The organism is Occallatibacter sp. (assembly GCF_049582745.1).
GTDB lineage: Bacteria > Acidobacteriota > Terriglobia > Terriglobales > Acidobacteriaceae > Telmatobacter.
In genome coordinates this window covers 1-101,106 of the sequence record NZ_JBAUUO010000010.1, presented here as the reverse complement: position 1 = coordinate 101,106, position 101,106 = coordinate 1, and the positions used below count along the sequence as shown (strand labels likewise).

General features: G+C 58.7%; 64 protein-coding genes and 1 tRNA gene. 36 read left to right on the top strand and 29 right to left on the bottom strand.

Annotated features, from left to right (window positions below; translation table 11 throughout):
- Positions 1-110: 110 nt before the first annotated feature.
- The gene (locus WCA10_RS01350) at positions 111-362 is read right to left on the bottom strand and encodes an isocitrate lyase/phosphoenolpyruvate mutase family protein (protein ID WP_472820680.1); all 252 of its coding nucleotides are present in this window, start codon (positions 360-362) and stop codon (positions 111-113) included.
- 193 nt (positions 363-555) lie between these two features.
- Between WCA10_RS01350 and WCA10_RS01345 the strand changes: the two genes are divergently transcribed.
- Complete coding sequence (locus WCA10_RS01345) at positions 556-918, top strand: hypothetical protein (RefSeq protein WP_472820679.1); 363 nt, start codon at positions 556-558, stop codon at positions 916-918.
- Positions 919-941: 23 nt separating this feature from the next.
- Here WCA10_RS01345 and WCA10_RS01340 read toward each other — a convergent pair whose 3' ends face one another.
- From WCA10_RS01340 to WCA10_RS01330, 3 genes are all read right to left on the bottom strand, one after another.
- Positions 942-1,100 (bottom strand): hypothetical protein, encoded by a 159-nt coding sequence (locus WCA10_RS01340; RefSeq protein WP_472820678.1) that lies wholly within the window; start codon positions 1,098-1,100, stop codon positions 942-944.
- Positions 1,093-2,370, bottom strand: coding sequence for an ABC transporter permease (locus WCA10_RS01335; protein ID WP_472820677.1), 1,278 nt, complete (start codon positions 2,368-2,370; stop codon positions 1,093-1,095). Before WCA10_RS01335 ends, WCA10_RS01340 begins: the two co-directional genes overlap by 8 nt.
- Before the next feature lie 109 nt (positions 2,371-2,479).
- Entirely contained in the window at positions 2,480-4,588 is a 2,109-nt protein-coding gene (locus tag WCA10_RS01330; protein WP_472820676.1) for a S9 family peptidase, read from the bottom strand.
- Positions 4,589-4,659: 71 nt separating this feature from the next.
- On the opposite strand from WCA10_RS01330, the gene WCA10_RS01325 reads away from it, so the two are divergent.
- From WCA10_RS01325 to WCA10_RS01285, 9 genes are all read left to right on the top strand, one after another.
- Positions 4,660-5,490, top strand: coding sequence for an amidohydrolase family protein (locus WCA10_RS01325; RefSeq protein WP_472820675.1), 831 nt, complete (start codon positions 4,660-4,662; stop codon positions 5,488-5,490).
- Positions 5,491-5,564: 74 nt separating this feature from the next.
- Positions 5,565-5,649 (top strand) — tRNA-Leu (locus WCA10_RS01320).
- A gap of 111 nt (positions 5,650-5,760) precedes the next feature.
- Positions 5,761-6,066 (top strand): DUF3467 domain-containing protein, encoded by a 306-nt coding sequence (locus tag WCA10_RS01315; RefSeq protein WP_472820674.1) that lies wholly within the window; start codon positions 5,761-5,763, stop codon positions 6,064-6,066.
- 88 nt (positions 6,067-6,154) lie between these two features.
- Entirely contained in the window at positions 6,155-7,774 is a 1,620-nt protein-coding gene (locus WCA10_RS01310) for an ArnT family glycosyltransferase (RefSeq protein ID WP_472820673.1), read from the top strand.
- Between the two features lie 101 nt (positions 7,775-7,875).
- Entirely contained in the window at positions 7,876-9,465 is a 1,590-nt protein-coding gene (locus WCA10_RS01305) for a tetratricopeptide repeat protein (RefSeq protein WP_472820672.1), read from the top strand.
- A gap of 15 nt (positions 9,466-9,480) precedes the next feature.
- The gene (locus WCA10_RS01300; RefSeq protein ID WP_472820671.1) at positions 9,481-10,815 is read left to right on the top strand and encodes an NfeD family protein; all 1,335 of its coding nucleotides are present in this window, start codon (positions 9,481-9,483) and stop codon (positions 10,813-10,815) included.
- A 43-nt stretch (positions 10,816-10,858) separates the two neighbouring features.
- Positions 10,859-11,653, top strand: coding sequence for a slipin family protein (locus WCA10_RS01295; protein ID WP_472820670.1), 795 nt, complete (start codon positions 10,859-10,861; stop codon positions 11,651-11,653).
- Positions 11,654-11,705: 52 nt separating this feature from the next.
- A complete protein-coding gene (locus WCA10_RS01290) occupies positions 11,706-12,404 on the top strand; it encodes an SPOR domain-containing protein (protein WP_472820669.1) in 699 nt (232 codons plus the stop codon).
- A gap of 358 nt (positions 12,405-12,762) precedes the next feature.
- Positions 12,763-13,791, top strand: coding sequence for a hypothetical protein (locus tag WCA10_RS01285; RefSeq protein ID WP_472820668.1), 1,029 nt, complete (start codon positions 12,763-12,765; stop codon positions 13,789-13,791).
- Positions 13,792-13,966: 175 nt separating this feature from the next.
- Here the strand turns inward: WCA10_RS01285 and WCA10_RS01280 are convergent, their stop codons facing one another.
- On the bottom strand, positions 13,967-14,956 hold the full coding sequence (locus WCA10_RS01280; RefSeq protein ID WP_472820667.1) for an IS1595 family transposase: 990 nt from the start codon (positions 14,954-14,956) through the stop codon (positions 13,967-13,969).
- A gap of 417 nt (positions 14,957-15,373) precedes the next feature.
- On the opposite strand from WCA10_RS01280, the gene WCA10_RS01275 reads away from it, so the two are divergent.
- The 4 genes from WCA10_RS01275 to WCA10_RS01260 all read left to right on the top strand — a co-directional run bounded on the left by WCA10_RS01275 (position 15,374) and on the right by WCA10_RS01260 (position 21,988).
- Positions 15,374-16,465: a PilZ domain-containing protein gene (locus tag WCA10_RS01275; protein WP_472820666.1), complete on the top strand. Its 1,092-nt coding sequence runs from the start codon at positions 15,374-15,376 to the stop codon at positions 16,463-16,465.
- A gap of 180 nt (positions 16,466-16,645) precedes the next feature.
- Complete coding sequence (locus WCA10_RS01270) at positions 16,646-17,443, top strand: Crp/Fnr family transcriptional regulator (protein ID WP_472820665.1); 798 nt, start codon at positions 16,646-16,648, stop codon at positions 17,441-17,443.
- A 704-nt stretch (positions 17,444-18,147) separates the two neighbouring features.
- Positions 18,148-18,588 (top strand): hypothetical protein, encoded by a 441-nt coding sequence (locus tag WCA10_RS01265; protein WP_472820664.1) that lies wholly within the window; start codon positions 18,148-18,150, stop codon positions 18,586-18,588.
- A gap of 208 nt (positions 18,589-18,796) precedes the next feature.
- Positions 18,797-21,988, top strand: coding sequence for a WD40/YVTN/BNR-like repeat-containing protein (locus tag WCA10_RS01260; RefSeq protein WP_472820663.1), 3,192 nt, complete (start codon positions 18,797-18,799; stop codon positions 21,986-21,988).
- Between the two features lie 88 nt (positions 21,989-22,076).
- On the opposite strand, the gene WCA10_RS01255 is transcribed toward WCA10_RS01260, so the two are convergent.
- Positions 22,077-24,290 (bottom strand): DUF3300 domain-containing protein, encoded by a 2,214-nt coding sequence (locus WCA10_RS01255; RefSeq protein WP_472820662.1) that lies wholly within the window; start codon positions 24,288-24,290, stop codon positions 22,077-22,079.
- Between the two features lie 410 nt (positions 24,291-24,700).
- Here WCA10_RS01255 and pruA point away from each other — a divergent pair, with 410 nt between their 5' ends.
- From pruA to WCA10_RS01240, 3 genes are all read left to right on the top strand, one after another.
- The gene (gene pruA, locus WCA10_RS01250) at positions 24,701-26,293 is read left to right on the top strand and encodes an L-glutamate gamma-semialdehyde dehydrogenase (protein WP_472820661.1); all 1,593 of its coding nucleotides are present in this window, start codon (positions 24,701-24,703) and stop codon (positions 26,291-26,293) included.
- Positions 26,294-26,507: 214 nt separating this feature from the next.
- Positions 26,508-27,524, top strand: a complete 1,017-nt coding sequence (locus WCA10_RS01245; protein WP_472820660.1) for a YncE family protein — start codon at positions 26,508-26,510, stop codon at positions 27,522-27,524.
- Positions 27,525-27,608: 84 nt separating this feature from the next.
- Positions 27,609-28,601, top strand: a complete 993-nt coding sequence (locus WCA10_RS01240; RefSeq protein WP_472820659.1) for a zinc-dependent alcohol dehydrogenase family protein — start codon at positions 27,609-27,611, stop codon at positions 28,599-28,601.
- A gap of 90 nt (positions 28,602-28,691) precedes the next feature.
- Here the strand turns inward: WCA10_RS01240 and WCA10_RS01235 are convergent, their stop codons facing one another.
- Positions 28,692-29,396 carry a response regulator transcription factor gene (locus WCA10_RS01235; protein ID WP_472820658.1) on the bottom strand — a complete coding sequence of 235 codons (705 nt, stop codon included), beginning with the start codon at positions 29,394-29,396 and terminating at the stop codon, positions 28,692-28,694.
- Between the two features lie 450 nt (positions 29,397-29,846).
- On the opposite strand from WCA10_RS01235, the gene WCA10_RS01230 reads away from it, so the two are divergent.
- The 4 genes from WCA10_RS01230 (at position 29,847) to WCA10_RS01215 (ending at position 39,091) form a co-directional block, all read left to right on the top strand.
- Complete coding sequence (locus tag WCA10_RS01230) at positions 29,847-31,499, top strand: NAD(P)/FAD-dependent oxidoreductase (protein ID WP_472820657.1); 1,653 nt, start codon at positions 29,847-29,849, stop codon at positions 31,497-31,499.
- 20 nt (positions 31,500-31,519) lie between these two features.
- A complete protein-coding gene (locus WCA10_RS01225) occupies positions 31,520-33,016 on the top strand; it encodes a sensor histidine kinase (RefSeq protein WP_472820656.1) in 1,497 nt (498 codons plus the stop codon).
- Positions 33,017-33,202: 186 nt separating this feature from the next.
- Positions 33,203-34,786 (top strand): ribulokinase, encoded by a 1,584-nt coding sequence (locus WCA10_RS01220; RefSeq protein WP_472820655.1) that lies wholly within the window; start codon positions 33,203-33,205, stop codon positions 34,784-34,786.
- Positions 34,787-34,894: 108 nt separating this feature from the next.
- Positions 34,895-39,091: a DUF3857 domain-containing protein gene (locus tag WCA10_RS01215; RefSeq protein WP_472820654.1), complete on the top strand. Its 4,197-nt coding sequence runs from the start codon at positions 34,895-34,897 to the stop codon at positions 39,089-39,091.
- Between the two features lie 84 nt (positions 39,092-39,175).
- On the opposite strand, the gene WCA10_RS01210 is transcribed toward WCA10_RS01215, so the two are convergent.
- The 4 genes from WCA10_RS01210 to WCA10_RS01195 form a co-directional block, all read right to left on the bottom strand.
- Positions 39,176-42,928: a TonB-dependent receptor gene (locus tag WCA10_RS01210; protein ID WP_472820653.1), complete on the bottom strand. Its 3,753-nt coding sequence runs from the start codon at positions 42,926-42,928 to the stop codon at positions 39,176-39,178.
- Between the two features lie 341 nt (positions 42,929-43,269).
- Positions 43,270-44,253 carry a transglutaminase family protein gene (locus WCA10_RS01205; protein WP_472820652.1) on the bottom strand — a complete coding sequence of 328 codons (984 nt, stop codon included), beginning with the start codon at positions 44,251-44,253 and terminating at the stop codon, positions 43,270-43,272.
- 188 nt (positions 44,254-44,441) lie between these two features.
- Entirely contained in the window at positions 44,442-45,404 is a 963-nt protein-coding gene (locus WCA10_RS01200; RefSeq protein WP_472820651.1) for an alpha-E domain-containing protein, read from the bottom strand.
- Positions 45,405-45,554: 150 nt separating this feature from the next.
- The gene (locus tag WCA10_RS01195) at positions 45,555-47,000 is read right to left on the bottom strand and encodes a circularly permuted type 2 ATP-grasp protein (protein WP_472820650.1); all 1,446 of its coding nucleotides are present in this window, start codon (positions 46,998-47,000) and stop codon (positions 45,555-45,557) included.
- A gap of 258 nt (positions 47,001-47,258) precedes the next feature.
- On the opposite strand from WCA10_RS01195, the gene WCA10_RS01190 reads away from it, so the two are divergent.
- Positions 47,259-47,723: a hypothetical protein gene (locus WCA10_RS01190; RefSeq protein WP_472820649.1), complete on the top strand. Its 465-nt coding sequence runs from the start codon at positions 47,259-47,261 to the stop codon at positions 47,721-47,723.
- Between the two features lie 92 nt (positions 47,724-47,815).
- Positions 47,816-49,747, top strand: coding sequence for a M61 family metallopeptidase (locus WCA10_RS01185; RefSeq protein ID WP_472820648.1), 1,932 nt, complete (start codon positions 47,816-47,818; stop codon positions 49,745-49,747).
- 138 nt (positions 49,748-49,885) lie between these two features.
- Here the strand turns inward: WCA10_RS01185 and WCA10_RS01180 are convergent, their stop codons facing one another.
- From WCA10_RS01180 to WCA10_RS01170, 3 genes are all read right to left on the bottom strand, one after another.
- Positions 49,886-50,398, bottom strand: a complete 513-nt coding sequence (locus WCA10_RS01180; protein ID WP_472820647.1) for a DUF2846 domain-containing protein — start codon at positions 50,396-50,398, stop codon at positions 49,886-49,888.
- A gap of 194 nt (positions 50,399-50,592) precedes the next feature.
- Positions 50,593-51,201 carry a thymidine kinase gene (locus WCA10_RS01175; protein ID WP_472820646.1) on the bottom strand — a complete coding sequence of 203 codons (609 nt, stop codon included), beginning with the start codon at positions 51,199-51,201 and terminating at the stop codon, positions 50,593-50,595.
- A gap of 83 nt (positions 51,202-51,284) precedes the next feature.
- Positions 51,285-52,043, bottom strand: a complete 759-nt coding sequence (locus tag WCA10_RS01170; RefSeq protein ID WP_472820645.1) for an ATP-binding protein — start codon at positions 52,041-52,043, stop codon at positions 51,285-51,287.
- A 163-nt stretch (positions 52,044-52,206) separates the two neighbouring features.
- Here WCA10_RS01170 and WCA10_RS01165 point away from each other — a divergent pair, with 163 nt between their 5' ends.
- The 4 genes from WCA10_RS01165 (at position 52,207) to WCA10_RS01150 (ending at position 58,094) form a co-directional block, all read left to right on the top strand.
- A complete protein-coding gene (locus WCA10_RS01165; protein WP_472820644.1) occupies positions 52,207-53,013 on the top strand; it encodes an SGNH/GDSL hydrolase family protein in 807 nt (268 codons plus the stop codon).
- Positions 53,014-53,231: 218 nt separating this feature from the next.
- Positions 53,232-53,459: a 50S ribosomal protein L31 gene (gene rpmE / locus WCA10_RS01160; protein WP_472798755.1), complete on the top strand. Its 228-nt coding sequence runs from the start codon at positions 53,232-53,234 to the stop codon at positions 53,457-53,459.
- A 159-nt stretch (positions 53,460-53,618) separates the two neighbouring features.
- Entirely contained in the window at positions 53,619-54,899 is a 1,281-nt protein-coding gene (dusB, locus tag WCA10_RS01155; protein ID WP_472820643.1) for a tRNA dihydrouridine synthase DusB, read from the top strand.
- Between the two features lie 282 nt (positions 54,900-55,181).
- Complete coding sequence (locus WCA10_RS01150; protein WP_472820642.1) at positions 55,182-58,094, top strand: ligand-binding sensor domain-containing diguanylate cyclase; 2,913 nt, start codon at positions 55,182-55,184, stop codon at positions 58,092-58,094.
- Between the two features lie 6 nt (positions 58,095-58,100).
- On the opposite strand, the gene WCA10_RS01145 is transcribed toward WCA10_RS01150, so the two are convergent.
- From WCA10_RS01145 to WCA10_RS01090, 12 genes are all read right to left on the bottom strand, one after another.
- The gene (locus WCA10_RS01145; RefSeq protein WP_472820641.1) at positions 58,101-59,420 is read right to left on the bottom strand and encodes a sensor histidine kinase; all 1,320 of its coding nucleotides are present in this window, start codon (positions 59,418-59,420) and stop codon (positions 58,101-58,103) included.
- A 7-nt stretch (positions 59,421-59,427) separates the two neighbouring features.
- Positions 59,428-60,801, bottom strand: coding sequence for a sigma-54-dependent transcriptional regulator (locus WCA10_RS01140; protein ID WP_472820640.1), 1,374 nt, complete (start codon positions 60,799-60,801; stop codon positions 59,428-59,430).
- Position 60,802: 1 nt separating this feature from the next.
- On the bottom strand, positions 60,803-62,779 hold the full coding sequence (locus tag WCA10_RS01135) for a TolC family protein (protein ID WP_472820639.1): 1,977 nt from the start codon (positions 62,777-62,779) through the stop codon (positions 60,803-60,805).
- A complete protein-coding gene (locus WCA10_RS01130) occupies positions 62,776-63,480 on the bottom strand; it encodes an ABC transporter ATP-binding protein (protein WP_472820638.1) in 705 nt (234 codons plus the stop codon). The genes WCA10_RS01135 and WCA10_RS01130 overlap by 4 nt, the downstream gene beginning before the upstream one ends.
- A gap of 10 nt (positions 63,481-63,490) precedes the next feature.
- The gene (locus WCA10_RS01125; protein ID WP_472820637.1) at positions 63,491-65,962 is read right to left on the bottom strand and encodes an ABC transporter permease; all 2,472 of its coding nucleotides are present in this window, start codon (positions 65,960-65,962) and stop codon (positions 63,491-63,493) included.
- Between the two features lie 22 nt (positions 65,963-65,984).
- Positions 65,985-68,516, bottom strand: a complete 2,532-nt coding sequence (locus WCA10_RS01120; RefSeq protein ID WP_472820636.1) for an ABC transporter permease — start codon at positions 68,514-68,516, stop codon at positions 65,985-65,987.
- A gap of 12 nt (positions 68,517-68,528) precedes the next feature.
- Complete coding sequence (locus tag WCA10_RS01115) at positions 68,529-71,003, bottom strand: ADOP family duplicated permease (RefSeq protein WP_472820635.1); 2,475 nt, start codon at positions 71,001-71,003, stop codon at positions 68,529-68,531.
- A gap of 45 nt (positions 71,004-71,048) precedes the next feature.
- Positions 71,049-73,643 (bottom strand): ABC transporter permease, encoded by a 2,595-nt coding sequence (locus tag WCA10_RS01110; RefSeq protein ID WP_472820634.1) that lies wholly within the window; start codon positions 73,641-73,643, stop codon positions 71,049-71,051.
- Positions 73,644-73,683: 40 nt separating this feature from the next.
- A complete protein-coding gene (locus WCA10_RS01105; RefSeq protein ID WP_472820633.1) occupies positions 73,684-76,134 on the bottom strand; it encodes an ABC transporter permease in 2,451 nt (816 codons plus the stop codon).
- A 1-nt stretch (position 76,135) separates the two neighbouring features.
- Positions 76,136-76,855: an ABC transporter ATP-binding protein gene (locus WCA10_RS01100; RefSeq protein ID WP_348264820.1), complete on the bottom strand. Its 720-nt coding sequence runs from the start codon at positions 76,853-76,855 to the stop codon at positions 76,136-76,138.
- Between the two features lie 112 nt (positions 76,856-76,967).
- The gene (locus tag WCA10_RS01095; RefSeq protein ID WP_472820632.1) at positions 76,968-78,215 is read right to left on the bottom strand and encodes an efflux RND transporter periplasmic adaptor subunit; all 1,248 of its coding nucleotides are present in this window, start codon (positions 78,213-78,215) and stop codon (positions 76,968-76,970) included.
- 186 nt (positions 78,216-78,401) lie between these two features.
- The gene (locus WCA10_RS01090; protein ID WP_472820631.1) at positions 78,402-79,589 is read right to left on the bottom strand and encodes an acetyl-CoA C-acetyltransferase; all 1,188 of its coding nucleotides are present in this window, start codon (positions 79,587-79,589) and stop codon (positions 78,402-78,404) included.
- 192 nt (positions 79,590-79,781) lie between these two features.
- Here WCA10_RS01090 and WCA10_RS01085 point away from each other — a divergent pair, with 192 nt between their 5' ends.
- A complete protein-coding gene (locus tag WCA10_RS01085; RefSeq protein ID WP_472820630.1) occupies positions 79,782-81,314 on the top strand; it encodes a hypothetical protein in 1,533 nt (510 codons plus the stop codon).
- A gap of 12 nt (positions 81,315-81,326) precedes the next feature.
- Here WCA10_RS01085 and WCA10_RS01080 read toward each other — a convergent pair whose 3' ends face one another.
- Both WCA10_RS01080 and adh read right to left on the bottom strand, forming a co-directional pair.
- Entirely contained in the window at positions 81,327-81,704 is a 378-nt protein-coding gene (locus WCA10_RS01080; protein ID WP_472820629.1) for a DUF779 domain-containing protein, read from the bottom strand.
- 13 nt (positions 81,705-81,717) lie between these two features.
- Positions 81,718-83,247, bottom strand: coding sequence for an aldehyde dehydrogenase (gene adh, locus WCA10_RS01075; protein ID WP_472820628.1), 1,530 nt, complete (start codon positions 83,245-83,247; stop codon positions 81,718-81,720).
- 685 nt (positions 83,248-83,932) lie between these two features.
- On the opposite strand from adh, the gene WCA10_RS01070 reads away from it, so the two are divergent.
- Both WCA10_RS01070 and WCA10_RS01065 read left to right on the top strand, forming a co-directional pair.
- Positions 83,933-84,430, top strand: a complete 498-nt coding sequence (locus WCA10_RS01070) for a TadE/TadG family type IV pilus assembly protein (RefSeq protein ID WP_472820681.1) — start codon at positions 83,933-83,935, stop codon at positions 84,428-84,430.
- Positions 84,427-85,878, top strand: coding sequence for a vWA domain-containing protein (locus WCA10_RS01065; protein WP_472820627.1), 1,452 nt, complete (start codon positions 84,427-84,429; stop codon positions 85,876-85,878). The genes WCA10_RS01070 and WCA10_RS01065 overlap by 4 nt, the downstream gene beginning before the upstream one ends.
- A gap of 113 nt (positions 85,879-85,991) precedes the next feature.
- Here WCA10_RS01065 and WCA10_RS01060 read toward each other — a convergent pair whose 3' ends face one another.
- Positions 85,992-89,168 (bottom strand): putative bifunctional diguanylate cyclase/phosphodiesterase, encoded by a 3,177-nt coding sequence (locus tag WCA10_RS01060; protein ID WP_472820626.1) that lies wholly within the window; start codon positions 89,166-89,168, stop codon positions 85,992-85,994.
- A 560-nt stretch (positions 89,169-89,728) separates the two neighbouring features.
- Here WCA10_RS01060 and WCA10_RS01055 point away from each other — a divergent pair.
- The 6 genes from WCA10_RS01055 to WCA10_RS01030 all read left to right on the top strand — a co-directional run bounded on the left by WCA10_RS01055 (position 89,729) and on the right by WCA10_RS01030 (position 100,870).
- Positions 89,729-90,637, top strand: a complete 909-nt coding sequence (locus tag WCA10_RS01055; protein ID WP_472820625.1) for a hypothetical protein — start codon at positions 89,729-89,731, stop codon at positions 90,635-90,637.
- Positions 90,638-91,309: 672 nt separating this feature from the next.
- A complete protein-coding gene (locus WCA10_RS01050; RefSeq protein ID WP_472820624.1) occupies positions 91,310-91,906 on the top strand; it encodes an RNA polymerase sigma factor in 597 nt (198 codons plus the stop codon).
- A gap of 69 nt (positions 91,907-91,975) precedes the next feature.
- On the top strand, positions 91,976-92,677 hold the full coding sequence (locus tag WCA10_RS01045) for a zf-HC2 domain-containing protein (RefSeq protein WP_472820623.1): 702 nt from the start codon (positions 91,976-91,978) through the stop codon (positions 92,675-92,677).
- A gap of 36 nt (positions 92,678-92,713) precedes the next feature.
- Entirely contained in the window at positions 92,714-93,559 is an 846-nt protein-coding gene (locus WCA10_RS01040) for a hypothetical protein (protein WP_472820622.1), read from the top strand.
- A 103-nt stretch (positions 93,560-93,662) separates the two neighbouring features.
- Positions 93,663-96,137, top strand: coding sequence for a CHAT domain-containing protein (locus WCA10_RS01035; protein WP_472820621.1), 2,475 nt, complete (start codon positions 93,663-93,665; stop codon positions 96,135-96,137).
- A 767-nt stretch (positions 96,138-96,904) separates the two neighbouring features.
- Positions 96,905-100,870, top strand: a complete 3,966-nt coding sequence (locus WCA10_RS01030; protein WP_472820620.1) for an outer membrane beta-barrel protein — start codon at positions 96,905-96,907, stop codon at positions 100,868-100,870.
- The last annotated feature ends 236 nt before the right edge of the window (positions 100,871-101,106 follow it).

Sequence of the window (101,106 nt, the reverse complement as noted above, 5' to 3'; positions counted from 1 at the left end):
TACGCCGCAAAGAACTTCCCTCGCAGATCGTTCGAGTATGGTTCCGGCATCTGGGTGTGCGGACAATCGCCACCTTTAGCTTGCAACACAAATGACCCCGTGCACAGTAACTAGTGAAATGCTCTAGTCGCCTCAACAATGCTCTTCGCATTCTCTAGCGTCTCTGCCCGGCTCACCGCTGCCGTCCCGTCCTTGCGTCCCAGTGAAAACGCCAGCCCCGCACTCGTCGTCGAGAGTGCCGCATATTTTAAACTCGTCAGAATGCGCGCCGATCCCGGATCCCACGGGTTGCCGATCACGAAGGGCTGCTTCCGCTCGTGCAGCGTCTGAAAAATGACCGCCTTTTCCGATTGCGTCATCATGAATCCCCTCTATCCGAGAATGGCAGAAACTGCGCCGGCTTGCGATGCCAACGAAGATAATGGTACGGCTCATCCCGAGCGCGTACACGTCGCATCCTACTTCCTGGATATCAATTGTTTTCTCGCGATGGGGAACCGGGCCACATGAATGAGCGTCTATCTTGATTAGGAGAACGTTGCCCTGCAGATTGGAATGGATTTGAGCACAAGCACGATCACGATCTCTCCACGAATGCGGATGCGCGCCGCGTTCGCTCTGGCGATCGTTGCGGACCTTCTTCAGATTGCCGTCTTTCCCATGTTCATCGAGGGCGCCGCATCGCCCGTGGATGATCTCCTCGACCTGGGGATGGCGGGAGCGATGAGCTTCCTTCTCGGCTGGCATTGGGAATTTCTGCCATCATTTTTTGGCAAGCTCGTTCCCGGCGTCGATTTCGTTCCACTCTGGACGATGGCAGTTGCCAACGTCTACCGCAAGTCGAAGCGATTCGAGGTCAAGCCCGAGGGGCCGGTCATTGAGGGAGAGCCCGCAGGCAAGGATGCACGGCGAAAGTGAGCCTTGTTCGGAGCCGAGTAATCTCAGCGCCGATGATAAAACGGCAGCACAATAAACAGCGCGATGCAGATGGCCGCAACCAGGGCAACCGCCAGCAGGCCGTAAGCCACTTTGAGGTTTGGTCCCGACGGCTCGTCGTCTGTCGGATCGGGCGGCTGCTCGGGCCCGTGCGCGTCACTCATACTTCAGAGCCTCTACCGGATCCATCTGCGCCGCACGCGTAGCCGGAACCGTACCGAACACCACACCCACTACTGTCGCCGCCGCCAGCGCAATCACCACCGACCACATCGAAATCGGCAGCGAATAATCGGAGAACAGGCGAATCGATAACGGAATGGCAAGCCCCACGATGCAACCCGCGAGCCCGCCGGTCAGCGAGATGATCACCGCTTCGGCCAGAAACTGAAGCTTGATCTCGCGATACGTTGCGCCCAGCGCCTTGCGAATGCCGATCTCGCGAATGCGCGCCCGCACGTTGGCCAGCATGATGTTCATAATGCCAACGCCGCCTACCGCAAGCGTCACCGCCGCCACCAGCACCAGCACCGCCGTCAGCGCGAGCGCGATGCGGTTGGCCATCGTGAGCAGTTCGCGCAAATCGAATGTTTTATAAACCGAACTCGGCTTGTGCCGCCCCTGAATCACACGCTGAATCTCCCGTGTGGCATCAGGAACTTCGTCCATGCTGCGGATCGTGAAGTAGAGCTGCTTCACGTCGTCGGTTCCAGTAAAGTATCGCGCAACCGAGAAAGGAATCAGAATCGTTTCGTCCGCGATCTCCGTCTCGCCAAAAGTGTCCACGCTCTCCTTGAAGATGCCGACTATCGTGAACGGAATTCCCTGGATCGAGAACTCCTTGCCCATGGCCGCATCCTCGCTGCCGAACATATCGCGCGCAAAGGGCACGGTGACCACCGCGCACATCATGTGTGCGCTCTCATCCTCCTCGTCAAAGAAGCGCCCCGAGAGCACGATCAGGTTACGGACCTGCCTGTACTGCGGACTCACTCCCAACACGAGAGTGTCCTTCACCACTCCGCTGCCAAAGCTGATGTGGTCATGCGATTCGAGCACCGGCGATGACGCCACTACGCTTGGCACCTGCGCCAGCACTGCCTTCTCATCTTCGCGGGTGAGAAAGTCGTTGTAATTGACCTTCTCGGCTCCGACTGCGCCGCCGCCCGAGTACTCGACCTCGACTTCGTTGGTGCCGATCTTCTGGATCTCGTTCAGGATAAACAGCCGCCCCGTCAGACCGATCGTCACCACCAGGATCACCGATGCCGTCCCGATCACCATGCCCAGCGCCGTCAGCGCAAAACGCAGCTTGCTGGCGCGAAAGCTATCGATGGCCAGCTTCAGGATCTCGCTCATCAGCATGGTGCGGCGCGCACTCAGCAGAGTCTGCTGAAACGCGGCGTGCCGGGCTTGTTCAACAACAGGATTCATTCTTGGCCTGCAGGATAGGATGCGCCATGAAAGCGGTCGGCTTCAGCACATTCGTTGGACGTGCGGGGTGGCAAAGCTGATGCTCCATATTTCAATCAGGCGAGATTCTTTACGGCCGATCGTACTTCTCCAGCCACTTCAACTCCTCGCGCAACTTGATGTAGCCATGCCACGGGTTCTTGCCGAGGCCGTGCCCCTCGCCCGGAAACACCAGGAACGAGTGTGGAATCCCCAGTGACTGAAGCGCGCGCTCCATCGTCTCGCCTTCCAGAAAGCTGACTCGAATGTCCGCACCGCCCTGCACCAGGTGCACAGGAGTTTTTACCTTGTCGAAACGGAACAATGCCGCTTCATCCTGGTAGAGCGCTGGGTTCTCCCACGGCCGTCCGCCCAGGTACCACGCGTCGTCCCACGTCTCGTCGTCGTTGCCCCAGTTCGCTGCGTGCTCCACTGCGCCCGCACCTGTTACGGCCGACTTGAACCGCGCGGTCTGCGTAATCAGCCAGTTGGTCATGTAGCCGCCGTAGCTGTACCCGCCGATCGCGAGATGGTCCGGATCCGCATATCCGTCCTTCACGAGCGCGTCCACGCCGGTCAGAATATCCCGCCCCGGTTTCGACACGAGGTGCGGCTCGATCTGCAGCATGAACTCGTCGCCATAGCCGGACGACCCGCGATAATTCGGCCGAAATACGAGCCAGCCGTTGTCCGCCGCAAATGTCGCCCAGTCATACCAATCCGCGCCAAACCGGTTGCCATCCGCATCCGCCGGGCCGCCATGGATCAGGGTAAACATGCGCAGGTGCTTCGCACCCTTCTTGCCCGGTGGGAAAATAAGCATTCCCTCCACCGTCTGACCGTCATCGGACTTCCAGGTGTAGGGCTCCCACTCCGGCTGCGCCCTTTCTGCAAATACCGAATTGAAGTCCGTAAGCCTCTTCAGCTTGTCAGGGTGCTGCGGATCGGCGGCGAGATAAACCTGCGTTGGATCATTTACCGTCGAGTGCCTCACCAGAAGCGCATCGGCCGTATGCGCCGGATCGAGCCCGGCATAGCTTCCCGCGATACCCGGCAGCTTCGTCGCCTTCTCCCCTTCGATCCGGTAAACCTGCGTCTCGATGCCCTTGAGCCCGAGAGCGAGTTCGCGTCCGTCCGCCAGCAAAATGTATTGGTCGAGCGACCCGTCGAACGACGCACCAAGTCGTTCGGCGTTGCCTGAAGCCGGATCGATCCGGTAGAGCCGTCCCTGCACATCGCGATATTTCCCCTCCAGCGAGCCTGCCGCAGCATTCACGGCAAAATGAATCCAGTGCCCGTCCGGCGACCAGCGAAGATTTGATTCAACGGCCTGGTTGTGCGTCAGTTGCTGCGCGCTGCCACCTGCTGCTCCGACCAGAAAAATTTCGTAGTCCGCCGGGTTCTCAATCCGCTTGTGGATTGGCTCGGTAAGGAAGGCAACCTGCTTGCCATTCGGCGAGGGCGCAATCTCGCTGATTGCCAGATCGACCTTCGCTATCGTCTCCGCGCCTGCCGCGAGCTTCGAGGAGGGTTCTGCGTTGGCTTTAGCTGCCTTGGGAACCTCTTTAGCTAGAGGCACCGCAACCGCCCGCGCCAGCGCCGGGGCTACCTCGACCTTCAGTAGAACGTCGCCGCGATACTGCTCGCGCCAACGCACCACGTCCTTCCACTCGTCTTTCCGATCATCCTCCTGGACATGCGTGAGCGGTGACGTGGCCGAGAAATAGATCGCCGAGCTGTCCGGCGCCCACGCAAATGCATGCACATCCAGCTTCTCGCTGTAGAGCGGCAATGCCTCGCCACCCGAAGCGGAAATCAGCCATATACGGCTCGATTTCCCATCTTCGTTTCCCGCATCGCCGCCTTCTGAACCCGCCGGCGCCCGGTCCGAGACAAACGCGATCCACTTCCCGTCCGGACTCCAGCGCGGCTGCTCGTCCGTCCCCGAGTGAGTCAGCGGTTTCAAGCCTGCCTGTGCGCTCCACAGCCAAAGATCGTGGCGATAAACGCTTGCCTTCCAGTCCGGCGTCTCCGTGGCAACGACGGCGGCAGACGCGTCCGGCGAAAGGCTGGTTGTGGTGATCTCGGTGGTGTTCAGGTACTCATCAAGCGTGATCGTGCTCCTGGGAACTTGTGCTACGGCGAAGCACGAACACAGGCAAAGCGAGGTCGTGAAAGCGCGACGAAAAAAGAGGTGCATATGAGCACTATACCGGTCTGACCGCAGGGGTTAGCATGGCCTGTGGATACCGGTGTCTACGAGATCGAACCATGAAAATCGACGCACATCAGCACCTCTGGAGATACAGCCCCACCGCATATGACTGGATCGACGGCAAAATGACAGTGTTGAAGCGCGACTTCCTGCCAGGCGATCTGCAGCCGCTGCTTGCCGCGAACGGATTTGATGGCTCCATAGCCGTGCAGGCCTGCCACACGATGGAGGAGACGCAATGGCTGCTCTCGCTCGCCGAAAAGAGTGACTTCATCAAAGGTGTCGTCGGTTGGGTCGACCTCTGCTCTCCCAACCTGCAGGCGCAGTTGGATAGCCTTGCGCATCTTCCCAGGCTGGTCGGCATTCGTCACGTGGTGCAAGCGGAGCCCGACGACGAATTCATGCTGCGCAGCGATTTTCAGCGGGGCATCGCTCGTCTCGCCGGCTACGGCCTTACCTACGATCTGCTTGTTTATCCACGCCACTTGCCCGTCGCCGCAAAGCTGGTGCAGGAATTCCCTCAGCAGCCATTCGTCCTCGATCACATCGCCAAACCCGGAATCGCCGACGGCCTGATAGAACCGTGGTCCCGCGACATCCGCGAACTGGCACAATGTGAAAACGTCTGCTGCAAGCTGTCGGGCATGGTCACCGAAGCCCGTTGGAAACATTGGAAACCTGAAGACTTTCGCCCGTATCTCGACGTGGTCTTCGAAGCCTTTGGCCCGCAGCGTCTGATGATCGGCTCCGACTGGCCTGTGTGTACCTTGTGCGCCCCCTATGCCGAGACCATCGCCATCGTGAACGACTACATCCGGCAACTCGACCTTACCCAGCAGGAGCAGATTCTGGGCGGCAATTGCGTTTCGTTCTACGGACTGCAATGATTGGGAAGCGCTTGGCTTCAGTCCCAGCGATCACCTTCATTTCAGAGTGCCGCCAGTGTTAGATTGGCTCTAGCGCGAAAGTGGCGGAATTGGCAGACGCACCAGACTTAGGATCTGGCGGGGTAACCCATGAGGGTTCGAGTCCCTCCTTTCGCACCATCCGCATTCCATTCCGCGCCGCGCCCGACCGCACGCGGCGCGGAGTGCTTGCATACTTCCCACAGGCTGTGCAGCGTGAATCCGCCCCTGACAGAGTAATCTGAAGAAACTATGAGCCCAACTCCGCAACAGCCCCAGATGAACGTCGTGCAGACTCCGGACTATCGCGAGTCCTACGCCAACAGCGTGCAGGTGCGCGTGAGCGTGTGGGACTTCTCGATGGTCTTCGGCCTTGCCTCCAGCGACAGCCCCGACCAGGTCACGATCCGCAACCACCAGGCCATTTTTCTCAGTCCGCAACAAGCCAAGGCGCTCTGGAACGTGCTGGGACAAAATCTCTCGCAGTACGAACAGGCCTTCGGCGCCCTCAATCTCGAACCGCAGAACATGAACTTCCCGCCGGGGCCGGTCAATTAGCGTTGTCTGAGGATAGCGGAGGCGCTCCCCGCCTGCCGCCGATGGGGCACTCGCCGGCGAGAACCGCCAGCGATCAGAAGACATACTCATGAGCAGGCGATTGCGTCTGAGAACGATCCTCGAGCCGCGCATGGACGTGCCATTCCCGCTCTGGTTGGTGTTTCCGGTCATCTTTGCCCTGCTGTATGTCAGTCACGTTTCGTTGCTGCGCCTGCCCTACTATTGGGATGAGGCCGGCTACTATATTCCCGCTGCGTGGGACTTCTTCCGCACCGGTTCCCTGATCCCAATTACCACTATGTCGAATGCGCACCCGCCGCTTCCCAGCGTCTATCTTGCGCTATGGTGGAAACTTTCCGGCTTCTACCCGGAGGTGACCCGGGAAGCCGTACTGATGATTGCCTCCGTCGGCCTTCTCGCCGTCTGGCGGCTCGCGCATCGTGTCGCCGGTTCCGGTCAAGTCGCCTTCTGGACAGTCGTGCTGACGACCTTGTACCCCATCTGGTTTGCACAGAGCACCCTGGCCCAAGCCGATATTTTCGCTGCGGCCTTTTCGCTCTGGGGATTGGTTTATGCGCTGCCCGACGGCGATCGCAAGCCGCGTGTTGCCGCCTTGTGGTTCACCGCTGCCGTGCTTTCGAAAGAGACTGCCATCGTGATTCCGATGACGCTGGCGGCGATGGCGCTGGTGGATGGATTTCGTTCAGCGCAGCCACATCGGAAGCGCCACCTGATCGACGCCGCCTGGTTTGCAGGATGCGTCATCCCGCTCGTCGTGTGGTACGGATGGCACTTCTCCAAAACCGGATTTGTCTTCGGCAATCCGGAATTTCTCGAATACAACGCTGAAGCCAATTTCGAGCCGACGCGCTTTCTGGCGGCTTTTGGACACCGCATTCTCCACCTCACGGCACACATGAATATGTTTGTTCCGTCGCTGCTTACCATCGCCGCTTTGATGCTGAGACCACGCCTTGACGCGGAAGGTCACGAACGCCCTCGCATCGGCACTGAGGTTTTGTGGCGGATCTTTTTCATCCTCCTTGCAAACGCAGCGTTCTTCAGCGTTCTGGGAGGTGCGCTGCTTACCCGTTACTTGCTGCCCATGTATCCGCTGGTCCTGCTCGTCGCCGTCTCTACATTCTCGCGCCGGGTGCCGTTTTGGCAGGCGCTCGCTCTCTTCTCGGCCTCGGCATTCATTGCAGGCCTCTTCATCAACCCGCCTTACCGCTTTGCACCCGAAGACAACCTGGAATATGCCCGCGTAATTCGATTGCACATGGCCGGCATCGCGCAGCTCAACAAGCGATACCCCGGATCCACGGTTCTTTCCGCATGGCCCGTTACCGATGAACTCACCAAGCCGGAACTGGGCTACGTAAAGACGCCGTACCAGGTCTACCGCCTCGAGGACTTCACCTCCGGACAGATCGATCGCGCCGCAGACAACCCCGGTGGCTACTCGACAGCCCTCGTCTTTTCGACAAAATACGATCCTCCCTCGCTGCTTCTGAACCTCGGACCGAAGAGTGAAGCCCTCGACGAAAGGTACTTTGGCTTGCATCACGATCTGCCGCCCGAAGCAATTGCTCTGCGCCTGCATGGAACCTTGAACTGGGAGCGCGAAGATCACGCCCAGTGGATCGCACTTATCCGATTCAACCGGCAGTTTGAAGCCCACGTTGAGTTGCCGCGTCCCGCACGATGAACTGCCCGACACCTTCGAGACAATGCGATGAATAAGCCGAAACACCTATAATCAAACCTGTTGTGCTCATTCTGAATCGATTTCGCGGATGGTTACGGCCGGTGCTTGGATGCGCAGGATTCCTGCTGCTTGCGGGCCTGACGTTGTATAGACATGCCGATGCCCAGGCTGCCGCAACCGATGCTGAGAGCGTGGGGAAAAACCGGATTCTGCTGGTCCTGCCTTTCGACAACGGCACCGGGCAGCCCAATCTCGACTGGATTCGCGAAGCTGCGCCTGAGATTCTCGATGCACGGTTCGCTTCCGCCGGCTTCGCGCCCATGAGCCGCGAGGACCGCACATATGCGCTTGACCATCTCGGCCTGCCGCAGCAGTTTCAGCCCTCGCGGGCAAGTGCACTCAAGCTTGCGCAGACGCTGGATGCCGACTCCATTATCGTCGGCAGCTACCGCATGGAGGGGACCGGCATCGTAGCCGAAGCTCGCGTTCTTGACGTTCCCCGTCTGCGCATGAGCGACCCAGTTGTGGCGCATGGTGAGATGCGGGACTTGATTGCCGTATTTGACTCGCTCGCGTGGCGCCTCACCCGCATCATGGATCCAGGATTCAGCGTTGCACAGGATACATTTCTTGCTGCCGGAGCCGGGCTCCGCCTCGACTCCTTCGAACAGTACATCCGCGGCATCTCAGAGCCGGACCAGCAGGAACGCCAGCGTCATTTGAAGCAGGCCGTTACCCTCAGTCCGAATTTCAGCCCAGCATGGATGGCGCTCGGCCGCGAGGATTTTAACGGACAGCAGTATGAAGAAGCTGCGTCGTCCTTCGCCAAGGTGAGTCCAAACGATCCTGATGTTTTGGAGGCGGGCTTTTACGGCGGTCTTTCCTTGCTCTACTCCGGTTCTTATAAGCGGGCAGAGGATGCCTTTGCGGGAGTGGCACGCGAATTGCCCCTTGGCGAAGTGCTGAACAACGAAGGCGTCGCCGTAAGCCGTCAAAATCACGACGGTACCGGCCTGTTTGTGCAGGCGGCCGCTGCTGACCCGAATAATGCCGACTACCACTTCAACCTCGCCGCGAGCCTCAAGCGCCACGGTTCCGAGGCGAGTGCTTTGAACGAACTGAACCAGTGCCTGAAACTCCGGCCCAGCGACACCGAGGCCCAACAGGTGCTCGCGGCGTGGAAGGCCCCCAAGGCCGCGGATGCCGATGAAGCGGGCGAACCGATCGAGCGCATCGTGCGTACCTTCGATGCGGTTGCGTTCAAGCAGGCGGCGGTGGTGATGGATCAGTTGGAGACAACTCGATTGGCAGCGCTTCCGCCCCACGACCGGGCTGTGAAACTGGCCGCCCGCGCCAAGGACTATTTCAACCGCGGGCTGCTCCTCGAAGCCGAGCGGTTGTACCAGACAGCGGAGGCGGACGATGCGCAGCTCGCCGATGCCCATGCCGGATTAGCCGCCGTTCGCGAGCGCACCGGAGACCTGAATGCAGCCCGGAAGGAGGCGAATGAGGCCTTGAAGCTCTCGCCTTCGCTGGATGCATACCTGGTGCTGGGAAGGCTCGATCTGGCGGCGAATCACATGGACGACGCGAGCCGCGATATTGGAGAAGCGCTGAAAATCGATCCCGGCAGCGCCACGGCGAAAGAGTTGAACCGGGAAATCGAGGCGAGGTCCGGGAAGAAACCGTAGCGATTGGAGTAAGTTATGCTTCGGCACGCGAGTGGATTTAAGTTCCGCGAACTCTTCAGCCTGATCGCAATGATCGGGCTCGCATCCGCCGGAGCCGTGCGTGCACAGCAGCCGGTGGTTGACAAGCTTGTCCTCGACGACACGATCCAGTCCGTCAGCGCCGGACTACTCGAGCGGGCCATTGCGCACGCCAACAGCCAGGGCGCCGCCGCTCTGCTGATCGAGATCAATACTCCCGGTGGCCTCGTCGATTCCATGCGTACCATGGCAGGCGCGATCCTCAGTTCCCGCGTGCCCATCATCGTCTATGTTGCCCCGGCGGGTGCGCGTGCTGGCTCCGCGGGATTCTTTCTGCTGGAGGCCGCCGATATTGCCGCCATGGCGCCCGGAACCAATGCCGGCGCTGCGCACGTAGTCTTCGAAGGTGGAAAGCCCGACGAAGTTCTGAGCCAGAAGGTGGAGAACGACGCCGAGGCATTTCTGCGGTCCTATGTCGCCAAACGCAATCGCAATACTGAGGCGGCGATTGCCGCAGTTGCGTCGTCGCACTCTTACACCGCCGAAGAGGCTCTGAATCAGCACCTCATCGACGTGATCGCGCCTAATGACGCGCAACTGCTCGACGCGATCGACGGGCGTCAGATCACGCTTATAGACGGCTCAAAGCTGACCCTGCACACCAAAAACGCACAAATCGAAGTTGTGCAGCCCACCCTGCGCGAGAACCTGCTCGGTTGGCTGGTGAACCCCAACATTGCGCTCCTGTTTCTGGTCGGCGGCGCGCTGCTGATCTATCTTGAATTCAACACCCCGGGAACCATCGTGCCGGGCGCATTAGGAACGTTGATGGTGCTGCTGGGCATCTTCGCTCTCGACTTGCTGCCCATTCGGTTTACAGCAGTTTTGTTGTTAATCGCGGCATTTGCGCTGATGTTTCTCGAAGCCAAGTTCGGCGGCCACGGCGCGCTTGCATTAACAGGGATTGTTTGTTTGACCTTTGGGACGTTGACCCTGGTTGCCGCTCCGATTCCGGAACTCCGCGTAAACCCGTGGGTCGCCGTGGGAGTGAGCCTGGGATTTGGAACCATCACTGTCCTCCTAGTCAGGCTGGCCATACGCGCGCGGCGCCTGAAAGCCAGGCTCGGAGCTGACGCGCTGGTGGGCAGCGAAGCGTCTGCCATGGAGCCGCTCGCGCCTGAAGGCCACGTGCTGGTGGAAGGCGAGATATGGCTAGCCGTGGCAAGCGAACCGGTTCCAGCGGGCGCTAGGCTGCGCGTAGTGGGGCACGAGCAATACCTGCTCCGTGTTGCCCCGGCTGAGTCGGCGGCGACACCGCGCACGGCCGCCTGAATTGATGCGAGAGTACAATCCGTGCTGAGTGGGGGAAAGCGCTATGCCCGATGTTTCGGTTCCAATTCTGATTGCAGTTGCCATTGTTGTTCTGTATCTCGTCAATTCCATCAAGATTCTGCGTGACTACGAACGGGCTGTGATCTTTCGCCTGGGCCGCGCACTGCCCGTTCCGAAGGGGCCAGGAATCATCTTGGTCTTCCGCCCCTTCGATCAGTTGGTTCGCATCTCTCTGCGGCAGGAAGTGCTGGAAGTTCCGGCCCAGGATGTAATCACACGCGACAACGTGACGCTCAAGGTGAATGCAGTCGTCACTTTGTACGTAGTCAATCCCAACGCTGCTGCCATCAAGGTGGCGAATTATGTGTACCAGACCTCGCAATTTGCGCAGACAACACTGCGCTCCGTCCTGGGCGAAGTGGAATTGGATGAGCTTCTCAGCCATCGCGACAAGCTGAATCTGAAGATCCAGACCATCATCGATCAGCGCACTGAGCCATTTGGCGTGAAGGTGATCTCGGTGGAAGTGAAGCAGGTGGATCTGCCGGAGCAGATGCTGCGCGCCATGGCGAAGCAGGCAGAGGCAGCGCGCGAAGCCCGCGCGAAGATCCTTCACTCACAGGGCGAGTTCGACGCAGCGCAAAAACTGGTGGACGCGGCGGCACTGCTTGCCACGCAGCCCATCACGCTACAGCTTCGCTATCTGCAGACGCTCACCGAAATCGGCGTCGAGAAGAACACAACCATCGTGTTCCCGTTGCCCATTGAACTGATGCAAATGCTGAACAAGCTGACTCCAGCCTCAATGCCTCCGAAGCCCGCGAGTGACAACTCGTAGAACCGAGTCCCCAAGAACCGATCGAGGATCTTCCTGAGTCCAAGAGCGAAGAATGATTCGAGACTTCAGCAAAGATGAACTGGAAGCCGAGGAGAGCGACCGGGACACCGAACTCACCCTAGGAGGCGGCACGCTCTTCGTTCTCGGCTGCGGGCTTCTGGTTCTCTGCATGGTCTGTTTCAGCATCGGGTACTTCGTTGGCCATCGCGCGCCGGTGTCAGCAACGACCTCGTCGCCATCCCCGTACGCGAAGCCAATCCCTATTCCAACTGCCTCGGGCCCCAAACCTGGAGCAGCCGGGCAGCCGCCGGCGAGGCCGCAGGCGATTGCAACGGCGGATGTCTCCAATCCTCCCTCGGGAGCCATTAGAACGCCGATCCCGGCCCAAGCCTCTGCTGTGCCCGGTAATCCAGGTGCGCCACAGCCTCAGGTAAAGCCGGTACTTGATTCCCAGGTACATCCTGCACTTGCCCTACAAACCAGCGGGGCGCAATCCACTTCCGTACTTCAGGTGCAGCCGGCGATGACGCAAGTCCAGGGCTGGATGGTGCAAATTGCCGCGGTCTCGCATCAAGAGGATGCGCAAGTGCTTGTCAATGCACTGCGCAAACGGGGCTACTCTGTGACCGCTCGTCGTGAAGTCGGCGACAGCCTTATCCACGTGCAAACTGGTCCCTTCGCAAATCGAAACGATGCAAACGAGATGCGCCAAAAACTGTTGAACGACGGCTATAACGCCATCGTGCAGTAGATCGATGGCTACAGTGGGACCCAAAGCCGTACGAACCTCAGACCTTATCTGAAGCCATCCGCCACTCCTCCAACGAACAAACCTGCATCGGTCTATTGGCCTCTATCCGGCGGCCTGATGGACAGGTAATCTGCACTGGCTGTGGCGAGATCGGTAACAACGTGGAGTCCCCACAATTCGAGTCCAACAAGGGCGAACATTATGACGATCCATATGGCCTTTTCTCGGCGACTAATCGTCTCCCATTGTCTATAGAGCGGCACGAGTACCCCAGCACAGCTAAAACGGCAATCCAACTGCCAACAGGCAGGTGTGATTGCCACCAGCGATGAACAGGAAGCTGGCGCACGGATCGATCATGCCGCAACGCTCTCATTGGGTGCTGTCCTATGTCGATGAGACTTTGAGCAATCGTCTGGTTAGCCAAGTCGGTTATTGCCTTTACTTGGGCAATAACGAACTTGACGCACAAGTGTGTTTCGTTCGACAATGGGTCAAAGTGCTTACCTACGCCAAAATTAGGAGGCTGTTCTCGTGGAAGAATTCCGGTTGGGTTCCAGAATTTGCCGCCGGTACGTTGGGGTTCGGAATGATCGAACTCCATCATTTTTGGGTGGCCTACATTTTGATTGCTTTTGCTGGCCTATGGCTTATCGCGTGGTGGGAGTGCTCTGACTTTCTTTACAAGCAGACCTTGAATCGCCAAAAGGCTAAGGCTCGAATCAAGGCAAATAAACCTGATACGGCGCAAAGGTACAGACATGAACTTAAAAAAGAATTGGTCTACCGCAGTGGAGGCGTGGTTGTGGGAGTCGCAGTACTGGTTGCCGCGTTGGGTTATGTTGACTGGGAAGAGACAGCCTTCGAACTACAACAGACTATTGGCATCCTGACTCCAGCGGACGATCCAATGCCACCAAATCCATGCAGACCAATGCCATCTGCACCAACCTTATCTTCCATGCGTGTTTATTCCGCCGGGGGGATGAGTTGGTCCGATAAATCGAGGATCGTTCTGGTGCAGATCGGCAACCAAGACATGTTGTCGATTACGCGAGAGGGAAGACAGATATCCGTTTCGGGAGATATCTATACGCCAGACGGTGATGCTGTCCATATCGAGGGCAATAGTTTTGAAACTCCCCAGAATGGTGCATTCAGACCCAAGAGGCCCGATCGACATACTCTCAAGGTCTTTGATAAATGGCATCAAGAGGTACTGAATATTCGATTTCTCAACGACCATGCCATTAGGGTGCAGGGGATTTTCTGGAAACCAGGGAGGCTATTTCCTCTGGTTATTGATGGTGAAGCAGTTAAATTTGGAAGCGCTTCATTCGGTCATCCATGTAACGCTAATACAGATATCATCATTGGGGTCGGATAGGTGAGCCTATGAAACCTGAATACCGGAATGGAACGGAAGCGCGAAAGAACTTCGAAGAAGGAATGAAGAAGCTCTTTCGCGTTCCGAAGTCAGCAGTAACAAAGAAACCAAAACCTAAGAAGGGAGATCGCGAGAAGTGATGCGCTTTCCCCGTCCCCACCGTTTGAAGCGTGTGTCAGTCCGCTCCACTGTTCATCAGTTGAGCATAGGTGAGGCGACGTCCTACCGCTTGCATCATAGCGAGAGCGAAGCGGTCTTCATCGGTAAGCGGATTGTCCTTCGTCGCGCGGTTGTTGAAGCGGAACACTTGCTCCGCGACATAGCGGTCAAGGTGAAATGGTTCGACGGCGACATAGGTGCCCTTGAGGCCGCGTTTCAACAGGCTCCAGAAGTTCTCGATTCCGTTGGTGTGAACCTGCCCACGGACGTATTCCTGCAAATGGTTCACGGTGTCATGCACGAAATCCTTCTCCGCGAGTTTGTAGTAGCCCTGCGCCTGATCGGTGTACACGGTGGACTTCTTGTCCACGTTCTCAAGAATCATGTTTTGCAAAGTCTCGCGGTTCGTGTTGGGGATGACCTTGGCGCGAACCTGCCGCGTCTCACGGTCACGGATACCCATGACGATAGCTTTCTGCGACCATCCGCCAATCGGCTGCCCCTTGTACTTCTCGCGCACCTTGGAACGGTGCATGTTGCGGATGCGACCACCTATAAAGGCTTCGTCTACTTCCACCGGGCCGCTATCGGAACCACCCATCTTGGAAATGCTGCCAGACTTCATTGCTTCCCGGATGCGATGAAGCATGAACCATGCCGACTTTTGGCTAACTCCCAAAGCACGATGGAGTTCGTAGCTGCTGATTCCGTTCTTGCAGTTGACGAGCATCCAAAACGCTGCCATCCACTTGTCGAGTCCAAGCGCAGAGTCTTCGAACACCGTACCAACCTTGAGAGTGAACTGCCTTTTGCAGCCGTTGCAGAACCACAGTTTGCGCGTCCCACCCTTCTTTGTGGTGGCGTTCACAAACGAGACCTTCTCGGAGTCACAGCGGGGGCAGTAAACCTTGCCATCAGGCCAGCGAAGCCACTTCGCATACTCAAAAGCCCGCTCCGGGTCACCGAAGTAAACTATTGCCTGCTGAAGAGTTACCGGCTTTTTCATGTTTCGCACCTTCCGACTAAGAACATTATCGCTCTTTCAGATTTGTGCGTCAAGGTTATTATTGCCTTTACTTGGCATTTGGATTGAGGCGTTTAGCGGAAATCTTGGACGGAAAGGCTTGACTCCACTAGGCGGTGACTTGGGGGGAGTCCGCGCCACATCGGCGCTAAGGTCACCCATGTCCTGATAGCGGAAGATGGGGAACCCAGATCGTACGTGGACCAGCCGCCTATTTCCACCCTCACGCGCGGGACGACACTCCGGAATCCTCCAAAGCATTGAGGAGAGCGGTCTTTCAAAACCTGACCGCTCGCGGTACTTCGGAGTTTCGTTTGCACGAAGGTGCTACCTCGAGCAGGTTAAGGTGTGGGTAAAATCGCATTGAATCTGCGTGCTGAAGACCGAAGCGGAGGTTGAATGGCTGTACGCGTTAGCTGGCTGGAAAAGGCTCTAAAACCTGATTCCGATCCGATCGCAGCATCCTTTGGATGGCTGGAGAAGTTTCTGGCGCCCGAGGAGGATAGGGCGGAGCGCCGGCGCGTGGATCAGTTTGCGGCCTACCGCTGGAATGGTTCGGCCCTGACGCAGGAGGCGGTCAGGGATATCAGTTCGACGGGCTTGTATCTTGTGACAAAGGAACGCTGGGAGCCCGGCACAATTCTCACGCTGAACCTGCAGCGGGAAGGATCTTTGGAACTGGACCCGGCGCGCCGGATCACCACGCAAGCGAAGGTTGCGAGGTGTGGAACGGATGGTGTGGGACTGACTTTCCTTTGGTCGAAAGACGATCCGGAGTCGCGCCGTTGGGAGACTCTGCTGGAGTCGCTGATCGAGCAAACGAAGCCGCGAGACATGCAAAGCCTCGTGCAAATGGTCGAAGCCTTCGCGTTTTTAGGTCGCATCTGTTCAGAAGGCGCTGAAGAAATCGGGGAGTGGGTTCGCACCAGGGCAAGCAGCCATAAGGTTCTGAACGCTGTTTCGATTGCACTGAAGACAGAGAACGTGCTTGGCCTTGACCTCGCAGGTACCAGAGCGCGTGTCAATCCGCAGGTCGCAGTGCGCATTCTTGAAATCGGATCAGGCACGGACGAAGAATGGCTGCATGGATTCTGGGCCGGCCTTTTGATAACGTCGATCTCGCCCGATGGAAGAGACACGACGAATCTGGAGTTTGTTGAATTGTTCAGCCAACTCACCTCGATTCCGATCCGGATCTTCACGGTTGTATGCACACGAGCAACGAAGGTCCTTTCGGAATCAGGCAAAGTCATCGCGAAGCCGCTGGCCTGCAATATGGAGGAACTGGTTGCAACAGTAGGATCGCGAGGATCTCTGATAGAGCGCGACCTCGAAGCTCTGTCTGGATTTCAATTAATAGAGATAAGAGCCGGCAGTGCCTCCGCGCTGCTGAGGAGTAACGAAGTCTATATCACGCCCACGACTCTCGGATTGCAGCTGTTCGCGCTTTGCAATGGGCATCGAGGAACCCCGCGGGAGTTCTATTTCTAGCTTTCCCATGCCTTAAAAGCGAACCCCTTTGACAGGCTTAGGGATACCCGGCTAATCGAGAGCACAGGATTTGGGCAATGTGCCTGGGCTAGGAGGATTCCCAGCGCTTTTGCCGGACCGCGCTGCATCGACTGAGCTAAACTGCACAGACTTTTTTGGTCTCGGATGCAAGGCTGAGGTATGCTCAGAAACCGCAAGGGCACGTTCAATACGGACAGATACTTATCAGCCACAGGACCAGGACGAAGAATTATTCGCCTCAAAGCGAAGCAGGTCTTTTCTTCCCAGGGAGAACGAGCGGACTGCCTGTTCTATCTGAGGACGGGCCGTGCCAAGCTTACGGTCGTCTCCAGAGGCGGCAAAGAAGCCACGGTTACACTACTGACTCCGGGAGACTTCTTTGGCGAGGAATGCATGGCTGGGCCAAACGAACAACGCACGACCAGCGCCACGGCCATTACCGTCTGTGTGGTGCTCAAGATCGATAGCGAGGAATTGACCCGCGTCCTGCATTCTGAGAATGCATTCTCAGACTTGTTTGTGCAGTTCGTTGCACACCGAAGCAGCAGAACTCAAGCCGATTTGATCGATCAATTATTTAACAACAGCGAACGGCGCCTCGCGAGAACACTTCTGCTAATGGCAGACTACGGCAAAACGTCCGATCCGGTGACCGTAATTCCCAAGGTCACTCAGCAGACCCTGGCGGAGATGATTGGAACGACTCGTTCGCGGGTAAGTTTCTTCATGAACCGCTTCAGGAAGCTCGGCTACATCAGCTATAACGGCCGCATCCATATTCATGAATCGCTGCTCAGCATGGTGCTCCATGACAAGTTGCCTGAGCAGAACGCATCGCGGCCCACACTCCTCGACCCCCCGCTGAGTCGAGCACGAAACGCAATTGCGCCGTGTTCAAAATTGACCAGCGCCGCTTTTGAGCATCCGCTAAAGTATTTCTTTCCCCCCCAACATTGAGTCTCGAAGGAGACGAATAGTGACACCTCAGGCAAGTTCGAGTTTTCGCCACACGCTTAACACGGACGTTCTACACGATGCGACCAGCACCGGTCGGGATTCAGTCTCGCCAGTCGGAAATAAATCTGAACTTTTCTTCACACGAGCATGGACGGACCGCACGGATCGAAAGACAAGTGAGTTGAACCGTCCATTATCACCGAGCCTTTTAGAAGCAATCCGCTTCCTCCTCAAGAGAATTGAAGGAACCTCCTATCCGACCCAAGACCCCATTGCAATCGAAAACATCAAGGCCTACCTCCGTTGCCGGATTGCTGAACTCGAAGTGGCAGAAGGGTTGAGGCCGCAAGGATTAGGAGCAATCGAGCCTTCCTTTTCGCCCAACACGGACGGCTGGCCGCAAGCACAAGGTCGTGGGCTTCGATCTCCAGCGATCCCGGCCCCATTCCAACAGGACCTAAATGAAGATGAAGATCTGTCTAACCGGAACAGACCGGTAACACGATCCGAGCGGGGTTCACACCGTAACCAATTCTCAACGTTGATCACCGAAAGGAGCACATGATCGCCTCTCAGCTGACCTGCCATTTTCCGCACAGGCACAATAAGGACGGTTCGCACGATTCAATTTGCATTTTGTGCTTCGCGACAATTGCATCGGTTCAAAATGAAGCCGATCTCGCGCAACATGAGCAAAATCATATATGCGATATGGTTTTTCTCGATTACACCAGTCAAACCTGTCGAGTGCCGAGCCGGCACTTTTCCGACGAATTCGTCGAACAGTCGTGATTCTGACGAGTGGTATTCAAAGAACGCTGATCAGTTCTTTACCCGCTATTCGACATAATATCCTCCATTTGACGAATACCGAAGTCATCATTGGTGGCTTTGCTCTCGTCCTCATCATCATTTTTGTTTTGGCGGCATTCCTCGACAAACGCTGGGGAACAGCGGCTGCGCATCGCGACTTCGGCGCTGACGAAAAACCCAATTCCCTCAAGCAAATCTCCAAAGGCATCGACAAAGATGGGTCGAGCAAACTCTACACGCGTTATGCGGATTTAAGTGCCCGTGCTCTCGGCACCGCTGAGCAGTGTATTGCTTTCCGCGTCGAGAAACACCAGAATCTCGCGGGGGATTGATCCAGGGATCCGGTTGCAGCGGCTCTTCTCGGGTGTGCCTACGGACGTGGCCGACGCGAAAAAAGCGGGCAGAACCATTTTCATTCGTTAACATCTAGCGGAGGGCTCCGCGCCGCGAATTCCCTGCCCCCTGCGCTAGCCTGGCACGACCATTCCCGATTTTGCTGAACCAAGGTCCATACATCAGGGGTCCATGCAAAGGAGAAGCATGAAGATTTTGAGCCGCGTGTTACTGGTTGCCGTTTCGATGGTTTTGATTGGAGCCTGCGTACAGGCGCAGGTGGACGAGAAGGTTTTCTCAGACATGAAATGGCGAGAGATTGGGCCGATGCGCGCCGGGCGAACGCGTGCGCTGGCCGGGGTGCCGAGCGAGCCGGCGACGCTTTACCTGGGCGCGGTGAATGGCGGCGTGTGGAAGACGACGGACGCGGGCTCGACTTGGCATAGCGTGTGGGACAAAGAATCGAGCGGGTCGATTGGCTCGATTGCGGTTTCTCTGAGCGATCCGAACACCATCTATGCGGGAAGCGGCGAGGGGCTGCAGCGGCCGGATCTTTCGACGGGAGATGGGGTGTACAAGTCGACCGATGCGGGCAAGACGTGGACGCATCTGGAGGGACTGCGCGACGGGCAGCAGATCGGACAGATTGCGATTGATCCGAAGGATGCGAACCGCGTGTTTGTGGCGGTGGAGGGGCATCCGTTTGGACCGAATGAGGAGCGCGGGCTTTATCGCACCGACGACGGCGGGAAGACATTCAAGCGCGTTTTGTTTGTCAGTAATAAAACCGGCGCGTCAGAGGTGCAGATCGATCCAACGAATCCGCAGATTGTGTTTGCGGGAATGTGGCAGCGGCAGGAGGCGCCGTGGGAGAACGGGTCGTTTGGCGGCGGAGAGGGCGGACTGTATCGCACGACCGATGGCGGCGATACATGGAAGAAGCTGACGGGGAATGGGCTGCCGGATGAAATTTTGCAGTTGCAGATGACGATTTCGCCGAGCAATCCGAAGAGGATTTATGCGGAGATCGCGCCGGTGAAGGGGCCGGTCTGGCTGTATCGGTCAGACGATGGCGGCGACCACTGGGTGCACGCGCCGGAAGACGACTCGCGGCCGGAGGAGCGGATTGGCGGTGGGGATGTTCCAGTGCCGCTGGTCGATCCCAAAGATCCCGACACGGTGTACGTGGCCAGCATTGTGAGTTGGAAGTCGACAGATGCCGGCAAGACGTGGAAGGCGCTGCGCGGATCGCCGGGTGGGGACGATTATCAGAATGTCTGGGTGAATCCGAACAACACGAAGATCATTGCGCTGGCCAGCGATCAGGGCGTGGTGATTTCACAGAACGGCGGCCACAGTTGGGCGGAGTGGTACAACCAGGGGACCGCGCAGATGTATCACGCGACGACGGACAATGCGTTTCCCTATCGCGTGTGCGGCGGTCAGCAGGATTCAGGATCGGCGTGCGTGCCGAGCCGCAGCAATGATGGGCGCATCACGTTTCACGATTGGCATCCGGCGGGCATTGAGGAATACGGATATGCGGCGCCCGATCCGCTGGACCCGGACATTGTGTACGGCGGCAAGGTTACAAAGTACGACCGGCGCACAGGGCAAATCCAGGACGTGGAGCCGAAGCCGTTGCGCGGGTATCGCGCGTTGCGCACCGAGGCTCTGATGTTTTCGCCGGTCGATCCGCACAAGCTGTACTTTGCTACGAACACGCTGTGGCTGACGGAAGATGGCGGGAAGAACTGGAAGGAAGTGAGTCCCGATCTGTCGCGCGAGACGTGGCAACTGCCGGCGGTGGTGGACGACTACAAGGACGCGCCGGCGGCGAAGGTGACGCAGCGCGGCGTGATTTACTCGCTGGGACTATCGCCGCTGGATGGGAACCGGCTGTGGGTCGGCACCGACGATGGGCTGATCTGGACGACGGAGGATGCGGGTGGGCACTGGACGAACGTGACGCCGCCAGCGATGAAGGCTTTCTGGAAAGTCTTCAACATGGATGCGGGACACTTTGACGCGCAGACGGCGTACGCGGCGGTGAACACGATGCGGCTGGATGACATGCGGCCGCATTTGTTCCGCACGCACGACGGCGGCAAGAGCTGGACGGAGATCGACAACGGACTTCCGGATGGAGCGGCGACGAGCGCGATTCGCGAAGATCCGAAGCGCAAGGGGCTGCTGTATGCGGGATCGGAGACGCAGGTGTATGTGTCGTTCGACGACGGCGATCACTGGCAGAGCCTGCGGCTCAATATGGCGGCGAGTTCGGTGCGGGATCTAGAAGTGAAGGGCGACGACCTGATTGCGGCTACGCATGGGCGCGGCTATTTGATTTTGGATGACGTGACACCGCTGCGGCAGGTTGCGGCGGCAACTGAAAGCGAAGTTGCGCATTTGTATGCACCGCAGACAGCGCTGCGCATTCGGAATGATATGAATCCGCCGACGCCGTGGCCTGCGGATTTTCCTTCTACGAAGAATCCGCCGGATGGGGCGGTGATTGATTACTACCTCGGCGCGAACGTGTCGGGCGTGGTGACGCTGGAGATTGTGGACGGCAAGGGGCAGACGATTGCGCGCTTCAACTCGGACGATCCGATGCCGAAGCCGGACCCGCATTATTCCGTCCCGTCAGTGTGGGAGCGGAAGCCGCGCGTGCTGTCGGCGGCGCCGGGACATCATCGCTTCCTCTGGGACATGCAGTATCCGCAGGTGCCGGGACTGTCGACGGGACCGGATGACATGCTGGCGACTCCGCACGATACGCCGCAGGTTTCGACGGCTCCGTGGGTGATGCCGGGCGAGTACACGGTGAAGTTGATTGCCGGTGGGAAGACGCTTTCGGAGCCGCTGAAGGTGGTAATGGATCCGCGGGTGAAAACGCCGATGGCGGACCTCGAGCAGCAATTCACCGTGGCGAAGCGGATGTATGACGACGTGATGAAGGCGACGGCGGCGTTGCACGAGATCAGCGTGCTGCGCGAGCAGCTGAAGGCGCGCAAGGGTCAGCCGCCAGTAGGGCAGGCTGGGCCGACGATCGATTCGAAGCTCGATGCGATTGCGGGGCCTGAGCATGGCGGGCGCGGATTCGGACGCGGACCGGCTGGGCCGGCGACACTGGGGTCGGTACGGATGATTCTGGCGCGGCTGGAGCACTCGATCGAAGCTGCGGATGCGGCTCCGACGACGGCGCAGAGCGAGGCGGCTGAGACTGCGGCGAGACCGCTGGATGGGCTGATCGAGCAGTGGGAGAAGGTGAAAGCGTCGGATGTGAGGGCGCTAAACATTGAGTTGAAAAAGCAGCACCTCGCGGCGATCGATCTCGATACGCGGGGATTGAATCGCAGGCTCGAAGATGAACTCGAGATGGGCGACGAGGAGTAGACATCTTCAGAATTGCGACGGAAAGCAAAATGACCACCCCAGGGTGGTCATTTTGCATGGATGCAAGCTGCTTGCGTGAGACTGCGGTCTAGCGGTGATGACCGCCGCCGCCGTGGCTGCTCGAGTGTCCGCCGCCACCAGAATTGCCGCCGCCGAAGTGACCTCCTCCACCACCGGAATGGCCACCGCCAAAGTGACTGCCGCCGCCTCCGAAGTGACTGCCTCCGCCACCGCTGAAGTGTGGAGCCGAGGGGGCTTTGTACCCACCGCCTCTGCCACCACCCCAGAAGGAGTGGCCACCTCCGCCGAAGCTTTGGGCCTTGGGAGCTTTGTAGCTCCCGCCGCCGTAGCTGTATGCCTGGTGGCCGCCGCCGAAGGAGCGGAATCCGCCGCCCGATGGAGCGTGCGCAAAGCCGGAGCTTCCATAGGTGCTCGATCCGCCGTAGTTGCGCGAGCCGCCTGCATATCCGCCGCTGTATCCGTAGGAACGGTTCACGGAGCCGGAGCTATAACCGGGCGAGCGATAGGCCTGTGTGTTGCTGCCGCCGAAGCCGGGACGCATGCCGTAGTTCTGCAGAGGATGGCCATAGATGCCGGGTGATCCGTAGGACCCGCGGCCCGCGTTTCCGTAGGCTTCGCGGGCTCCGCCGTAACCGCCCTGGGCGAATGCGCGAGTGTTGCCGTACTGCTGGGGTCGCCCCGTGGCCTGGGGCGTGCGATTGCCGTATCCGTAGCTGGACTGGCCGTTGCCGTAGCCACCGCCGCGACCGTAGGTGCTGCCATTTTGGCCGTAGCCGCCGCCACGAGCGAAGGTGTTGCCGTTCTGGCCGTAGCGCTGACCGAAGCCATTACCGCCATGGCGCTGCCCGTAGCCGCCATAGGTGTTGCCGGAGGACTGGTAGCCGTTGCCGTGGCCGTAGGTATTGCCGTTGCCCTGGTATCCGCGGCCGAAGTTTCCTCCGTTGCGATTGCCGAAGTTGCCCTGGTTTCCGAATGCGCGCTGGTTGCCAAATGCGCGCTGGCCGCCGTTAAAGGCGCGGGGCGTGGGGCTGGTGGCATGGGGGAAGTTGCCGCGATCGAGACCGGAGCGGAAGGTGTTGTGTTGCCAGCCACCGCGACCACCGCGGTCACCCCAGCCGCCGCGACCGCCCCAGCCACCATGATCGCGGAAGCCGGCCAGCTCGCCGTGTGCTCCCCAATAGCGGCCGCCGCCGTGAGCAAAGCCCCAGTCGCGAACTTCGCCGCTGTGCGTGCACCACACATCGCCACCGAAGAAGATGGCGTGCGAGAGCCAGTCAAGGCCCCAGCCGAGCCATCCAAAGGGAGTGACGGAGAAGGCGTCCATGGCAATGCCGGGACCCCATTGAAGCAGAGCGTTGCCGACAAAAGATCCGATGGCCCCGAGGACGTTGTAACCAGGGTACGGGTCTACGGGCTGTCCGTAAGCCTCCCATGGGTTGTACTGGGGCACGTAGACGACCTGCGGCGTGGGCGGGGCGATCTCGATATTGCCCTGGTCTTCGATCACGTCCTGCTGCGGAGTGCTCTCAAGATTGCCGGCGGCCTGGGCGCGATCGCGCATCACCTGGACGGTCTGCATCACGTCCTGCGGCTGGTTGTAATAGGCGTTCCCGAGGTCGGTGGTCCACTGCAGGTTCTGAGCCATCTGGTCGAGCACCTGCGGAAAGGCGGTGAGCGCCTTGATGCTTGGATCCCATGAGGTCTGCGCGTTGGCGCCCGCGGCAATCTGGTCAGGCGGTGCGCCCCCTTGCATGTGCAGCCACTGGTCTGCGGCGGCTACCTGCGCCGGATAGGTGGAGGCTGCCAGAACCATGGAAACGAGGTTATCGGGGTAGAGAGCGATGGGGGCGATCATCTGTTCGAGGCGGTCGGGGTTGAGGGCCTGCGCCGGCTGATAGGGCTGGGCGATGCCCTGGGTCGGATCGTTGTAGCTCTGTTGTTGCTGAGGGTATCCCTGCTGCGGGTAGCCCTGCTGCTGGCCATAGGCCGGAGGCTGCTGATGTTGGGGCGGCTGCTGGTATTGCGGAGTTGGCGAGTATTGGCTCGCCGTGGCGCCGGGTTCGTCGGCAGGCCAGTTGGGAATCGGGGAGGGTTCCTGCGCCACCGCAGTAAAGCCCGCCAAACCAAATCCGATGAGGGCCAATGCCGGGATTGAGGGGCGGAACCGGCAGAATCGATGCGCTGACTGACCGTTGAGACCTTCAAAAGCGTTGGGAGGTAAACCCGAGAGCGATGTACAAGAGAGCGAACGCAAGGTACGCAGATCGAATTGGGGTTTCATTATCCCTCACTGGATTCGTGCGAAGCGCCGCTCTGACTTGAAAGCATTTGTCATCGCCGAGTGCTCGTGTACGCCTGTTGTGGCTTCCGATCGGAATGAACCGTCGCATTGAACCGCCGCAGAGGTACCTAAATAGCAACCCTGAGACCGCGGGTTAGTTTCGCGGATGTAACGGAATTGTTGAAATTAGGCAAGGTCGACGGGATGGGGTGTGGCAAGCGGGGACCGGATGCCAGAGGGTAGAGTCGGGGCAGAACTGCTGTGTTTTTCTAAACATGTGCTCGGCGGAGGAGGGCAAAACAGAATGCCGAAGGCTGCGGCCTGATTAAGAAAAAGCCACTAGAAGGAGGCGGTATGACTCCAATGTTGTGGACCGAAAAATCTGCTCAAGGGAATACAATCGACTCGCTATGGCAACCGTGACACTTCCTACCGAAATTCCGCCGCGCTCGCCCAAGGGCGAGTTCCGCAATGAGCCGTTTACCGACTTCAAGAACCCCGAGAACGCCCGCAAGATGCAGGCTGCGCTGGACTTGGTGGCCAGCCACCTCGGTCACGAATACGACCTGATCATTGGCGGGCATCGCCTGAGAACCGACGGCAAGATCAAGTCGTTCAATCCAGCGCGGCCGGCGCAGGTGGTGGGCATCCACCAGAAGGCCGACGCGGAGCATGCCGAGAAGGCAATGCAGGCCGCGCTCGATGCATTCGAGACCTGGAGCCGTACGTCGGTAGAGACACGTGTCTCTCTGCTGCTGAATGCGGCGAAGATTATTCGTGAACGGCATTTTGAATTTTGCGCATGGCTCACGTACGAAGTGGGCAAGAACTGGGCCGAGGCCGACGCGGATGTTGGCGAGACGATTGACTTTCTGGAGTTCTATAGCCGCGAGGCCCTCCGGCTGGCGAAGGCGGAGACGCCGATCCAGTTGCCGGGTGAGATCGATCGACTGATGTACATTCCGCTGGGCGTGGGCGCGGTGATTCCGCCGTGGAATTTTCCGTTTGCGATTATGGCGGGGATGACGGTGGCATCGGTGGTCACGGGAAACACGGTGATCCTGAAGCCGTCGAGCGATTCGCCAACAATAGCCGCGAAGTTTGTGGAAGTGCTGGAGGAGGCCGGGATGCCGGGCGGCGTGGTGAATTTCTGTCCGGGATCGGGCGCGACATTCGGCAACGCGATCGTGGAGCATCCGAAGACGCGGTTCATCGCGTTCACTGGGTCGCGCGACGTGGGCCTTGAGATTCACGAGCGCGCAGCGAAGCACCAGAAGGGACAGATCTGGATCAAGCGGACGGTGCTGGAGATGGGCGGCAAAGATTCGATCCTGGTTTGCGCGGATGCGGATCTTGACGCTGCGGTGGATGGCGTTGTTGCTTCGGCATTCGGATTCAGCGGGCAGAAGTGCTCGGCGTGTTCGGGGGCGATTGTCGAGGCGCCGGTGTACGACATCTTTGTGGAGCGCGTTCGCGAGAAGGTGGCCAAGCTCACAGTAGGCGATCCTGCGACGCATCCCAACATGGGGCCGGTGGTCAACAAGTCTGCAATGGATTCGATCCTCGGCTATATCGAGAAGGGCAAGAAAGAAGGCCGGCTGGTTGCAGGTGGCAAGGCTGTCGAAAACACAGAGGGCGGATTCTTCATCGAGCCGACAGTGATTGCGGATATCGCTCCGGACGCGGTGATTTCGCAGGAGGAGATTTTCGGGCCGGTACTGGCAGTGATCAAGGTTGCGGATCTTGATGAGGGGCTGCAGGTCGCGAACAATACCGAGTACGGACTGACGGGCGCAATTTATACCGGATCGCGTGAGGCGCTGGAGATGGCGCGGCGCGAGTTTCACGTGGGCAACTTGTATTTGAATCGCAAGTGCACGGGCGCGATGGTGGGTGCGCATCCGTTTGGCGGATTTAATATGAGCGGCACGGATTCAAAGGCGGGTGGGCCGGATTATCTGCTGCTGTTTACGCAGGCGAAGAGCGTGGCGGAGAAACTGTAAGACGCCCAATTTGGAAGTAGACAGCGTCCCTCGGGAGAGATTCTCTCGAGGGATTTCTGTTTTTTCTCGTGAATTTTGATTGAACAAGTTGAGAATCGTCGCGTTGATCGAGCAAAATGCAGTTTCCTTGATTCAATCTTAAGTTTTCAGAACTAATCTTGCTGACGACTACCGACGAGGCTCTCGTCACAATCTTTCTGCAAGAGGTATCGAGATGCGACTGAATCAACTTGTTGTTTCCGTAGTATTGGTGCTGCTCGGAATTCCGTCCATGGCAACGGCTCAATCGAACTGGAACGTAAAGCAGACGTTTCACATTGGCGGCGAGGGTGGCTGGGATTATGTGACGATTGATGCGCAGTCGCACCGGCTCTTTGTCACGCGGTCAACGCATACGCAGGTGATCGACGATGAGAGCGGAAAGGTTCTGGGAGATATTCCGGGACAGATTCGCTCTCATGGCGTGGCGCTGGTTCCGAAGCTCAATCGTGGATTCATCACCGACGGCGGCGGCAAGGGCGCAATCCTGGTATTCGATCTGAAGACCTATGCGGTGCTGGGTAAACTCGCGGCCATGCCGGATGCGGATGGAATCATCTATGACCGCAAGACCGATCTGGTGCTGGCTGTCTCCGGCGACGGCAACGCACTGATGACCTTCCATCCGGACATCGATCCGCAAAGCGGAAAGATTGATGCGCCGATTGAGTTGGGGGGTGCCCCCGAGTTTCTAGCCGCGGATGGCGAGGGTAAAGCATTCGTCAACCTCGAAGACAAAGACCTTGTTGCCGTGGTCGATCTGAATACGCGCAAGGTCCTCGCGAAGTGGCCCGTTGCGCCAGGCGGTCATCCAGTCGGCATGTCGATGGATCGGAACGCGCATCGCCTCTTTATCGGCTGCCGCAATCCTCAAAAGCTTGTAGTGATGAATGCCGAAAACGGGAAGATCGAGGCGGCGCTTCCGATTGGAGCCGGCGTGGACGCAACCGGCTACTATAACGGGCAGTCCTTTGCCAGTTGTCGCGACGGATCACTCACGGTAATCGGCACAGCGGGCGACAAGTTCGCGGTCGAGCAAACGGTGAAGACGGCGGATGGGGCGCGGACCATGGGCATCGATGGAGGGAATCATCAGATCTATCTTCCGACCTCGGAGTTTGAGGACGCAACCGGCGGTGGACGGCCGAAGTCGAAGCCAGGCACATTCAAGCTGGTGGTGGTAGGGCGATAGACAGATTCCTGGAATTCGCAACAAGGCAGATACTCGATCGCACCTTGGTTTTCTTCCCGAACATCCAATGCGTGTGGAGGCTAGATGCCAACGATTGTTAGATTTTATGAGTTGGGTGGGCCTGAGGTTTTGAAGATTGAAGAGGCGCCGCTGCAGGAACCTGCCATGGGCGAGGCGCGATTGAGGGTGCTGGCGGCGGGACTGAATCGTGCGGAGGCGCTTTACTATCGCGGCCAATACCTCGAACAGCCGCAGTTGCCGTCCCGGATTGGGTACGAGGTTGCGGGCGTTGTCGAAGCTGTCGGCGAGGGCGTTGATTCGAAGTGGATCGGCAAAAGTGTTGCAACGATTCCGGCGTATTCGATGAACGAGTACGGCACGCTGGGCAAGCAGGCGGTGGTGCCGGCCACCGCTTTGACTGAATATCCCGCGAACCTGACGCCGGAGCAGGCGGCGGCCGCTTGGATGCAATACCTGACTGCATATGGAGCGCTGGTGTTTTACGGCAAGGTGAGTGCCGCAGATTTTGTTTCGATTCCGGCGGCTTCTTCGAGCGTCGGGTTGGCTGCAATCGACATTGTGCGCGATGCGGGAGCAACGGCGATTGCGGTGACGCGCACATCAGCGAAAAAGGATGCATTGATCGCGCTCGGAGCGCATCACGTGATTGTCAGCGGCGAAGAGGATTATGCGGGGCGGATAAAGCAGATCACGGGTGGCAAAGGAACCCGCCTGATCTTTGATCCTGTGGCAGGGCCGTATGTGGAAACGCTGGCGGCGGGCGCAGCGCAGGAGAGCGTCTTATTTATTTATGGCGGACTCTCGATGCAGCCGACGCCGTTTCCGCTGAGGCAGTCGTTCCGGAAGGGCCTGAGTATGAGGGCCTACAGTGCGCGGGAGATCACGACGAAACTCGATCGGTTGGCGGCTGCGAAAAAGTACGTCTTCGACCGTCTGGCGGATGGGCGGTTTGTACCGAAGATCGCGAAGACGTTCGCATACAAGGACACGGTGGAGGCGTATCGGTATCTTGAGTCGAACGCACAGGTGGGAAAAGTTGTGATCAGGGTATCGTGATTCTTACACTAGTTTGAGATCGTTTAGGGTAAATCTGCGAAGGCCGCTGATTGAATCAGCGGCCTTCGAGTTTGGTACGAAGTGATTTCGCTACGACTGGGCGAGGGCTGGAGAGCCAGTCGACATGGTCGGGGCCTGCTGCATCTCGGCTTCGAGCTTGCTGCCGACTTCTGCTGCAGCCTGCGCGAGCACGCGGTGATGGATCGTGAAAAGGGCGAGTTCCAGACGATCGCTGACGCCGGTCTTGTCGTAGATGGAGCGGAGGTAATTCTTGATGACCTGCTCGGTGGTCTTGAGGCGCAGCGCGATCTCGCGATTCTTGCAGCCCTGGACGATGAGCGCGACGATGCGCATCTCTTTCGGAGTAAGGCGGTCGCGAACGCGAGTGCCCACCATATCCTCTTCAGGCGAGTCGGGAATCTGAAGCTGGGGCGGCGCCCATGTATCTCCGGCAGCCACGCGGCGGACGCACTCGACGAGCGCCTGGCCGGTGACATTGCGGAAAACGACTCCCCTGAAGCCTTGCTGCAGATAGCTGCTGGCAGCCTCGGTGTTTTCGGCGATGACGATGCCGCGGCTGTTGGAGGCTTCGAGCAGCGTTTTCAAGCGGGCCATGTCGGGCCGCAAGGATGCTGCGAAGACCACGATGGACCCGGGGAAGGTGGTGACGGCATGCATCATCCGATCCAGATCGGTACATTGGGCAATGATGCGCAGGTCTTCGTCCATGGCCAGAACCTTGGCGGTCCCTGCACGAAAGATAGCCTGTGAATCTGCGAGAATGACCTTGTTCATTTTTTGCGCCTCTTCGCCTGGGAAACACCTTACATTTGGCCGAAACCGGCATCTCATTTCTCACGGGCCGGGTGCTGCTATTCCATCTGATGGCGTTTATTCTGCCTGCAACTACTATCGACAACCGCCTAAAAAGCCCGTGGGAATTCCCCTGATTGGTGTAGTGGAAATCATACACATGCCTTTCGTCACTCCGATTGCTCAGAGGTACCTGCACCTAGGTAATACCCTGAAAATAAGCTTACAGCCCAAATGACCGAGCCGTCACGGAGAATCCTTCGGGGTTGCCTGAACACCCTGTTTACCGACTTGGCACAAGAGGGAGTTACTGTAGTGGTATGGAACCACGGACTGCCGCTGGTGGCGACCAGTGATTGCTATGGATTTGATTGGAATGAAAGCAGTTGCAGCCCTGCGAAAAGACGGTAGAGATCGTAGACTGGAAAGGTTATGGCGAGGCCGAATTTACTGGCGGTGGATGACGATGTAAGCGTTCTGGAGGCGGTTGTACAGGATCTGCGCCGTCAATATGGTGCGGAATACCGGGTGATGCGCGCGGCCAGCGGCCAGGCGGCCCTGGATACCCTGCAGATACTGAAGACGCGCCAGGAGCCGGTTTCGCTGCTTTTGAGCGACCAGCGGATGCCGGGAATGACCGGAGTGGAGTTCCTGGAGCGAGCGAAGGAGATCTTTCCGCATGCAAAGCGGGTGCTACTGACGGCCTATGCCGACACCGAAGCGGCGATCCAGGCGATCAATACGGCGCGCATTCACTATTACCTGACCAAGCCATGGGATCCGCCGGAGGAAAAGCTGTACCCCGTGCTGACGGATCTGCTGGACGACTGGAAGGCGGGATACCGGCCTCCATTTGAAGGGCTGCGGGTGATTGGCAACCGGTGGGCGCTCAATGACTACAAGGTGCGGGATTTCCTGTCGCGCAACCATGTGCCGTATCGCTGGCTGGACGCTGCATCGAGCGAAGACGCGCGCAACCTGATCGAGGAGCGGCATGTGGCTCCCGAGCAGCTGCCGGCAGTGCTGTTTGCGGATGGAAGCCTGCTGACGGAGGCCACGCCGGATGCCCTCGCCGGCAAAGTGGGGCTGAGCACCCAGGCGACCCAGGAGTTCTATGACATGGCGGTGGTAGGCGCGGGTCCCGCAGGGCTTGCTGCGGCGGTGTATGGGGCGAGCGAGGGGCTGAAGACGCTGGTGATTGAGCCGGAGGCGCCGGGAGGGCAGGCTGGTTCGAGTTCGAGGATCGAGAACTATCTTGGGTTCCCTGCGGGCATCACAGGCGCGGACCTGGGACGGAGGGCGCACACGCAGGCATCGCGGTTTGGGGCGGAGTTTTTGACGCAGAGGGCGGTGGGGCTGCGGATCGACGGGCAATACCGCTTTGTGCAACTGGGGGATGGGCGTGAGGTGGCTTCGCACGTGGTGTTGCTGGCGCCGGGCGTGCAGTACCGCAAGCTGGGAATTCCGGGGTCGGACCGGCTGACGGGGCGCGGAATCTACTATGGGGCGGCGCTGGTGGAAGCGAGTTCGTGCAAAGACGAAGAAGTCTATGTGGTGGGAGGCGCGAATTCGGCTGGACAGGCGGCGTTGTACTTCGCCAAGTATGCCCGTAAGGTGACGATGCTGGTGCGCGGGAAGGGACTTGCGGCCACCATGTCGAAATATTTAATCGATGAGATCGAGCGCACATCCAATATTGTGGTGGAAACGCAAACGCAGGTAATGGCAGCGGAAGGCGAAGAGAGGCTGGAGGTCTTGCGTTTGCGCGGTCCAAAAGGCGAGTATTGCGTACAAGCCTCTTCGTTATTCGTGTTTATTGGTGCGCAGCCGGGAGTGGAATGGCTTCCCGAGAGCATCTTGCGTGACGAAAAGGGGTTTGTGCTGGCGGGACCGGATTTGCGGCAGGATGGTAAGGCGCTGAATGGCTGGCGGGAGCAGCGCGAGCCGTTTCTGCTGGAAACAAGCGTTCCGGGTGTGTTTGTGGCAGGGGATGTGCGGCACGGATCGGTGAAGCGCGTGGCGTCAGCAGTGGGTGAGGGATCGATTGCGGTGCAGTTTGCGCACCAGTACCTGGCGGGGTTCTAAATGGGGATTGAAACGGCAAGATGAGCGCGGGCGCACAGTTGATGAGCATTGAGTCGGTTCCGATGAAGGAACTGGCGGGAGCGCTGGAGCGCACGCGGCCCTTTGCAGACGTGCCGGCCGATGCGCTGGAGAGCCTCAGCGTGGTAGACCGCGTGACAGCACAAGCAGGCGCGACGCTAATGGAGCCGGGCAAGGGGCCGCTGCACTACTGGCTGGTTCTCGATGGCGAGTGCCGCGCGGATCGCGTTGAAGCTGATGGATCGCTCAGCACAGTCGGAACAGCGCAGAGCGGCGAAGCATTCGGCGAGACTCCCTTTTTGACGGGCAAGACGCACGCAATGTTCCTCGTGACCGCGGTGCGCGACTCGCTTCTCTTGCGGTTTACCGCAGATCAGTTCTGGGGATTGATGGCCTGTTGCCCGGAGGCGCGCAAGGTGATTCTGGCGGACATGGCGATGCGGCTGCATGCGCACCAGGCAGAGGCGCTGCACCGGGAGAAGCTGGTTTCCCTGGGAACGCTGGCGGCGGGGTTGATGCATGAACTGCACAATCCTGGATCGGCTGCGAAGCGGGCCGCATCGCAATTGCGCGAAAACCTGTTGAAGCTGCAGGACCTGAGTTTGCGGTCGGCGAGCAAGCCCAAGACGCCCGATCAAATGCAGTGCATGCACAACCTGCTGCAGCATGCGATGAAAGGCTGTCATTGTTCGGCGATGAGTTCGGTGGAGCAGGCCGATGCCGAAGAGAAGCTGGCAGAGTGGCTGCAGGATGCAGGCGTTGAAAACGCCTTCACCATTGCACCGTCGCTGGTGGAAATTGGCTTTGAACAGGAAGAGCTGAAGTGCGCGCGGGAATATTTTGATGCGAAGAGCTTTTCAGACGCGCTGAACTGGCTGGAGGCGCTGGTGTCGAGCGTCTCGCTGGTTTGCTCGATCGAGGAGAGCATTTCGCGCGTGTCCGATCTGGCGATGGCGGTGAAAAAGTTTGCCTATGACGATCGCTCGCCGGTGAAAGACCTGGACGTGCATGACAGCCTGCAGAGCACGATTACGATTCTGGGACACAAGCTCCGCATCAAGCAGATCGGCGTGGAAAAGAGGTTTGAAGCTTCGCCTTCGGTGATTCACACGCGCGGTTCAGCGCTGAGCCAGGTGTGGACCAATCTGATCGACAATGCCGCGGATGCTTCGCCGATGCAGGGCCAGATCGAGATTGCGACGTGGACGGAGCCAGCAAATGGCAATGGTACCGATCCAGGGTGGCTGGCGGTCAGCATTACGGATCACGGACCTGGAATTCCAGCGGATGTGCTGCCTCGGATTTTCGAGGCATTTTTTACGACCAAGCCACAGGGTTCGGGGACCGGCCTGGGGTTGGAGATTGTGCATCGGATTGTGACGCAGAAGTTCGGCGGCAAGATCGATGTGGAATCGCAGCCCGGGAATACGCGGTTTTTGGTGCGGTTGCCGTTGAGCGGTATACCTGCGGGCAACGGGGCCGGACCAAAGACAAAGTAGTTCCCTTCCCAGAGATCACGGGTCAGAAACCAGAGACTCGACCATCCCCAAAACCTGAAATGATGCGGCCATCAGAAGCGGTCTCAGCTGCGCCGCGGCCTGATCGAGGATAGCCGTTGTTCGCCGGTGAAGTGCGTGGTGTAGTCTGGTGCCGAAGCTGGAAATCGTTTACTGCGGGAGTTGGGAATGGCCGTAGTCGCCGGTGTGGATTTCGGCACTTTAAGTGTGCGCGTGACGTTGGTGGATAGCCAGATGGGGCCGGTGGGAACCGCGTCGGCTTCATATCCGCTGCATCGGCGGCGCGAAGATCCGGATTTTGCAACGCAGTCGCACGCCGACCAGATGACCGCGCTGGCGGTTGCGATGAAGGATGTGCTGGCCGCGACGGGAATCAGCGGCGGCTCGGTGGAAGCCCTTGCGGTGGATACGACGGGCTCGAGCGTGATTCCTGTGGGCGAAGGTCTGGTGCCGCTGGACGAGTACTACCTGTGGTGCGATCATCGCGCGCACGCCGAGGCCGAAGAGATCACGATGAAGGCCCACGCCACGGGGCTCGAAGCGATCGAGTGGTGCGGCGGGGTGTATTCGCACGAGTGGGGATTTGCGAAGCTGCTGCACTGGCTGCGGCATAATTCGGGCAAGCGCGAATCGTTTGTTACGGCGCTGGAGAACTGCGACATGGTGGCGGCCACGTTGTGCGGCGTGAAGAGCGTACGCGGGCTGAAGCGCAGCGTGTGCGCGATGGGCCACAAGTGGATGTGGAATCCCAAGTGGGGCGGCTTGCCGCCGGAGGAGTTTCTGGTTGCGGTGGACCCGCTGCTCGCCGGTGTGCGCGCGAAGATGGGCGGGGAGTATCTGACGAGCGACAAGAATGCCGGGCATCTTTCCGCGGAGTGGGCGGAGAAGCTTGGATTGCGCGTGGGGATTCCGATTCCGGTCGGCGCGTTCGACGCGCACTGGGATGCAATCGGATCGCATATCCGCGAAGGCGACGTGGTGAATGTAGTGGGGACGTCGACCTGCATTATTGCGATGGCGCACGAGACACACCTTGTACCCGGAGTGTGCGGAGTGGTTCCGGGAAGTGTGCATCCGGCGTATACGGGGATTGAGGCGGGCCTGTCGGCGACGGGCGACATTTTTGAAGCGATCGCGCAGCGGGCGGGGACGCGGGTGTTCGAGCTGTCAAAGGGACTGGATTCGTTCCACGCGGGACAGACGGGGCTGCTGCGACTGAGCTGGGACAATGGTGATCGAACCGTGCTGGTGAATCCGGAGCTTGGTGGCGTGACGCTGGGCTGGAACATGGTGAGCAGCGCGCAGGATGAGCTGTACGCAGCGATCGAGGGAACGGCGTTTCATACGCGGATTATTCTCGAGCGCATGGCAGAGCACGGGGTGCGCGTGGATCGCGTGATCAATGCGGGCGGGATTCCGCAGAAGAGTGAAGTGCTGAACCAGGTGTATGCGAATGTGCTGAACAAGCCGGTACTGGTGCCGGCGGGGATTCCGACGAGCCTCGGGTCGGGAATCATGGCGCTGCTGGCGGCGGGCATTTACAAGACAATCAACGAGGCGCAGGCGGCGGTGTGTCTGCCGTTGCGAACGGTTGAGCCGGATCGGCGCTCGGCGGGTGTGTATGAGCGGCTGTACGCCCTTTACAGGGATCTCTATTTTGCGCTGGGACAGCGTCATGCGGCGGCGGTGCCGCTGGGGCGCGTGCTGCCGGAGTTGCGGGAGATTGCGGCGGAAGCGCGGCTGTGGGCCTGACAGATTACTGACGCAGGTAACCCGCGGCGAGAAGCCTCGCGCAGCGGTCTTGCGCTTGCCGTGAGGCGGGTTTACCGTGATCACAATCCTAGTTCAACGAGGAGTGCTGTGCACCTTTTTGCCTTGCGCCGTTTTGTTCCCTGTCTTCTTCTCGTATTTCCCGGAGTCGCCGCCCTTGATGCACCTGCCCAGCAGGATGCCTCGCCGTGGAGCGCGCCGCACTTCTCTCTTCCTGCCAGGGATTTGTACCAGACCGCTTCGTCTACGGCTGTTCCCGACGGCGCGAATGTAGTGCTGTTTGACGACGATGAGCAATTCAGTTTCGACGAAGCGGGCAGGCTGACGCATGTGGGGCATTACATCTACAAGGTGTTGACGGCCAAGGGCGCCGAGGGGTGGGACAACTTGTCAGTGGGTTGGGACCCATGGCATGAAGTGCGCCCGGTGATTCGCGCGCGGGTGATCGAGCCCGATTACACGGAGCATGTTCTGGATCCAAAGGCCATTACGGAAGAGCCGGCGCGTGGAGGCGACTACAAGACCTACAGCGACGGAAAGAGGCTGCGGGCTCCGCTGCCGGCGATTGCTCCCGGCGTGGTGGTCGAAGAAGAGTATCTGGAGCGCGAGACAGAGCCGTTCTTTGCGCCGGGACGCGTGGGCCGCGCTTTCTTCGGACACGACCGGACACCGGTGGCGCACAGCAGTGCAGTTTTTGAGGCGCCCTTGTCATTGCCCCTGCGGATTGAAACGCGATTGCTGCCGGGATTGACGCCAAAACGCATCGAGGCCAATGGGCACGCGACCATCACCTACGAGATTGGGGCGCTCGAGGGTATTGAAGCGCGCGATGCCAATCTGCCGCCTGACGCGTATCTGTTCCCTGAGATTGATTACTCGACGGGCGCATCATGGCAGACGCTGGCAACCGAGTACTCGAAAATCGTGGACAGCAAGGCGGATGGGGACGCGGTGCGGTCAATCGTGGAGGGATTGATCGCGGGAAAATCGTCGACGAGGGAAAAGGAAGCCGTCATTCTCGATTATCTCGACCGCGAGGTGCGCTACACGGGAATCGAATTTGGCGAGGCGGCGATTGTGCCGCATAACCCCGCCGAGACGCTGGCGCTAAAGTATGGCGACTGCAAGGACAAGGCAACCTTGCTGGTGGCGATGCTGCGCGCGGCGGGGATTCCCGCATATGTGGCTCTGCTAAATGCGGGCTCGCGGCTGGATGTGCCTGCGGATTTGCCGGGCATGGGATTGTTCGACCATGCGATCGTGTACGTGCCGCGCGGCAATCTCAATGTTTCCTCCGACTACCAGGGGCCGGTGTCGGGGCCGCCGGGTCTCTGGATCGACGCCACCGATCAATACGCGCGACTGGGACAGTTGCCGATCAACGACCAGGGAAGGCACGCGCTGATTGCGCGGCCGGAGAGCACCGCGCTGACGCTGACACCGGAGTCGACGTCGCGCGAAAATGTGCTGCTGGAGTTGAGGGAGATTCGACTCGGAGAGAACGGGCCGGCAACGGTGATCGAGAAGACTGTACCGACGGGTGTCTTCGAATCGCACTATCGGTCGTTCTATGCGGACAAGCCGGACAAGGAGACGCGCGACGGACTTACGGGATACGTGAAGGCGCAATACATTGCCGACAAGCTGACCAGTGTGGAGCGTACCGATCCGGGAGACTTGTCGAAGCAATTTGAACTGACGCTCGCATGTGAGAAGGCCAAGCGCGGCTATACCGACCTGGACAATGCGATTGCCGCGATTCGCGTGGACACACTGTTTCAGCAATTGCCGGAAGACTTGAAGCGCAAGGACGATGCGGACGCGAAGAAGAAAGACGATGGGGACAAGCCGAAGAAGCCGCGTACCGCGGACTGGGAACTGGATCAGCCATTCACCGCTAGGTGGAAATACAAGATTGTGCCGCCGGCTGGGTTTGTGCCGAAGGAGTTGCCGAAGGACGACACGATCGCGATGGGGCCGGCGGTACTGACGGAGAAGTTTTCAAAAGACAACGACGGCGTGGTGGAAGCGGACCTCGCTTTCGATTCAGGCAAGCGGCGCTACTCGGTTGCGGAGGCGACGGCGGTACGCAATAAAGTTGCTGAAATGCTCGCGGGACCGGCGATCATGGTGAGTTTTGAGCCGGAAGGCGAGGCGCTTCTGCACGAGGGCAAGGTCAAGGAAGCGCTGGCCAGTTATCGCGGGTTGATTTCCGCGAATCCGAATGACGCGGTTCATCATTTGCAGGTGGCGCGTGTGCTGCTGCAGGCGGGCATGGGCGAAGCGGCACGGGCAGAGGCGCGCGAAGCCGTAAAGCTGGATCCCAATTCGGCATTGGCGGAGCGGACGCTGGCGGAAATACTGAAGCGCGACCTGGTGGGACGGGAACTTCGTCCGGGAACGGATTGGGCGGGAGCCGCGGTTGCTTACAGGGCGTCGGAGAAGCTTGATCCGGACGATCACACGGCGCAGGCAAATCTGGCGATTTTGCTGGAATATGACGCCGTGGGTAGGCGGTACAGCGGGCAGTCGAACCTGAAGCAAGCGGTGGCGGAGTACGAGAAGCTGGGGCAGGACAAGCTTGCCGAGTTGGAGATTCCGAACAATCTTCCATATGCGATGTTCTACAGCGGCGATGCAGCGGGGGCGATCAAGGCGGCGGAGGCGCTGAATCCGCAGCCGGTGGCATTGATCGCAGCGAGCCGAGCGATTCTGCAGGGGAGCAAGGAGGGGCTGGCGGAGATCAACAAACTTTCCAATTCCGATGCGGCGTTCAAGGACACGGCGCGCACTGCCGGCGAGATGCTGATGAACACGCGTCATTATGCACTGGGTGCGGATTTTCTTGAGGCGGGAGCGGCTGGTGACAATGCGGCACAGACGATAGGGCTGGCCAGCATGTTGCGCGGCGCAAAGCGGCATGAGGATTTGCAGTTTGCTAACACTCCGGCGGACTTGGTGAAGCGTGCTTTCCTGTTGACGATGGATCCGGACCTTACGCAGGCCAAGATGGAAGCGATCCTGAGCCGCAACGCACTGGTGGTGTTCCGCGCCGAAGATCCCGAGGATCGAAAAAAGGAACTGACCGCGGGAAAAAAGCTGAACAGCCAGATGGCGCGGCAGGGCAACTCGCTGGATGTGACGATCGACATTATGCTGCAGGCATTCGATCCCAAGGGTGATGGAGACGATGCGACCGGATACCGGGAAAGGGTGCAGATTCCGGGCGGCCCGACCATCACGTTCTTCGTGGTGAAAGAGGGCGGCCAGTACAAGCTGCTGGATACCTCGGACAAACCCAACTCCATCGCGCTGGAGATGCTGGAACTAATCAAGGCGGAGAATCTGAACGGCGCAAAGGTGCTGCTGGATTGGATTCGCGAAGACCAGCACCTTGGCGGCGGAGATGACACGCTGGGCGGCCCGGTGTTTCCGCGGTTCTGGATCAAGGGCGAGGCTGCGGATGCGCACAAGATGACGCTGGCCGCTGCGGCCCTGATGGTCGGCACGAAACCAACCGCCGTGCAAGGCGTGAAGCTGCTGGAAGATGCGCGCAATAGTGCCGCGACGGATCGCGAGAAGACGAATATTGAATTGGCGCTGGCCGTGGGTTATTCGCAACTCGATGAGTATGCGAAACTCGACGAGGTTGGATCGGACCTGGTCAAGGAAGTACCGGAATCACGGCTGGCCTTCATGACGGCCGGGGAGGGACTGATCGGTCTGAAACGCTACGATGATGCGCTGGCGCTCGCGGATGCGAGACTGAAGCTGCTGGATGGCGATGCGGATGCGTTGCAGGCGAAGGTGCGGATCGAAGCAAGCCGGGGAAATTATGTTGCGGCGCGCGGATGGATCCAGAAACTGATCGATCAAGGCAAGGCGGATGCGAGCCTGCTGAACTCGATGGCATGGTTTTCTCTTTATACAGGCAAGGTGGACGAGACGGACGTAGCCACGGCCACGAAGGCGACGCAGATGGATCGCGACAATCCGGCGATTCTGCACACGCTGGCCTGCGTCTATGCCGAGACGGGCAAGACGAAGGAAGCGCATGACCTTTTATTGCGCGCCATGGACGATCTGAATCTGGTTGAGCCCGATGACGATTATTGGTATGCGTTCGGGCGCATTGCCGAGCAATACGGCGAGCGCGATGCGGCGATTTCGGATTATCGCAAGCTGGAAAAGCCGAAGGCGGCGATGATGATTCCGACGTCGAGTTGGCAACTGGCGCAGAACCGATTGAAAGCGATGGGGGCGGAAGGAGCGACGGCGAGCAAGTAGCCTCGCCAGTTCGCAAGAGCGGAGACAGAAAAGAAAAACGCCGGAAGAGCGCGGGCTCTTCCGGCGTTTTGTTGTTGAGTTGGGTTAGAAGTCGAAACGCAGGCTGAACTGCTGCCGCCGAGGCTGCGTAAGGAGTCTGCTGGCGATACCGAGTTGGCCATCGGTGAGACCAACATCGATCGAAGCGGGATCGAAGCGAACCGCATTCGATACGTTGTAGACTTCCCAGGCAAACTTCAGCGTTCCATACTCGCGGATCTTCCAGTTTTTGGCGAGGCCGGAATCTACGTTGAAGTACCCATCGCCACGGAAGTTGTTGCGCTGGCCGGTTTCACCGGGGTAGGGCAACCGGATCGGACCACCAGTCGAGGTACCCGCATTGATGGCAGCGGGGTCCGCAAAGAACTGGGGATTACCGCTCTGATCGATGTGTTTGTGAGTTTTGATGTTGCCCACATTCACGCCATAGCTTTCAATTTGCCAGTCCGTACTCCATCCGGGCTCGTAGACAGAGAACGGCAGGCCGCTCGACCAGCGATTGATTCCTGACCACTGCCAGCCACCGATGAAGATATCGAGCAGAGTATTGACATTGCCAGCGAATGTTCTGCCTCTGCCGAAGGGCATCAGATAGACCCAGTCGGCAGTGATCAGGTGGTGAGTGTCAAAGGCAGAAACGCCACGATTAAGCTGCGGTTTCCAGGTGTTGATGATGTTGTCAAAGTTAAACTCGCCTGTGAATTCTGTGTCGCGTTCCGCATCCGATCCCATGTCGATCGACTTCGACAGGGTGTAGCTCAAGTCCAACTGCAGACCGTGGCTCGTCGGGTGGCGAAGGGTGATCTGGCCGGCATGGTACGAACTGTTTCCGATTGTCGAAAGCGCATAAAGCGAAGAGAACTGATCCTGCCAGAACTTCGACTGGTAGCTGGCGCAATCCGCATCGGAGAGATACGAGCAATAGAAGTCGATGTCTGCCAGCGCAGAAGTTGCACCATACTGAGAACGATACGGCGCCCACTCGTTGCTGTAGATGGCCTGGGTTGCACTTTCTCCGGGGCCATCCAGATTTGCCATGAATGGAAAGACATCCTCGAAGTACTGAATCGGCTGAACGCTTGCGCTCGAATCGCCTCCATTCGCGTCGACTGCCTTTGAGAGCGCAGTGCCGGCTGCGTAGTAATCGCCTCCGCCCAGTGGGTCGACATAGTCGACTGGTTCAGCAAGATCGAGGCTCTGCAGAAGGTGATGTCCGAGTCGCCCGACGTACGCGGCTTCAAAAGTAAATCCACCCGGAATCTGGCGCTGGATGGAGAAGTCGAAGTTTTCGGAATACGGAGTCTTGAGCTTGCTATCGAGCCCCCAGGTAATCGCGAAGTTAAACGGTGGCGCCGTATAGGGGTATGTCTGGGTTTGTGGCGAGCCGCCGTTGTCGATAGGAGGCAACGTGTGCTCATCGAGGAAGCGCGGTGCGCCAGGGTGTCTGCAGTTCGAGGGACACTGCCCTTCGATCTGGTAGACGCCTGCAGGGTTGCTCACAGAAGACGAGATACCAAACGAGCCCTCCTGATCGAAGATATTCACCAGCGATTCGCCGTAGTGATCGAAGTAGATGCCTGCGCCGGCGCGGATGGAGGTCTTCGAGTCGGGCGAGAAGGCAACCGCGAGCCGCGGTGCAAAATTGTTCTTCGACTTCGGCCAGAAACCAGGCTTGTTGTAGTGCGGTCCGGAAGGTGCAAAATCCAGTTCCGGTTCATAAACCTGGCCCTTGAGTGCGGCGGCTTCGCGTTGCAAATACCACGTATGCGTATCGACGGTGGGAGCAACCTGCTGGCCGCTGGTTTCGTAGGGAGTTTGCAGGATGGTGTGTCGAACGCCAAACGTGACGGTAAGGTTTGGCTTCACGCGCCAGGCATCCTGGATGTACCACTCGAATTCGTTTGCTTTGAAGTGGCGTTGGAGGGATGCACCGTCGGGAAGCAGGGAGCCGGTCGTGGCGCTGTCAACGTGGTAGTTGAAGGAGTTGTCGAGTTCTGGAATAGTGCCCACCAGATTGGCGAAGGCAATCTCATAAGAGTTGGCAAAGCCGTCGTTGACCTTTGACCCATTGGAGTCGCAGGAGTTGTCGAGCTGGCACGGATCGGGGGGATTCCCGCCGAGCCAGTACGGATTCGAGGTTGCACCCTGAAATGTGGTTGCGTCCGAATTGTGGTTCTGATGAATCAACCGCCAGTTGGCGCCGAGTTGCACGTTGTGCTTGCCCTTGGTCCAGCTCAGGTTATCGACGATATTGTTAACCGGCACGCTTGTGACTGCGTCGCGTGTATGTGCAGTAGATGTGGACATGAACCGAAAGACGGTATAGTCGCCCGAGCCAACCCCAACAGTGCTGAATCCCTGGCGAACGTATCCATAGCGGATATCATTGACGAGGTTCGGCGTAATGGTCCAGGTGTCTCCGCCGATGATGCCCTTGTTATTGCTCTTGTCGGTGGCAGACGCGGGCTGGCCCGGAAACCACTCGATCTCGAGCGTGGTGTCTTTCTGTAGCTCGCCGCGAGCGAAGATTCTATGCCGGTCTGTCGGAGTAAAGTCCAGCCGAAAGATCGAGGTATTCAAACGGACTGGATTGGGCGACGCGAAAGTAAATGATCCGATGTTATAACCATCGCCGGTCAATGTTCCGTTTGCAACGGGCGTGGAATTGAAATATGCCAATGCATTGGGGTTTGGCCCCGGAGGGAGCGGATAAGTGGCAGTGTTGCAGATCTGACAATTCCCATCGAGAGTGGTGACTTGAGCGGAATTAAGCGTGACTGGATTATTGTCCTGGTCGAGATAAATAAGGTTACCTGCGGCGAAGCTGGCAGTCGCCACGGTGTGAACGACCTGCTGGTCCTCGGAGAGGCGGCTTGCCTCGTAGTTGCCGAAGAAGAAGAGCTTATCTTTCACGACCGGGCCGCCAAAGGATGCGCCGAAGATATTGCGGAGCACCTTCGTGGGAATATTCGGCTGGCCGAGATTGGTTTCGGCCTGTTTGTTGAACCAGTTGTTCGCAGCGGTCAGCGGAGGGCGGTAGTACTCGTATGCCGCGCCATGGAACTTGTTGGTGCCGGACTTGGTGACCATGCTGACCTGGGCGCCTGAAGATCGGCCGGCATCGGCGTTCGCATTGCTCGTGGTTACGCGGAACTCTTCGATCGAATCCTGCGTCTGGCGCAGCACGCCGGCGAATGCGAACCCATTCACCTGATCGTTATCGTCGACGCCGTCGATGGTTACGTTGCCCTGGTCGGATCGGCCTCCGTTGACCGAACCGCTTCGGCTATCGTTCACGGTTGGCGGGAGGTAGAGCACGCCGGGCTGAAGCGACAGAAGATCAGGCACATTGCGGGTTTCGCTGGGGAGCGCCTGAATGAGTTCAGTTCCGGCCGAGTTTCCGAGCGACGCGTCTGAAGTGTTCAGGGTCTGAGCGGTAGCCGAGACATCTACCGTAACTGAACTGGCTTGGACGGATAGGGCGAAATCAATCGTAGCCGGCTGGTTCACGAGGAGTTCAGCAGACTTGGTCTGCTCGCCAAAGCCGACCGCAGCGACCATGATGTCGTACTTCGCCGGGGGAATCTGGTTGAAGCCGTATTGACCGGTGTTGTCGGCGACAGCCGAGAACGACTTGCCGGTTGCCTTGTCGGTGATGGTGATTTTGGCTCCGGGTACGAGGGCTCCCGAGGGGTCCTTGATTGTTCCGCGGAGTGAGGTAGTTGCGAGCTGGCCAAAAGAAGGTGCGACTGTGGAAAGGATACAGAGGAGTATCCATCCCGGAAGGGATTTTTTCACGGCTCTTCCTCCAAAAAAATACTTACTTGTTGGTCGAGGGTAGCGACTTTTTTCTTGTCTGCGCGAACGGCTTGGAGTCGTTCGCACCGTGGCTGAGTGATTCGTAACATCTTCACTCTTGTTGGGGTCAAATTTGTTTCCCGAACAATTCAGAAATGCCACAATGGAACGTTTGAATATCGCCGGCATCGAGCACCGGGCGTAGGGAATACCCTTAAATTTATTTGGTTACCCAATGAAGATTCAATAGAAAAATCCTTACGCGAGGCCGCGGCAGGGGTCGAGAATACCGTTTCGTCACTGCAACCGGTCGATTCGCCCTCTAAACTCCGCGGTTCGTATCATTGCTGCTGTTGCATTTGCTGAACGTCGATGAGGGGCTGGGGGCGCTCGGGAGGTTTTTGAGCACGCTCGACCAGGACCGACCAATCCTCGGGAATGGGCATTTTGCGATCAAGGGCCGGGGGCGCATCGCTGGCTTCGACGTGAACGGCAACATAGAGCTCGCTCGAAGACTTGCCGCGAAAGATGCCGTGAGTGGGGGGAACGTCGGCGTAGTCGCGGCCAACGGCGGTGCGGATGTGGCGGTGGTGAGCGATGAGATTGTTGGTGGGATCGAAGCCGACCCATCCCAAGTGGGGCATGAGCACGTCGACCCATGCGTGAGTCGCGTCGGGGGTGGAGCGGTCGTGGTCTTCACGGCTGCGATAGAGATAGCCGGAGACGTAGCGGGCCGGGATGCGCACGTGGCGGAGCAGGGCAATCATGGTGTGAGCGAAGTCCTGACAGACGCCGCGGCCACTGAGGATGGCTTCGTCGATGGGGGAGTCGACACGTGTGGAACGAGGGACATATTCGAAGTGTTCGAAGAGCCGGTGATTGAGTTCCTGGACGACCATCAGGGGATCGTCGCGGCGTACGACCTGCATGCGAGCCGCCAGGTTGAGCAGTGCCGGCGATTCGAGGGCGAACTGGCTGGGTAGAAGCATCTCCCAGTAGTCGCCGGCTTCGATCATGGCGTCGAGGGCATCCCAAGCATCGGGCGAGAGAAAGGCGGGGACGTCGGGCATGGGCTGCTGTTCGACAACGGATTCGGCGACGATGACGAGCTGGTTGTGCTCGCCGGGAATATCGAAGTGGTGGACATTGTTACCGAAGTGGTCGCGGTAAGTGAACACCCGGCAGCGCGGACTTACGGAGAGCGAAAAGGTGAGGCAGTGCTGGTTGGAGTCGGAGCGCGGGTGCATGCGCGTTTCCATGATGCTATCGCTCACGGGTTGCGAATAGCGATAACGCGTTAGGTGGCGGATGGAATAGCAATTCATGCGGGCTCCAAAATCAGCTTCCAGCTTTTAGTTCTTAGCCGTTGGCTTTTCTTGCTGCGACAGAAAGCGCCGTCCCTACGGGACTGGTGGTTTGCTCGGGAACAGCTTTCCCAGCGCTGAAGCGCCGGGCTAACAAACGTTGCGCCTCCGGCGCGGGCTTCACGGTCAGTGTCACACGGTCCGTCCTCTCAGATCGCCAGCGCGGACTGGATGGAGTACTGGATGTAATAGCGGTACATGAGTTCGTGGATGCGCATGCACTGCTGGCGAATGGCGTGGAGGAACGCGGCGGCGTCGCCGTTCAGGATTTCGCGGATCGAAGTGAAGCTGAGCATGGCGTGCAGCCGGCCGATATCAGCGCTGAGTTCGTCGGGGGGACGGCGGCCGCCGGTGTGTTGAATCGACTGAACAGCCTGGCGAACGCCATCGACGGAGTAGCGGATGGCGTGAGGAAAGTCGCGATTGAGGAGGAGGAATTCGAGGATACGGTCGGGGGTGAGGTCGGCGGTGTAGACCTGGCAGTAGGCTTCGAAGGCCGTACAACAGCGCAGGAGGCCCACCTGCTCAAGATACTGGTAGCCGTAGTGTTCGCGTTCGGGCGGATTTGAAAGCAACGGCTGGTAGACCTGAAGAAGCGTCGCGATGGCGTAGGCGCGCTCGAGGTAGCGGCCGAGGCGGATAAAGTGCCATCCCTGGCCATGGATCATGGTGGTGTCGCTGACGCCCTTGAAGAGGTGGATGGCGTCGATGAGCGAAGACAGCACGTCGTTGATGTTGGAACGGAACTGGGTTTCGGTGTGCGGGGAGTGCATCAGGTGATAGAGACGGTTGAGGCGCTGCCACTGCTCGGTTGAGATTTCTTCGCGGATCTGGCGGGCATTTTCGCGCGCGGCATCGATGCAACAGTTGACGGATGCCGGATGTTGCTTGTCGAAGACAAGCGTTTCAGCATTGGAGCCGGGGTCGCCGGTCCATTCGAGGCCGGAAGGATTACCGAGTGAGGCGATGAGGCGCTGCCAGTGGGTTTCGGCGCTGGCGCCCCCCGAGTCGAGCATGAGGCTCATGGCGACGTCGAGCTGGCGCACGGTGTTTTCGGCGCGCTCGAGGTAGCGGCTCATCCAATAGAGGCTGTCGGCAACGCGCGAAAGCATTTTGGTACTCTCCGGAAGTCTGGAATGCACTGCTGTTGATGCCATCTCCTGTGCCCGTGCCTGCTTTCATCCAGGGACTAAAGCCCCGTCATTTTTGCATCGGAGTTTTGGCACGGCTAAAGCCGCGCCCTTTCAAAGCTCCGCGAACCACTATTCCAGAACCCATGTGTCCTTGCTGCCGCCGCCCTGGGAGGAGTTGACCACGAGTGAACCTTTTTCGAGGGCTACGCGGGTGAGTCCTCCGGGAACGATGTTGATCTTGTCACCAAAGAGAATGTAGGGCCGCAGGTCGACGTGACGCGGTTCGAGACGGTCGCCGATAAGGCAAGGAGCGCGCGAGAAGTCGAGCGTGGGCTGGGCGATGTAGTTGCGCGGGTTGGCCTCGATGCGCGCGGCAAACTCTTCGCGCTGGCGTGCGGTGGAGTGTGGGCCAATCAGCATGCCATAACCACCGCTCTCGCCGACTGCTTTGACTACGAGTTTGTCGAGATTGGCAAGGACGTGCCGGCGCTCTTTTTCTTCGGTCATCAGGTAGGTCTTGACGTTGTTGAGAATCGGATCTTCGCCGAGGTAGTAGTGGACGATGTCGGGAATGTAGGCGTAGAGGGCTTTGTCGTCAGCAAGGCCAGTGCCGAAGGCGTTGGTGACGGTGACGTTACCAGCGCGATAGGCGTTGAAGAGGCCCGTGCAGCCGAGGATCGAGTCGCCACGAAAGATCAGGGGATCGCTGAAGTCGTCGTCGACGCGGCGATAGATGACGTCGACGCGCTTGAGTCCGTCGGTGGTGCGCATGTAGACGATGTTGTCGTGGGTGACAAGGTCGCGGCCTTCAACGAGGTCGATACCCATCTGACGGGCGAGGTAGGTGTGCTCGAAATAGGCGGAGTTGAAGACGCCGGGTGTGAGCAGGACGATATTGGGTTCGGGGCGGCCTTCAGGGGCGAGGGAGCGCAGCGTGGCGAGAAGGAGTTGCGGATAATGCTCGATGGGGCGCACGCCGTAGCTTTGAAAGAGCTCAGGGAAGGTGCGCTTCATGACGCGCCGGTTGGTGAGCATGTAACTCACGCCTGACGGGACGCGAAGATTGTCTTCGAGAACAACGAACTCGCCGGTGTTGAGGCGAAGCAGGTCAGAGCCAACGACGGAGATGTAGACGTTGCGGGGAACCTGGAGGCCGCGCATCTGGCGGCGGTAGTGCTTGCAACTGTAGACCAGTTCGCGCGGCACAACGTGGTCATTGAGGATCTTGGCTTCGGAGTAGACGTCGCGGAGAAAGAGATTCAGCGCCGTGATGCGCTGGGTGAGACCGCGTTCAATGCGATCCCACTCCCGTGCCGTGACGAGCCGGGGGAGGAGATCGTAGGGGAAGATTTTTTCGGTGCCTTCGTCGCGGCCGTAGACGGTGAAGGTGATGCCCTGCGTGAGGAACGACAGCTCAGCCGACTGTTTGCGGTGCTGAAGCTCTTCCTGCGGCAAGCGCGCGAGCGTTTCAGCCAGGGCGCGATAGTGGAGGCGAACATCTCCGTTCGGCTCGCGCATTTCGTCGAAGGCGCCGTCGATGAGGTAGTCGCCGTAGAGAGTTTCCACTTCCGTCATGGGCCCGGCGCTCATGCTTCTGGTGAAGTCCTTGCCGCGAGAATCAGGGTTTAGAAAATGGCCGAATGCTCTGGCCATTGCAAATGAACTGCCAGCCATGGGAAGACGGTTTCGCCCTGTACCCTGTTCCTTAGCTTTTAACACGCTGGACATAAAGGCACAATCAGGGAACGGTGGGGGAGCACGGCGAGAGGCTCTCAAAGCGAGAATTTTGTCTACGGGTCGGCGCAAATTCCGCCGACGGGATAGCATCAGATTATGAGCTACGACCTCATGGTCTTCGAACCGGATGCCGCTCCAGCGAGCCACGCTGAGTTTCTGGACTGGTATGCAGCGCAGACGAAGTGGAGCGACGACCACGGCTATGACGATCCGGCTCTCAGTTCGGCGAACCTGCGCGCCTGGTTTGAGGACATGATTGAAATCTTTCCTCCGATGAATGGGCCCTTTTGCAAAGAACGGCGCATGGAAGACGAAACATCGAGTTCCGACTACGCCATTGGCGCGGATTTTGTTTACGTATCATTCGCATGGTCGAAGGCGGAGATGGCCTACATGACGGTGGCGCGGCTTGCGGAGAAGCACCATTTGGGCTTGTTCAACGCGAGTTCGACGGGCGAAGAGGTCTGGGTGCCGCAAGAAGGACGCATGACGCTGGCGCACGACAAGAGTCCGCCGACGCTTGTGGGCCGGATCAAAGATTTGCTGAATATGAGAGAGTAGCGCGGGTGCGAGAAGTCGGATTGGCGCGGCCGACGGATTCGGGAATACGCTCTGCCATGCGTTAACCTGAAATCTTCAGGAGGCCCGTCTGGATGCTCACGTTGAAGCGTTGTGCCCACTACTTCCCTGCCCTTTTGGTCTTTGCCCTCGCAATTCCAGTTGCACGTGCGCAGAAGGCGCCGATCGAGATCACCGCTGATCTCTCGGATGCACCGCGCAAGCTGTTTCATGCCGAGATCGATTTTCAAGTTTCGGCGGGACCGGTCACGCTGATTTCGCCGGAGTGGATTCCGGGGCATCACATGCCCTCGGGCCCGGCGTCTTCGATCGTCGGCGTGGTGTTTACGGCGAATGGAAAGCCGCTGGACTGGCGGCGCGACGACAACAATCTCTACGAATTCCACTTGACGGTACCTGCCGGTGTGACGACGCTCCACATGCATCTGGATTCGATTGTGACGCGGCGCATTTCTCAGCGGATGGCGGCACTGGAGTGGGAGGCGCTGATGTTCTATCCGGCGAATGTGCCGGTGAAGGATATTCCGATTCAGCCATCAGTGAAGGTGCCTGCGGGCTGGGGGATTGGGACGGCGCTGAAGCCGGTGAGCGGCGGAGCTTATCCGGTCCCAGCAGCTGGGAGCACGACGAAGTTTGCGGTGACGACGGTAGAGCAGCTTGAGGATTCGCCGATTCTGACGGGATTGTATTTCCACGAATATCCGCTGGCGCCGACGATCAAGCCGCAGCACTTTCTGGATGTGGCGGCGGATGCGCCGGAGGATGCGAATCTGCGGCCGGCAGTGCTGGCCGAAGTTGCAAACCTGGTGCGCGAGGCCGATGCGCTCTACGCTTCGCACCACTACAACGAGTACCACTTCCTGCTGACCTTGTCTGATATCGCGGGCGGCATGGGACTCGAGCATGGGCAGTCTTCAGACAACGGCGTGGGCGAGAAGGGATTTGCGGATGACGTGCACCAGTTGCCCGAGTCCGACCTGCTGTCGCATGAGTTCACGCACTCGTGGAATGGGAAGTACCGGAGGCCGGCGGGACTGTATCAGCCGGACTTTGCTACGCCGATGCAGGGCTCGATGCTGTGGGTGTACGAGGGTATGACGGAATACTGGGGAAATGTGCTGGCGGCGCGGTCGGGCCTGAAGAATCCGCAGGAGTACAAGGATGTACTGGCGATGACGGCGGCGGATCTGGACTACACGCGCGGGCGTGAGTGGCGGCCGACGGTGGATACGGCGGTGGGCGCGAGCATTTTGCGGGGCGGAAACCCTGCGTGGTCGAACTGGCGGCGCGGGCAGGACTACTACTTCGAAGGCGAGATGCTATGGCTGGACGCAGACACGCTGATCCGCAAAATGACGGACAACAAAAAATCGCTCAATGATTTCGTGAAGATCTTTCTGGGCAAGGGCGGCAATACCGGGCCGCTGATTGTGACCTATACGTTCGATGAGCTTGTGCAGGATTTGAACCAGGTAGTGCCTTACGACTGGGCGAAGTTTCTGCACGATCGTGTGGACAGGATCAATCCACACGTGGACGCAGCGGGGCTGGAGCACGGCGGGTACAAGCTGGTGTACAAGGACAAGCCTTCGAAGTCAGAGCGGATGATTGCCGCAGCAGGAGGCCACCGGAGTGGCGTGGATTGCTGGTACTCGATCGGATTGCGACTTGCAGCGGATGGGACGATTGCCGATGTCCTGTGGAATGGGCCTGCGGACAAGGCTGGACTCGCGCCGGGCGAGAAGATCATGGCTGTGAATGACAAGGTCTACTCGGGTGACGCGTTGCGCGAGGCGATTCGCGAGGCGAAGGATCCTGCAAAGGCGATCAAGATGATTGTGCAGGCAGACTCGTTTGTGTCGACGGCGCAGATTGATTATCACGATGGGGAGCGGTATCCGGCGCTGGAGCGCGTGGATGGAACGCCGGCGTATCTGGACGACATTATCAAGCCGCTGACCACGCCGGAGAAGGCGCCGGAACAGAAGAAGGAGGACGCGGAGTAGGAGGCGATCACGCTGCTTCCGGCGGAATGTTATTTCCTCGCGCTGGCCGTGACAGATTCCAAAAGAATCTGCAAGCAGACGACCATTCTCGCCTCCGAGACTTGTCGAAAGGGGCCGCGTCAGTAAGCCGGAGCGACGTTAATTCGCTGGCGATTTGTCGGTGTCTTTTGCTTCTGGTTTCGGAGCGTCCTTGTCGTCAACGGGCTTGGAGAGATGGAGTTTGCTCATCTCTTTGGCTCCGACCCCGGGGTCCACGGGTGTCACCTTGATCATGGTTGCCATGGTTCCGGCGGTCCATTTGAAGTAGTAGGTTTTGCCAGCTTCCGCTTCAAACCTGGCTCGCTCGTTCTCTTTCTTCCTTGCATCGTTCAGGGCCGCGCCCACCGACATGGTGACGCTTCCGTAGTACATCTTGGGCAGTCCGGCGATCACAACAGTCCCTGGTGGCACTTCGATGAATGCGTATTCGCTGTTGAGGAGTTTGGCGAGATGAGTGCCATTGACGAAGAGTTCGTCGTGTGAAGCGGAGCCCGTAAATCTGTACGTACGGTAGATACAGACGATCGCATTGCCGTTGGAGGGTGCGGGTAGTACGGCGGGGGTTTTAGAGTCCTGTGCGAAAGTGATGGACCCTGCAAAGATACTTGCCATCGCAGTGGATGCGAGCAGAAGGCTTGCGAGTGATCGGCAAGCTCCTCTGAGGCAAACCGCTGCGACGCCACTGAAAGTAGCGTTGCGCATTGGGGGCGCTCCTTTTCCAAGGTTCGGAAATCTGGCGAGCACTATAGCAGGTTGCGGACGCCGCCGCCGTGATGTGGAGTTCGTCGGAACTACTTATTTCCTGGCTAGTGGGGGCGGCCGGGGAGGACGAAGTGTTCGTCGCAGCGGGGCTCGTAGAAGTCGCCGGCCATGATGATGGGGCTCGTGTAGGGCGCGGGTTTGCCGTCGACCAGGCGCTGGGGATAGAGTGCCTTGGCTCCGCAGCTACAGTAGGCAACGAGCTCGGTGAGGTTGCCGGCGTAGATGCGGACGAGCCAGGAGAGCTGGAGCATCTCGCCAAAGGGCATGCCGCGGAAGTCGAGCTCGAGGCCGGAGACGATCACGTCGTGGCCCTGCTGCAGCATGCGCTTGGTGAAGAGGAAAAGGTCGGCGACGAACTGGCCTTCGTCGATCGCGATGCATTCGACACGCTTGCCGATGTTCTGCTCTGTCTCCGCGAGGATGGGCAGGATCGACCATGGATCGGAGTTGGGAAATTCGACGGCCTCCATTTTCCCGCAGCCGCTGGGGTTGCGGCTTTCGATCACGCCGGCCGCGGACTTGGTGTCGGCGCTGGGCTTGAGCAGCAGCACAAACTGCTTGGCGTATTGGCGGCGTATCTCAATGCGGCGCAGGAGTTCGGCGGTCTTGTTGCTCCGCATGGGTCCGACAATCATCTCGAGTTTGCCAGGCACTGCTTGTTCTCCGGAATGACGCATTCGTCGCTGATGCGTGGCGTCCCCGATTTCAAAATCGAAACCTGGGACACCCAATAATCTCAGCCGAAGCGGGCGCGCTTGACGGTCTGGCGGAAGTCTTCGCCGGTGACTTCGACCTTGACGCACATCTCGGCGAGGCGGGAACGCATGCGGTCGCCGATGCGGTCGCCGAGGGTTTGCTCGCGTGCGGCGCGCTCAACGTCTGACTTGGCACCGCTTCCCGCAGCCAGGTCAGGATAGTTGGTGGTGATGATGGTGGTCTGCTTGTCGTTGTAGCGGGTGTTGAGGATGAGGGCGACGGTGTCCCAGACCCACTCGTTCGGCTTCTGCGCGCCGAGGTCATCGAGAACGAGAACTTCGGCGGCGAAGACGGGCTTAAGCAGCTCGAGCTCGGTGGTGTTGACCTGCGAGTTGTAGCTGTTCTGAATGTTTTTGAGCAGCTCGCGGTAGTCGCAGAAGAGGCCGCGGCAGCCTTTCTCCTGGATGAGACGGCGAAGCACGCCGACTGCGAGATGCGTCTTACCTACGCCGATAGAGCCGGTGAAGAGCAAGCCCTTGCCAGCGGTGTCGACGGGGTAGGCATCGACGAACTTGCGGGCGGTGAGATGGGCGCGGCTTAGCGACTGATCGGCTCCGCGGAATGCGGTTTCGTAGCCGTCGAGCGTGTACTGGCGGTAGCGCTCGGGGATGCGCGCAGCGGCGAGGCGGTGTTCTTCGCGGTCGGCCTCCTGGCACTCGCAGGCGCGGGAAACCCACAGGCCAGCATCGGACATCACGCGGACCAGACCTACGCCGTTACAGATCGGACATTCGCTCATGTGCTCTGTCAAGCCTAGCGCAATTGGCGCGGGCGCGTTGCGGTGGGAAAGGCGTGCGGGTTGGTGGAAAATGCGCCATACGCCAGGAGGCGCATTCGGGACCGTATTGCGGAGTTAAGATGGGATTTCGCTGGGTTTGAGTCAGCGGGAAGGATGTGTCGCTTTGAATCGGATTTCGTTGCACGTCGCTGTTGGAGTTCTTGCTGTTGCGTCAGGAATGGGTTCGATGGGAGTTCGAGGGCAGGAGCCGGGGAACGTCCCGGAGACCAAGGCTCCGCCGCCGACGCAGGTTGCACCGAAGCACCCTGACAGCGATTACTGGCGGCAGCACGATCAGCAACTGCTGACGGATTTTCCGTGGCTGGAACGATTCAAGGAGGCCGATTTGAAACTGGGGACCCCGGCGGCGGGTGAAAAGCGGGTGGTATTCATGGGCGACTCGATTACCGAGGGCTGGCACTTCGATACGCCGGGCGGGGTGTTTGCCGCGAAGCCGTACATCAATCGCGGTATCAGCGGGCAGACCACGCCGCAGATGGTGCTGCGTTTCCATCAGGACGTGATCGCTCTGCAGCCAAAGGTCGTGGTGATTCTGGCCGGGACGAACGATATTGCCGGCAACACGGGCCCGATGACGCTGGAAGAGACGGAAGCGAATATCGCCGCGATGGCGGAGATGGCGACGGCCAATCACATTCGGGTCGTGCTCTGTTCAGTTTTGCCGGCATTCGACTATCCCTGGCAGCCGGGGCTGACGCCTGCGCCGAAGATCGACGAGATCAACGCCTGGATGCAGAAATACGCGGCGGAACACAAGGATGTGTACGTGGATTACCACTCGGCGATGAAAGACGACCGCGATGGATTGCCGGCGAATCTGAGTCATGACGGCGTGCATCCTACGCAGGCGGGGTACGACGTCATGGCGCCGCTCGTGGAGGCGGGAATTGCGAAGGCACTGGGGCGGTAAGGCTTCACCTGGAGTTCGCCAGTTTTCATTCGTCAGTTGTGAGAGATCGGATGAAACGAGGTCCGCCTCCCCGGTCCCTGGCAGGAGATTTTCTATTTTCAGTGGTTTACGAGAGGGGAAAGGCGACAAAGAAGAGGACGCAGCTGAATCGTTTGCTCTGGCTGGTGAATCCCAATACAATAGATAAGGAAGATTGCAGGAAAGGTCTGTCTTTAGCGATGCCCAAGGAAAAGATTCATCCCAACTATGCTGCGGTGCGCGTGATGTGCGCCTGCGGAAACAATTTTGAGACCCGTTCGACCCACAAGGGCGACATTCACGTGGAAATTTGCTCGAACTGCCATCCGTTTTTCACCGGCAAACAGCGCCTGGTGGACACGGCAGGGCGCGTGGAACGGTTCCGCCGCAAGTACGCCAAGGCTGCCGAGACGTCTCCGGCAAAGTAAGGCCGAAGCGACGGCTGAGCGATCGGGCCTCCGCCACGGCGGAGGCCCACGTATGTTTGGGAAATGAGTTGTCAGTCTTCAGTTCACATTTCTCAGTTCCTTTCCCGGACTGTGAATTGATCGCTGAGAACTGACAACTGACCACTGAGAACTGTATCTATGGCTGGCAAGGGATTCACGGTAAAGAAGGACTGGGACAATCCCACGGAGCATGCGATGCCCGCGGGGGTTCGTGTGCCAGCCGAGATGCGGATTGGTTCGGTGGTGGTGGCGCCTGCTACGGTGCTGGCGCCGATGGCAGGGGTCACGGACACCGTTTTCCGGCGGTTTATCCGGCATGCCAGCGTGTTTTCGAGGGATCAGGGTTCAGCCACCCCAATGAGCAAAGACCGCCCGCCGGGGACCCCAGAAACGGTCAGGGATCAGGAAGCGGAGATCGCAGCAATTCAGGAATCTGTCACGAACACGCAGTCGGGGTGCGGGCTGCTGATGACGGAGTTTACTTCGGCTGACGGACTTTCGCGGATGCGGGAGTCGAAGCGGCGGAGGTATCTGACGTTTTACGACGATGAGCATCCGATCGGCGCTCAGTTGTTCGGCTCGAATGCGGAGACGCTGGCGGAAGCTGCGCGAATCGTCGAGGACACGGGGTTTGACACGGTCGATCTGAACCTCGGCTGCCCGGCGAAGCGGGTGGTCGGGTGCAATGGCGGATCGGGCTTGCTGCGGGATCTGCCGAAGATCGGGGAGATCTTTCGCGCGGTGAGGCGCTCGGTGACGATTCCCTTCACCGTAAAGTTCCGCATGGGGTGGAACGATGTGGCGATTGTGTGTGTGGAACTGGCGCGGATGGCGGAGGCTGAGGGGCTGAATGCCGTGGCACTGCACGCTCGAACGCGGGAGCAGGGTTACAGCGGGCAGGCACGATGGGAGTGGATTGCTGCGATCAAGCAGGCGGTGGGGATTCCCGTTGTCGGCAATGGAGATATCCGCACCCCTGAGGATGCGGCGGCCATGGTGGCCCAGACGGGATGCGACGCGGTGATGATCGGCCGCGCGGCGGCGGCGAATCCGTGGATCTTCAGGCAGATTGCGCAATATACGGCCACGGGCCGCTACGATCAGCCAACATTTGCCGACCGCCACCACATGATTCGGGCCTACTTTGAAATGCTGCTGGCCGAGGCGGAGGCGACGAAGGATCTGCCGCGCGACGCGCGCCTGGGCGAGACGGCGGGCAAAATGAAGCAGTTTGCCACATGGTTCACGCATGAGGTGACCGGCGGGGGTCGCCTGCGCAAGGCGATCTATCAGGCGAAATCTGGAATGGAAGTTCTGGAGCAGGTGAACGCCTTTTTCACGGCCGCGCCGGTGGCCGCCGACGTTACCGAAGACACGGGCACGGGAGCCTTCCCGGAGTCCGCGCTTGTTTGCGATTGATGACATCGCGGGCAGAATCATTCTGTTAGAGCGGATGACCGGATTCGATCTAGTCTGAGCACCCTGGTAACATCACGAAGTTACCTCCGCACCTTTGTCTTACAACAACTTAGACCAAAGTGGCATGTTCGCAGAGGTGTCCCAAGGCTATATTTGGGTTACTGACGAGCCAGAGACCAGCGGTTGAGATCGGGGTTGGGCTCCAGACTGATTGTGTGTTGTTCATCGCTGAGACAATTTCCCCAATTTCGCCCATTCAAGCGCCGAGAAAGACCGACCTTGATGAATCGGAAATCGAAATCGAGCAGTTTGCTATGGCGCGCGATAGCCATGTTCGTGGCGCTCGGCTGGATCTGTGCGACCTCGTCGGCGCAACGGTACAGTTTTCGCGAATATATCCAGGGTCTTGGAAACCCCAACATCACCTCAATCCAGCAGGACCGGATCGGTTATCTGTGGGTGGGGACGCAGAACGGGCTTTACCGGTACGACGGCGGCCAGTTCCAACGCTACGGCGCGGCCGAGGGAATTCCCGATCGCATCATCGACAACGTGTATATCAGTCCGGACGGAACCCTATGGGTGGGAACTTCGGCAGGCGTTTACTTTGAACGCAAGGACGGAAGATTCTCTTCGGTCCAGCTTCCCTATGCGCTGAACGAATTCACACATCCGACCGGCACGACCTTTACGTCGAACCATCGGGGCGAAGTTGTAACCGCTTCAAGCAGCCACGGCGTATTGCTAAAACGGCGTGGGACCGACGACTGGGTTGCAACGCCTCTAAACCTGCAGGGCGGGTTTGTCTGGAGCGTGCTCTACGGACCCGATGGTTCGTTGTGGTACGGCTGCGAGAGAGATCTTTGCCGGTTGAATGCCGGGAAAACGACACAAATGCGCGCAACCCTGGGACTGCCGGAAGAGCAGTGGCTGACGATGATGGTGGCGCGCAACGGGCACATCTGGCTGCGCAGCAATCAGCATGTGGTCGAGATGCTGCCCGACGGCAGCCGCGCTTACGTTCGCGATCTGCCGGGAGAGCCAACGTCGGAGGCGTATCCAACACTTGCTGAGGATGGACAGGGACGCATCCTCACGGCGCAGGGATCTGAGCTGGCACTTTGGGAAAAGGACCACTGGCGACTGGTCACAGACCACAACGGCCTGTCGCCGTTTGAAATACAGGAACTGTTTGTTGATCGCGAGGGCTCGATCTGGATGGGAGTGGTGGGCCACGGGCTGCTGCGCTGGGTTGGTGAGGATCGCTGGGAGGCTTACACACAAAACGACGGGTTGCGCGACAACCTGGTGTGGTCGATGTCGCGCGATCACAACGGAAGATTGTGGATTGGCACGGAATCGGGCCTCGACTGGATTCCGGCGGGCGGCAATGCTCCCAAAATCTGGCATTCGCCGGGTGTGCATGTAGCACGCGCGGGATCGCTGGAAGTGACCGCGGATGGAGCGATCTGGATGGGCAGCATGGCAGGAAGCCTGACCAGGATTGACTCGAAGACGCTCGCCGGGAAACAACAGACGGTGCCGGCGGTGTACCGACTCCTCGCGGATGGGCCGCATCGCCTCTGGATTGCGACAGTGAGCGGGATGTTTGAGCTGGATCCGAGCGGAGCCGACCGCACCGCACATCAGGTGATCGATCCGGCGTTCCCGAAGGCGGCGCTTCGCGTTACAGACATGAGCAAGGATCAGTCGGGGAACCTCTGGGTGACTTCAGACCAGGGGCTTTTCAAGCACGACGACAAAGGCTGGCACGCGACCGATCCGGGCACGTCGGGAGCCAGGCCTGACTTGATTGCTGTCGACTGGAACGGAGATATCTGGGCGGCAGGCCCCTCGCAGGACTTGATGCGGCTGCATGTGAACGGAAACAAGGTAGTGGAAGCGGAACACATCGGGCGGCCGCCGCTGATGTCGGAAGAAATTGTCTCGCTGGTGGTGGATCATCGCGGCTGGCTGTGGGTGGGCGAAGACGCAGGCGTGACGGTGTTCGATGGGCATCGCTGGCGGAGCTTTACGCAGGACGATGGGTTGATCTGGAATGACACGGACAGCTTTGCGATGACCGAGGATCGAGACGGAAGCATGTGGATCGGCACATCGGGCGGGCTGAGTCATCTGATCGCGCCGCAGGATGCACTGGCGGGATCGCCGCCGCCACCCGCCATTTCGCAGGTGATGCTGGGCGCTGTGCCGGTGGCTGACGGTGGTTCAGTGAAGTGGAGTTCGAACCAGCTGACGATTTCGATGGCGCTGCTTTCGTTCAAGGATACGCAGGACATTGGTATTCGCTACCGGCTGATTGGCGAGCAGGACTCCGGCTGGGAGGAGACGCGGGAGATGACGCTGCACTATCGCCATCTTGAGCCCGGCTCCTATCGTTTTGAGGTTGCCGCGGTGAATGCGGCCGGCAGCACGGTTTCGCCGGTAGCATCGTTCTCGTTCACGATCCTTCCGCTGTGGTGGCAGGACAAGTACATCAAGTGGGAACTGGGCCTTATGGTCCTTGTACTGGCGGTATGGACGTGGCGCCGACGCGTGAGCCAGCTGATGCGGCAGAAGCGGCAGCTAGAAGAAGCTGTGAAGGGGCGCACGCAGGATCTGGAGCGCGAGAAGACCGAGTTGGTGCGCACGCGGGAGCAGATGCGGCACTTTGCGGAGCACGACGGACTGACTGGTTTATGGAATCACCGCATCATCGTGGAACGGTTGCGTGGCGAAGTGGATCGTTCGCAACGCGATGGATCGCCGCTCAGCATCATCCTGGTAGACCTGGATTATTTCAAGCGCGTCAACGATGCGATGGGCCATGTGGCGGGCGACCTCACGCTGCGCGAAATGGGCGCCATCTTCCAGCGCGCAGTGCGGAGTTACGACTGGGTGGGCCGCTACGGCGGCGAGGAATTCCTGCTGATCCTGCCGGGATCGAACTTTGAGGCAACGCGTGCCAGGGCTGAACATATGCGCGCCACGGTGGAAGCGACACGGCTTGGCGAGGGCGACGAGACATTCTCGGTGACGGCGAGCTTCGGCGTTGCGGCGGGCTATCCGACGAATTACGAAGAGATGATCCAGATTGCCGATGCGGCTCTCTATCGCGCCAAGAACGCCGGGCGCAACTGCGTGATGGCTACAGAGATTAAATCGACAGTGGTTTCCATTTCCGCCGCGGGATAAGGCCGATCACGCCAGGGGCAGATGAATGATGGCCCGTGCCCCCGGTCCATCCTCACGATTCACCAGCCGGATTTCGCCGCCATGAGCGCGGGCAATCTGCTGCGCGAGCGCGAGCCCGACACCGCTGCCCTGGGGCTTGGTGGTATAGAAGGGGACAAAGAGATTCTCGGTGTTGGCGATACCAAGACCGCTGTCTTCGATGCCGACTACGAGATCCGACTCTGCAATGCGCCATCCGATGCGGACAGGCTTGGCCCCGTTGGCCAGCGATGCGTCGACGGCGTTGGTGAGCAGATTGATGAACATCTGTTCGAGTTGGTCGGGATCGGCGTTGAGCATGACAGGCGGACCGGGATCGAGGCGGACGGACGCGCGCTGCTCGAGGAGCGCAACCCGCTCGAGCAGCGGGCCTGTCTGCACCGGCTTGAAATGCGGCGGAGGTAATTGTGCGAGCAACCGATAGGACTGCACGAAGCGATGCAGGGCGTCGGCGCGGCTTTCAACGACACTGAGACCGCGGCGGAAATCGCGGATTGTGGCATCGTCGCCGCCGATGCTCTCGGCACGCGCCAGAAGGCTTCCGGCGATGGACTTGATGGGTGCGAGGGAGTTGGACAGCTCGTGACCGAGAACGCGAATCAGGCGTTTCCATGCAATCTGTTCTTCTTCCTGCAGGGGTTGGCTGACATCGGCAAGCAGCAGGAGGGTATGCGGTGCGCCGTCCTGGCGGAAGAGCGCCTTGCGAAGAAGCCAGCGTGAGGGCTTGGTACCGAAGGAGTGAACGCTCTGGTCGGCGGAGGCGAGAAGATTATCGAGCGCCAGTTCCCGCGCGCTGTGGCCGAAGCAACGCGCCAGTGGGCGGCCAAGAAGCTGCGCTCCTGCGTTGTTCACCAGTTGGAGAAGGTCTTCACGATCGAAGGCGAACAGCGGTGCGTGCATGACTTCGAGGATGCGCGCCAGCAGTGCGGTGGCTTCAAGCGAGCGTACGCGCTGCTTTTGCAGAAGGTCGGCGAGTGCGTTGATTTCCCCAGCCAGCTCGCCGAGAGCGTCTCGGGAACCTGCGCCACGGGCGCGAAACGAGTAGTCTCCTTCACGCAGGGAAGAGACGACGTTGGAGAGCGTCTGCAGTGGACGCATCAGACCTTCGATAAGCGTGGCCGCAATAAGCAGGAGATAGATAAAGAGACAAAGCAGCAGCAGCAGAGCGGGGGCGAAGGTTACATGCTGCTGCCAAAGAAGGATTCCGGCAAAGAGGAACGTAGGCAAAGCCAGCAAGAAACAGAATAGCCATGCTCGGCGCAGGGCCGAGGGCTTGCGTTTCCGCACGTGCCTTTCATAAGCCATATTTTTCGATGCGGCGGTAGAGCGCGGCCCGGCTTAGACCGAGAGCCTCAGAGGCTTGCGATATGTTGCCGTCGCAGCGGCGGAGGACCTTGCGAATAAGCAAAGCCTCAACCTCATCGATACTCATGTTCTCAAAATTGGTTGCCGAGGATTTTGCCGAAGCGATGGCGAGGTTGGCGGGCTCAATCTCTTCACCGCGGCACAGCAGCACGGCACGCTCCACGGTGTGTTCGAGTTCGCGCACGTTGCCGGGCCATGGGTATTGCATCATCTGCTGCATGGCAGCGGGTGAGAAACCTGTAACCTGCTTGCGGTAGCGCGAGCGATTGCGGTTGAGGAAGTGTACGGCCAGCAGGGGAATGTCTTCGCGTCGTTCGCGCAGGGCGGGAATATGGATCTCCACTGTGTTGATGCGGAAGAGCAGATCTTCGCGAAAATTTCCTGCCTTGGCTTCTTCGGGCAGGTTGGCGTTGGTTGCGGACAATACGCGCACGTCAACGCGCCGCGTTTGCGAGGAGCCGACGCGCTCAAGCTCGCCGGTTTCAAGAACGCGCAGGAGCTTGGCCTGCTGGCGAAGCGGGACGTTGGCGATTTCGTCGAGAAACAGGGTGCCGCCGTTGGCCAGTTCGAAGCGTCCGACACGGTCGGAGCGCGCATCGGTAAATGCGCCTTTGACGTGGCCGAAGATCTCGCTTTCGAAGGTACCCTCAGGCAGGCCCCCCGCATTGACGGCAACGAGGGGCATGCGCGATCGCGGCGAAGCGGCGTGCAGGAGCTTGGAGACGATCTCTTTTCCGGTGCCGTGTTCTCCGGTGATGAGGACGTTGGCGTCAGATGGACCCACCTGGCCGATGAGTTCGAGCACGGGCTGCATGGAGGGCGCGGCGGCCACAAAGTCGGGCATCCCTTCGGCACGCAGCAGCCGGTTTTCGAGTTCGAGCTGGCGCGCACGGCGAAGGGCCTGGTGCAGTTCGGCGTGAACGCGGACCAGCGAGATGAGGCGCTCGTTCTCCCATGGTTTCTGGATAAAATCGCGAGCGCCGCGCTTGATGCTTTCGACGGCGAGGTCGATGTTGCCCCATGCCGTCATGACAATGACGGGCATGCGCGGATCGATCTCCTGCAAACGAGCGAGCAGATCGAGGCCCTCCTGGCCTGAGGTTGTGTCACGCGTGTAGTTGAGGTCGATGAGCAGGACATCGTAGTCGGCCTGGCCAAGCGCCTCAAGAAGAAGCTGCGGCGAACGGACACAGTCCACATGCATGCCCTGCGGCTCAAGCAGCAGTTCCACAGCCTCGAGGATGTGGGGTTGATCGTCGGCAACTAAAACCCGGATTCGTTCGCTCTTGCGAGGGTCTGGCATTTTAGGGTTTATCCGCCTCTACTACGCCGGTTTTTGCGGCGTCGATCGAGATTCCGTATTCCTCCAGCACGGAACCGGTGGAATACTTCAACTGAATGCGAGCCTTTTCGTATGCTGTTTGAGCCGTTACGAGCGCCGATTCCGCCACCGACAGATCATGCTCTGCAGACAGCGTCTGCTGGTTGGATCCGGCCCCAAGTTTTTGCTCTTTCTGCATGATATCGAGTGTGCGCTGAGCGAGGTCGCGCGCCTCTTTGGCGGCATCCACTCGGCTCGCTCCCTGCTCCACCGCGTAGCGTGCGTTTCGCACTTCAATAACAATGTTCTTCTTCAACTCTTCAGCGTACACCTGCGATTGGCGGTACTCGAGCTCGGTGCGGTACTGGTCGGCCTTGGCCTGGCGATTGCGCAGAGGCATCTGGAGTTGGAGACCAACCTGGTACTCGGGTGAAGAGTTATTCAGCGCATTTTCGAGTGTGCCGCCGTATCCGCCAGGAGCAGTGTTCGATGCAGCGAATGCCGGATTCGGGACTCCTCCGAATGCTGTCCCGGAGTAAAAGCCATAGAGACTGAGTTGCGGCAGCAGGTTGTTGCGAGCTGACTTACGGGTCAGCTCGCGGTTGCTCAGGTCGAGGGCGTTTTCCTGGATTTCAGTGCGATTCTTGAGCGCGTCAGCGATACTCTGCTGCACCGGCTCGGTCTCCGGCTGTATCTGAGCGGCGAGATGATCCGTCGGCACTACTGGCAACTCCTGAAGAACTGGATCGTCGAAAGAACGGGTGATGGCGTTCTTCATGTAGAGTTCCTGAAGTTCAAGGTTTGTGCGCGCGACCGTCAGGTCCTGCTGGCGTGTGGCTACTTCGCTCTCAGCTTTCAGGACGTCCATCTCAGGAATGGCCTGGAGCGCGAGTTGCTTGCGGCTGGTGTCGAGAGTCTCCGTGGCAAAAGCAACCGAGCGCTCGCCAACCTGTTCGGTGTCGTAGGCGTTTACAAGGTCCCAGTAGATATTGCAGATCTGGGTGACGGTCGCAATGATCTGTGCCTTGAATGCGATGTCCCCGATTTTCTGGTTGGTTTTGGCAATTCGTAGATAGCGCAAGTTCGGGCCGGTTCCGAATCCGGCGAGCAACTGTTGCTGGAAGATGATCTGCAGGTTGGAAAAAAGCTGCGGATTCAAGGAATTGTTTGGGCTGTTCGATGTCTGCCGGTTGTTATTGAAATCAGCTTCAAAGTAGGTCCCGGTTGGGAAAGCCTCTTGATAACTAATGTTTGCAAGGTTTTCGTTCAGGTGATAAGTGGAGACGCCCAAGACCGTCTGGTTCGTCAACTGCTGCGAGGTGTGGTCGTTGTAGATCTTGGCAACGATGAAGGGATCGAAGCTGGAAACGTTGCTCCCGACGCCAAAGGTAGATTGCACAAGACCGCCGCTCCCGGCGCCGGCGCCGCCGCTCCCGGTGCTTGTGCCGCCGGCCCCGCTACCGCTGCCGGTACCGCTTGCCGCGCCGCCGGGTGTTCCGGAGACTACGCCGGTATTTACGCCTCTCGTGAATCCGCCTGCCTGGGTACGCAGAATATCCATCTGCGCGATGGGCAAGTTATATCGCGCTATGACCAGGTCGAGGTTGTTCTCGAGAGCGAGATCGATTGCGTTTTGCAGCGAGAGGTAGAGCTTGCCGTCGCGGACAAGCGAATTGAGGCGCAGGGAGTTCGCCATGCTGGGTGGCGGCACAATTTTTCCGCGATACGCATCGAAGGGATTGTGCGAGTGCTGCAGCATTTCGTTGAACGGAACCTGACGGGACGTCTGCAGCGTCGTGGTGGCCTGAGGCGCACTTTGCGCCGGACCGTTTATGGAGTCCGATTGAGCCGCGAACGCCATGTTCGCCTGGAGGAGGATGATTGCCACGCCTGCAATAAAACGCTTGCCGATGGAGATTCCTGAATTCCTTTTCAATGCCTTCACCTGTGGGTTCTTCACTGTGCGCTGACCTCCGGTGCGGCGGTCTGCAGATTTTCGTCACGAGTCATCCAGCCATCGCGCAGCTCGATGATGCGCTTGCCGTAGCGGGCGTTTTCTTCAGAGTGCGTGACCTGCACGATAGTGGTGCCGGCACGATTGAGTTCGCAGAAGAGGTCCATGATTTCGCGTGCCTGCGTGGAGTGCAGGTTCCCGGTGGGCTCGTCGGCCAGCAGGAGCGACGGCGCATGCACGACAGCGCGCGCGATGCCGACAAGCTGTTGCTGTCCACCCGAGAGCTGGTTGGGAAAGAGGTCTTTCTTGGCGACAATCTGGAAACGGTCGAGAATGTCGGCGACCATGCCCCCGCGGTCTTTCGACGGCAGGTTTTTGTATGACAACGGAAGGTCGATGTTCTCGGCGACGGTGAGGTCGTCGAGCAGGTGGTAGCTCTGGAAGACCATGCCGATGCGTTGGCGAGCAAGATCGGCGCGCTGCTTGCGATTGAGCGAGTGCACCGGCGTTGAGGCGAACCAGTATTCGCCCAGCCAACTGTCATCGAGCAGAGCGAGCACGTTCAGGAGCGACGACTTCCCTGCTCCGGACGGGCCCATGATGGTAAGGAATTCGCCCTCGCGGATGGTGAGATTGATGCGGCGCAGCACCCAGGTTTCGGCGTGGCCCGTTTTATAACTGCGTTCGATGTTTTTCAAGTCGATCATGGCGGTTGTTTTACTCCGATCTCAAGGCAAAAATTGGGTCGACGGCTGCGGCGCGACGCGCGGGCAGCCATGCGGCAAAAAATGAAGACGCGGTGAGCACTACGATCACAGCGGCGAACGTCACGGCGTCGTGCGCGTGAACACCGTAGATATAGCTGCTTGCGAATCGAGCGGCGAACCACGCGAAGATGCCGCCGAGTGAAAGACCGATGGCGACCAGTACCGCGGCGCAACGGAGGACAAGGCTGAGGATGTTGGCCTGCTGAGCGCCGAGCGCCATGCGGATGCCGATTTCGCGGGTGCGCTGCGCAACGGCGAAGGATAGAAGACCGTAGAGGCCGACGGAGGCGATCATGAGGGCAAGCGCGGCAAAGGTCTCCAGGAGGTAAGCAATGAGCTTCTGACTGCCGAATGAGTCTTCGACGGCTTGATGGATGGTTTTGACGTCGGTGGTGGTTGCGTCGGGCGCTACTTCGTGGAGCACTTTGTCGAATTGTGCGCGGAGAGCATCGGCCGGAACCGCGGCGCGAATGGCGACCTGAATGAATGCAGTTGCGATGCCGTAGAGCGGAGTTCCGGGCTCAACCTGCGCGAGGCAAAAGTAGATCTCCGGCCGAGTTGCATCGGTCACAGTGAGTTGCTTGACGTTTGCGATTTCACCCACGATGCGGATGTTGCTGAATTTGCCCTTACCCATGGAGAGAATATGGCCGATGGGATCCTGAGCGGGGAGATATTTATCGGCGAAAGCCTTATTGATGACGGCAACGGGAGGCGCCGTGGGGGTGTCGTCTTCGGTGAAGAAGCGGCCGCGCACCATCGGAATCCCCAGCGCTTCGACGAGTCCGGGGGATGCGATGCGCCCGTCGCCTTTCGGCTGCTGATCGTAGGGGACATCCTTGTGGTCGAGCGAGGTGATGAGCGTGACCTGCATCTCAAAGCGAAGCGGCAACACGGAGCTGAGAGCAGCCACGCGAACGCCGGGGATGGCGCGGAGGTGTTCGAGGAGCGGCAGGTAAGAGGTATTCACAACATTGCCGGCGGCCGGAGCGGACTCGTCGAAATCACCTTCACTCGCATTGAGAATGATGCCTCCAGTGAGGACGTTCTGCTGGGTGAAGCCGAGCGGCACCTCGCGCAGCGCATGGATGGTGCGAAGGAACAATCCTGCGCCAACAAGAAAGACGAGCGCGAGCGCTAGCTGGCCAACGACGAGTGCTTCACGCGTCCGATTGGCGCCGGAGGATGAAGTTGTAGTAACGCCGCCGAGGCTTCCGCGCACATCGTGGCGCATGGCTCTGAAGGCAGGAAACAATCCCGCAATCAGCGCGGTCAGCAGCGTGAGGCCCGCGAGGCAGAGCATCACACGCCAATCGACGTGAATGGTCTGGGTAAGCGGCAACTTCTGCTCAATCTGGCACCACAGGAGTTTGATGGCGGATTGACCGAAGAGCATGCCGACGACTGCGCCGATGGCGCTGAGAAGCAGGCTCTCGACGACAGTCTGCTGCAGCAAACGGCGGCGGGCGGCGCCAAGGGCGGCACGCACCGCTCGCTCGCGTGTACGCGAGACGGCGCGGGCAAGCATGAGGCTGGTGACATTGAGGCACGCAAGGGCCCAGATACCGATTACAACGGCGTACAAAAGCCAGAGTGGTTTACGCACGTCCTCGGTCAGAGAGTTTTGATAACCCGTAACCTTGATGCTGGTCGGCAACTGGTCGTTAGAGACTTCTTTTGCAATGACGGATTGCGCGCGGCTGAGATCTGCAGCCAGTTGCGTAGCCGACATTCCCTCGGGAAGGCGGGCGTAGAGCGAACCGCCGATGTTGTCTTTACCGGACATCGCCGAGCGCGCGGCGGGAGGAATCGCGGCAGGCGACCAGACTGCCATTTTGTCGGCGTACCAGAAGAAGAATCCCTTGGGAAGGACGCCAATGATGGTGTACGGTGCGCGACGTACGGTGAGACTCTTGCCGATAATATTCGGATCGGCGTTGAAGACCTTGTGCCAAACGTCATCTCCAATGAGAAGCACGCGATTTCGTCCAGGATCGTTCTCATCTTCGCGAAAACCTCGACCGAGAACTGGTTGCACACCAAGCATGTCGAAGAGTCCCGCGGTGACGGCGGCGTGGGTAACCTGGTAACGTCCGCCGGGCCCTACGATGCTTGCGAAGGACGATCCTTCGTTGAGGACCGCGCCGATCTTCAGGCGCGCACCGACAGCATCGCGAAGCTGCAGCATGTTTGCGTAAGCCAGGTTGTAATACGGCATGGGGCCGCCGAGTTCAATGGAGACAATGCGATCGGGATGCGCATACGGAAGCGGGCGCAAGAGAATTCCATTGAGCAATGTGAAGACAGCGATGTTGGCGCCGAGGCCGAGTGCGAGGACTGCCACGACGGTAAGTGCGAAGCCGGGAGCGCGCCGCCACTGACGGATCGTATACCGCACATCCTGCATCGTCGTTTGCAACATGAAATCCTTTCTGCGCGTCGCGCTATTCAGTGCGTAAGGCCTGCATGGGCTCAACGCCCGCGGCACGCCGGGCAGGCAATGCGGCGGCCACACAAAGCATAACTACAGTGAGAATGACAGCTCCGCATAGCGTCAGCGGATCAAAGGTGGAGACTCCATACAACTGACTGCGGAAGAGACGGCCAAGAGCAATGAGCGAAGGAAGAGCGACTGCGGTAGCTACGGCCGCAATGATCGCCATTTCGCGAACGACGAGCAGAACGATGACGGATCGCGATGAGCCGAGCGCGAGGCGAACCCCGATTTCGCGGGTGCGCTGCTCGGTGGAATATGCAAGCACGCCGTAAAGCCCTACTGCGGCTAGGATCAGGGCGAGTCCGGCAAAGCCGACAGCGAGAAAGGCCAGTGCGCGTTCATCGGCCGCGCTGCGCTGGACTTGCGCTTCCATGGTGCGCAATCCGTCGACGACCAGGGCCGGGTCAAGCTGATGGATGGTCTGGCGGATAGCTCCCTCGATGCTTGCAGGCGGAGCCGACGATCGCACGTAGATGGCAACGCCGCCAGGATGCTTCATCTGTGCGTACGCTTGATAGACCGTAGGGCCGAGCGGCGTGCGCAGATCGGTGTGGCGAATGTCGCCTACGACACCGACGATGGTGATATTGAAATTCGGCTTGTCGCTCGAGCCTTCCGTTATAAGGCGTCCGACAGCATTCTGCGGCGTTCCGAAGAAGCGCTTGGCGAATGCGAGATTGACGATTGCGACTTCTGGTTGGCCTTTTGCATCTGCGGCGGTGAATTCACGGCCAACGAGAATGGGCTGATGAATGGTGGCGAAGTACCCGGGCGTGATGCGCGGCTCCTCGAAATTCATGCGCTCATCTTCAGTCGGCTTATAGCCCTGGATCGAGTAATTGGAAGTTTCGGTATCGCCCACGAGTTCGGGATCGGTATTGGCCGCGACAGAAACAACGCCGGGAAGGCGACGCAGCGATTCGATAGAGCTATTGACGATTTCTGGGATGGGTTCTCCGCCATATCCGGAGTTAGCGGGATCGAGCGAGAAGACTGCAAGGTTTGCAGTTTCAAATCCGAGCGACTGGTGACGGAGATTATCGAGTGTACGCAGAAAGAGTCCGGCGCCGCCGAGCAACATGACGCTGAGCGCGATCTGCGCGCCGACGGCGAATTTGCGGAAGCGCTGAGAATCGCGCGAAAGAGTCCCGGTGTTTTGCCGCATGGTTCCGGCCAGATTGGGGCGGATGAAATGGAAAACCGGGGCAATGCTGAAGAACAACGTTGTCAGAACGGAAATCCCCAACGTGAAGAGCAGCACGCGAATATCGACCGAGGCGGAGTATGGTTCCGCTCCTGGATCGGAGTTGGTGAGAATGCGCACCAGTGCGGTTGCGACCACGGGCGCCAGAAGAATTCCGGCGATCGCGCCGGTCAGGCCGAGCACGCCGCCCTCGATCATCAATTGCGAGAAGATGCGGCTGCGGTTTGCGCCGAGTGCGTAGCGCATTGACATTTCACAGGCGCGATTGGCAGCCCGTAACAGGAGCAGGGTCGCGACATTGATGGCGCAGAGAACGACGAGCAGGCAGGCCATGCTCATCAAGATCACGAGCGGTTTCTGGAGATCGATGCGGTTGGGATTGAAACCCTTGGAGTCGTCGAGGACGCGAATGGTGGATAGGTCGACAAACCGTTTATGGAATCTCTCTGAGGTGGACTTGAACGACGCGAATTCTTCGGCGCGCAAAGATCGCCAGAGGGGGCCCATGCTTGCTTCGGCCTGCTGGCGGGTGACTCCGGGCTTGAGGCGCGCGACGAGTGTGAGCCACGTGGAACGATGATTTGTCAGGTCATCGATGGGCGCGCGCCAGGGAATCGCGTAGTCGATCATGGTCGTGGGCACAAACACGCTGGGGCGATAGCCGCCGATCGCGGAATCGAAGCCAGGAGGCGCGACACCGATGATGGTGAACGAGTGGCCGTTGATGAGAATCGTCTGGCCGATCACGTCGCGCGCGGAACCAAGGTGGGTGCGCCAGTAGTTGTAGCTGAGCACGGTTACGGGATTGGCATCTTTAGCCGTTTCGTCTTCGTGCGAGAATAGGCGGCCGGCGGCCGGCTTTAGGCCGAGCAACTGGAAGTAATTACCGGAGACAACTTCGCCGTCGTTGTTTTCTGCCTGGTTGTGCCAGGAGAGGCCCACCTGAGCTTTATCGGCTGCGAGGATTCCGCTGAAGACCTGGTTCCGATCGCGCAGGTCCTTATACATGGGATAGGAGAAGTAGTTGACATGGCCTTCGCTGTCGCCGCCGAAGCTGCTCATGGAGCCGTTGAAGGCTCCGCTCCACTCGAAGCGAACCAGTTCCTGCGGGTGTTGGACGGGAAGCATGCGCAGCAGGACCTGATCGAAGAGGGTGAAGACGGCTGCATTTGCGCCGATGCCGAGGGCAAGTGTCAGCACCACGGTGATGGTGAATCCGGGCGACTTGCGCAATTGGCGAAGAGCGTAACGAAGATCCTGCACGAACGAATTCATTGTGACCTCTCCTTATTCAGTACGCAGGGCCTGCATGGGATCAATGGAAGCTGCGCGGCGTGCGGGGAGCCACGCTGCGAGAGTAATAGCGATAGCCAGCACGGCGAGCGCATAGATGATTGAGAGCGTGTCGAGCGGACGCACGCCGAAGAGCATCGAGGTTTCTAGTCGGGTGGCGCCGAGGGCAAGAACGATGCCGAGTGCGAGGCCGATGCATGCCATGCGGGCCGTATCGCGAAGGATGAGCAGGGCGGTAGTTTCGCGGGAAGCGCCGAGAGCCATGCGAATGCCGATCTCGCGCCGCCGCTGGTTGACGCGGAAGGCGAGGAATCCGTAGAGGCCAACGATGGTGAGCGCAAGGCCGATAAAGCCCAAAGCGGTTACCAGTTCGGCCATCATCTGATAGTTGCCTGCGGAATAACGGATCAGTTCGGGCAGCGAGGTGACCATCATGGGGTCGAGCAACGGGTTGATATGAATAAGCACCTGCCGCGTTGACCGCGCCAGGCTCATGGCGTTTTGTTTTGTTGCGAGCGCAAAGGTGATCTCGCCCATATGAGACAGGTGAAACGGCATGTAGATGTAGGGCTCGGGGATCTCGCCAACTTGATTGATGGGAGCATCTTCCGTGACTCCAATAATGCGCGCCGCGGTATTTGGCAGAGACCCGTCGCTATAGCCGACAAGTTCTATTGTTTGGCCGATAGGATCATGACCCGGCCAGTATTTTTGCGCCATGGAATGGTTGATCAGAATTGCGGCCGGACCGGGCTGATCGTCAGACGGCGCGAAGCCCCGACCACGAAGGATGCGCGTACCGATGACGTCGAGAAAGCCGGGGCTGACGGCGTTGTACTTGATCTCAATGGGATCGCGCAGCTCAGGGTGGCCCGGGAGCATTGCCTTTAGCGCGATGCCGCCTTCGGAGAGGCTGAGCGGGGCGCGAATCGCATAGGCCACGCGATCGACACCTGGCATCGCCTCCATCCGCTGGATGACTTCATCGCGCATGGGAGCGTCGGGCTCCTGAGTCCATGCGAGAAGAACTTGTCCGCGCGTGAGACCGATGGACTGCGTGCGAGTATTGATAAAGCTCCGCACCAGCGCGCTGGTCGAGATAAGCAACGCAAATGAAACAGCGATCTGCAACCAGATCGCGGCACGGCGAAGAATAGGCGTCCTAGCCTCGGTTCTGGTGGTGGACGCTGATTGCAGGACGGGCAGCAACTCTGCCCTTGCGACCTGGCTTAACGGGACCAGTGCAAGCAGCAGCAACGTAAACACAGAAAGCATTGCCGCAAACGAGAAGACCCTCCAATCCAATTGGAAGTTTGTCGACGTGTCACCAATCGCGACTAACATGGCGGGCTCGCTGACCAGCAGCCTCGGCAAAAACTTTGCAATCGCCCCGGCAACCGTCAGACCCGCGGCCAATCCGAAAACGCCGAGCAGCAGATTCTCGATCAGCAACTGCCGCGCGACCGTGCGACGATGCGCGCCCAGCGAGAGATGCAGGGCAACTTCGGGCGAGCGTGCCAGCGCCCGCGCCAGCATAATTTGCGCGAGGTTGAGTGTCCCCAATAAAACGACGCATCCGACGATGACGAAGAGCACGACTCCGGTTGTTCCCGCCCGCTCCATTCGATAAGAAAGATCGCTGACGGCACGCGCACTGCGCCCTTGCTCGTCCTTCGGATCGGACGCCGAGAGAGTTTCGGCAGTGGCCCTAACCTGCTCATTGACTTGAGAAAGCGTCGCACCCGGCGCGAGACGGCCAAGCAGCTTGAACCAGCGGAATTCGTGCGAGGTCAACTCATCTGCGCGAGCGACAGCAGCCCAGGTCTCCACGGGCATCCACAGGTCGCGGTCCATACCGTTGTCGATCTCACGGAACGACGGAGGCAGCACGCCCCAGATGTCCACCTGGGTGCGATGATGCTCCCCACGCATGATGGAGAGCTGGCGTCCGACAATGTGGGGATCCCCGGCGAACTCGCGCTGCCAGAAGCCGTAGCCCAGCAGCACGCCGGGGTGGGTGCGGAGTTGCGCAGCATCGGATGGTTTGAAAATGCGACCCAGCAGAGGATGGACACCGAGGCCATCAAAGAAATTAGCGGTCACGACATTGGTCAGCAACAGCTCCGCCGTGCCATCAGGACGTTGGATCATGCTGCCGCGGCGGCCTAGGGCGACCAGGGTTTTGAGAGCCGTCGTCCGCGCGGCCAGAGTCCGATAGTCAGAGTAAGTGAAGTACGTGTCCACGCCTTCCTCGGCGCTGGAAACCTGCCGAGTGGTGGCAAAGATGCGAACTAGTTCGCCTGGGTGCGGAACATGAAGAGGATGAAGCCAGAGGCCGTCGATGAGGCAGAAGATGGCGGAACTGGCGCCGATGCCGAGAGCGAGCGTGAGCACGGCGGTGAATGCGAATCCGGGTGCACGCCGCAACTGACGGAATGCGTAGCGCATGTCGTTAGCCAGTCTGTTCATCTCGCTCGCCCGCCTTTCTGCTACTCAATGCGCAAAGCGCGTCTGCTAGTCGATGCGCAGAGCACGCATGGGTTCAATGGATGAGGCACGTCGCGCGGGGATGAACCCGGCAGCGACGGCACAGAGGACAAGCATAAGAGGCGCACCTGCGAGCGCCCAAGGATCGTAGCTGGCCACGCCATAGAGAAGGCTTTTCATCAGGTAGCCTGCGTAGAGAGAAGCGGGAATGCCCAGGCACAGGCCAATCAGCACCTGCCAGAGCGCGCCGCGCATTACCATGGCCAGGACGCTTGAACGCGTAGCGCCCAGGGCCATGCGAATGCCGATTTCGCTGGTGCGCCGGACGACGAAGTAGGACATGACACCATAGAGTCCCACCGATGCGAGAATGAGCGCCACGATGCCGAACAGGGTTGTGAGGCGGGCGACCAGCCGATCCTGCGTGAAATTGTTCGCGACCTGCGTGTCAAACTTGCGAAGATCCACGACCGTCATATTCGGATCGATGGATGCCAGCGTCCGGCGCAAAAGCTCGTCGGCGTTCTGCTCGGGCCTGCGGAAATTGACGATGATGGCGTCGATAAACATCGACTGCGTTTCGCCGGTTGCGATTGCGTCAATAAACGACGGCGGCGCTCCGGGTCCGGTCCATGTCTTGTAACCGTTGTAATACTGCGCAAGGGGCCGCAGAAACACGGGGCGCGGCTCGCTACGCGGATTGTTCATCTTGAAATCGTGAAAAACGCCGACAATTTCAAACGCGCCGGAATACTGCGGCAGATCGATACCGAAGTGTTTGCCGATGGGGTCTTGATTGGGATAAAAGCGTTTGACGAATTCCTGGTTGACGATCGCGACCGGCTGCGTGGCCTGCGTGTCCTGGTCGGAGAGATCGCGGCCGTGAATGATGGGCACGCCGATCGATTGAAGAAGGTGCGGGCTGACCCGGTCCCACGTGGATCCACATTTGTCGTTGGGTCCCGGTGCAGGGTGGCCCTGCTGAATGACACACTCGCCCCAGTTATCGCCCTCAAGCGGACTGTAGAGAGCCATGCCGATATTGGCGACTCCCGGCAACGACGAGAAGCGGTCTTCGATCTGGCGGTAGAGCGCTGGAAGCCGATCTTCGGTATAGCCGGCCCCGGCCGGATCAACGTGCATGACGTAACGGTTTGCTGTGGTGACACCGAAGTTCTGATGTTCCAGGTTATTGAGTGACTTGGTCATCAGGATTGCACCGGCCAGCAGCACAAGTGAAAGCGCAGCCTGAAAGACAACCAGCGCGCGTTGCGGAAACGCGGAACGATCGCGCGTCGACCGATTAACTCCGCGCAGAACTTCGGCTGGCTGCGCATGCGATGACAGCCATGCCGGCGCGAATCCGAACGCTACGCCGGTGATCAACGAAATCAGGAAGGCAAATCCGAGCACAGCGAGCGACGGGCTGGCATTAATTGGGAGGTTGTGAGCATCGGGGAAAGCAAGGGCCAGAATCGTCCGCGATCCCTCATAAGCTACAGCAAGACCTGCGAGTCCACCGAGGCAACTAAGCAGGACGCTCTCGGTGACGATCTGACGGATCACGCGAGAGCGACCGGCACCAAGAGCCATCCGAACGGCGATGTCGCCGCGATGAGTAGTGCTGCGCGCGAGGACCAAGTTCGCAATATTCGCGCAGGCGATCAGAAGCACGACTGAAGAAAGGATCATGAGCATCTTGAGCCCGCGGCCGGTTTCCTGCTGCATGCTCTGAATGCCGCCACCCCCGGGAACGATGGTCACGTGCTGTTTGGGAATGATGGCCGAGCCGCCGTGATCGGTATAGGCAGTGCGTGTAGAGAGCCAATTGCGCAGGGCAGCGGAGAGCTTCTGTTGAAGAGCAGCAACATTGGTACCGGGCCGGACTCGACCCAGTGGATAAAGCCAGTTTTGCTCGGGATGATGAAGGATGGAACTCTCGCCACGTGCGTAGGGCTCCCGGTTTACAGGCAACCAGAAATCGGGAGGGTTTTCGGATACGCGGTCGCCGAAGAAGGACGGCGGGGCAATACCGATGACGGTGAACGGATGCGCCTGGATGGAGACGACCTGGCCGACAATGGATGAATCGGCGCCGAACTCATTTTGCCAGGAGCGGAAGCTTAGCACGACCACCGGCGAAGACGTCGCACGATCATCGGTGTCGCTGAAGACTCTGCCTGCGTAGGAGCCGACTCCAAGCGTGGAAAAGTAATTTCCGGTGACGAACTCCCCACGCAGTTCTCGCGGAAGAGCGTTGCCGCGGCGCACGCTCCATTGACCCTGGCCGGCTTGCACAGCGGCAAGCGATTCAAACTCAGGAGCATTTTCCTTCAATTGCCGATAGAGATCGTAGGAGAAGATATCGAAGTCGCCGTTCTCTCCGACGAATCCGCCGTTGACGCAGCAATCGTCGGTGTCGCCGATACGATAGAGCAGGGCAGGATCGGCAACAGGAAGCGAACGCAGCAGAATGCCTTGTACCAGCGTGAAGATCGCGGTGTTGGCGCCGATGCCAAGCGCGAGCGTGATGATTGCGGTGGCCGCGAATCCAGGAGACTTGCGCAACTGACGCAGTGCGAGGCGAATATCCTGCATCGTGTTGTTGAACATTTGATTCATCGCGATTCAGCTCCGTTGGGTTGAGGGTCTGGATCGTGCCTTATTCGTTTCTGAGCGCCTGCATCGGCTGAATGCTGGCAGCGCGACGCGCAGGCATGAAACCAGCGATCAGCACCGTGATGATCAACGCGAAAGCCGCACCGCTGAAGCTCACGGGATCAAAGGGAGCGACGTTGAACAGCATGGAGCGCAGAAGGCGCACCGCAGCAATCGAACCGAGACCGCCTGCGACAAGCCCAATGAGAATGACGCCTGCACTTCCCTGCAAGACCAGCCGGAAGATTCCCTGACGCGATGAACCGAGAGCCATACGTAAAGCAAACTCACGATTGCGTTCGATCACCGAGTAGGCCATCACCGCATACAGCCCCATCATGGCGACAAGCACGCTGCAGATGGCGTAAACGCCCAACAATTCCGCGGGAATGCGCGACATCTGATATTGCGCGCCGGTAATGTTTTCGAGTGTGCGAACGTTCTCGAGGGGAAGAGACGAATCGAGATCGCTGACGGCCTTGCGCAGTTGCGATACTACGGAATCCGCGCCGGCACGAGTATGAATGGCGATGATGGCGAAACCGTATCCAGACCTTCCCTGAAGCAATGGAAGGAAGACGACAGGGTTGGGATCCGTATTGTCGGGGCTGTGATAGGCGTAGTCATGCACGATACCGACGATTTGACGCTGGATCTTGTCCACAACAATACTGCTGCCGAGTGCATTTCCCTTGGGCCAGTAGCGGTGGGCCATCGACTCGTTGATGACAGCTACCCTGGGGGCGGCGTCATCGTCGGATGAAGCAAAATCGCGGCCCTGCTGCAGCTGAATTCCCACAGTTCGAAAGAAGTTGGGGCCATCGAAGTCAGTCACCACCGAGTTGTCCTCGCCTTTGCCGGGAACGTAACCGGGAATGCTGAAGGCGCGGGTGTTGCCGGAGCCCCAGTCGCCCATCGGGAGATGCGTTGTAACCGTGGCCAAAGAGACACCGGATGAGTTCTGCAGACGATCGAGAAGCTGGGTAAGGAAGCGACGCGCGCGATCGTCTTTGTAGCCAGCCCTGGAAAGATCGATGACCGCGGTAAGCGTATTGGTTCGATCGAATCCGGTGGGGCGATTAAAGATATTGAGTGCAGAGCGCGTGAGCAGACCACAGCAGGCGAGCACGATGAAGCAGATGCCCAACTGAACGCCGAGCAGTAACCTCTGGCCGATTCTCTTGCGGCTCGATCCGGCCACCGTCGGACTTCCCTCATGCAGGGCTTCCCGCTGAGAAACGCGAAGAGACTGGCGAACTGGGTACATGCCGCAAATCAAAGTGATGGCGATGGCGACGGCGGCGACGAACGTGATGATGCGCCAGTCGCTGTGCAGATTGAAGGTGAGCGGCATGCCGAAGTCGGGTAGCAGGACATAAAGAGACCTGGAGATCCCCACATTCACAGCCCATCCGACAAGGGCACCGGAAACCGCCAGCAGACTGGTCTCGATAAATACCTGGGAAGCGATGCGGGCGGGCTTTGCGCCAAGAGCGGTACGGATCGCGATTTCGCGACGGCGTCGTGCTGCGTGCTGGCCAAGCAGAGAAGCGATGTTGATGCAAACCAGCAGCATTAGCAGGCAGGAGGCACCCACCAGCACAGGAAGTACCTGGCCGATTACGGAAAATAATCCGCGCTGGAAATGCGCGGAGTCGTAAAGGTTCAGATCCCAGCTGTTGTATTGGTTGTTGTGCTGCGCGAGAGCAAAAGACCGTGCCAGGGTGTGGATTTCAGCCTTGGCAGTGGAGTCGGTGACACCGGGACGCAGGCGAACTACGACTTGGAGCCCCGTATGCAGCAACGGATCAGGGGGTGCGTCGGCGGAGAGGTCGCGTAAGGAGGAAAGCGGCACCCATGCAGCTTCAGCGAGGCCGCCGAAGATGCCCGCGAATTCCCTGGGCGCGACAGCGACGACGGTGAAGACATGCCGATTGATGGAAACGGGGCGACCGATAACGGAGGGGTCTGCGCTAAATCGGTCGCGCCATAACGCATCAGAAAGGACGATCGCGTCCATCGAACCATAGGCGCGGTCGTTGGCCGTCGGTTGAAAGAAGGTGCCGAGTTCCGGTTTGACTCCCAGCATCTGGAAGTAATTCGACGAGACGGTCCCGGCGGGAATCGCCTGCGGTTGCATATTCGGTAAAGCAAGGTTGAGCGGAGCAAAGTTGAAGGCAGCCGCATCGCTGAAAGAGCGCGACTGCTGACGCAGGTATTGCAGCTGATCGTAGTGGACAGAGTAGCCGTTGCTGCCGAGCACGGTCGCTGAAACAAAGCGCAGCGCTCCCGCATCCCGCACCTGCGGCCAGGGATTGAACAAAACCGCATTGGTCCACGTTGCTACCGTGGTCAAGGCGCCAATGCCCAGCGCCAGTGTCAGCACGGCTGTCAGCGTAAAGCCAGGCGACATGCGCAGCTGGCGTACAGCGTATCGCAAGTCCTGGCCAAACACTTTAGGCCTCCACTTCTTCCGTGAGTTTCTTGAGCTCGTCTTCCGATACGACCTTGCCGTCGAAGAGATGCACTTCACGCTCGGCATGCTTGGCAAAACGCGGATCGTGCGTCACCATGCAGATGGTTGAACCTTCGCGGTGCAGGTCGGCAAGCAGATGCATGACGGCTTCGCCGTTTTTCGAGTCGAGGTTTCCGGTAGGCTCATCGGCCAGCAGGATCGAAGGAGATCCAGCCAGTGCGCGGGCTACGGCGACACGCTGCTGTTGACCGCCGGAGAGCTGTGCGGGATAGTGCCGCATGCGGTGCGCCATGTTGACGCGTTCCAGGGCTTCCTTGACGCGCTTCTTGCGCTCCGCCGACGGCATTCCGGCGCGATAGGTAAGCGGCAGCTCGACGTTTTCTTCCACGGTGAGATCGCCGATCAGGTTAAAACTCTGGAAGATGAAGCCGATCTCCTGGTTGCGAATGCGCGAGCGCTCGCCGAAACTCAGATTCTCAACAGGCTTGTTGTTGAGCAGATATTTGCCGCCCGTGGGTGTATCCAGCAGACCAAGGATGGATAGCAGCGTGGATTTGCCGCAGCCCGACGGGCCGGACATTGCCACGTACTCTCCACGCGAGATGGTGAGGTGAATGCCAGAGAGCGCATGGGTTTCCACTTCATCGGTGTAGAAGACTTTGGTCAGGTCTTCAATGTCAATCAGCTTGTCGTTTGCCATCCAATCCCCCTCGTGAATTCAGTTGTCAGTTATCAGTTGTCAGCGATCAGAAATGATTGTCAATCCTGATTTCTGGCCGGTCCCTGAAGATTGCTACCGATTCGCCCGGCAATTACTCGAGACGAATACGATCTACGGCGTCGTAGCGCGACATGTCGGAAAGAATTACGGTATCGCCTTCCTTCAAACCGTCGAGCACCTGGATGCTGTTCACACTTGCTTTGCCTACCTTCACCTGAACACGTTCGGCTGTCTTGTGGTCCGGAGACTCCTTGAACAGACTCAGCGTCGAGTTTTCATTGCCCAGCGCAGGGCGGCCAACGTACAGCACGTCGTGCAAATGTTCCAGGTCGATGGTTCCATCCACACTCAACCCCTTCACGGCACCCGCAGGAAGAGGCCCATCCAGTTGTACGTCAACGGTGCGGGTTCCGTTCAATACGGCAGGATCAATTCTGGCGACATGGCCCGGAACGACTCCGTTATGCGTATCGATGGAAGCGGGCAGTCCGATTTGGATGTCGCGCGCCTGGGTTTCAGCGATCTGGAGAGCTGCCTTCAATTTGCCCAGCTGCACGACCTCGGCAAGTGAGGTGCCAGCGGTGACATGGGTGCCGACTGACATGGGGACCGGGAGGGGGTCGACTTCGCCGGCGATGGCAGCCCGCACTTCGAGTGCATCAGTCTGCTTCTGATAGAGCGCCATCAGCGTCTTCGCCTGGTCGATCTTGGACTGCGAGGACGCAAGCTGCACTTGGATATTCTTCTCGTTGACATCGAGCTGCTGCAGGCTGAGCTTGTGCTGCGCGGCAAGCTGGTCGGCGGTATTTTTCGACTTGTCGTAAGCAATCCCGGCAATTACGCCGAGCTTCAATAGTTGTTCGTCGGTCTTAGCCTGTATCTGGTCCTGGGAGTCTTCGGCGTTCACCTGCGCGGCCGCGATCTTTTTGTCCATCAGGGTGCTTTGCAGCTGCGCCTCCTGGGCCTTGTAATCGGACTCGGCCTGCTTTACCTGCAGCTTGGCGTCGAGCAGCTTCTGTTCGAGTTCCGGGGCTGAGAGATCCATCAAAATGGTATCCGGCTTCACGATGGTGCCGGGCAGCACGCGGATGCGCACGACGGTAGCGTCAGTGAGCGCCGGGATGAGCTCGATCGAATCTTCGCGGGGAACAAGCGTGCCTGTTGAACCGTGCACCTGGCGGGTAAAATCTCCGCGCTTCACGGTGTCTGGCCAAATGGTTGACGCATCGACCGTGGGAGCTGCCGGCTTGAGCCGGGAAACCAGTACCACCGCAATCGTAAGGACAACCACCCCAATGCCGGCCCAAATGTAGAGGCGGCGCCGTTTTTGTTTCTTCAAGTCTGGCCGTGCGATATCCATCACCCCTGGATGGGAGCACTTGCCATGCCAAAGGCGGCGAGCGTCTAGCTATTCGAATTAAACGGGTTATGCATCCTAAGACTCTGAAGCAATGGGAGTTGAAGTGACCGGTAGCGGCGCGGATTGTCCGATATCGGACAGTTCCAGATCGCACGCCAAATCACGTCACAGCGATTCGATGGCCAAGGCCACGGCGCTGCCGCCACCCAGGCACAGTGAAGCGATGCCCCGTTTGGCGCCGCGGTCAGCCATGGCGTAGATGAGCTTGACTAAGACGGCTGCGCCGCTGGCGCCGATGGGGTGGCCTAGGGCTATTGCTCCGCCGTTCACGTTGACGCGGGCCGGATCGAGGCCAAGTTCGCGGATCACGGCGAGGGCCTGCACACTGAATGCTTCGTTCAGCTCAAATAGATCGACAGAGTCGAGGGACCAGCCCGCTTTGGAGACGACTTTACGCACGGCGTCGATCGGCGCGAGTGAGAACCACTCTGGCGCCAGGCCGGCCTGGGACTGGGCGCGAATGATGACCATGGGCTTCAAGTCCAGTTCCGCAGCCTGGTCGGCGCTGGTGACAACCACTGCGGCGGCGCCGTCGCTGACGCCAGGCGCGTTGCCGGCAGTTACGGTACCACCCGGTTTGAAAGCAGGCTTGAGTTTCGCGAGCACTTCGGCGGTGGTGTCGGGGCGAATGGCTTCGTCGGCATCGAAGGCGCGCGGAGGTTCTCCCTTTTGGGCAGATGGAACTTCAACGGGTAGGATCTGCGCGCGGAAGCGTCCTGCGGCGGTCGCAGCGGCGGCGCGGCGATGCGATTCTGCGGCGAAGGCGTCCTGATCTTCGCGGGTGATGTGGTACTTTTCTGCCACCATTTCAGCGGCAGCGCCCATGTGGAACTGGTTGTATACGTCCCATAGACCGTCGTGAATCATGGCGTCTACCAGGACGCCGTTGCCCATGCGATAGCCATTCCGCGCCTGGGGCAGCAGGTAGGGCGCGTTTGACATCGACTCCATGCCGCCGGCCGCGACGATCTCGGAGTCCCCTGCTTGAATGGCCTGGGCGGCAAGCGAAACGGCGCGCAGGCCCGATCCGCAGACCTGGTTTACGGTAAGCGCACCCACTTCAGGGGGAAGGCCGGCAAAGATGGCGGCCTGGCGCGCAGGGCTCTGGCCGACACCGGCCTGCAGGACGCAGCCCATGATGGTCTCGTCCACCTTCGCAGGTTCAACCCCAGCTCGCCTCACTGCCTCGCGCACCACCAGTGCGCCGAGTTTCGGCGCCGTGTAGGACTGCAATGAGCCCTGGAATTTTCCGATCGGCGTACGAACTGCTGAGACGATTACTACTTCTTTCATCTTTCTACCCCTGAGTAATAAAACTTGAGACCACCCATATTACGATGACATTCATTCGATGCGCTCGTCGACCCGGTTTTCGGTACTCGCCGCCACTATCCATTGCTGGCGAACCCGCTGCGGTGACACATAAAATAGCTTTGACTTAAATACATCGCATTTCGCAAACGACGGGGTGATGGATTGCCGCAATTGAATGGTGCTGACATTCCGGTAGGACAGAACAAGCGCGTGCAGTGGGCGCAGGGGTTCGTACTCGTCGTTCTCTTCACGGCTTCGGTCTTTTTTGCTCTTCGCCTGGACGGTGTCACGGACACAGATGTGTGGTGGCAAATGGCCATTGGGCGCTGGATCGTGGAACACGGAGCAATTCCGCGCACCGAGCTGTTCTCAGCCGTTGGCGCCGGTAAGCCTTTTGAAGCGTATAGCTGGCTTTTCGATCTGGTCGTTTTCTGGTTTTATCAAAAGCTGGGGTTGATTGGAATTGTCGTATACAGCTGCGCAATGACCGTCTCCATCGCAGCGGCCGTTCATCACCTCGTTCGGCGGCTGAACTCCTGGTTCTTGCTGGGAATTGGTATGACGTTTCTGGTCGTGTTCACGATTGGGCGCCTTTACTCTCCGCGACCATGGTTGGCCAGCATTCTCTTTTTCACCCTTGAACTCGACATTCTCATGCAAGCGCGCAAGACACGCGACAGCCGCGAGTTGCTGTGGCTGCCGATCATTTTCGTCTTTTGGGCAAATATCCATATTCAATTTGTCGATGGGCTGGTGGTGCTGGGGATTGCACTCGCCGAAGCTCTTCTGGCGACGCGGTGGTCGGCAATTCAAACAAAGCTCCAGGCCGCAAAGATGATCTGGGTTTTCCTGGGCTGCATCGTCGCGACGCTGATAAATCCGTATGGGCTGAAGATCTACAAAGTCGCTTACGATCTTGTCTCGCAGGGCGCCTCGCTTCCACAACTCCCTGAGCTTTCAGCCATCTCGTTTCGAAGCTTGGACGACTGGTGCGTTTTGTTCCTTGCTTTATCGGGAGCTGTGGTATTGGCACGCGTGGGCCGGCCTTCGTTTTTCGAAGTGGTCCTCCTTGCGTTTTCGATCTTGGTTTCGTTCCGCTCGCAACGGGATATTTGGGTGCTGGCGATTGCGGGTGCAGCCATAATCGCCGCGGGATTAACTCAAAGCCATGGAGACCCGTTTCAGTTGAAGGCCTCAGCAATTCCATTCGTGGTTTCGGCTTCGGTAGCATTTGCATGGCTCGCGTTCTTCGCAAAGGGAATCAATAACTCCGAATTGCAGGAGAAACTCAGTAGCTCGTTGCCCGTTCAAGCTGTCGAAACCATCAAGCAGCAAGGCTGGGTAGGACCGCTCTTCAATGACTATGGTTGGGGCGGTTATCTGATCTGGTCGTTAAAGAAGCCGGTGAGCATGTACGGCAGGAATACTGTGTACGGTGTCGAGAACGTGCTTCGCTCAAACGCGACATGGAACGGTTTAGGCGGCTGGGACTCGGATCCGGAGCTTCTTGAAGCAAACCTGATCGTCGCCTCTAGCGGCGCGCCGCTTATTCAGTTGCTGCGCCTGCAGCCGTGTCTCCAATTGGCATACCGCGACAAAGTTGCTGAAGTTTTTGTGTCACGCAGTTCATCAGCCATAGATGCCGCTTCATCCACAACCTCTTTTTGCACAGCGAAGCAAACCGCGGCGTATCGCCCGCGATGATTAACTCCGAAGCTAAATCCGGCCCGCAATGCGAAGTTCATTGATCTCCATATCTGTGAAGACACGGGAGCGGATGAGGAAGCGCACCCCCTCGGGGTTGTCGAGCGAAAACTGGCCCCCGCGGCCCGGCACCACGTCGAGAAGAAGCTGAGTGTGCTTCCAGTATTCGAACTGGCTGCGGCTCATGTAGAAGGGTTCGCCGTCGACCTCGCCGAGTTGCACATCGGAGTCGCCGACCATGAACTCTCCGCGTGGGTAGCACATCGGGGAGCTGCCGTCGCAGCAGCCCCCCGATTGGTGGAACATCAGCGGCCCGTGCTTCTGGCGCAGGACGCGGATGAGGTGGACGGCAAGGTCGGTGGCCTCGACCTGTTTGAGTAATTCAGACATGCTTCTCCACTACTTAGAAGAAGCCGAGCTTCTTCGGGCTGTAGCTGACCAGCATGTTTTTGGTCTGCTGGTAGTGATCGAGCATCATGCTGTGGGTTTCGCGGCCAATGCCGGATTGCTTGTAACCGCCAAAAGCGGCGTGGGCAGGATAGGCGTGGTAGCAATTGACCCAGACGCGCCCGGCCTGGATGCCGCGGCCGAGGTGATAGATGCGGTCGGCATCACGCGTCCAGAGGCCTGCGCCGAGTCCATAGAGCGTGTCGTTGGCAATCTCGAGCGCATCGGCTTCTGTCTTGAAGGTGGTGACCGAGACGACGGGGCCGAAGATCTCTTCCTGGAAGATGCGCATCTTGTTGTGGCCCTTGAAAACCGTCGGCTGCACATAGAATCCGCTTTCCAGTTCGCCGCCGAGATGCGCGCGATCGCCGCCGGCCAGCACTTCTGCGCCTTCCTTTTTGCCGATATCGATGTAGCTGAGGATCTTTTCAAGCTGCTCCGTCGATACCTGGGCGCCGATCATGGTGTCGCTGTCGAGCGGATTGGCCTGCTTGATGGCTGCCACGCGCTTCAGTGCCCGCTCCATGAATTTGTCGTAGATGCTTTCCTGGATGAGGGCGCGGCTGGGGCAGGTGCAGACCTCGCCCTGGTTGAGCGCGAACATCACAAAGCCTTCGATGGCCTTGTCGAAAAAATCGTCGTCCTCGTTGCATACATCGGCAAAGAAGATATTGGGCGATTTGCCGCCGAGTTCCAGCGTGACGGGAATGAGGTTCTGGCTGGCATACTGCATGATCAGGCGGCCGGTTGTGGTTTCGCCGGTGAAGGCGATCTTGGCCACGCGCGAACTTGAGGCCAGTGGCTTGCCGGCTTCGAGGCCGAAGCCATTCACGATATTGAGCACGCCTGGAGGCAGGATGTCGGCGCAGAGCTCAGCCCAGACGAGAATGCTGGCAGGGGTCTGCTCTGCGGGTTTGAGTACCACGCAATTGCCGGCGGCGATGGCCGGGGCGAGCTTCCATGTCGCCATCAGGATCGGGAAGTTCCACGGGATAATCTGACCGACCACACCGAGCGGCTCGTGAAAGTGGTAGGCGACCGTATCGTGATCGATCTCGGAGATGGTGCCTTCCTGCGCGCGGATGCAGCCGGCAAAGTAGCGCCAGTGGTCGATGGCGAGGGGAAGGTCGGCGTTCACTGTTTCGCGGATCGGCTTGCCGTTGTCCCAGGTTTCGGCCAGCGCCAGGAGGTCGAGGTTATCTTCCATGCGCTGGGCAATCTTGTTCATCAGGATGGCGCGGTGTGTAGGACTGGTATGGCCCCAACTCTCGCGGGCGGCGTGCGCTGCGTCGAGGGCCCGCTCAATATCCTGCGCGGTGGAGCGGGGAATCTCGCAGAATGTCTTGCCGGTGATCGGAGTTACGTTCTCGAAATACTGGCCGGAAGCGGGCTCAACCCACTTGCCGCCAATGTAATTGCCATAGCGAGGGCGGAAGCTCACCTTGTCGCTGAGCTTGCCCGGAATCGGTTCTGTCATGGTCGCCATCGAAGTTCCTCCGGGGATAGGCCGCGCGAAATCGGTGGGGGCGCGCGGCGCAGGAATCATACTCCCGCGGGTGCACGGATGGGGAGTTCGCCATTTATGAAGAATTGCGTAAGACTGCGAGTCCAGATCTGGGAAGACTTCGGGGACGCTCTCAGTCGAATAAGCCGGAACAACTTCATTCGGACGGAAGCAAAACCATTGGGCTCGAAGTTACTTAGAGGGAGTTGAGGTTACGGAATGGCGGCAACATGCCTCACGAAGGTACTGCGCAAGCAGCCTCCCCAACCGGCTGAGGAAATCGATGAGCCCATTGACATTGCACTGTTTTGAGGGCTTCCGATAGGCGCGAAGCGCTTCCTGAAGCCGTCTCCGAATTGCCAAGGACCAAACCTTGGTTACCGGAAGTTACTCGCAAAACGTGACTTGCAACGGCTGCCGGGTAACACATCTGCGGTCACCGCAAGGGGATGCCATCGACACCTTCTTGTCATTGTGGGTGATATCAGACCGCATTATGGTTGCACTCACGGCTGCAACTTTCAGGTCAAGTCCGCCGAATTCGACAAGGAACTCATCAAGATAGTGTTGCAACTGAATCAGGCAGTTATCAGAAAAAAGGCAAACAAGGCCCGAAATTGAATGAGTTTGCCAGAAAAAAGGAGACAGTCCCTTGACTAAATCATTTGTGGCTTTCCGCCGATCCCCTTCCGCCAGGTTCTCCGTTTGCAAGTTTCGCACCAAGGTTGGCTCACATTGTGAGGGCAGTGCACTGGTCGAAATGGGTATCGCGCTGCCTATGATCCTGCTCCTCATGACCGGCATCTTCTCCTTCTCGATTGCCTTGTACCAGAAGCTCCAGCTTGCCGAGTCAGTGAGCAATGCAGGCCGCATACTGGCGGTGGACCGAGGCGACAGCGATCCCTGCCAGACTGCAACCTCCGCGATTTACGCTGCGGCGCAAGGGTTGAGCAAGAGCGATATCTCCCTTACGTACGTTCTTGGCGGTGTCAATTATGGCGCGAATGTGACCTCATGTCCCGGTTCAAGCGGTGCGGCGAACGCAAATATGACGGCCGGCGGCGCAGCCCAGATCATCGCGACCTATCCCTGCTCACTCCAGGTTTACGGCGTCAAATATGGGAGTTGCAACATGGCAAGCCAGATCACGGAGGTTGTGCAATGAACGATCCTGTGAACTCATTCCTGAGCCACCTCCACAGGGACGAGTCCGGGCAAGTGCTGCCCTGGATGGTCTTCCTGATGGTGCTCTTCGGCGGCATGGCCGGAATTACGGTTGATCTTGGGCATGCCTATGTGTGCCATCGCGAGTTGCAGAGTTCGACCGACGCGGCGGCACTGGCGGGCGCTTATGCCATGACGCTATCGGGAGCGACAACGGCCTCGGTGACAAGCCAGGTCAATGCCACGAGTTCGTTAACCAATGGCAGCAATGCGAATCCTAATCTGACCAACATCACAGTGACTCCGACGTTTCGATGCGTGACGGATTCGAGCATCGTCGAGGCGCCGTGCTCCGCTTCGCCTACAGGCTACAACGTTCTTCAGGTCGTGCAGACTTCGGTCGTGCCGACCTACTTCATTCGTGTGCTCTCAGTTTTGGGGGTCAACGCTGCACAGGCCATCCCAATCAACGCGGTGGCAACTGCGACCCCACTGAGCGGAAAGAACACTCAGGTCAACGTAGCCATGGTGGTTGACACCACGGCTTCGATGGGACAGCGGGACACAGACGTCAATTGCAACAATACGAGGATCCATTGCGCTCTGAATGGAGTGCAAACGCTGCTGGGTCATCTCACGCCATGCACGGCATCGAGCACCAAGACCAATTGCACCGCGTTCGACCAGGTAAGCTTGTTTACGTTTCCCAATGTAATTGCCAGCACAGCTTCCAACGACACGACCTGCCCGTCCGGCAACCCGACGACTGCGCCGTATTCCACTCCGACGCCGGGTGCAAGTTGGACCGCACCCACCGGGGCCTCGGCTACTTACCAGATCAGCGACTACCTTTCCGACTACAGCTCGAACAATCAGAAAGGCGGAAGCCTGAATAGCTCGTCGTCGTTAGGGATTGCAACCGGCGCTTCCGGCTCAAGGAACTGCACTGGCATGCAGACCCCAGGGGGCGAAGGGACTTATTATGCCGGCGTGATCTACGCGGCGCAGTCCTCGCTGGATGCAGCGGCTGCCGCCAATCCGGGCTCAGAGAACATCATGATCATCCTGAGCGACGGAGACGCCAACAGCTCGAGTATTTCCGGCGGGAAGCACTCAGGAAATGTATATGGATCGCTCGATGACCAGTGCCAGCAGGCAATCTCCGCGGCTCAGTACGCTACCGCACAGGGCACCACGGTTTATACGATCGCATATGGGGCCTCTTCGTCCGGCTGTTCTACCGACAAGTCAGGTCCGCTAGCAGGGGTCTCCGCCTGCACAACCATGAAGGATATGGCGAGCGTTCCGGGTGACTTCTATTCCGACGCGACAGCCTCGGCGTACACCGGAGAGTGTGACTCAGCAAACAGCTATTCGCTGGACTCGATCTTCACCAGCATCGCGGCGAAATTCACGAATGCCCGGCTGGTTCCCAACGGCATTACATAGAACCAGGATGTTTCCTGGGGTACGGGGCCGGAGATCACGAATCTCTGGCCCGAGTTTTATGACTGCCATATTCCGCATTGAAGATAGGGTCTTGAGCGAGCGCGCCTGAAGGATCAGCTGGCTGCGCCCATCGACAAGATCTCGAAGAGCGCGGATGCCTTCCGGTTGTGGAAGTCCATCTGATCGGCCTTCAGCGGCTTGCTGAAGAGGAATCCCTGCACGTCGTCGCACTGCTGATCGCGCAAGAACTGCAACTGCCGTTCATTTTCGACACCCTCGGCTGTGACCGTGAGATTCAGGCATTTTGCCATCTGGATGATTGCGGCGGTGATGGCTTCTTCGTTGCCGTTGTGGTGCAGGTCATGAATGAAGCTGCGATCGATCTTTAACTTGCTGACGGGGAGTTGCTTGAGGTAGCTGAGGCTGGAGTAGCCGGTACCGAAGTCGTCGATTGCGAGGCGAACGCCGAGCGCCTTCAGCTGGCTGAGAACCTCAAAGCGCATGTCCTCTGTAGCAAGCAGAAGGCTTTCGGTAATCTCCAGTTCCAGGTGCTCGGGGTCCAGTCCGGTCTCCTTCAAGACTTTTCGCACCAGTTCGCAGAAGCCAATCTGTCGAAATTGAACGGCGGATACATTCACGGCGACCGGCACCTTGCTGCCGATCTCGTGCCAGGAGTGAGCGTGGTGGCAGGCGGTCCGCAGGACCCACTCGCCAATGGGAACAATCATCCCGTTCGCTTCGGCGATCGGAATGAATTTTTCCGGCGAAACCAGGCCGAGTTCTGGGTGCTTCCATCGAAGGAGAGCTTCCCAGCAGGACACGGCGCCGGTTCGCAAGTTGAATTCAGGCTGGAAGACAAGGTAGAACTCCTGCCGGTCGAGGGCTCCGCGCATGCTGTTGTCGAGCTGGAGGCGCTCGACGGCCTGCGCCGTCATTTCTTCAGAGAAGAAGCTGAATGTGTTGCGTCCCCTGCTCTTGGATGCGTACATGGCCGCATCGGCATTCATGATCAGCGTCTCGACATCATGGCCGTGCTCAGGAAAGACGCTGATGCCGATGCTGCAGGTGACGTTGAGCGAATTTCCGTTTAGATTGAAGGCCGGCTTCAACTCGTTCGCGATCCGCTCAGCAACAATGGCCGCATCGGCGGCCGAGTTGATCGGCCCAAGAGCGACCAGGAATTCATCTCCTCCCAACCGGGCAACCGTGTCTTCTTCGCGGGCGCATGCCTGCAGTCTTTGCGCAATGCTCTGGAGCAGCTCATCACCCCGCGAGTGGCCGAGACAATCGTTAATGACCTTGAAACTGTCGATGTCGAGGTGGAGAACAGCCAGCTTTTGCCACTCCCGTTTCGCGACCGCGATGGACTTGGAGAGCCGATCGTGCACGAGCGCTCGATTGGGCAGGTGGGTCAGTGGATCGAAGTAGGCCAGAAACTGGACTCGGTCCTCGGCAAGTTTTCTCTCAGTAATATCGACCAGAGAACCCTCGAAGATTCGGCTCTCGCCGTCCTGCCCACCGACTGCTTTAAGGCTGCACAACGCCCAGCCCACTGTTCCATCCAGCCGCTCAAACGATCGTTCAGTGCCGATCGTGAAGCTCGCATTGGCTACGGTTTCGTGAAATTTCTGCACGATTTGCTCTGCCCGCGCGCTGTCTCCAAGCAATTCGTGGCGTCCGCGGTATCCAAGCATGCGAGCGCATGCATCGTTGCAATCGAGAATCCTGCCGTCGGCCTCTGCGATGTAAAGCCCGGTAAGGTTGCGCTCGAAGATGTTGCGATAGCGTTCTTCGAGCGCCATCTCGTTCTTGAGCTTTTCCGTGATGATTTCGGTCTGTCTATGTACGCGCCTGCGGAGGATAAAGACCCATCCAATGACGGCCAGCGCGCCCATCGTAAGACCGAAGAGCAAATAGACTGCTCTCTCCGGAGTGAGCCATGTCGGAGAGGAAAGTACCTGAATGTCCTGCGCCGACCGAAGAACAACCTCGAATTGCGACGGATTACCGTTCTCATCCGCTTTAACAGCACAGATGCCCGTCAAAGAGATCCGGCTTCCCTCTTGAATATTCACAGTGGATTTGCCGGAATGAGCCAGATCGGCTTCAAAGATCACGTGGTCGTCGGACTCAACGACCAGTTCTTTTTGATTGAGAACCTGGCGATAGGAAGTCAGGGTGCCGGCGATGCTGATGAGCTGAGCATCAGATTTGCCCTTGAGAGCGTCGCGGCCGGTGATGGGCGTACTCGTTGGCAACCAATGCTCGCCGGTAGGACGAAAGCTCGCAGACTTCAGGACGGGGCTATAGTTGCCCGCCGAGGGAAATCCGATGACTTCAACCTGGTCGCCTTCCCGGATCGGGCTTCCATCCTGGCTCTCGGCGTAGAGTCCGCCCGAGCCATCGGTCATATAGATGCCCTGCTGGGGAAACCTTGCAGTGACCGTGCCAACGACCTTCACCCTGTGCTCGTCGGGAAGGTCGGGTGAAAAGCGTCGCACGTTAGCAATCGGAATCACCGGAACTGCGAAAGGATCTTTGGGAGGAACCTCGAGAACCTCGAGATTGTCGAGCGAAGGCATGAACACATGAAAAGATACGAACTGATTTCGGCCGTTGAATGAGGCTCCGCACACTCCGCTGAACCGGACCTTCGCATCAATCAGCTGGACAGGAAAAGGCCCTTGATAGCGAGGCACCCTCACCTTGAAGGCTCCGGTGGGCGTTGCGACATCGATCACCAGGACGTTGCCTTCGGCCTGTTGAACAAACGAGCGAACCACACCATCGAGTTGCACCCATTGGCCGTCGAAGGAACCCGTGGCCGCATCGTCGTAAGAAATCAGCCGTGCTCTCGGCGGCGCCGACTTCCCTGTGACAGTCCAGTGCGGGTTTTGGATGTAAGGGCTGAAGCCGAAGCCCACCATTCCGCGAAGATCGAGCACCTGGCCCGGGGTTGGCGGCTCGGCGGTAGAGCCGTGCAGGTCGACCCAGATGCCGCCGGTCGCGTCCTGCACGAACAGGTTGGGTGCAACAGAATCGTAGTAAGTCACCACGCCATGCAGATGAGCGCGGAATTCGCTGTTCGTTGAAGCCTTGAGAAGGCGGATCTTCTGGACCGAGGTCAGTTCTACCGGATGCGGAGTCTCTGCGATCGTCGGGAGTGCGCCGCCAGCAAGCACCGCGGCGACAATTCCAAACCGCAGGCTCCGCCGAACGAGAGAGAACGCGGAGGCCTGGGCAGGTGTCAGTTCCGGTTCCAACCTCCGGTCAACAGCCAGCCGTCCCATCTCTGCTCCCTGATCAATCCAACATTCCGTTCAAGCAGATCGCCATCTTTGCGACTGCACTTTCAAGGGATTCACCCAAAAGTGAGGTTAGGCTAGCACAGGTTTACTCGTGGGTAACTTCCCCTTCCGGGCTAAATTGGTTACGTTTGGATACCTTATCCACGACGCAAGTCCGGCTTTTGAGAACACTTGGCTCTATCTGCCGATCGACATCACGGGGTTACCTCGCTTGTTCTGCCGGAGGGGTCTTCTGCGTCCAGACCCGATAATGCGGCTTGTTTTGATTCGAATCGCCCTAATTCGAGGGGGCAAATGCAGCGCGGACTGCCCGTTTTTGTCCGATCGATAGCATTGGTCCCGACAATTTTTTGCGTTCCGATGAAACGGCGCACGGGGAGGTAACACTATTCCTCGTAAACCGAAATTGACGCCCCTGCGCCAATTCCGAAAACCAGGCAGCATGACTCCCTGGACCAACGGATCGCAACAGACCCAGATACGGTTGCGCATCCCGGCGAATACGGTTGGCCTCGGAACTACACGGATCGAGAGGAATGGAAATGAACTCCCCTGCTGTCAATCCCATCGCTCCATCGACTCATCCCGCTCTTGAGTTGATTGCGCTCGCGCAGCTTTCGCCGGAAGAAGCCGGGCAAAGACTTCGAGCGCTGTTGCTGGCGAACCCGAAATATTTTGGAAATATCCCACCCACTTCCTTTCATGCGGTCCTCAAGATCCAGGAAGACACCACCTACGAAGGCATCTCTTGTGTTGCCTACGACGCCCAGTTCGAGCAGCTCCGCGCCACAATCGATATCAAGCAAACCGCAGGCTACTCGGGCGTGGCTCGGATCAATGGTTCCGAAGAGTTTGTTCGCTTTTATGTTTCTTACGACGGTGGCGCGAAGTGGCTCGACCAGGGGATGCGTTCGGTGAACGTGTCCGACGCAATTGTGCCAAGGCCCCTTGCCTGCGAGGTGGTCCTGCGGATCGCGTCCTTCGGGAAATCCGGCTCGCGGAAGCCGCAGCCGAGGATACGTGCCATTCTTTCGTGGAACTCACCGCCGCCGGCGGGCGCACCCAATTGGACACCGGTCTGGGGCAATGTCGTGGAATCCGATATGGAGATCAAGGATTCGCGGATGCGCTTCTCCATAGGCATGAAGACCGCCACAACACGGGTTGAACTGCCGGAGTCAACCCTGCAGGCCGCGAAGATGAAAGAGCGGTCGGAGCCGGTTTTTTCTGCCGAGAAACAAAGGCATGTCTCCGCGCCGACACTTCCCTCCTCCAATACCGATCCGGGTCATCTATTTCTGGTGTACTTGTTTGCCAGGGCGGCTCGGCACACCTTGCTCGGAAGTCTTAACCCTGCATTCAGGGCTATCGACGCGCCGCTGTGCGCTCCTGTAACGCAGGCGTTTCCAATTCCCAATTCAACAGAGGCACAGTTTGCAGCAGCTTTCTAAACAGCATGGGGCCCTTCAAGATCGACGGTCCTCCCCCAACGCAGACGGGGTTCCTCAGAGACTGGGCTCCGTCTGCGGCCCCCCAAAGCGGAGTCATACGGAATGCATGAAGGTACCAACATCCTGGGCGTTGCTACATTCGCGACCCGCATGCGGCGAGTGAGACGCGGCACCCTTGAGAAAGTCCAGCCTGGTTATCTGAGACAACTTCGCCTGAAGTTCCGAAGCGGTGCAGTTGCCGGTTGGATAAATTGCTTCACTGATTTCAGCCTTTGGTTCTCTCTACCTTTGTCGATCTGGCTCAGTACTGGCTGGGTCGGATTGATCTTCCAATGGCAAGCCATTGCGAGGAGGACCCGCCAGACGGAGGTTACAGCCAGTGACCTGATGCCAATTCAGGAACGGAATGTCCGTCGTTGGCGCGCTTCTCATGCGCCGGTCAGATGAACAGGTAAACAGGGGAGATTGAGGGAAATCGTAACCCTCCCCGACGGGGAAACAGACCCCGCAAACAACGAGCAGGTGATTCACGTGTCTCTTTCAACACCGGCCTTGCAGGACGCGGCCCCACCCCGAAAGCACACCAGTTCACGCGTACGCAATCCCCGACGTCACATTGCGCAAGTGACGCCAATGCTATACTTACGTCCTCTCGGGTTGGCGGAGAATACTTTGCAGTTTCGTTCATTCGATGCAGGTTACATCGAAAATCTTTGCGCTGGTGACCGGGCTACCCAGGACCATTTCGTAGGGTATTTCTCGGAGTTGATCCATCTAAAGCTGCGCTCGCGGCTCCAGTCCCCGCAGGCGATCGAAGACGTACGCCAGGAGACCTTTGCGCGCGTCCTTGCCATTCTCCGCAAGGAGAACGCCCTGCGCCAGCCGGAGCGCTTCGGCGCTTTTGTCAATACTGTGTGCAACAACGTCCTTCTGGAGCATTACCGGTCATCGAGCCGCAGCCAGTCGCTGGACGAGGAGGGCATGCCGGAACCGCATGCCAAGGGCCCGGACGTCGTAAGCGTCATCGCATCAAGCGAATTGAGAGCGAAAGTCCGTGAGATTCTGCGCGATCTGCCGCCGCGCGACCGCTCCTTGCTGAAGGCCGTATTTCTCGACGAACGGGACCGGGAAGAGGTCTGCCGCAATTTCGGAGTCGACCGGGAGTATCTTCGCGTCCTCCTTCACCGCGCCAAGCAGGATTTCAAGGTCGAGTACCTCAAACGCATGAACACGGGAATGAGCGCAAATCATGCTGAAACGATTTGGTGACTGAATTCACCATCTTTTGACACCGGGATCTGCCGTAGATTTAGGCGGGTCACTTGAGGAACTGACGCAATGGATCACAACGAAGCAACACAACAGATGGCCGCGGAACGATATTTGCTGGGCGAGCTCACGCCGGAACTCCGTGATGCATTTGAGGAGCATGCATTTGATTGCCCGGAGTGTGCGGTAGACCTGCGCGCCGGTGCGGCTTTTATCGGCGCTGCCAAAGTTGAACTACCTAAGCTCGCCGAGACCTCCGCAGCGGTCCCGAAGCCGGAGATCATCCATCCGACGAAAAAGAGATTCGATTGGCAAGCATGGCTGCGGCCCGCCTTCGCCGTTCCCGTCTTTGCCGCATTGCTGGCCCTGGTTGCCTACCAGAATCTCGATACGATTCCCGCGCTTCGGAAGGCAGCAAGCGAACCGAGCGTGCTTCCATCCACAGCTTTCCATGCCGGTACGCGCGGTGCGGCTCACGCCTCAGTTGAGGCAGATCGCACGAAGGGCGCGGCACTTTCGATTGAACTTCCGCAGGAATCCGGCTATGCATCGTTCGCCTTCGATTTGTACGATCCTCAAGGTAAAGAGCTTTGGACGCGGACGGTGCCCGGCTCCAAAGCCGGATCCGATGACGACGGAACCGTCTCACTTGTGATTCCCGGCAGCGGGTTAACGGAGGGCTCGTATTCGCTAGCTATCATTGGCATCGATGGCCAGGGATCGCGCACCGAAATCGACAGGCGTATCCTCGATGTACATTTTGTTGACTAAATGCGTTGACTCTGTTTTTTGGAAAGTGAGAAAAGTATGCCCGGGGAGCAAAAGAGATATCACATCTACGACGCAGAAGCAGAAGCATTGTCAGGCAGTCTAAGGTTGCCGCTCATTCAGGAAGTTAAGCCTCCAACATTCGTGAAACTCAACGAGCGGGGCGGATACCTTTCTCAGCATGCGGAGAATTACAGGCTCGGAGGTGCTGTCTCTTTCCGCTCTGCCTACACGCAGGTGGCAGGCAATCCCGACACCAAGGCCGACCACGGCTGGAACACTCTGTGTACATCCGTCATCGAAGGCCTGAACGTGCTGGACATCGTGACGGCCGACCGCATCGTTTGCCAGATCTCAACGGACCATCCGCTCGTAGGATATGTTCCGACCGTCACGTTCCTTGGCACACGATTTGATAACCTTCGCATCGCGGGTCACACCGTCAAGCTTGACCTTGACCTGAACATCCTCGGCGACAAACCGAAGGGCGATGCCTCCTACACAAGCAATCGCGACTTCATCAAGCGCGTCGCGGCGCAACGGGATCACATCCAGAGCCAGAAGAATGTTCCTACCGATATCTCCAAGCGTTACAATCGACTTCCCGCGATAACAGCTAAACAAGGGAAGATCGAATGTTCGTTGGTGAACCAGTCGGAGGGAGGCTTTCCGGGCCGGTGCTTCGGAAACGCGATCGATGTGCCGAACTTTGGCAAAATCTATCTCGCGCCCCTGACCCTGGAGCAATCGGACTTCGACACGTCAACAGGCGCTCCCAGAAAGACGATTATCAGCCTGAACATGATCGAAATGGTCATGGGCTGTGTGGGCGGCGGAACACTGCTGGGCGGCGGCGGCAAGACGAACGGCGGAACTCAACCATAGCGCCAGACCTTTCACTGCGTGCCGGTCGCGAATGAACGCAGTTTCGACCGGCTCGCAGACCGGCAACCGGAATTTGCGTCGAGGCTTTCGACGGGTTAAAGGAATGCCTCGTCTGTGGTCGGTCTGGGCCGTGGCAATGTTGTTGCTGATTCCGCTGAAGGACACACACACTTTCACTGCCAGCGTTGATTACAACGAGGCCAGAGAGTTATTCCTGCGTGGCTATCTGGAAACAAGCCAGCAGAAAGCGCTGCAAGGATACAGGCGGTCGTTGGCCTCAATGCCCGAATGGGCCTCGAGGTTTCAACTGCTAGAAGCTGAGACTTTGGAATGGCGTGGGATGTACGAGGATGCTTTGCGGATTCTCGCTGCACCCGCCCCCGCTCTGAATAGCCAGGAACAAGCTATTCAGAAGTTGACAGCTGAAAGCGTAGCTCTCACTCATCTGCATCTGTTTTCTAACGCAAATGACAAACTGGAGAAGGCCGAGAAGTTGTGTGAAAGCGAATCCTTCGCTGCGTGCGGTGGCGTTTCAAGGGCTCGCGGCGTCTTTGCCATGGAACGCGGACAGATGACGGAGGCGCGGCAGTCTTTCCTTAAAAGTCTTTCTTTTGCCCAGGCCCATCATGACGAGTTTCTGGAAACGACCGCGCTCTCAGGTCTGGGATATGCCTCTCTTCAAAGTGAGCGCTATGACGAAGCGGTGGACTGGTCGACGCAGGCATATCGGTCTGCCGTCGATTTGGACGCGGAAGACATGGCGCAAGTCGCTTCTGGAAACCTCGGTTGGGCATACTTTGAGCTCGGAGACAGGGAGCGAGCGTTGGAATTGTTTCTTGACGCCGAGACCCGCGCGGCGAAACTTGGAGACCTTCGGTTCGAAGTCAAATGGCAGACTACCTTGGGTGACGTGTATTGGAGTACGGAGAATTTTGCTCAAGCGACGCGGTCATATGCCGCTGCCTTAGTTCTCGCAAGGCATATCAATAGCACGGACGACATCGTCGACATTCTTGAAGATCTTACGCATGCTTCGATTGACGCCGGCAAACTTGACGCAGCGAAGAGGTACTTACTGCAGCTCGATCCGCTGGTGACAGCTAGCAACAATCGGCTTGACGCGCTCGATGTGAAGTTTGCCCAGGCAAGAATCGCAGCAGCAAGCCGCGACGACAAAGACGCAGAATCACTTTTCCACGAGGTCGAAAAGGACCCCGCCAGCCAGACATCCATGCGGTTCGGCGCAGAGCACGAACTTGCCCGACTCTATGAATCGGAAGACAAAACCGCTGACGCCGATCGAATGTATCGGACCTCGCTCTCCACCTTTGAATCTGCGAGGGCTTCACTCAAGAGCGAAGAATCGAAGCTTCCGTTCCTTGCCAATGCCACCGGCATCTACGACGACTACATCCACTTTCTCGTGGCTCACCACAAGACGGACCAAGCGCTCGCGCTTGCTGATCGCAGCCGCGCTCGAACCCTGGAGCAAGGGCTTGGGGTGGTCTCCAATTCCAGGTCTATCTCTCTTGCTTCACTGCATCCCGGTGAGATCGCGCGCAAGACGAATGCGACGCTTCTGTTCTACTGGCTGGGCGAGCGCGAATCTTATCTATGGGCGATTACGCCTGCGAAGACAACCATGTTCACGCTGCCTGCCCGGGCCCAGATAACACCGGTCGTTGAACGATATCGCAAGACATTGCTCGGCTTGAGCGATCCGATCGAAACTTCCAATGCGGATGGAGTTGCGCTTTATCGGATGCTTGTCTCGCCGGTCCGTGAACTGATTCGGCCTGGGTCCACAGTCATACTTCTGAACGACGGCGTGCTCAGTCAGTTGAACTTCGAAACGCTCATCGCTCCCGAGCCGACTCCCCATTACTTCATTGAAGATGCAACGCTCGTCTCCGCATCGTCCCTTGATTTGCTTGCTTCCGCGAAGCCGACCGAGCGAACCGGGAATAGACTGCTCCTGGTGGGCGACGCTGTCTCGCCGAACGCCGATTATCCCGACCTGCCAAAGGCAGCATTTGAAATGGCACAGATCGAGCAGCACTTCTCTGCCTCGGAAGTGACCGTCTTTGCGCGAGAGAGAGCCACCGCCGAATCTTATCTGGCAAGCGAGCCACAGCAGTTTGCCTACATTCACTTCGTGGCCCACGGCGTCGCCAGCCGCACCGACCCGCTGGACTCGGCAATCATCCTCTCCCGCTCAACGGCTGAAGCGGATTCCTTCAAACTGCATGCCCGCGACATCATGAAGCATCCTATCCATGCGCGCCTGGTTACCATCTCAGCCTGCTATGGGAGCGGCACCCGTACCTACGCGGGAGAAGGGCTGGTTGGCCTGGCGTGGGCATTCCTGCGCGCTGGCGCACACCACGTCATCGGTGCTCTCTGGGAGGTGAGCGAGGAATCGACTCCACGCCTGATGGACTCTCTTTACCAGGGACTTGCAGACGGCCAGACTCCCGCCGAGGCGCTGCGACAGGCTAAGCTCACGCTGCTGCACTCCAAGGGAGAGTTTCGCAAACCCTTCTTCTGGGCACCGCTTCAGATCTACACGGGTGTTTAGCAAAATCGATTTATGGATTCCACCGGGATAATCGGCTGCCATCGCCCGCCAATTCCTCGAGGCGATGCGTTCTCGGAATGCAACCCTCTTTTTCCGCTGTTTACCGACACGCTACAGCGCCTCACTTGCACGCTGGACCTGATTAATCCATACGGCAAACAGGATTTCGCGGAAAAATCTTTTATGAATGGTTCTTGAATAGATGACGATTTCATGATACTTTGAAGCAACTTTCGGAAGGATTCCCACCCCAGTCCGGGGATGCCGCCCGAAGGTACACGGTTCCCCGCCGTTCGAAAACAATGTGCGATCTACTACGAATCAACAACAGATTCTCAACGACGTTTCCCACGCATGAAATGGCAATTGCAATTCTGACATTTTCCAGCGCACAACGCGTTCGTGTGCAGTAGATCAAGGCTGATCGTGAATTTCCCGGACCCGTCGCGGTTATGCGGTTCCAGGAAAATGGCGAACCTAATAAAGACTCCGGGGCATGAACCCACGGGCAGGTTCGATATTTTTCGCGCATCAAGCTTTGAAAGCGGTCAATTGGAACGGTACATCCAGCGATCCAGGATTTTAGCGGTTCTTCCAAGCATTCGGTTTTCGGTTCTCGACCCATCGAGAAAGGCCGAATTGGGAGCGCCGGGAAATCTTGCCGCTGGGTCATACGCCGAGAAGCCGATTCACATCGATCATCGGCCTTTTGCAACACTGTGTGTCCCGTCACGGGACTCAATTCAACTACCTGGAGGGGCAGTTTAATGACGCAGCTTCAATCACGATTCTCAATGCGAGCGATCGCGCTTCTATTGTTCCTGTGTTGTATCGGCGTGACGTTCGGTTTCGCGCAAGCCACAAATACGGGCACAATCGTCGGTTCGGTCACGGATCAGAGCGGTGCTGTGATTCCGGACGCAACCGTCACCCTGACCGACGTTTCAACGAACAACAGCCGCACGACAGTCACGGGCCACACCGGCCAATATGTTTTTGTCAATGTTCCTCCGGGCTCGTACAACATCAGCGCGACCAAGACTGGATTCGAACTCAACAAGATTGCGAATCAAACTGTGCAGGTTGGCACGCAAACCACTGCAAACTTCAAACTGCATGTCGGGAGCGCGCAGCAGACGGTCGAGGTACAGGCCTCAGGAACCGATCTGCAGACCCTGAACGCAACGGTCGGCAGCACCGTTGAACAGGAGGCAATCGCACAGCTTCCCAGCCTTCTCCACGACGCCGGCACCTTCACAACCTTGCAGGTGGGCGTCAGCCCAGACGGCAGCGTAGCCGGAACAGTGGTTGACCAAAGCACATTCCAGTTGGACGGGGGCAACAACACCAACGACATGGACGGCAGCATGTCGGTATATACCGGTTCGTTTGCCGGTGATCCGACAGGAATCGCGAACCAGAATCGAAACGTGGCGGCCGGCGCGACAGGTGTGATGCCCACTCCCACAGACAGCGTGGAAGAATTCAAGGTCAATGCGACCAACCAGACCGCCGATTTTAACAACTCGGCCGGCGCCCAGGTTTCGGTTGTGACCAAGCGCGGAACCAACAGGTGGCATGGCACGGGCTACGAGTACTACCTTGACAACAACTTCAGCGCCAACACCTGGGATAACAATTCGCATGCCGCGGGTGACGCATATGCGCCTCCGCCCTCGTACCACTACAGCAAATTTGGCTTTGGCGGCGGCGGTCCTATCCTGCCTCATTTCATGGGCGGCAAGACCTATTTGTTTGCCCTTTACCAGGGATATCGCTACCCGAATTCTACGATTTACAAGCGCCCGGTGCCCTCTCCTAACTTGAAGAACGGCCTCGTGACGTTCGGTGACACAACCTATGATTTGGCTGCCATCGATCCGCGTCATATCGGCATCAACCCCACCGTGCAGCAAATGTGGAACACATACGAACCGGATGGGCTCGCCGGATGTCCAGCCTATGTTTCGCAAACGTGCGATGGCGTAAACGAGTACGAATTCAAGGGCACCTTGAACCTCCCTACAAAAGATAACTTCTTTGTTGCCCGCCTCGATCATGACTTCAGCGACAGGTGGCACTTCATGTCCAGCTATCGCTATTACAAACTCACGACAACCGCGACCAGCCAGATCGACATCGGTGGATTCTTCACCGGCGACAAACTGGGTCAGGCGGCTTCCGCCGCCAGCCGTCCGCAGCAGCCGTGGTATTACGTGGCAGGACTTACCACGAACATCTCGTCGTCCCTGACCAACAATTTCACTTTCAGCTATCTGCGCAACTACTGGTCATGGGCCACCAAAGACGCACCACCGCAGGTCTCCGGCCTTGGCGGAGCCATGGAGCCGGGCGGTGAAACCTCCACCCCTCTTGCACCCTTTAACCTCAACACGCAATCGATCCGCACCCGCTTCTGGGACGGCCAGGACCAGTTCTATCGTGATGACTTGACCCTGATAAAAGGCAACCACCTCATCACCTTTGGCGGCCAATACCAGCACAACTTCAACTACCACCAGCGCTCCGATAACGGCGGCGGCATCAACTACACTCCCACTTACCAGCTCGGGTCGAGTGGTGGAACCGGCGCGGGAAGCGTGGACCTCTCGGAGTTACAGGCTGCCGGTTATCCAACCAGCACCGCTGCCACCCGAGTTGCGGCAGAAGCGCTTGGAATCGTAACCGCGGCCCAAGTGGCGTATACCCGTCAGGGACCGACGCTGGCCCTGAACCCGCCCCTGACCCACGCGTTCGACAAGAGCACCATCCTCTACTACAACACGTACTTCAGCGACACCTGGCACATGAAACCCTCGTTTACCCTGAGCTACGGCCTGGGGTGGACCCTGGAGATGCCGCCGACAGAAGCCAGCGGCAAGCAGACGGTGCTCGTGGACGCTGCTGACGAGCCCGTAAAGACGGTGGATTATCTGGCGCAGAAAAAGGCCGCCGCTTTGAAGGGCCAGGTCTACAACCCTGAACTCGGCTTTGCTCTTGTTGACAACGTCGGCAAGGGGAGCAAATATCCCTACAATCCGTTCTATGGCTCCTTCAGTCCTCGCGTGGGCGTGGCCTGGAATCCGCGCTTCGACGGAGATGGCATCGGAAGCAAGATCTTCGGCCATGAAGGTACAGTCATTCGTGGTGGCTACGGCCGCGTATACGGAAGACTGAATGGGGTCAACCTGGTGCTCGTGCCACTGCTGGGCGTCGGCTTGATCCAGCCTGTCCAGTGCACCAAGGCACTCGCCGACGGAACCTGCGGCGGCGCCGACGGAACCGTCAATGGAACCGCCTCAACAGCCTTCCGCGTCGGTGTGGACGGCAACACCGCCCCACTCGCAGCGGCCAGCCCAACACTGCCACAGCCGGTGTATCCGGGCTACAACAACGGTGAGTCATCCGCAGCAGAAGGCCTTGATCCGGATTTCCGGCCCAACGTCTCCGACTCGTTCGATCTCACCATCCAGCGCCAGATCAACCGCAACAACACGCTGGAGATTGGCTACATCGGACGCCGCATTCAACACGAATACCAGCCGTACAATCTCAACGTCGTTCCCTACATGATGGTCTCCGGCGGCCAGGATTTCAAATCCGCATATGCTGCCCTTGAAACAGCATTGGGGTGCGCCACATCTGCAGCCGCTTGCGGAACCGGCAGCACTTCGGGGATTGCGGCTCAGCCGTTCTTTGAATCCGCGCTCGGTGGCCCCAACTCCGCCTATTGCACCGGTTACGCCAACTGCACCGCGGCTGTGGTTGCCAAGGAAATCGACAACTTGACTTCGCAGGCTGTCTGGAGTCTCTGGTCAGACCTGGACAACGGCAAATTCAACTTCGGCGCTCCCACCATGCAGAATAATGGAGACGCCACCCACCCGGCGATTGCGTCGAGTGGTCTTGCTCTCAACGCCAGCACCGGCTACGGCAACTACAACGGTCTGTTCCTCTCCTTGACCACGCAGAACTTCCACGGGCTGATGATGCACAACAATTTCACATTCAGCAAGGCTCTTGGAACAGGCGCCTTTGTGCAGGCAACCAGCGAATACACTCCCAACGACGCCTTTGACCTCTCCAAGATGTATGGGTTGCAGGCGTTCAACCGCAAGCTTGTGTACAACTCCTACATGGTGTATCAGCCGGGGATCTTCAAGGGGCAGCAGGGCGTCCTCGGCCGTGTAGCTGGTGGCTGGTCGTTTGCCCCGGTCTTCACTGCGGGCAGCGGCGAACCGCTCTATTGCGACACTGTCACGGATGGTCAATCCTTTGGCTCCTCCGACACCAACAACTACTACACCAACGAGCAGTGCGTCTTCACCAGCAAGTACAAGGGAGGCAATTCCTCGCACTACAGCGTCGCTGGTTCGAACGGTGTGGGTACAGGAACGGCCGGAAGCGGTAGCAGAGCCGTCAACATGTTCGCCAATCCGGAAGCGGTATTTGACCAGGTTCGCGCTCCCATCCTGGGCATCGACTCCAAGAATCCCGGCGTCGGTCCGATCTCCGGGACCTCCTACTGGAACGTCGACATGAGCGTGGAGAAGAATGTCAAGGTCTATGAGAGCGTCGCTCTCGATTTTTCGGTGATCTTCACCAACGTCTTCAACCACAACATCCTCAGCGATCCGGGATTGAACCTGAGCGACCCGACCACATGGGGCGTGCAGGGCGGCCAAGGCAATACTCCCCGCAAGATGGAGTTCGGCATGCGCGCAAGCTTCTAAACTGCAACTCGAACCAAAAAGGGCCGGGAGCCAAACTCCCGGCCCTTATTATTTGCGCGGCCTGGACCGCCGATGAATATCGAGGTCGCGTCATCACCTTCATCCCGGCGCACTAGAGCATTTTCATAATTACTGTACTCCGTAACCGCAGTGCCGGAAGAAAGCCTGCGCGTTTTGGGGAGTGATGGCGTCGATGGCCCGCGCGATGGCTGGTTCCAGCTGATCGAGCGCGCGGG

Bases quoted from the DNA above. Each gene is read 5' to 3' on its own strand.
- WCA10_RS01350 (WP_472820680.1), bottom strand. From the start codon at position 362: ATGATGACGCAATCGGAAAAGGCGGTCATTTTTCAGACGCTGCACGAG.
- WCA10_RS01345 (WP_472820679.1), top strand. From the start codon at position 556: ATGGATTTGAGCACAAGCACGATCACGATCTCTCCACGAATGCGGATG.
- WCA10_RS01340 (WP_472820678.1), bottom strand. From the start codon at position 1,100: ATGAGTGACGCGCACGGGCCCGAGCAGCCGCCCGATCCGACAGACGAC.
- WCA10_RS01335 (WP_472820677.1), bottom strand. From the start codon at position 2,370: ATGAATCCTGTTGTTGAACAAGCCCGGCACGCCGCGTTTCAGCAGACT.
- WCA10_RS01330 (WP_472820676.1), bottom strand. From the start codon at position 4,588: ATGCACCTCTTTTTTCGTCGCGCTTTCACGACCTCGCTTTGCCTGTGT.
- WCA10_RS01325 (WP_472820675.1), top strand. From the start codon at position 4,660: ATGAAAATCGACGCACATCAGCACCTCTGGAGATACAGCCCCACCGCA.
- WCA10_RS01315 (WP_472820674.1), top strand. From the start codon at position 5,761: ATGAGCCCAACTCCGCAACAGCCCCAGATGAACGTCGTGCAGACTCCG.
- WCA10_RS01310 (WP_472820673.1), top strand. From the start codon at position 6,155: ATGAGCAGGCGATTGCGTCTGAGAACGATCCTCGAGCCGCGCATGGAC.
- WCA10_RS01300 (WP_472820671.1), top strand. From the start codon at position 9,481: ATGCTTCGGCACGCGAGTGGATTTAAGTTCCGCGAACTCTTCAGCCTG.
- WCA10_RS01295 (WP_472820670.1), top strand. From the start codon at position 10,859: ATGCCCGATGTTTCGGTTCCAATTCTGATTGCAGTTGCCATTGTTGTT.
- WCA10_RS01290 (WP_472820669.1), top strand. From the start codon at position 11,706: ATGATTCGAGACTTCAGCAAAGATGAACTGGAAGCCGAGGAGAGCGAC.
- WCA10_RS01285 (WP_472820668.1), top strand. From the start codon at position 12,763: ATGCCGCAACGCTCTCATTGGGTGCTGTCCTATGTCGATGAGACTTTG.
- WCA10_RS01280 (WP_472820667.1), bottom strand. From the start codon at position 14,956: ATGAAAAAGCCGGTAACTCTTCAGCAGGCAATAGTTTACTTCGGTGAC.
- WCA10_RS01275 (WP_472820666.1), top strand. From the start codon at position 15,374: ATGGCTGTACGCGTTAGCTGGCTGGAAAAGGCTCTAAAACCTGATTCC.
- WCA10_RS01270 (WP_472820665.1), top strand. From the start codon at position 16,646: ATGCTCAGAAACCGCAAGGGCACGTTCAATACGGACAGATACTTATCA.
- WCA10_RS01265 (WP_472820664.1), top strand. From the start codon at position 18,148: ATGCGATATGGTTTTTCTCGATTACACCAGTCAAACCTGTCGAGTGCC.
- WCA10_RS01260 (WP_472820663.1), top strand. From the start codon at position 18,797: ATGAAGATTTTGAGCCGCGTGTTACTGGTTGCCGTTTCGATGGTTTTG.
- WCA10_RS01255 (WP_472820662.1), bottom strand. From the start codon at position 24,290: ATGAAACCCCAATTCGATCTGCGTACCTTGCGTTCGCTCTCTTGTACA.
- pruA (WP_472820661.1), top strand. From the start codon at position 24,701: ATGGCAACCGTGACACTTCCTACCGAAATTCCGCCGCGCTCGCCCAAG.
- WCA10_RS01245 (WP_472820660.1), top strand. From the start codon at position 26,508: ATGCGACTGAATCAACTTGTTGTTTCCGTAGTATTGGTGCTGCTCGGA.
- WCA10_RS01240 (WP_472820659.1), top strand. From the start codon at position 27,609: ATGCCAACGATTGTTAGATTTTATGAGTTGGGTGGGCCTGAGGTTTTG.
- WCA10_RS01235 (WP_472820658.1), bottom strand. From the start codon at position 29,396: ATGAACAAGGTCATTCTCGCAGATTCACAGGCTATCTTTCGTGCAGGG.
- WCA10_RS01230 (WP_472820657.1), top strand. From the start codon at position 29,847: ATGGCGAGGCCGAATTTACTGGCGGTGGATGACGATGTAAGCGTTCTG.
- WCA10_RS01225 (WP_472820656.1), top strand. From the start codon at position 31,520: ATGAGCGCGGGCGCACAGTTGATGAGCATTGAGTCGGTTCCGATGAAG.
- WCA10_RS01220 (WP_472820655.1), top strand. From the start codon at position 33,203: ATGGCCGTAGTCGCCGGTGTGGATTTCGGCACTTTAAGTGTGCGCGTG.
- WCA10_RS01205 (WP_472820652.1), bottom strand. From the start codon at position 44,253: ATGAATTGCTATTCCATCCGCCACCTAACGCGTTATCGCTATTCGCAA.
- WCA10_RS01200 (WP_472820651.1), bottom strand. From the start codon at position 45,404: ATGCTTTCGCGCGTTGCCGACAGCCTCTATTGGATGAGCCGCTACCTC.
- WCA10_RS01195 (WP_472820650.1), bottom strand. From the start codon at position 47,000: ATGACGGAAGTGGAAACTCTCTACGGCGACTACCTCATCGACGGCGCC.
- WCA10_RS01190 (WP_472820649.1), top strand. From the start codon at position 47,259: ATGAGCTACGACCTCATGGTCTTCGAACCGGATGCCGCTCCAGCGAGC.
- WCA10_RS01185 (WP_472820648.1), top strand. From the start codon at position 47,816: ATGCTCACGTTGAAGCGTTGTGCCCACTACTTCCCTGCCCTTTTGGTC.
- WCA10_RS01180 (WP_472820647.1), bottom strand. From the start codon at position 50,398: ATGGCAAGTATCTTTGCAGGGTCCATCACTTTCGCACAGGACTCTAAA.
- WCA10_RS01170 (WP_472820645.1), bottom strand. From the start codon at position 52,043: ATGAGCGAATGTCCGATCTGTAACGGCGTAGGTCTGGTCCGCGTGATG.
- rpmE (WP_472798755.1), top strand. From the start codon at position 53,232: ATGCCCAAGGAAAAGATTCATCCCAACTATGCTGCGGTGCGCGTGATG.
- dusB (WP_472820643.1), top strand. From the start codon at position 53,619: ATGGCTGGCAAGGGATTCACGGTAAAGAAGGACTGGGACAATCCCACG.
- WCA10_RS01150 (WP_472820642.1), top strand. From the start codon at position 55,182: ATGAATCGGAAATCGAAATCGAGCAGTTTGCTATGGCGCGCGATAGCC.
- WCA10_RS01140 (WP_472820640.1), bottom strand. From the start codon at position 60,801: ATGCCAGACCCTCGCAAGAGCGAACGAATCCGGGTTTTAGTTGCCGAC.
- WCA10_RS01130 (WP_472820638.1), bottom strand. From the start codon at position 63,480: ATGATCGACTTGAAAAACATCGAACGCAGTTATAAAACGGGCCACGCC.
- WCA10_RS01125 (WP_472820637.1), bottom strand. From the start codon at position 65,962: ATGTTGCAAACGACGATGCAGGATGTGCGGTATACGATCCGTCAGTGG.
- WCA10_RS01120 (WP_472820636.1), bottom strand. From the start codon at position 68,516: ATGAATTCGTTCGTGCAGGATCTTCGTTACGCTCTTCGCCAATTGCGC.
- WCA10_RS01115 (WP_472820635.1), bottom strand. From the start codon at position 71,003: ATGAACAGACTGGCTAACGACATGCGCTACGCATTCCGTCAGTTGCGG.
- WCA10_RS01110 (WP_472820634.1), bottom strand. From the start codon at position 73,643: ATGAATCAAATGTTCAACAACACGATGCAGGATATTCGCCTCGCACTG.
- WCA10_RS01100 (WP_348264820.1), bottom strand. From the start codon at position 76,855: ATGGCAAACGACAAGCTGATTGACATTGAAGACCTGACCAAAGTCTTC.
- WCA10_RS01090 (WP_472820631.1), bottom strand. From the start codon at position 79,589: ATGAAAGAAGTAGTAATCGTCTCAGCAGTTCGTACGCCGATCGGAAAA.
- WCA10_RS01080 (WP_472820629.1), bottom strand. From the start codon at position 81,704: ATGTCTGAATTACTCAAACAGGTCGAGGCCACCGACCTTGCCGTCCAC.
- adh (WP_472820628.1), bottom strand. From the start codon at position 83,247: ATGGCGACCATGACAGAACCGATTCCGGGCAAGCTCAGCGACAAGGTG.
- WCA10_RS01065 (WP_472820627.1), top strand. From the start codon at position 84,427: ATGAACGATCCTGTGAACTCATTCCTGAGCCACCTCCACAGGGACGAG.
- WCA10_RS01060 (WP_472820626.1), bottom strand. From the start codon at position 89,168: ATGGGACGGCTGGCTGTTGACCGGAGGTTGGAACCGGAACTGACACCT.
- WCA10_RS01055 (WP_472820625.1), top strand. From the start codon at position 89,729: ATGAACTCCCCTGCTGTCAATCCCATCGCTCCATCGACTCATCCCGCT.
- WCA10_RS01045 (WP_472820623.1), top strand. From the start codon at position 91,976: ATGGATCACAACGAAGCAACACAACAGATGGCCGCGGAACGATATTTG.
- WCA10_RS01040 (WP_472820622.1), top strand. From the start codon at position 92,714: ATGCCCGGGGAGCAAAAGAGATATCACATCTACGACGCAGAAGCAGAA.
- WCA10_RS01035 (WP_472820621.1), top strand. From the start codon at position 93,663: ATGCCTCGTCTGTGGTCGGTCTGGGCCGTGGCAATGTTGTTGCTGATT.
- WCA10_RS01030 (WP_472820620.1), top strand. From the start codon at position 96,905: ATGACGCAGCTTCAATCACGATTCTCAATGCGAGCGATCGCGCTTCTA.